Source organism: Novosphingobium acidiphilum DSM 19966 (genome assembly GCF_000429005.1).
GTDB classification, from domain to species: Bacteria; Pseudomonadota; Alphaproteobacteria; order Sphingomonadales; family Sphingomonadaceae; genus Novosphingobium; species Novosphingobium acidiphilum.
In genome coordinates this window covers 1-115,343 of the sequence record NZ_AUBA01000012.1, presented here as the reverse complement: position 1 = coordinate 115,343, position 115,343 = coordinate 1, and the positions used below count along the sequence as shown (strand labels likewise).

The 115,343-nt window shown below is 65.0% G+C and carries 75 protein-coding genes (1 of these 75 running past the window's edge); 38 read left to right on the top strand and 37 right to left on the bottom strand.

What is annotated here, in order from left to right; all coding sequences use genetic code 11:
- The 4 genes from G404_RS20645 to G404_RS0111805 form a co-directional block, all read left to right on the top strand.
- A protein-coding gene (locus G404_RS20645) for a hypothetical protein (RefSeq protein ID WP_211230776.1) crosses the window boundary here: on the top strand, nucleotides 1–19,211 show its 3' portion. It extends 7,381 nt beyond the left edge of the window; only the last 19,211 of its 26,592 coding nucleotides appear in the window; the start codon falls outside the window, past its left edge; it ends in the stop codon at nucleotides 19,209–19,211.
- Between the two features lie 234 nt (nucleotides 19,212–19,445).
- Nucleotides 19,446–20,747, top strand: a complete 1,302-nt coding sequence (locus tag G404_RS0111815) for a TolC family protein (RefSeq protein ID WP_169719705.1) — start codon at nucleotides 19,446–19,448, stop codon at nucleotides 20,745–20,747.
- A 2-nt stretch (nucleotides 20,748–20,749) separates the two neighbouring features.
- Nucleotides 20,750–22,846, top strand: coding sequence for an ATP-binding cassette domain-containing protein (locus tag G404_RS0111810; RefSeq protein ID WP_051280617.1), 2,097 nt, complete (start codon nucleotides 20,750–20,752; stop codon nucleotides 22,844–22,846).
- Nucleotides 22,847–22,906: 60 nt separating this feature from the next.
- Entirely contained in the window at nucleotides 22,907–24,103 is a 1,197-nt protein-coding gene (locus G404_RS0111805) for a beta-barrel domain-containing protein (RefSeq protein ID WP_051280615.1), read from the top strand.
- Nucleotides 24,104–24,175: 72 nt separating this feature from the next.
- Here the strand turns inward: G404_RS0111805 and G404_RS0111800 are convergent, their stop codons facing one another.
- Entirely contained in the window at nucleotides 24,176–24,487 is a 312-nt protein-coding gene (locus G404_RS0111800) for a winged helix-turn-helix domain-containing protein (RefSeq protein WP_028641264.1), read from the bottom strand.
- A gap of 52 nt (nucleotides 24,488–24,539) precedes the next feature.
- Entirely contained in the window at nucleotides 24,540–24,935 is a 396-nt protein-coding gene (locus G404_RS20375) for a hypothetical protein (RefSeq protein ID WP_156906289.1), read from the bottom strand.
- Between G404_RS20375 and G404_RS0111795 the strand changes: the two genes are divergently transcribed.
- A complete protein-coding gene (locus G404_RS0111795; RefSeq protein ID WP_156906288.1) occupies nucleotides 24,919–32,547 on the top strand; it encodes a hypothetical protein in 7,629 nt (2,542 codons plus the stop codon). The two genes, G404_RS20375 and G404_RS0111795, sit on opposite strands and share 17 nt — an antisense overlap.
- Nucleotides 32,548–32,574: 27 nt before the next feature.
- Here G404_RS0111795 and G404_RS0111790 read toward each other — a convergent pair whose 3' ends face one another.
- Nucleotides 32,575–33,387: a ferredoxin--NADP reductase gene (locus G404_RS0111790; RefSeq protein ID WP_028641262.1), complete on the bottom strand. Its 813-nt coding sequence runs from the start codon at nucleotides 33,385–33,387 to the stop codon at nucleotides 32,575–32,577.
- Nucleotides 33,388–33,558: 171 nt separating this feature from the next.
- Here G404_RS0111790 and G404_RS18915 point away from each other — a divergent pair, with 171 nt between their 5' ends.
- Complete coding sequence (locus G404_RS18915) at nucleotides 33,559–37,860, top strand: chemotaxis protein CheB (protein WP_084601280.1); 4,302 nt, start codon at nucleotides 33,559–33,561, stop codon at nucleotides 37,858–37,860.
- Between the two features lie 285 nt (nucleotides 37,861–38,145).
- Here the strand turns inward: G404_RS18915 and G404_RS0111780 are convergent, their stop codons facing one another.
- From G404_RS0111780 to G404_RS0111770, 3 genes are all read right to left on the bottom strand, one after another.
- Complete coding sequence (locus G404_RS0111780) at nucleotides 38,146–39,132, bottom strand: transporter family protein (RefSeq protein ID WP_036521229.1); 987 nt, start codon at nucleotides 39,130–39,132, stop codon at nucleotides 38,146–38,148.
- 121 nt (nucleotides 39,133–39,253) lie between these two features.
- Nucleotides 39,254–39,664, bottom strand: coding sequence for a DUF2946 family protein (locus G404_RS0111775; protein WP_028641260.1), 411 nt, complete (start codon nucleotides 39,662–39,664; stop codon nucleotides 39,254–39,256).
- A gap of 34 nt (nucleotides 39,665–39,698) precedes the next feature.
- Nucleotides 39,699–40,190 (bottom strand): Lrp/AsnC family transcriptional regulator, encoded by a 492-nt coding sequence (locus G404_RS0111770; protein WP_028641259.1) that lies wholly within the window; start codon nucleotides 40,188–40,190, stop codon nucleotides 39,699–39,701.
- A gap of 94 nt (nucleotides 40,191–40,284) precedes the next feature.
- Between G404_RS0111770 and putA the strand changes: the two genes are divergently transcribed.
- Nucleotides 40,285–43,851 (top strand): bifunctional proline dehydrogenase/L-glutamate gamma-semialdehyde dehydrogenase PutA, encoded by a 3,567-nt coding sequence (putA, locus tag G404_RS0111765; RefSeq protein WP_036521226.1) that lies wholly within the window; start codon nucleotides 40,285–40,287, stop codon nucleotides 43,849–43,851.
- Nucleotides 43,852–43,875: 24 nt separating this feature from the next.
- Here putA and G404_RS0111760 read toward each other — a convergent pair whose 3' ends face one another.
- The 5 genes from G404_RS0111760 to G404_RS0111740 all read right to left on the bottom strand — a co-directional run bounded on the left by G404_RS0111760 (nucleotide 43,876) and on the right by G404_RS0111740 (nucleotide 47,951).
- Complete coding sequence (locus G404_RS0111760) at nucleotides 43,876–44,277, bottom strand: hypothetical protein (RefSeq protein WP_028641257.1); 402 nt, start codon at nucleotides 44,275–44,277, stop codon at nucleotides 43,876–43,878.
- Nucleotides 44,278–44,414: 137 nt separating this feature from the next.
- The gene (locus G404_RS0111755; RefSeq protein WP_028641256.1) at nucleotides 44,415–45,797 is read right to left on the bottom strand and encodes an NAD(P)/FAD-dependent oxidoreductase; all 1,383 of its coding nucleotides are present in this window, start codon (nucleotides 45,795–45,797) and stop codon (nucleotides 44,415–44,417) included.
- 2 nt (nucleotides 45,798–45,799) lie between these two features.
- Complete coding sequence (locus G404_RS0111750) at nucleotides 45,800–46,528, bottom strand: amino acid ABC transporter ATP-binding protein (RefSeq protein ID WP_028641255.1); 729 nt, start codon at nucleotides 46,526–46,528, stop codon at nucleotides 45,800–45,802.
- The gene (locus G404_RS0111745; RefSeq protein WP_028641254.1) at nucleotides 46,525–47,178 is read right to left on the bottom strand and encodes an amino acid ABC transporter permease; all 654 of its coding nucleotides are present in this window, start codon (nucleotides 47,176–47,178) and stop codon (nucleotides 46,525–46,527) included. Before G404_RS0111745 ends, G404_RS0111750 begins: the two co-directional genes overlap by 4 nt.
- Entirely contained in the window at nucleotides 47,175–47,951 is a 777-nt protein-coding gene (locus G404_RS0111740) for an ABC transporter substrate-binding protein (protein ID WP_028641253.1), read from the bottom strand. The genes G404_RS0111745 and G404_RS0111740 overlap by 4 nt, the downstream gene beginning before the upstream one ends.
- 266 nt (nucleotides 47,952–48,217) lie before the next feature.
- Between G404_RS0111740 and G404_RS18910 the strand changes: the two genes are divergently transcribed.
- Genes G404_RS18910 through G404_RS0111725 form a run of 3 tightly spaced genes read left to right on the top strand, consistent with a single transcriptional unit; the run spans nucleotide 48,218 to nucleotide 54,045 of the window.
- Nucleotides 48,218–49,405, top strand: coding sequence for an efflux RND transporter periplasmic adaptor subunit (locus G404_RS18910; RefSeq protein WP_051280611.1), 1,188 nt, complete (start codon nucleotides 48,218–48,220; stop codon nucleotides 49,403–49,405).
- A gap of 12 nt (nucleotides 49,406–49,417) precedes the next feature.
- Nucleotides 49,418–52,588, top strand: a complete 3,171-nt coding sequence (locus G404_RS0111730; protein ID WP_028641252.1) for an efflux RND transporter permease subunit — start codon at nucleotides 49,418–49,420, stop codon at nucleotides 52,586–52,588.
- Entirely contained in the window at nucleotides 52,585–54,045 is a 1,461-nt protein-coding gene (locus G404_RS0111725; protein WP_051280609.1) for an efflux transporter outer membrane subunit, read from the top strand. The genes G404_RS0111730 and G404_RS0111725 overlap by 4 nt, the downstream gene beginning before the upstream one ends.
- Here G404_RS0111725 and G404_RS0111720 read toward each other — a convergent pair.
- The 8 genes from G404_RS0111720 to G404_RS0111685 form a co-directional block, all read right to left on the bottom strand.
- Nucleotides 54,029–55,291, bottom strand: a complete 1,263-nt coding sequence (locus G404_RS0111720; protein ID WP_051280607.1) for an alanine racemase — start codon at nucleotides 55,289–55,291, stop codon at nucleotides 54,029–54,031. The genes G404_RS0111725 and G404_RS0111720 overlap by 17 nt on opposite strands.
- Nucleotides 55,284–56,687 (bottom strand): D-arabinono-1,4-lactone oxidase, encoded by a 1,404-nt coding sequence (locus G404_RS0111715; RefSeq protein WP_028641249.1) that lies wholly within the window; start codon nucleotides 56,685–56,687, stop codon nucleotides 55,284–55,286. The genes G404_RS0111720 and G404_RS0111715 overlap by 8 nt, the downstream gene beginning before the upstream one ends.
- A gap of 10 nt (nucleotides 56,688–56,697) precedes the next feature.
- Nucleotides 56,698–57,045: a c-type cytochrome gene (locus G404_RS0111710; RefSeq protein WP_028641248.1), complete on the bottom strand. Its 348-nt coding sequence runs from the start codon at nucleotides 57,043–57,045 to the stop codon at nucleotides 56,698–56,700.
- A complete protein-coding gene (locus tag G404_RS18905; RefSeq protein ID WP_051280606.1) occupies nucleotides 57,045–57,686 on the bottom strand; it encodes a TetR/AcrR family transcriptional regulator in 642 nt (213 codons plus the stop codon). The genes G404_RS0111710 and G404_RS18905 overlap by 1 nt, the downstream gene beginning before the upstream one ends.
- 82 nt (nucleotides 57,687–57,768) lie before the next feature.
- Nucleotides 57,769–58,203 (bottom strand): VOC family protein, encoded by a 435-nt coding sequence (locus G404_RS0111700; RefSeq protein WP_028641247.1) that lies wholly within the window; start codon nucleotides 58,201–58,203, stop codon nucleotides 57,769–57,771.
- A 46-nt stretch (nucleotides 58,204–58,249) separates the two neighbouring features.
- Nucleotides 58,250–60,052 (bottom strand): AMP-dependent synthetase/ligase, encoded by a 1,803-nt coding sequence (locus tag G404_RS0111695; protein ID WP_028641246.1) that lies wholly within the window; start codon nucleotides 60,050–60,052, stop codon nucleotides 58,250–58,252.
- A gap of 75 nt (nucleotides 60,053–60,127) precedes the next feature.
- On the bottom strand, nucleotides 60,128–61,852 hold the full coding sequence (locus tag G404_RS0111690) for a gamma-glutamyltransferase family protein (protein ID WP_028641245.1): 1,725 nt from the start codon (nucleotides 61,850–61,852) through the stop codon (nucleotides 60,128–60,130).
- 13 nt (nucleotides 61,853–61,865) lie between these two features.
- Nucleotides 61,866–62,897 carry a quinone-dependent dihydroorotate dehydrogenase gene (locus G404_RS0111685; protein ID WP_028641244.1) on the bottom strand — a complete coding sequence of 344 codons (1,032 nt, stop codon included), beginning with the start codon at nucleotides 62,895–62,897 and terminating at the stop codon, nucleotides 61,866–61,868.
- A gap of 419 nt (nucleotides 62,898–63,316) precedes the next feature.
- Between G404_RS0111685 and G404_RS0111680 the strand changes: the two genes are divergently transcribed.
- From G404_RS0111680 to G404_RS0111650, 7 genes are read left to right on the top strand one after another with little or no spacing between them, the layout of a single operon-like run.
- The gene (locus tag G404_RS0111680) at nucleotides 63,317–63,787 is read left to right on the top strand and encodes an SUF system Fe-S cluster assembly regulator (RefSeq protein WP_028641243.1); all 471 of its coding nucleotides are present in this window, start codon (nucleotides 63,317–63,319) and stop codon (nucleotides 63,785–63,787) included.
- Complete coding sequence (sufB, locus tag G404_RS0111675) at nucleotides 63,784–65,268, top strand: Fe-S cluster assembly protein SufB (protein ID WP_028641242.1); 1,485 nt, start codon at nucleotides 63,784–63,786, stop codon at nucleotides 65,266–65,268. The genes G404_RS0111680 and sufB overlap by 4 nt, the downstream gene beginning before the upstream one ends.
- A gap of 52 nt (nucleotides 65,269–65,320) precedes the next feature.
- Nucleotides 65,321–66,064: a Fe-S cluster assembly ATPase SufC gene (gene sufC, locus G404_RS0111670; RefSeq protein ID WP_028641241.1), complete on the top strand. Its 744-nt coding sequence runs from the start codon at nucleotides 65,321–65,323 to the stop codon at nucleotides 66,062–66,064.
- The gene (locus G404_RS0111665) at nucleotides 66,061–66,783 is read left to right on the top strand and encodes a SufD family Fe-S cluster assembly protein (RefSeq protein WP_028641240.1); all 723 of its coding nucleotides are present in this window, start codon (nucleotides 66,061–66,063) and stop codon (nucleotides 66,781–66,783) included. The genes sufC and G404_RS0111665 overlap by 4 nt, the downstream gene beginning before the upstream one ends.
- 5 nt (nucleotides 66,784–66,788) lie before the next feature.
- Nucleotides 66,789–67,994, top strand: a complete 1,206-nt coding sequence (locus tag G404_RS0111660) for an aminotransferase class V-fold PLP-dependent enzyme (RefSeq protein ID WP_028641239.1) — start codon at nucleotides 66,789–66,791, stop codon at nucleotides 67,992–67,994.
- Nucleotides 67,991–68,461 carry an SUF system Fe-S cluster assembly protein gene (locus G404_RS0111655; RefSeq protein ID WP_028641238.1) on the top strand — a complete coding sequence of 157 codons (471 nt, stop codon included), beginning with the start codon at nucleotides 67,991–67,993 and terminating at the stop codon, nucleotides 68,459–68,461. The genes G404_RS0111660 and G404_RS0111655 overlap by 4 nt, the downstream gene beginning before the upstream one ends.
- A 2-nt stretch (nucleotides 68,462–68,463) precedes the next feature.
- Nucleotides 68,464–68,826, top strand: a complete 363-nt coding sequence (locus G404_RS0111650; RefSeq protein ID WP_028641237.1) for a HesB/IscA family protein — start codon at nucleotides 68,464–68,466, stop codon at nucleotides 68,824–68,826.
- On the opposite strand, the gene G404_RS0111645 is transcribed toward G404_RS0111650, so the two are convergent.
- The 4 genes from G404_RS0111645 to G404_RS0111630 form a co-directional block, all read right to left on the bottom strand.
- Nucleotides 68,823–69,209: a PilZ domain-containing protein gene (locus G404_RS0111645; RefSeq protein ID WP_051280604.1), complete on the bottom strand. Its 387-nt coding sequence runs from the start codon at nucleotides 69,207–69,209 to the stop codon at nucleotides 68,823–68,825. The two genes, G404_RS0111650 and G404_RS0111645, sit on opposite strands and share 4 nt — an antisense overlap.
- 4 nt (nucleotides 69,210–69,213) lie before the next feature.
- Nucleotides 69,214–70,161, bottom strand: a complete 948-nt coding sequence (locus G404_RS0111640; protein ID WP_051280619.1) for a hypothetical protein — start codon at nucleotides 70,159–70,161, stop codon at nucleotides 69,214–69,216.
- Nucleotides 70,162–70,253: 92 nt separating this feature from the next.
- The gene (gene thrS / locus G404_RS0111635) at nucleotides 70,254–72,245 is read right to left on the bottom strand and encodes a threonine--tRNA ligase (RefSeq protein WP_028641234.1); all 1,992 of its coding nucleotides are present in this window, start codon (nucleotides 72,243–72,245) and stop codon (nucleotides 70,254–70,256) included.
- 73 nt (nucleotides 72,246–72,318) lie between these two features.
- On the bottom strand, nucleotides 72,319–73,608 hold the full coding sequence (locus G404_RS0111630) for an ArnT family glycosyltransferase (RefSeq protein WP_028641233.1): 1,290 nt from the start codon (nucleotides 73,606–73,608) through the stop codon (nucleotides 72,319–72,321).
- 82 nt (nucleotides 73,609–73,690) lie between these two features.
- On the opposite strand from G404_RS0111630, the gene G404_RS0111625 reads away from it, so the two are divergent.
- From G404_RS0111625 to G404_RS0111605, 5 genes are all read left to right on the top strand, one after another.
- A complete protein-coding gene (locus G404_RS0111625; RefSeq protein ID WP_028641232.1) occupies nucleotides 73,691–74,443 on the top strand; it encodes an alpha/beta hydrolase in 753 nt (250 codons plus the stop codon).
- Nucleotides 74,444–75,319, top strand: a complete 876-nt coding sequence (locus G404_RS18900; protein WP_051280602.1) for a tetratricopeptide repeat protein — start codon at nucleotides 74,444–74,446, stop codon at nucleotides 75,317–75,319.
- 12 nt (nucleotides 75,320–75,331) lie between these two features.
- The gene (locus G404_RS0111615) at nucleotides 75,332–76,321 is read left to right on the top strand and encodes an LLM class flavin-dependent oxidoreductase (RefSeq protein ID WP_028641231.1); all 990 of its coding nucleotides are present in this window, start codon (nucleotides 75,332–75,334) and stop codon (nucleotides 76,319–76,321) included.
- A gap of 263 nt (nucleotides 76,322–76,584) precedes the next feature.
- Nucleotides 76,585–81,267 carry an NAD-glutamate dehydrogenase domain-containing protein gene (locus tag G404_RS0111610; RefSeq protein ID WP_028641230.1) on the top strand — a complete coding sequence of 1,561 codons (4,683 nt, stop codon included), beginning with the start codon at nucleotides 76,585–76,587 and terminating at the stop codon, nucleotides 81,265–81,267.
- Nucleotides 81,268–81,363: 96 nt separating this feature from the next.
- Nucleotides 81,364–82,584: an NAD(P)/FAD-dependent oxidoreductase gene (locus G404_RS0111605; RefSeq protein WP_028641229.1), complete on the top strand. Its 1,221-nt coding sequence runs from the start codon at nucleotides 81,364–81,366 to the stop codon at nucleotides 82,582–82,584.
- On the opposite strand, the gene queG is transcribed toward G404_RS0111605, so the two are convergent.
- Nucleotides 82,581–83,645 (bottom strand): tRNA epoxyqueuosine(34) reductase QueG, encoded by a 1,065-nt coding sequence (queG, locus tag G404_RS0111600; protein ID WP_028641228.1) that lies wholly within the window; start codon nucleotides 83,643–83,645, stop codon nucleotides 82,581–82,583. The two genes, G404_RS0111605 and queG, sit on opposite strands and share 4 nt — an antisense overlap.
- 91 nt (nucleotides 83,646–83,736) lie before the next feature.
- Between queG and G404_RS0111595 the strand changes: the two genes are divergently transcribed.
- From G404_RS0111595 to G404_RS0111585, 3 genes are all read left to right on the top strand, one after another.
- Nucleotides 83,737–84,747, top strand: a complete 1,011-nt coding sequence (locus G404_RS0111595) for an ABC transporter ATP-binding protein (RefSeq protein ID WP_051280601.1) — start codon at nucleotides 83,737–83,739, stop codon at nucleotides 84,745–84,747.
- On the top strand, nucleotides 84,747–85,958 hold the full coding sequence (locus G404_RS0111590) for an ABC transporter permease (protein WP_028641226.1): 1,212 nt from the start codon (nucleotides 84,747–84,749) through the stop codon (nucleotides 85,956–85,958). Before G404_RS0111595 ends, G404_RS0111590 begins: the two co-directional genes overlap by 1 nt.
- 91 nt (nucleotides 85,959–86,049) lie before the next feature.
- Nucleotides 86,050–87,384 carry a cytochrome P450 gene (locus G404_RS0111585; protein ID WP_028641225.1) on the top strand — a complete coding sequence of 445 codons (1,335 nt, stop codon included), beginning with the start codon at nucleotides 86,050–86,052 and terminating at the stop codon, nucleotides 87,382–87,384.
- Between the two features lie 236 nt (nucleotides 87,385–87,620).
- On the opposite strand, the gene rpmB is transcribed toward G404_RS0111585, so the two are convergent.
- Nucleotides 87,621–87,905 (bottom strand): 50S ribosomal protein L28, encoded by a 285-nt coding sequence (gene rpmB / locus G404_RS0111580; protein ID WP_028641224.1) that lies wholly within the window; start codon nucleotides 87,903–87,905, stop codon nucleotides 87,621–87,623.
- Between the two features lie 118 nt (nucleotides 87,906–88,023).
- On the opposite strand from rpmB, the gene G404_RS0111575 reads away from it, so the two are divergent.
- The gene (locus tag G404_RS0111575) at nucleotides 88,024–88,479 is read left to right on the top strand and encodes a nucleoside deaminase (protein WP_028641223.1); all 456 of its coding nucleotides are present in this window, start codon (nucleotides 88,024–88,026) and stop codon (nucleotides 88,477–88,479) included.
- Here G404_RS0111575 and nadC read toward each other — a convergent pair.
- Nucleotides 88,476–89,354, bottom strand: a complete 879-nt coding sequence (nadC, locus tag G404_RS0111570; protein WP_028641222.1) for a carboxylating nicotinate-nucleotide diphosphorylase — start codon at nucleotides 89,352–89,354, stop codon at nucleotides 88,476–88,478. The genes G404_RS0111575 and nadC overlap by 4 nt on opposite strands.
- A gap of 44 nt (nucleotides 89,355–89,398) precedes the next feature.
- The gene (locus G404_RS0111565) at nucleotides 89,399–90,175 is read right to left on the bottom strand and encodes a 3'(2'),5'-bisphosphate nucleotidase CysQ (RefSeq protein ID WP_028641221.1); all 777 of its coding nucleotides are present in this window, start codon (nucleotides 90,173–90,175) and stop codon (nucleotides 89,399–89,401) included.
- A gap of 256 nt (nucleotides 90,176–90,431) precedes the next feature.
- Here G404_RS0111565 and sucC point away from each other — a divergent pair, with 256 nt between their 5' ends.
- From sucC to G404_RS0111550, 3 genes are all read left to right on the top strand, one after another.
- Nucleotides 90,432–91,631 carry an ADP-forming succinate--CoA ligase subunit beta gene (sucC, locus tag G404_RS0111560; protein WP_028641220.1) on the top strand — a complete coding sequence of 400 codons (1,200 nt, stop codon included), beginning with the start codon at nucleotides 90,432–90,434 and terminating at the stop codon, nucleotides 91,629–91,631.
- Between the two features lie 3 nt (nucleotides 91,632–91,634).
- Nucleotides 91,635–92,519, top strand: a complete 885-nt coding sequence (gene sucD / locus G404_RS0111555; RefSeq protein WP_028641219.1) for a succinate--CoA ligase subunit alpha — start codon at nucleotides 91,635–91,637, stop codon at nucleotides 92,517–92,519.
- A gap of 135 nt (nucleotides 92,520–92,654) precedes the next feature.
- Nucleotides 92,655–93,386: a hypothetical protein gene (locus tag G404_RS0111550; RefSeq protein WP_028641218.1), complete on the top strand. Its 732-nt coding sequence runs from the start codon at nucleotides 92,655–92,657 to the stop codon at nucleotides 93,384–93,386.
- A gap of 129 nt (nucleotides 93,387–93,515) precedes the next feature.
- Here G404_RS0111550 and G404_RS0111540 read toward each other — a convergent pair whose 3' ends face one another.
- The 3 genes from G404_RS0111540 to G404_RS0111530 all read right to left on the bottom strand — a co-directional run bounded on the left by G404_RS0111540 (nucleotide 93,516) and on the right by G404_RS0111530 (nucleotide 97,033).
- Entirely contained in the window at nucleotides 93,516–95,468 is a 1,953-nt protein-coding gene (locus G404_RS0111540) for an oxidoreductase (RefSeq protein ID WP_028641217.1), read from the bottom strand.
- 64 nt (nucleotides 95,469–95,532) lie between these two features.
- A complete protein-coding gene (locus G404_RS0111535) occupies nucleotides 95,533–96,195 on the bottom strand; it encodes a PRC-barrel domain-containing protein (protein WP_028641216.1) in 663 nt (220 codons plus the stop codon).
- 100 nt (nucleotides 96,196–96,295) lie between these two features.
- A complete protein-coding gene (locus G404_RS0111530; protein WP_028641215.1) occupies nucleotides 96,296–97,033 on the bottom strand; it encodes a dienelactone hydrolase family protein in 738 nt (245 codons plus the stop codon).
- 117 nt (nucleotides 97,034–97,150) lie between these two features.
- On the opposite strand from G404_RS0111530, the gene G404_RS18895 reads away from it, so the two are divergent.
- Complete coding sequence (locus tag G404_RS18895; RefSeq protein ID WP_036521225.1) at nucleotides 97,151–98,605, top strand: M28 family peptidase; 1,455 nt, start codon at nucleotides 97,151–97,153, stop codon at nucleotides 98,603–98,605.
- Between the two features lie 17 nt (nucleotides 98,606–98,622).
- Here G404_RS18895 and G404_RS18890 read toward each other — a convergent pair whose 3' ends face one another.
- Nucleotides 98,623–99,957, bottom strand: a complete 1,335-nt coding sequence (locus G404_RS18890; RefSeq protein WP_051280599.1) for an alpha-amylase family glycosyl hydrolase — start codon at nucleotides 99,955–99,957, stop codon at nucleotides 98,623–98,625.
- Nucleotides 99,958–100,088: 131 nt separating this feature from the next.
- Between G404_RS18890 and G404_RS0111515 the strand changes: the two genes are divergently transcribed.
- Nucleotides 100,089–101,324 carry a M24 family metallopeptidase gene (locus tag G404_RS0111515; RefSeq protein ID WP_028641214.1) on the top strand — a complete coding sequence of 412 codons (1,236 nt, stop codon included), beginning with the start codon at nucleotides 100,089–100,091 and terminating at the stop codon, nucleotides 101,322–101,324.
- A 46-nt stretch (nucleotides 101,325–101,370) separates the two neighbouring features.
- Here the strand turns inward: G404_RS0111515 and G404_RS0111510 are convergent, their stop codons facing one another.
- Together G404_RS0111510 and G404_RS0111505 are read right to left on the bottom strand one after the other, a co-directional pair.
- On the bottom strand, nucleotides 101,371–103,308 hold the full coding sequence (locus tag G404_RS0111510; protein WP_028641213.1) for a CocE/NonD family hydrolase: 1,938 nt from the start codon (nucleotides 103,306–103,308) through the stop codon (nucleotides 101,371–101,373).
- Nucleotides 103,309–103,413: 105 nt separating this feature from the next.
- Nucleotides 103,414–103,803, bottom strand: coding sequence for an SPRY domain-containing protein (locus G404_RS0111505; RefSeq protein WP_028641212.1), 390 nt, complete (start codon nucleotides 103,801–103,803; stop codon nucleotides 103,414–103,416).
- A 192-nt stretch (nucleotides 103,804–103,995) separates the two neighbouring features.
- Here G404_RS0111505 and G404_RS0111500 point away from each other — a divergent pair, with 192 nt between their 5' ends.
- Entirely contained in the window at nucleotides 103,996–105,429 is a 1,434-nt protein-coding gene (locus G404_RS0111500; RefSeq protein ID WP_028641211.1) for a M20/M25/M40 family metallo-hydrolase, read from the top strand.
- A gap of 19 nt (nucleotides 105,430–105,448) precedes the next feature.
- Here the strand turns inward: G404_RS0111500 and G404_RS0111495 are convergent, their stop codons facing one another.
- The 4 genes from G404_RS0111495 to G404_RS0111480 all read right to left on the bottom strand — a co-directional run bounded on the left by G404_RS0111495 (nucleotide 105,449) and on the right by G404_RS0111480 (nucleotide 107,975).
- Complete coding sequence (locus G404_RS0111495; protein ID WP_084601272.1) at nucleotides 105,449–105,655, bottom strand: hypothetical protein; 207 nt, start codon at nucleotides 105,653–105,655, stop codon at nucleotides 105,449–105,451.
- 79 nt (nucleotides 105,656–105,734) lie between these two features.
- On the bottom strand, nucleotides 105,735–106,136 hold the full coding sequence (locus G404_RS0111490) for a hypothetical protein (RefSeq protein ID WP_028641209.1): 402 nt from the start codon (nucleotides 106,134–106,136) through the stop codon (nucleotides 105,735–105,737).
- A gap of 25 nt (nucleotides 106,137–106,161) precedes the next feature.
- The gene (locus G404_RS0111485; protein ID WP_156906287.1) at nucleotides 106,162–106,548 is read right to left on the bottom strand and encodes a hypothetical protein; all 387 of its coding nucleotides are present in this window, start codon (nucleotides 106,546–106,548) and stop codon (nucleotides 106,162–106,164) included.
- A 17-nt stretch (nucleotides 106,549–106,565) separates the two neighbouring features.
- Nucleotides 106,566–107,975 (bottom strand): helix-turn-helix domain-containing protein, encoded by a 1,410-nt coding sequence (locus tag G404_RS0111480; protein WP_028641207.1) that lies wholly within the window; start codon nucleotides 107,973–107,975, stop codon nucleotides 106,566–106,568.
- Between the two features lie 112 nt (nucleotides 107,976–108,087).
- Between G404_RS0111480 and G404_RS0111475 the strand changes: the two genes are divergently transcribed.
- The 6 genes from G404_RS0111475 to G404_RS0111450 all read left to right on the top strand — a co-directional run.
- Nucleotides 108,088–109,614: an acyl-CoA carboxylase subunit beta gene (locus G404_RS0111475; RefSeq protein ID WP_028641206.1), complete on the top strand. Its 1,527-nt coding sequence runs from the start codon at nucleotides 108,088–108,090 to the stop codon at nucleotides 109,612–109,614.
- Between the two features lie 172 nt (nucleotides 109,615–109,786).
- Entirely contained in the window at nucleotides 109,787–110,224 is a 438-nt protein-coding gene (gene mce, locus G404_RS0111470) for a methylmalonyl-CoA epimerase (protein WP_028641205.1), read from the top strand.
- A 1-nt stretch (nucleotide 110,225) separates the two neighbouring features.
- Nucleotides 110,226–112,364: a methylmalonyl-CoA mutase gene (scpA, locus tag G404_RS0111465; protein WP_028641204.1), complete on the top strand. Its 2,139-nt coding sequence runs from the start codon at nucleotides 110,226–110,228 to the stop codon at nucleotides 112,362–112,364.
- A 129-nt stretch (nucleotides 112,365–112,493) separates the two neighbouring features.
- Entirely contained in the window at nucleotides 112,494–112,730 is a 237-nt protein-coding gene (locus tag G404_RS0111460; RefSeq protein ID WP_028641203.1) for a hypothetical protein, read from the top strand.
- Nucleotides 112,731–114,752, top strand: coding sequence for an acetyl-CoA carboxylase biotin carboxylase subunit (locus G404_RS0111455; RefSeq protein ID WP_028641202.1), 2,022 nt, complete (start codon nucleotides 112,731–112,733; stop codon nucleotides 114,750–114,752). It abuts the gene before it with no gap.
- 127 nt (nucleotides 114,753–114,879) lie between these two features.
- Nucleotides 114,880–115,343 (top strand): electron transfer flavoprotein subunit beta/FixA family protein (locus tag G404_RS0111450; RefSeq protein WP_028641201.1); only part of this gene is annotated, 464 nt, incomplete at its 3' end.

Sequence of the window (115,343 nt, the reverse complement as noted above, 5' to 3'; positions counted from 1 at the left end):
GCGGCGGCATCCACAACAACCTTGACCTCAGCGCCTATACCAGCAGCCTTAACCTCACCAATATTCCCGACCTGACGGTGGTCAACGGGCAGCTGATCTACAACGACACCGCCCACAGCAACGGCCCGTGGACAATCACGCTGCCCACGCTGGTTTCGAACCAGACGATCACGCTCGACACCGCGCAAGTGCAGGGCGGTGCGCTGACCCTGACCACTGCGAACGGCGCCACCGGCGCGGGTCTGGTGCTGGTCGGCCATGGCGGCCCCGCCTATTCGCCCACGCCCGACCCCCTGAGCGGGGTCGATCTGAGCGGGATTGCCAGCAATGTTGCGGTCAGCCTGTCGCTCGATGGCGGCACCGATCTCAGCGATGCGAGCCTGAGCCCCAACATCACCACGACGCTGGCACGGCTGAGCGGGATCCTGCTCAACGGCAACAACCTGATCGCGGATGTCAATTCGATCCGGTCGACGCTGTCGATCGCGGGTTCGGGCAATATCACGATTGACGGCACAGTCGCCGGTTCGACCGCGCCAAACCTGGGTGCGCTGGCGGTGACATCGGGCCACACGGTCGATCTGACCGGGATCAGCGGCACGGTCATTCTGCCCACCGCGGTCAACACCGGCGAAACGCTGCTGGTCAACGACAACCAGTTCACCGGCACCACGCAGACGCTGGCGAACAATGGCACGCTGACGATCGTGTCGACCGGCGGGACCATTGCGCCCGATTTCAGCGGTATCACCACCGCGACGGGCGCCACTGCGGTCTACAGCATTGTCAACACGGGCACGCCCACCACGATTACCCAGGCGGCCGTTCTGGGCACGGTCCAGATCGAGCTGGCCCAGGGTGTCGCGCTGACGATTGATGCCTTTGCGCTGAATGGCCATTCGGTCGATGCCGCCAGCGGCGCCTGGCCCACCGGGCTGACCGTGACCGATCCGCCAGTCCCCAACACCGTGCTTGATCTCAGCCATATCGGCAGCGGTTTGCAGTGGGTCGATCTGACGCAGGTAACCCTGCTGAGCAGCGATACGCTGCTGTTGCCCGCAACGATCGCTTCGGGCCAGGTGTTCACGCTGAATGCGGCGGAAATGACCGGCCAGACGATTGCGGTCAGCGGTCAGCTGACGGTCAGTGCAGGCCAGGGCACCGCCCAGACGTTTGGCGGCATCGATTTCAGCAATGTCAGCGGATCGGGCACGATCGCACTCGATGTCGGCGCCAACGCGACAATCGAAGCGGCCAACCTTGGCAGCGCTTCGGTCCATTTGTCCGCCGGGTCCATCCTCGACAACGCAATCTTCGGCACGGCGACGATCCACGTCGACGGCAATGCCACGATCACGGGTACCGTCGCGGGCATCGCCAATGCGACGATCAATGTCGGGAACGCGGCATCGCTTGGCCTGTCGGTCGATGCGGCCAGCGGGGCCACCATCGGCGGCGCGGGCACGGTCTTCTTGACCGGAACGCCCAGCGCTGCGGTCGATCTCAGCCACATCACCGCCTTGGCCAACTGGGTCGTGCCCAGCGGGGGCGTCACGCTGCCGATCGGCAGCGCGCTGGGTTCGGTCGTGGTCGAAATTCCGACGTCGGCCACGCTGGCGTCGCAGAACACGCTGACGCTGCAGGCCAGCGCGGCCTCGGGCGCGCATGTCCAGAACCTCGGTTCGGGCGCAGTGCTGGGCCAGATTGATCTGACCAGCACCTACACCAACCAGATCGACCTCAGCCACGTGCAGAGCAACATCTCGCTTGCGGGTGCAGCGATGTCGACCGCCAGCGGCCAGATCGGCTTTGGCACGATGCCGACGCTGGCCAGCGGGCAACAGCTGGCCGTGACGGCCAGCCAGTTGCTGGCGACCAGCGCGGCCACCGGTACGGCGCTGACTGTGGCGGGTGCGGGCATTGTCAATGTGACGGGCGCGCTCAACAGCAGCGGCACGCTGATCGTGAACGCCGCCGGGACGATCGATCTGACCCACCTTGCGGCGTCGGTTACGCCGACGTTCGGCACCAACAACACCGTGTCGCTGGCCAAGGGCGATGTCCTGGCGATGAACGCCGCCAGCGCGGGCAGCGTCCACGTGGTGACCAACGCCTCGCTCAGCAGCGGCAATGCGCCGACGGTTGCGCTGGGTGGCACGCTGGGCAGTGCCAATATCGATCTTGCCGGCATGGCGATCGGCACCGCGGTGTCGGGCAGCACGCCGGGCCTGACCGTTGACCTGAGCGGCATTTCCGATCTCACCGGCTTTTCGGTCAATTACAACACCTTTGCCGGCAGCTCGGCGGGCACGATCACGGTGCCATCGCTGGCCAGCGGCAATGTCCTGATCCTGGGCTCGGCGGTTGTCGCCGGCACGCCGGTCCAGATGACCGGAACCGGGGGGACACTCGAAATCCGTCTGGCGAGCACCGCGCTGACCAGCTACACCGACCTCAGCCACATTGCCGGCCCGATCGGCGTGGCCTTCATCACCACGGCGGGCGCGGCGCTGCCCAGCCCGCAGGTGTCGGGTGCCACTCTGGTGCTGGCCGCCGGCCAGGCGGCCGGGCGCAGTGTCACCAGCGCCACTGCGAACGGGGCCGATACCGGCACTGTCATGGTGGTCTACAACAGCGATGGCACGCTTGGCACCACCGGCGCGCTCAATCTTGCCAACCTGGCGACCAACATCGATCTGACCGGGCTGTGGGACATGGCTGTCAGCAATGGCACCCTGACCGACGGCCATGGCGGCACGGTTGCGCTGCCCACGCTGGCGGCGACGCAGACAGTAACGATCGGCGCGACCAGCCTGACCGGCGGCGCTTTGGCGCTGACGGGCACGGGCACGCTCAATGTCCAGGGTGACATCGCGCGAAGCGTAAACCTGGGTCATCTTGCCGACGGCCTGTCGGTGGCGTTCAGCGGCTATGCCGGTGCGCATGTACAGGTTGGCACCGCATCGGCGGCTGCCACGCTGACCATGAAGGCGGGTCAGGCCTCGGGCCTTGCCATCATCTCGGGCGTCAACGGCGGGGCCGATACCGGCACGGTTGCGCTGGTCGACATGGCCGATGGCGGGCTGGACGGTTCGGTGTTGCTGACCAATATTTCGGCCAATATCGATTTGACCGCGCTGGCCGGCTTGACCGTCAACACCGACGGCCGCCTGGTCGACGGCACAGGCGCGGTTTACCTGCCAAGCCTGGGCGCGACGCAGACCCTGACGGTGACGTCGGGTGACCTGTCGGCCAATCCTTTGGCACTGTCGGGCACGGGCACGCTGAATGTCACGGGCGACATCGCGCATGACGCCAACCTGGGCCAGATCGGCGATGGTCTGTCGGTGGTGTTCAGCGGCGATACCGGCGCGCATGTCATGGTCGGGACAAGCTCGACCCCGGCCACGCTGACGATGAAGGCAGGTCAGGCCTCGGGCCAGACGATCATCTCGGGCGTCAACGCGGGCGCCGATACCGGCACTCTGGCGGTTGTCGCCATGTCCAGCGGCAATCTGGGCGGGGCCATTGCGCTTGGCCAGATCGCCACCAACATCGATCTGACCGCGCTGTCGTCAACGACTGTGAACAGCGCGGGTCTGCTTGCCGACACCACCGGTGCGATCACGCTGCCCACGCTGACAGCGGCGCAAACGGTGCTGGCGGCTGCGGCCAACCTGACCGGCCATGCGCTGGCGGTGGCGGGCGCAGGCACGCTCAATGTCGAGAACGATATTGCGGCCAATGTCGATCTGACCGGCCTGGCCGATACCGTGGTGGTGCATTTCAGCGCCGACAGCGGCGCGCATGTCACTGTCGGGACGGCTTCGGCCAATGCCACGCTGACGATGAAGGCGGTGCAACTGTCGGGCCAGACCATCCTGTCTGCGGTGAACAGCGGCGCCGACACCGGTACTGTCAAGGTTGCCTACAACACCGACGGCACGCTCGACACCTCGGGCGCGCTCGATCTGTCGCATGTTGCGGCCAATATCGACCTGACCGGCCTGACCAATCTGTCCACGCCAAGCGGCGTGCTGACCGACAGCGGCGGTGGCACGATCACGCTGCCGGCGTTTGTCGCGGGCCAAAGCCTGTCGATGGGCGTGGACCAGTTGCTGGACGGCGCGCCCGCGATCGGCGCTTCGAGCGGCGGCACGCTGAATGTGGTGGGCAATTACAACCAGAACATCGATCTGACCGCGCTGGGCGATGCGTTCCAGCTGGCCTTCAACGGCGGCACCGGCGCAACGATCAGCGGCGCGGAACTGACGGTCAAGGCCGCACAGCTGTCGGGCCTGCATCTGGCCAGCACGCAGGCGCAGGGCGTCGACACCGGCACCGTGGTGCTGGCCGACAATGGCAGCGGTGTGCTGGGCGGGGCGCTCGATCTGAGCCACGTTGCCACCAACATCGACTTTACCCAGTTGCAGGGTCTGGTCGTGACCAGCGGCGGGCTGCTGTCCGATGCCAGCGGCGGCACGATCAGTCTGGGCACGCTGGCCGCGTCGCAGGTCATGACGATGACCTATGCGCAGGCCAACAACTTTGCCAACAACATCGATTTCGGTGCGGCGACGGCGATCATCACGCTGATCGCGGGGGACAATTCGGCCGATCTGTCGCATGTCTTTGCAACCGGTGGCCAGGTCATTGCCGATGTCGAAACCGCCCAGACGTTCACGGGCAATTTCGGCCAGGCGGCGGTCAACATCCTCAATGCGGTGACGTTGACCACCGCAGGCGCGCTGGTCAACGGGCGCCAGGTCTATGGCGTGACCCCGGGTGGCGCTGCGGGTCTGTTGCTGATCACCCGCGACACGGGTTCGGTCCTGGGTGAAAACCTTGATCTGAGCGGGGTTTCGACCAGCATCGACGTCCAGGCGCTGAGCGGTCTGGTGACCGCCACGTCGCAAGCCAACGCGCTGAGCGATGGCACGCACAGCGTGTCGTTCGGCCCGCTGGTGGCCGGGCAGACATTGTATGTCACCGCCGCCGAAATGGCCGGCGCGCTTGATCTGACCCACGCCACAGGTGTGACCACCAGCCGCATCGACATCACCGGCAACCCCACCATGGGTTCGACCGTCGATCTGCGCGGCATCCAGAGCGATATCGCGATGTCGTTTGTCGACAGCGCGTCCGACACCCATTCATCGATCCAGCTCGACGAATCGACGCTGCTGATGAAAGTCGGCCAGGCCAGCGGACAGACCATTTCGATGCTTGTCCCCAATGGCGGGACCGCATCGTCGCTGGTGTTGTATGACAACGATACCGGGTCTCTTGATGCAACGATCGACCTGTCGCACGTCACGGCCGATGTCGATCTGACCAATCTGGCCAACCTGCACGTTGTTGCCGGCCAGTTCAGCGACGGCACCGGATCGATCGCGTTTGGCACATTGGCGGCCAACCAGGCGATCACCGTCAATGCGGGCGAGCTGGCCAATGCCACCACCGCCGACAAGCTGATCCTGACCGGGGCTGCGGGCAGCCAGGTCAACGTGTCCGGCAGCTTTGCGCAAAGCACCGATTTGTCGGGCATCGCCGATGCGGTGCTGGTCAATCTGCCCAGCACCGTGCTGATCGGCAATGGCGCGACCCTGACGCTGAAGGCCGAACAGGCCGTAACCACGGTTGCGGGTCAGATTGTCTCGCTTGATTTTGGCAACCTGTCGTCGGCGGGCAACGGCACGGTCAAGCTGGCCGACAACGACACCGGACACTTGTCCTACGTCACCAACCTGACCAATGTGACCACCAATATCGATCTGACCCTGCTTGCCGGGCTGATGATCGACAGCGCGGTCAGCCTTGGCGCACTGACCGACAACCACGGGATCGTGCTGTTGCCGTCGCTGGCCACCGGCCAGTCGCTGACGCTTGACGGTTCGCAGATCCGCGGCGGTCTGGTCGGCCCCGGGCAGAATGCCGGGCTCAACCTGGCCGGCACCGGCACGCTGAACGTCGAAGGCAACGTGACCGCGGGCAATCCGGTCAATCTGACCAGCGTGGCGCCCACGATCAGTGTCAACATCAGCGGTCTGTACAGCGCCCAGCTGCAACTGACCGCGGCACAGCTCAACGGCAACCATATCCAGACCGATGCCACCGGACGCATCGTCGTCGAAAGCATCAACGCCGCCCAGGGTCTGACCGTGGCGGAACTGCACACCGACCGGATCGGTGCGCTGCTGCCCGTTACCGGCAACGTCTATGACACCGCCGCCAACATCGCCGCGGCCATCGCCAACAGCGGCGGCGGCGCAAACCTGGCCGACTTGCAGGCGGTGCTGACCGCCGATGGCGCCACGATCAAGGCATCGACCGCAGCAACCGCGGCGCAGGCCGCGATCATCGACGGATCGTCGCTGACGGTAAGCTTTGCGGTGGCCGACACCGCAGCGGGCCTTGCCGCATCGAGCGATGCGGTGCTGTCGCACGCCACTGCGGTGATCGCGACCACGCCGGCCACGATCGGCCAGGCGATCACGCTCGACGGCTTTGCCAACAGCCACGTGGTCTATTCGCTGACCGACAGCGCGGCAAACATCGCCGCAGCGGTTGCGGCGGCGACCAGCGCGGCCACGGTCAATTCGGCGATTGTCGATGCGCAGAATGTGGTGATCACCGGATCTGCAACATTCGCCCAGGCGGCCGAACTGGCCAACCTGTCGGCGATCACCGGCTATGCCGAGGCCGACACCGCGGCCGATTTCCAGACCGCGCTGACCGGCGGGTCTTTGGCGTCGCTGGTGGCCAACGCGGCAAGCGTGACGGTACAGCTGAACGCCGATGGCACGGGCATGACCGCGCTGGCCGCGGAAAGCCTGCTTTCGTCGGGGCTGTTGACCGGCAAATACGTCGACATCCAGACCGTTACGACCGACATTACCGATTTCGAGGCCGATTTCGGGGCAACCGGTTCGGCGCAGCATCTGGTCACCGCGGTGCCCAGCGGCGTGCAGGGCTTCTCGTTGGTGGAAACCAATGCCAGCAGCACGACCAGCACGACATCGCTGCAAATCGGCGGCGGCAGCAAGACGCTGACCATCGGCACGGGCCTGGCGCAAAGCTATACCGTGGGTGAAACCGTCGAAATCGCCGACGGGGTCGGCAATTCGATGACCGGTACGGTGCAAAGCTATACCGCAAGCAACGGTCACCTGGTGGTCAATGTCAATTACACCACCGGCAGCGGCACGTTTGCCAACTGGACCGTGATCAACCCGCAAAGCGTGTTCGATTACAACACGGCGCGAAACTTCGAAAACTCAGGCTCGCACCCGGGCACCTATTCGCTCAGCAATTTCTCCGACACCGCGCAGAACGTGATCAACGCGGGCAGCTATTACCTGTCAAAGGTCAACGGTTATATCACCGTGACCAATGGCGCGACCGTGGCGCAGGCGATCACGCTGGCACAGCTTGAACAGCAGACCGGCAAACAGATCCTGTGGTCGGTCTATGACAGCGCCGCGGATATTGCTGCGCTGCAAGGCTGGAGCGGCTGGTACAGCGGCGGGACCAACAGCTTTGAAACCCGCTGGAACGGCAACGCCTATATCCAGGATGGCGACAACTATTTCGGCGATTACCCCGATCTGCCCAATTTCGTGCCGGGTGCGTTCAACGTCACCGACACGATCAACGGCATTGTCGGTGCGGCCAATGCCGCCGCCGGCGCGCGCATCGCGACGATGGCTGCAAATTACCCCAACACCGTGTTCAATTTCTCGGTGGTCGATACCGTTGCCAACATTCTGAACAATTTCACCAACGCGCTGTTGAGCCATGTGACCGGCCAGGTCGTGGCAACAGGCACCGTCACCGCGGCACAGGCGGTGGAACTGCTCAGCTTTACCAAGGCGTTCGTCTATTCGATCTCGGACACGATCCAGAATATCGAAGCCGCGCTGACCAGCACCAGCGGCAGCAAGACATTCCTCAGCAATGCGACCAATATCACCGTGACCAACACGGTCACCGCGCAGCAGGCGCTGGATGTCACCAGCGGTGTCACCAACACCGGTGTGACGACCCTGGCCAGCATGAACGACACGGCGACCAATATCGCGGCGCTGTCGCCATCGGTGACACAGCTGGTAGCCGGGGCGATCGTCGCCATGGCCACCGGGGGCGAAGACCTGTCGCACATCCAGGGCAATATCGACCTGACCAATGTGGCGGGCCAAGGCACCGATTCGAGCGGCAACATCCGCTTTTCGGCCACTTCGGCGGTCGTCGGCAACCAGACCACCACCACGACCTATACGGTCGCACTGCCCGCTACGATGGCGACCGGACGCACGCTCAGCGTGACCACGGCCGAAATCGCCGGCACCCACGGCATCACGCTGGGGGGCACGGGTGCTGCGATCAATATCCAGACCGACATCGCCAAATCGATCGATCTGCGCGGTGTGGGCACGGGCGTTGCGGTCAATTTCCGCGATGGCGCCGAAACCGGTCTGGGCACCGCAGCACTGGCGGCAGGCGCCAGCCTGATCGCCTATAGCGACCAGATCACCGGCCAATCGCTGACCGGCGCGTCGAACGTGTCGGCCAATTATGGCACGGTTGTGGTCCATGGCCGCGGCACCGTGACCAATGGTCTTGAGGCGCTGGCGGCAAGCACCGGTGCGATCGACATTTCGCACATCACTGCCAATATCGACCTCAGCAATCTGGACCTGACCGTCAACAGCCAGGGCGTGCTGTCGGATGCGAACGGGTATATCGACAGCACCGGCGCCAATGGCGCGCTGGTCCTGCAGAACAACCAGACCGTATTCCTCAGCCAGGGCGAACTGATCGGCAGCAACCAGCTGTCGGTTTCGGGCGCCGGCGCGATCGATATCGAAGGCAATCTGACCGGCAGCGTCGATCTGCGCTATCTGGCGACCAACACCCAGCTGACGCTGTCGTTCTATGATGCGGGCGATGCCACGAAGAACGATGCGGGCAGCAAGGGCGTGGTGGATATCAGCGGGACCCAGTCCAGCCCGATCACGGTCACCATGACGCCGACCCAGGCCAATGGTATCGCCACCACCGGGACCTATTCGACGATTCTGCTCGAAGCCAACCCCAGCGTTGCCGGCACCGCGCTGTCGGCCAGCGTCGATCTGGCGCGCGTGGCATCCACGTTGCCGTTGAGTGCAACCGCCTGGGCCGCGGGCCTGGTCAACACCAACAACAACGGGTCGATCACCGCCAATGCCAACGGATCGTTCACGATCACCGGCACCAACACCGACAGCACCAACACGCAATATATCTACACCGCCACCAGCTATGGCATCGTGACCTTCAACATCACGGTGCAGTCGAACAACTATGGCGAAAACAGCTATTACCCAGGGTGGACCTCGGGCTTTGGCACCGGCACGCAGATTTTGTACAATGCCAATTACAGCCAGGACAACCTTGGGGTTAATGGCCCCAACTCTGGCTGGGGCGTAAACCTTGACCAGGGCGGGATCGCATCGGGCACGTTCACCACGACGATGACCCCGGGGCAGACGGTCTATTTCTACATCAACAACGGCGGCAGCCGCGCCACCGGCCTGAATGCAGCGGAAACCGCGGCCGATACGATGACCATCTCGGTCAACAGCCAGGGTTCGGGCGGGTTCTCGGCCTATGGCGGCAATGGCACGCAGACGCTGCAGGTCGATGTTGCCGGTTCGGGTTCGACCACCGGCAGCAACACCACCGACCTGACATCCGCAGCCGATCCGGTGGCCTATACCTCGGTGTCGAATTTCGTGCTCAGCGCCAATGCGGTGCTCGAAATGACCCCGCTTGAAGCGACCAACAAGCTGATCACTTCGCCCGACGGCACCGGCTCGGTGCTGATCAACGGCAATTTCAACTGGGGGTATTTCTACGATCTGACCACGATTTCGGTCCCGGTCAATTTCGTCAACAACACCATCAATTCGAACACCAACCCGGGTGCGTGGTTCAATATCGCGCAAGTCAATGGCGTGGCCTCGAACGGGCAGTACTGGATCTACATCAGCAATCTGGTGCCCAACGGCGACATGATCGACCTGACCCAGCTGGGTCAGAACAGCTACAACAACTATTGGCACACGTTCTCGGGCACGGCTTCGGGTTCGAACAGCACGGGTGACAATTTCGTGCTGGGTGCAGGCGCGGGCCTGATCCTGAACACCACGCAGGCCAACGGTCGCACGGTGACCAACGCCAACGACAGCACGCCCGGCACCGTCTATATCGTGGGCAATATCGCCGCGAACAGCAGCCTGAATACGTTGAACATCAATCAGGCGGTGCAGCTCAGCTTCCAGGATGGCGTGCAGAACGTGCTGGTTGCGCCCAACGGCGGCAGTGTGACCGAAGGTGCGCTGGTAACGCGTACCGCCGAAAGCGGCACCAACGGCGTGTTCAATCTGGGCGGCAGTTCGAACCTGTATATCTACGCCACCCAGGTCAGCAACCAGGACATCACCGGCAACGGCACCAACACCGTCTATGTCTATGGCAACCTGCCCACGGGCAGCACCGAAGCCAATCTGACGCAGATCACCACCAGCATCGATCTGGAAAACCTGACCTACAACGGCCAGGGCGGATCGGCCTATACCGTGGCCGATCCGACGCTGACCGGGTTTGACGATCTGTACATGGCGCTGCCGACCAGCCCCAATGCCGATCAGCTGCTGACGCTCAGCGGCGGTGAAGCGGGCAACCTGCATCTGGAATTCGGCAACGGCCAGGTGCTGGTCGAAAACGTCCAGCAGCTGGTGCAAAACGGTGCGATCAGCGCCAACTTCACGCAGATCCACGCCAGCGTGGTTACGCTCGAATTCTCGCAGGGCAACGGTGTGATTCACTATTCGGGCGCGTTCGGCGTCGATCACCTGCTGCTCGATCGGGGCACGCAATTGGTGATGGCGGGCAGTGTGGCCAGCGGCGTGGTGATGGATGGCCGTTACAGCGGCGGCAGCATCGGCATCACCGGCATGACCGGCACGGTGGACCTGACGCAGACCACGTATGCGACAACGCTGCCGCTGGGTTCGATCAACGATTGGGTCGATATCTCGCTGGCCTATGGCGACGCGAACAGCACGTCGCTGAGCGGAAATGCGATCGCGTTCAACAATGCCGACGGCTATTTCGAAGACAGCGCCGGCGACAAGGTGTTGTTGCCGACCTTCGCCGGCCAGACGCTGGAAGCAACCTTCAGCCAGCTTAACGGCGGGGCCGGGTCCAACAGCCTGATCGATCCGATTGCGGCCGATCGCACCAGCGGCACCGGCGGGCTGGTCGGCACCGGCGATCTGGTGATCGATGGATCGATCACCCAGAACGTCGATCTGACCACATGGAGCCCGACTTTCGCGGTCTATTTCAGTGCGACCAACAATTTCCAGGCGACCTATTATCGCGAATATTACGGCAACTATTTCAACCAGTTTACCGACACCATTGCCGATGGCGTAACGGTGAAATTGCGCGCCAATCAGACTTATGCGGGATATCTGACCAAGCTGAACAATTACAGCACTGCATCGGTTCAGGTCATCGGCGGGTTTGATACGTCCAGCGTCTATCTGGACGGTGTAACCGCCAATATCGACCTGACGCAGTTGGGTGGCAGCAACGTCTATGTGGCCTATAACAATGGTTATTGGGACTACCTCATGGGCGGGGTCTATCAAAACTGGATCTACGATGCCACCGGCGGCCATTGGGTCGTGCTCAATCCCAACCTTGCGGTCGGGCAGACCCTGACCGTCCTGACCGACCAGATTTCGGGCACGGCAGGTTTGACGATCAACGCGGGCAGCCCGGTCAGCGGGCATACCGCGATGCTCATCGCGCACGGCGATTTTGACAGCAACACCAACGCCAATGCGCTCAACGTCACCGGGATCGGCAGCAATGTCGCGATCGAAATCAACTACAGCAACGGGCTGAGCCATCTCAACCTCGGCACCGCGGGCACGTTGTACATCCGCCTCGATCAGTCGAGCGGCTTTGCCGTGACCGGCACTGGCACGATCGATTTCTCGAACGGCATGGGCAACCTCGGTTCGGCCACGCATGTCGACCTGACCGCGATCACCGCCAGCCTGAACCTTACCGGGGCGTCCGAACTGACGCTGAGCAACAGCGTGCAGAGCGGCAGCGTGTTGCAGGCCAGCGGCGCCAGCCACAAATATGTGTCGCTGCCAACGCTGATCAGCGGCCAGTCGGTCGATCTGAACCTGTCGCAGATCGGCTATGGCGAACTGACGCTGAACGGCGCTGCGGGCAGCACGCTGGTGCTGGGCGGCAATCTGACCAGCGGCATGGGCGCGATCAACCTGCTGGGTATCGCCAGCGCCATCACGGTGGAATTCAACCCCACCGTCAGCGGCGGCATCACGTCGAGTTCGCTGACGCTGACCAACAACACGATGACCATGACGCCCACCCAGGCCACTGGTCTGTCGGTGCAAAGCTCGACGCAGTTCCAGGCGATTTCGGGCAATGTCGTGCTGGTCGGCGCGTTGGCGGCCAACACCGATCTGTCTGCGATCGGGGCCAATATCGACCTGACCCAGGTGACCGGGATCACCGTTAACAGCTCAAACCAGTTTGGCGATGCTTCGGGCAACCAGATCGACAACAACTACAACAACAACAACTGGGCGCTGGTCGGCTATCAGAAGCTGTCGGTGCTGTCGTCGCAGATGGTCGGCAATGCGCTCTATCTGGGCGGTTCGGTGCACAGCGTGCTCGATATCGAAGGCAACACCGCTGCCAGTATCGATCTGACCCAGGTCGGCGACAACATCTCGATCTCGTTCGCCGATGCCAACGATTCGAACAGCATCAACAGCGGCAACCAGATCACGCTGACCTCGGGCGCAGTGCTGACGATGAAGGGTGCGCAGGCCAGCGGACAATATATCCTGGGTGCGGGCACCGGCACGCTGGTGCTGGTCGATGACAGCCTGGCGCAGAACCTGCTGGGCACCCACGGCCTGACCGTCGATCTCAGCCATGTCACCGCCGACATCAATCTGGCCGGGCTGGCGGGTGTCGCGTACAACACCGTCACCTCGAAATTCGGCGATGCCAACGCGTCGATCACGCTGCCGACACTGGCATCGGGCCAGACGCTGTGGGTTGCCGCCAACGAACTGGTCGGCGCCCCCGCGATCAACGGCGCGGCCGGCAGCAAGCTTTACATCGAAGGCGATGTGACCAGCGGCAACGTCGATATCAGCGGCGTGTCGACCAACGTCACGGTTGAATTCGTCAACAGCGCGGGTGCTGCGCGCACCGTGCTGGTTTCGGGTGCCACGCTGACCGTGTCGGCGGCCGAACTCGCCGCCGGGGTCAATTTCTCCAGCGGCACCAGCAGCGGGTCTTACACCGGCACGATTGCGGTCAAGGACAACCCCGGTGCGTCGGGCCATCTGACCGCCAACCTCGATCTGTCGGGCGTTGCGGCCAATCTGGATCTGTCGGCACTGACCCATGTCGGGGTCAGCGCGGGCGTCCTGACCGACGGCAGCGACACCATCAGCCTGCCGGTGCTGGCCACCGGCCAGACGCTGTCGCTGGCGTCGACCGAACTGGCCGGGGGCACGATCAACCTGGCCACATCGACCGGCGGCATCCTCAATATCGAGGGCGATCTGGCCAACAGCGTCGATCTGAGCAATGTCGGCGACAATGTCACGATCAGCTTCAGCCATGATGCCGGGTCAAACGTGTCGATCAACGGGGTCTATACCCTGACGGTCAAGGCCGCCGCGATCACCGGTCGCACGGTTACCACCACCCAGACCGCGCTGGGCGCGGACAAGGGCACCGTGGTGATCGCCGACATGAGCACCGGCGTGCTGGGCAGCGCGATCGACCTCAGCCATATCGCCGCCAACATCGATCTGACCCAGCTTGCGGGTCTGGCGATCAACGGATCGGGCGTGCTGCAGGAAACCGCCAGCGGCAACACCGTCACGCTGGGCACGCTGACCGCGGGCCAGACGCTGACCGTGGCGGCCAACCTGCTGACCGGCAATGCCTTTGCCCTGGCGGGCGTGACGGGCAGTGCGCTGAACGTGACCGGCAACCTGAACCATGCCGGCACGATCAACCTGACCAGCGTGGGCAGTGCGGTTACGATCACCTTCAACGGCGGCACCGGGCTTGACCTGAGCCAGACCGGCGCGCTGGAAATCGCATCGCCCCTGGCCAGCGGCATCACCGTGACCAGCACCGACCACACCGGCACGGTGGATCTGGTCGGCGCGCTGGGCGGCGCGGTCAACCTTGCCAGCATTTCGGCAAATATCGACCTCAGCGCCCTGTCGGGTGTGACGGTCAACAGCACGGGCAAACTGGCCGACAGCACCGGCGCGATCACGCTGGGTACGCTGGCATCGGGGCAGACGCTGTTTGCGACCGGCGCCGAACTGACCGGCCATGCCCTGGCGCTGACCGGTTCGGGTACGCTGAGCATCGAAGGCGTGATGAACTCAAGCGTCGACCTGAGCGGGTTGGGCGATGGCGTAACGGTTGCGTTCTCGCACTTTGCGCCTTTGGCAAACACGTTCCTCGGCACCGCAACGCAGGCCGCGACTTTGACGATCAAGGCGGCCCAGCTGTCGGGTCTGAGCATTGCCAGCGGCGTCGATACCAATGGCAACGATACCGGCACGATCGTGCTGATCGATTCTGCCGACCATACGATCGGCGGGCCTGACTACCTGGGCTACATCTCTACCAATATCGATGTCACCCAGCTTACGGGTCTGACCGTCAACGGTTCGGGCTATCTGGCAGACAGCAACGGCTACCTCTTCGTAACCGCGCTCGCCTCGGGTGAGACGCTGTTTGCGACGGCCGCCGAACTGACCGGCGGCGCGCTGACCATGCCGGGTACCGGAACGGTGAACATTGCCGGCGACATCGCCGCCAGTGTCGACCTGTCGATGCTCGATGATGGCATGACGGTGGCATTCAGCCATGACGCCGGCGCGCATGTCATGGTGGGCACGGCCTCGGCCGCTGCCACGCTGACGATCAAGTCGGGCCAGATCACCGGTCAGACGGTTGGCAGCGCCCAGAACAGCAGCAATGTCGACACCGGCACGGTTGCCGTGGTCGATATGGCGATAACCCATACTCTTGGCGGCAATATCAATCTGGCCAATATCGCGGCCAACATCGACCTGACCCAGCTGCGCAACCTGTCGGTCAACGGCAGCGGCAATCTGGCCGACGGCTCGGGGGCGATCACGCTGCCGACGCTGCAATCGGGGCAGACGCTGGATGTCGCGGTCGATGCCGTGGCGGGCGTCAGCGGGCTGGCGCTGTCGGGTCAGACCGGCTCGATGCTGAATGTTACCGGCACTGCCGCTGCGAACGACCTGGTCAATCTGACCGCGCTGCAGGGCGTCGCGGTCGAATTCGGCGGCGGCGCGGGCATCGCGCTGACCACCGGCGATGTGATCGACCTGAATATCACCAACGCAGGCGGGCTGGTTGTTTCGTCGAACGGCGGCGGCACAGTGGTGCTTGAAGGCGCACCCGCCGCCAGCGTCAGCCTGGGCACGATCGGCGCCAGCGTCGATCTGACCCAGCTGTCGGGCGTGGCGATCGACAGCAGCCACAATCTTGCCATCGGCAGCGACGAAATCACCTTTGGCACGACAGGCGCCGCGCAGACGGTGTCGGTGCTGGCCACCCAGTTGACCGGATCGGCGCTGACGCTGGCCGGAACCGGCACGCTGAATGTCGAAGGCGCGATCAGCAACAGCATCAACTTGGCGGGCCTGGGTGATAGCATGGTGGTATCGATCGCCAGCCAGATCGGAACGAATGGCAACGATGCCACGCTGACGATCAAGGCGGACGCGGTGTCCGGCCAGACGATCACCAGCGCGCTCGATGGCAGCCAATTGAACACCGGCACGCTGGCGCTGGTCGATATGGCCGATGGGCATATCGACCATGCGATTGACCTGAGCGGGATCAGCGCGAACATCGATCTGACCGCGCTGGCGGGTGTGACCGCCAACACCGGCGGCACATTGGCCGACGGCACCGGTGCGATCACGCTGCCGACATTGACCACCGGCCAGACGCTGCTGGTTACGGCCACCGAAATGGCCGGGCATGCGGCGGCGATTGCCGGTTTGGGCACAGTCAATATCGCCGGCGATATCGCCAGCAGCGTTGACCTGTCGGCACTGGGCGATGGTGTGGCGGTGGTCTTTAGCCAGGACACCGGCGCCAATGTCCAGGTCGGCACCAGCACCGCCGATGCCACGCTGACGATCAAGTCGATGCAGCTGTCGGGCCAGACGATCCTGAGCGGGGTCAATGCGGGCGTCGACACCGGCACGGTGGTTGTTGTCGACAACGCCACGGGCGGTTCGCTGTATGGCACCACCGACCTGTCGAATGTTGCCGCCAATATCGACGTGACGCATCTGGGCCTGCTGTTTGTCGACGGCAACGGCATCCTGGCCGATGGCCCGGGTTCGCTGACGCTGCCCACGCTGCAATCGGGCCAGACGCTGACCGCGACCGCCACAGAACTGACGGGCGCGACGGGCCTGGCGTTGACCGGCGTGGCCGGCTCGACCCTGGCGGTGACAGGTGATCTGGCCACCGGCGACACGCTGGATCTGAGCAATGTCACCGGCGCGGCGATCCATTTCGCCGACGCCCACGGCGCCTCGATCGCAGTGACCAACAGCAGCACGCTGGTGGTTTCGGCGGCCGAAGCCACGGGGATCAACGCCACCAGCGATGCCACCGGCACCAAGACCGGCACCGTGCGCATCATCAATGTCAATGGCGGGACGTTGGCTCCCACCGGCGCCAACCTTGGCGGGATCAGTGCCAATATCGACCTGACCAACCTGGCGGTGACGGTGAACGCATCCGGCCTGTTCACCGATGGCACCGGCACGATCGACGCCATGGCGCTGGTCGCGGGCCAGACCCTGACGGTGAACAGTTCCGAACTGGCGGGCAGCGGCGCGATCGACCTGTCGGCATCGACCGGCGGCACGCTGGCGATCGATGGTACGATCGCTGCCGATACCGACCTGACCCATGTGGCCAGCTCGGTTGCGTTGCAGTTCGCCAGCGGGGTCGACGTTGAAAATGCCACGCTGACCATGACCGGTGCACAGGCCACTGGCCTGACCGTTACCACCGGTCAGAACTACAACCAGGATACCGGCACTGTCGCGCTGGGTGGCGCGATCAGCGGTGCGGTCCATCTGGAAAACGTGGCCGCCAACATCGATCTGACGCATGTGGCGGTAACCGCGGGCACCACAGCCAACACGTTTGTCGATGGCAATGGCGATGTGATCTCGATCGGCAGCTTTGGCGCCGGGCAAAACCTGGTGGTCACCGCGGCAGAGGCCGATGGCCTGATCCTGACCGGGGCAGGCACGCTGGTTCTCGAAAACGACGGCAATGGCAATGCGCTGACCTCGAACGTGTCGCTGGCCGGTGTGACGACCAATATCGATCTGACCAATATGCAGGGCATCGGCGTTTATGGTGGTGACCTGGGCGATGGATCGGGACACGCCCTTTCCATCCCGACACTGCAAACGGGTCAGCAACTGCTGGTTACCGCAGGCGAGTTGGGCAACGGAAACGGCCTGACGGTACTGGGCAGCGGCTCGCTGGTGATTACCGGTGACATTGTCAGCGCCGTTGCGCTTCGCGATGTCGCGGCTTCGGTGGAGCTCGTGTTCGCGAATAGCGTGGAAAATGTTGGTGGCGGGCTGGACGTAAGGTCGGATCAGGCCAACGGGCTTTCCCTGACGGGTTCGGGCCACGTCGATATTGAGGTGAATACCTCGACGCCTGGCCCATTCGACCTGTCGCATGACGCGGTTGCCGACACCACGGTGTGGTTCAGCACCAGCGCCACGTTCGACAGCAACACCAATCTTGGTCTGGCATCGACGACTGTCGCTGTCGGAACCGGGCAGACGCTGACCTCGGCGGCCTCGGTGTTGTCGACCCATACCGTCAACGGCCTCTATGGTGGCGAATTGGTGCTGACCGGCAATGCCGACGGCCTGACGCTGAACGGCCTGCTCAATGTCACGACTCTGGATGTTACGCAGATCACCGCCGGCAGCACGGACAACGGCATGATCGGGGCGTCGGATATCTTCCAGACGACATCGGCGCATGCCTATGGGGTGGCAACGGTCATCGATGGCCAGACCTTCGATCTGACCGCGGCGCAATTGTCGGGCAATGCCATTGTCGAGGGGGGCATGTCTCTGACCGGCAATGCCAATGTGCTGCATGGCGATGTCACCGTGGCCTATGACTTCTCGTACCAGACCGCGTTTACCGGCAGCGGTGCAGCGATCCTGACGTTCGACAATTCGGGCACGATGGCCGCCACCACCGATCTGCAGGGCTTCAACGCGGTCAACCTGGCTTCGGGCACCACCACGATGACCGCGGCGCAGGCCAACGGCATCACCTGGGGCGCCGATACCGCAGGCGGGGTCAACATCGTCGACGCCACCACCGGACACAGCGGCTATACGCTGACCGGCACCAACTTTGCCGACACCTTTACCGGCAACGGGCATGGCGATCTGATCGACATGTCGCAGGGCAAACCGGCGGGTACCTATGATCCGTCAACCGATATCGGCACGGCTGCGGCCACCGACACGGTGCCTGGCGATACGCTGGTGTTCTCGGGCAGCGCCAACGACTTTATCGTCGACGGCTTTACGATTGCGCAGGACGGGACCGGGGATACGCTGAATTTCAGCGCGCTTGATACCACCATGCACCACACCGCGGGCACGAACTATGTGGTCCACGACATCCAGTTGTTCGATGCCAACACCTACACGGCGGCGGCGTTGGGCAACGATGAAGTGCTGGTCTTTAGCGACTTTGCCACCAGCGGCGCGTCGGCGGTTGCCGCCGCGTTCAACACGAACGGCACGCATTCGATCAACAACCACCTGGCCACGGCGCTGAACGGCACCACCGGTGCGGCCGAACTGATCCTGATCGAAGACGGTTCGGGCAACACCGATGTCTATCTGTGGCGCGACAATGGATCGCACCACGTGACCGCCGGGACATTGACCGAACTGGCCGTGCTGCACGGGGTCAACTACGAACAACTGGGCAGCCTGACCTCTTCCCACATCATTGGTTAAACATTGTTACGTGACGCAGTGCGGGGGCGCTGCGTCACTTTTCCCCGATTGGCGAAGAAACGATCGGCACGACCGGTGTGCCGGTAAATGGATCGCGCGTTATTCTGTAAATAACCGATTTACCCCAATCACTTGATTAATATGACAATGATCTGTGGTAAGAGCCGACTTATGGATATGATCATGCCGTCCGGCCTTAAGATGACGCATTACTTCGCTGCTTGCCTGGTGTTCATGTCCTGCACATCCACCGCCATCGCCGGTGAAGACGCGGCGTCGGCCGGATCGCGGCCGGTGCCTGTTCCCGCACTGGCGCAAGTGCCCGCGCAGCAGGATGCCGGTGATGCGGTGCAGATCCCCGCAATTCCGTTCGACCCCGATCTGGCGGCGGCGTTTGCGACCGCCCTTGATCGCAATCCCGCGGTCACTTCGGCCAAGACCGAGGCGCAGGCCGCCGGCGTCGATATCCGCGCCGCCAAATGGCAGCGCGCGCCGACGGTGTCGGTGCAATCCAATTATTACGGTGTGCAGGGCGATGAACCGGCGCGGTTCGGACCCACGCTGACGGTCGATCTGCCGCTGGTGGATTTCGGCCATGTCCAGGCCGGCATCAGCCGCGCCATCGCCAACCAGCGCGGTGCCAGCGCCAGCTTTGACCAGGCGCGCCGCGATGTGATGCTGCAGGTCGCGGCACAGTTTTTCGAATGCAAACGCCTGTCCGAACGGATCCGCATCATCGACCGCAACCTGGCCGCGCTCGAGGGCATGCAGGAATCGATGCACCGCCGCGTGGAGCAGGAATTGAGCCCGCAATCCGATCTGCAATTGGCGCGCACGCGCACGCTGCAAGTGCGGATCATCCGCGATTCGACCCTGGCCCAGCGCGAAGCGGCGCTGCGCCGGCTGCAGGAACAGCTGGTCGATCCCGAATACAGCGTCAGCGATACGCCGATCGTCGGCAGCCTGGGCCTGAACGGCGCGATGGACGATATCCAGGGCATCGCCGAGGGGCAGGATCCGCAGCGCAAGCGGCTGCTGGCCGAGGCGCAGGTGGCCGCGGCCGACGCCCGGGCCAGCCGTTCGGCCAGCATCCCCAGCCTGAACCTCGAATACGATTACGACCAGATCTATCACCATCGGGTGGGCGTGGCGCTGAAGGCGCAGGCCACCGGCCTGTCGCAGATCGTTGCGGCCAAGGCCGCGGGTCTTCGCGAAACCGCCGCCAGCCAGAAAGTCGATACCGCCGTGCACGACCTGCGGGCCGAGATCGCGGCGGATTTCATCGATTACAAATCCGCGCTGGCGCGATCGGGCGTGGCGACTGAATCGAGCCTGTCCAACGATGAAGTGCGCGATTCGTACTTGCGGCAGTTCACCGCCGGCAAACGCACCTGGCTCGACGTGATGAACGCGGTGCGCGAGGCCATGACCGCGCAGCTGGATGTCGTCGACATCCATTACGAGGCGCTGTTGATGCAGACGCGTCTGCTGATCCGCATGGGCGTGGTGCCCGATGAAACCAAAAGGCAGAATTGATCGTGTCGCCCTTTTTCGATCTCGTGGCGGCGCTGGCACGCCGCGTTCATGCCAACCTGGCGCCCGACTGGCAGTCGGCTGTCGAAATCGACATCGCGATCGACGACGATCAGGCGCTGGCGCAGCTGAGCGCGCTGCTGGGTTGGGAACCGCCGATCACCGTGCGGGGCCGGCCCAAATCCAATGCCTTTCCAATGTTCGTGTTCATGCCCGACACGGGCTGGGCGATCGCCGAACAGTGGCAGGACGAAGACACCATTCGCGTCATCACCGTGGGTGGCGTGGTCGAATGCACCTGGTCGCCCGATCTGCTGCTGGCCTATCTGAGCTTTCCCAAAACGCCGGGCGAACATAATCCGCAGTCGGCGCGCAGCGTGTTTGTCCGCGCGATAGCCGGGCGCAGGCGCATGATCGTCGAGGCGACGGTGGCCACCGTGATGATCAACCTGCTGGCGCTGGTCACCTCGGTCTATTCGATGCAGGTCTATGACCGCGTCATCCCGCGTTCCAGCTTTTCCACGCTGTGGGTGCTGTCGTTCGGCATGCTGGTTGCCCAGCTGTTCGATTTCCTGATCCGCAACACGCGCGCCAACATGGTCGATCGCGAAGCGTCCGAGATCGATGCCGAAGTTTCGGAATACTTTTTTGCGCGGATGCAGGCGGTGCGCCTTGATGCGCGGTCGGGTGGCGTGGGCACGATGGCCGCGCAATTGCGCGGGCTGGAACAGATCCGCAGCGTGCTGGCTTCGGCATCGCTGTTCGTGCTGGCCGATCTGCCGTTTGCGGTGCTGTTCCTGGTCGTGCTGTGGATGATCGGTGGTCCGGTGGTGATCGTGCCGCTGATCACGTTTCCGTTGTCGATCGGGATGGCGCTGGGCTTTTCCCGCCTGATCCGCAGCGACACCGCCAAGGCGCAGGTGTCGGGCAATCGCAAGAACGGCCTGCTGGTGGAATCGCTGGCTTCGGCCGAAACGATCAAGGCCAATCTGGGCGGTTGGCACATGCTGGCCGCGTGGAACACGCTGGTCGAACGCGTGCATCACCATGACGACCATGTGCGCCGCTGGTCGACGCTGGCCGGTTCGACATTCAATTTCCTGCAACAGCTGGCCTATATGGGCATCATCATTGTCGGGGCCTTCGCGATCTCGGATCACCAGCTGTCGATGGGTGGGCTGATCGCGTGTACGATCATCGGCGGCCGCATCAACGGGCCGCTGGTGGCGTCGCTGCCCAATCTGGTGGTGCAGTGGGGCTATGCCAAATCGTCGTTGAAGGCGCTGGACAGTCTGCTGTCGCTGCCGCGCGACCGCGCGGTCGGGCAAAGCACGCTGCGCCTGCCCGAAGTGCAGTCGGGCATCCGGCTGCAAGGTGTGCGGTTTGAATATGCCGGTGCGCGCTCGGGCATCGATGTGCCGGGGCTGTTCATCGGCCGTGGCGAAAAGGTCGGGATTGTCGGCAATATCGGCTCGGGCAAGTCGACCCTGCTGAAAACGCTGGCGGGGCTTTATGCCGCGCAGCAGGGTCAGGTGTCGATCGACGGGCTGAACATGGCGCAAGTGGCCGAAAACGACTTGCGCCAGCGCATCGCCTATCTGCCGCAGGACTATCATCTGCTCAGCGGCAGCCTGCGCGACAACCTGACGCTTGGCGTGGCGAATTCGTCGGACGAGGCACTGATGACGGCGGTTGGCGCCACCGGGCTGGAAGGCCTGATCCGCCAGCATCCGATGGGCCTGGATCTGCCGATCACCGAAGGGGGCCAGGGGCTGTCAGGGGGGCAGCGCGCGCTGGTCGGGCTGACCCGGGCGCTGCTGTTTGATCCGGCGTTTCTGTTTCTGGACGAGGCAACCGCCAATCTCGACCCCGAAACCGAAGCCAATGTGCTGCGCAAACTGTTTGCCCAGCACGCCCGTTCGGCGATCGTGATGGTCACGCACAAGTCGCAATTGCTGCGGCTGGTCGATCGGCTGATCGTGATGATGGACGGGCGGATCGTGCTCGATGGCAAGACCGAGGATGTGCTCGAACGCCTGCGGCCAAAACCGCAGGACAGCTCGCCCCAGGCCAAGCAGTTTACCTATCAGGCCGATGCCTGAGCGTGATCCGGTTCCCGTCACGCGCATCGCGCACCCGATCCAGAATATGCGGAAAAACCCATGTCTCATGAAATCGCCACCAAAGCCCATTTGAACAAGCTGGACGGCGACCGCCGCCGGCGTCGGTCAAGCCGGATCATCCTGTTCAGTGTCCTGCTGATGACCACTGCGGTGGGCTGGGGCTATTTCGCCACGCTGGACCAGACCAGCCGCGCCACCGGCCAGATCATTCCGGCGGGTCGCGATCAGATCATCCAGGCACCCGACGGCGGCCAGATCACCCGCATCCTGGTCAGGGAAGGCGACCACGTGAAGGCGCGCCAGCCGTTGTTCCTGCTGGACCAGGCCAAAGTGAGCGCGGGCGTTGACGAGGCCAAGGGGCGGGTGGCCGCGTTGCAGGCGCAGATGGCCCGGATCGAAGCGGAACTGTTCGACAAGCCGCTGTCGTTCCCGTCGGACTCGTCACAGTTTGCCGAGCTTGAGGCAAGCCAGAAGCAGCTTTATCTGAAGCGCAGGACATCGCTGCACGAACAACTGGCGTCGCTCGATCGCATGCGCGCGCTGGCGCAGAACGAACTCGAACTGAACCAGCCGCTGCTGAAATCGGGCGATGTCAGCCGGTCGGAAGTCATGCGGTTGCAGCGCCAGGTTGTCGATATCGAGGCGCAGTCCGACAACACGCGCAACAAATACCTGCAGGATCTGCAGGCGGAATACGCCAAAGTGGGCGAGGATCTGGTTACCGCGCGCGAAGTGCTGAAGCAGCGGCAGGCAGGCATGCTGGATACGGTGATCCGGGCGCCGACCGACGGCGTGGTTAAAAATGTGCGGTTTACAACCGAGGGCGGGGTGCTGCGCGCGGCGGATGAATTGGCGCAGATCGTACCCACCGGGCAGGAACTGATCGTCGAGGCGAAAGTTTCGCCATCGGATATCGCCTATATCCGGGTCGGGCAGGGCGCTTCGCTGAAATTCGACGCCTATGATTCGAGCATTTTCGGCAGCGCGGACGGCGTGGTCACCTATATCAGCCCTGACACATTGTCCGAACAATCACCCGGCACGGCCGAGCGCACGTTCTATCGGGTGCATATCCGGGTCGATACACGCCATATGAAGGGGCCGGCCGGACATGCCGTGCAGCTTCAGCCGGGCATGACGGCCACTGTCGAGATCAAGACCGGCAGCGGAACCGTGCTCGGTTATCTGTTGAAGCCGATCATCAAGACGCTGGCCGAGGCAATGAATGAAAAATAGCGTCGGCGCGCAAGGCCGGTCAAAGCCCTGATTTTCAGGTTTTTATACGACGCTTTGCAAGACGAAGTGATGTCATGGAAAAATATCGTTCATGATTTCACTTTGTCTTAAAAACACCCGGATCCTTTCCGAAAGATTGTAAATCGGAACGCGGCGATCCTGGGTTGAAATTGCCACTTCAAGGATGCCCTGATCGAGCAGGCGCGATATTTTTCGCGAAACAGTCGGCTGGCTGGCCTTCACTGATCCGTAAATGTCGCCCGCCGGGCGCGGGCCGCGGATCAGCAACAGCGTGATTTGTCCTTCAACGGTCAAAAGATCAGATTCACTGAATCCATTTATGGTCGGATCGACCTTTTCTTCGTTGATAACAAAATGTTTCATGTGCTGCGGGGTATCTCGAATTTTTCCGAAAATTCAAATAAGTAATACTACGTCAATCCGGAATGGATCTGATCGCGCTTGCAAATTTCTGTGCGCATATCGGGCGTTGCCATCGCCGTTGCGTGGCCGCGTTGACCGCAAATGTTTGCCTGATGTTTGTGGCGATGCAGCAGTCAATCTGGTTTGATGCGCAATGTTCGCGGGTCTTTTTACCAAAGTGCTGTAATTGCTGGCACTTCGTTTTGTTGCGAATCAGGCCGGACGTGTTAAATTCGTGTGTCGGCTCGCCAAGGCAAACAACAATCCACGTATTTGGAATGCCAAATTGGCTTGAGCCTGACCCCAGTTCAGTTTGACTGATGGGACCGGGCGCGATGGACTTGTGCCATTCGCAGGGGTTCGGCCGCAGCCAGACATCAGGGGATAGTGCCATGGGCAGCGTGAACATCACCGGAACAAGCGGAACCAACGGTGCAAATGGCACCACTCCGGGGGCAAGCGGCGGAAACGGCACCGCGGGCCAGACGGTTACAGGCGCCACGAGCACGCCGACCGATGCGACCAACACGGCCAGTATCCAGGGTGGCACCGGTGGTTTGGGTGGGGCAGGGGCAAACGGCACGACTGCACCCGGTACCGGCGTCTATACCGGCGCGGGCGGCGCAGGCGGTGCCGGCGGCGCCGGCGGCGGCGCAACGGCCACCGCCTCGACCGCAACGGCCGGCCCTGCAACGGCGCAGGCCTATGCCAGCGGCGGCAATGGCGGTTCGGCGGGGGTGGGCGGCGCAGGTCTGACCAATGGTGCCGGCAACGCGGCTGGCGCCGGGGGAACAGCCAGGGCCACGGGCACCTCTGCCGATACGGCCAACACCGGTGACAGCGTCTATGCCTCTGCCCAGGCATCGGGCGGCCAGGGCGGCAATGCCACGGGCCCCGCGGGCGTCGCCGGGGCGGGCGGATCGGTCAGCGGTTCGACCGCCAGGGCAACCAGCGCAGGCAATGGCAGCGTGCAGGCCTATGTCAACCAGTCGGGGGGCAATGGCGGCACAGGCTATAGCGGTGCCACCGCGGGCGCCGGCGGGATTTCAAGCCTGACCAATGCCGTTTCGGGCAGCTCGAACGGAGGCAGCCTGGGGTTCAGCCAATATGCCTATGGCGGATCGGGTGGGTATTCCTACAGCGGCGTGGCGGGTGCGGCGGGTGCTGCGGGTTCAAGCCTGACCATTGACGATACCGCCGCTGCGACCAAAAGCGCTTCGCTGAGCGCGCAAGTCCATGCCCAAGGCGGCAGCGGCGGCGGCACCGATACCGGTACTGCCAAAGCCGGCGCAGGCGCGACCGCCACGTCCACGATGACCGGCGCATTTGCCGTCGCGTCGCAAGCTACGGCCAATGGCGGCAGCGGCGGTTCGGGGCAGACCAATGCCAGCGGCGCCGCCGGATCCACCGGCAAGGCCACAGCGAGTGCCGTGTCAAAAACCACCGGTGCGCAACAGATTACCGCAACGGCCACAGCCAGTGGCGGCACCGGCGGATATGCCACGGGTCTTGGCAAAACCGGCGGCGCGGGCGGAACCGAAACCGGATCGAGCGCCACTGCCACCAGCGCCGGCAACGGCACGGTCGAGGCGACCGTTACGCAAAATGGCGGGTATGGCGGCGCAGGCTATGGCGGGGCAACCGCCGGGGCCGGGGGGGCGACCACGCTGACCAACGCGGTGTCGGGGCAATCCAACCTGGGCAGCCTGTACCTGACTCAGAATGCCACCGGCGGCAACGCGGGCAGCACCGACAGCGGCACGGCCGCAACAGGCGGCGCGGCAACGTCAAACCTGACATTCGACGAAACCGCCAGGACCACCCAAAGCAGCACGATCAACCAGCAATCCAATGCGCAGGGCGGTACTGGCGGCGGCACCAACACCGGCACCGCCAAAGCAGGCGGCGCGGCCACGGCTTCGTCGGTGCTGACCGGGGCGCATGCGGCTACGTCGTCGGCCAATGCCACGGGCGGCAGCGGGGGTGTGGGCATTACCAACGCCGGCGGCGCGGCCGGCGGCGCGGCCACCGCCGTGGCCGGTGCGGCCTCCAAAACCACCGGCGGCGAAACCATCAGCGCGGGCGCCACGGCCACCGGCGGGCGCGGCGGTTATGCCACCGGTGCCGGCACGGTGGCGGGCGCCGGCGGCATAGCCAGCGGATCAAGTGCCACCGCGACCAGCGCCGGCAATGGCAGCGCCCAGGCTGGTGTGAACCAGATCGGCGGCGGCGGCGGTGTCGCGTATGGCGGGGCTACAGGCGGCGCGGGCGCATCATCGACGGTAACCAACGGCGTGTCGGCCCAGACCAAGGGCGGCAGCATCAGTCTTTACCAGACCGCCACAGGCGGCGCTGGCGGCTTCTCCTATGGCGGAACCGCCGGTGGCAGCGGTGCTGCCACATCGAACCTTGCGTTCGACGATACGACCAGGACAACGCAGAGCAGCTCGATCTATGCGCAAGTCGAAGCGCAAGGCGGCACCGGCGGCAGCACCGATACCGGCCAGACCACGGCCGGTGGCGCGGCCACAGCCGTGTCGTCGCTGACCGGGGCGCATACTGTGAATGCGACGGTCAGCGCCTATGGCGGCAGTGGCGGGATAGCCGAAACCACGGGCTCAGGGTCTGCCGGCGGGGCGGTAACCCAGACTGCCGCCACGGGCATCTCCAAAACCACCGGCACCGAATCGGTCAATGCGGCCGCGACCGTAACCGGGGGTGCTGGCGGTTCCGCCGATGGCGCCGGGCAAACCGCAGGTGCGGGCGGCGCGGCAAGCGGATCAAGCGCCACCGCGACAAGCGCGGGTGCCGGTTCGATTACGGCCAGCGTCAACCAGGCTGGCGGGATCGGCGGCGCGGGCTACAACGGCGCCACAGGCGGTGCCGGCGCATCATCGACGTTGACCAATGCCGTGTCCGGCCAGTCCAATCTTGGCACGCTGTCGCTCGATCAGGAGGCCTATGGCGGCAATGGCGGGGCAACCGATAGCGGTGCTGCCGGTGCGGCAGGTGCTGCGGCATCGAACCTGGCGTTCGACGAAACGACCAGATCCACGCAAAGCAGCAATGTCTACGGCACCGCATTTGCGCAAGGCGGCACGGGCGGCAACACCAACACCGGCACGACCACCAAGGGCGGCGATGCCAATGCATCGGCCACGCTGACCAGCGCGCACGCGGTGAATGCCGCCGCCACCGCCAATGGCGGCACAGGCGGGCTTGGCGAAACAACGGCCAGCGGCAGCGCCGGGGGTGCCGCCTTTGCCGCGGCCAGTGCGGCGTCGACCACGCTCAAGGGCGATACGGTTGCGGCCTCGGCCTATGCCAACGGGGGCAATGGCGGCTACGCCACCGGCGCGGGCCAAGTGGCCGGTGCAGGCGGTGCAGCGCTGCAGTCCAATGCCATCGCGCAGACCGCCGGCAATGGCACTGTGCAGGCCTTTGTTACGCAGTCTGGCGGCAATGGCGGCGTCGGCTACAGCGGCGCAACCGGCGGCGCCGGCGGCACAGCAACGGTCATCAACGGCGTGCAGGCACAGACCAATGGCGGCACCATCAGCCTGAACCAGTCCGCCAACGGTGGTGCCGGCGGCTATTCGCATGGCGGCACCGCCGGTGTCGGCGCTGCGGCAACATCGGGTCTGACCTTTACCGACAACCTGGGGCTGACGCCGGCCGGTTCGTTTTCCGCGAGCGTCAACGCCAATGGTGGCCATGGCGGCGGCACCGACACCGGCACTGCGGCGGCAGGCGGCAATGCCAGCGCCGCCTCGACGCTGAACGGCGCTACCTCGATCGGTTCGAACGCCACCGCCAATGGGGGCGCCGGTGGCGTGGGCGACACCACCACCAGCGGCGCAGTCGGCGGCACGGCAACGGCTGCGGCCGATGCCAATGCCTCGGCAGCCGACAGCGCCACCAACCAGGCCACGGCCAGCGCCACCGGCGGCGCAGGCGGCTATGCCACCGGCGCGGGCCAGACCGGCGGCGCGGGTGGCGTGGCCAGCGGATCCAGCGCCCGTGTCACTGGCGCGGGCAACGGCTATCTCTATGCCACGGTCAACCAGACCGGCGGCAGCGGGGGCTTTGGCTATACCGGCGCGAACGGCGGGGCAGGGGTCGCTTCAAGCCTGCTCAATGCAGTCAGCGGCCAATCGGGCGGCGGCTATCTTGACCTGACCCAGAATGCCACGGGCGGCGCGGGCGGCAACACCGACAGCGCGGTGGCGGGTGCGGCAGGCGGAGCAACGTCGGACCTGACATTCGACGATACGATCAACGCCACGGTCAGCAGCACAGTCAACGGCCAGGTCGTCGCGCGCGGCGGAACCGGTGGCAGCACTGATACCGGCACCGCATCGGCGGGCGGGAACGCGCAGTCGCTGTCGACTTTGACCGGCGCGCATACCGTGGTTTCCGAAGCGGATGCCTATGGCGCCACGGGCGGCGCGGGCGAAACCACCGCCAGCGGCGCAGCAGGCGGCACGGCCGCCGCGGCGGCGACGGCCATCGGCAAAAGCACAGGCGCCGACAGCAGTTACGCCACCGCCAGAGCGAACGGCGGCGCCGGCGGCTATGCCAGCGGTGCGGGCAAGACGGCCGGCGCGGGCGGGGTGGCCAGCGGATCAACCGCCAGGGCAACCACTGCGGGCAATGGCAGCGCCGAAATCCTGGTCAACCAGACAGGCGGCAATGGCGGCATCGGCTATTCGGGGGCCAATGCCGGTGCGGGCGCAAGCGCAACATTGACCAGCACCGCGACCGGCGCGACCAATCTGGGCAGCCTGCAACTGTCGCAGAATGCCTATGCCGGGTCTGGCGGCTATGCGCACGGCGCGTCGGCGGGGGTCGGCGGTATCGGCACATCGAACCTGACTTTCAACGATGCCACGGCCAACCCCACCCAAAGCAAGACCTTGTATGGCGAAGCCACCGCCTATGGCGGCAATGGCGGGGGCACCGACACCGGCAAGACCGCCGCCGGCGGGGCCGCGACCGCGTCAACCACGCTGACCGGTGCGTTTGCGGTCAACGCAAATGCAACCGCCAATGGGGGCAGCGGCGGTTCTGGCGATACCGCGGCCAATGGCGCGGTCGGCGGCTCGGCAAAGGCGATCGCGGCGGCAGCATCGACAACGTCGGGCACCGAAACGATCGCCGCAACGGGCACTGCCACCGGTGGTGCGGGTGGCAGTGCAACGGGCGCAGGCCAGGTCGCGGGTGCCGGGGGGCTTGCCAGTCTGTCCACCGCCAAGGCAACCACCACCGGCAGCGGGTCCGCGCAGGCCACCGTCAACCAGACCGGGGGTGCTGGCGGCGTGGGCAATACCGGTGCCACCGGCGGTGCCGGGGCGGCGTCGACGCTATCGAATGCGGCGTCCGGCCAATCCAATGGCGGCGACCTGTATCTCGATCAGAACGCAGCGGGTGGCGCAGGCGGCAACACCGACACCGGCATTGCCGGCCTGGGTGGTGCGGGCACATCGCTGCTGGTCGCCAACGATGCAACCAAGGCACCGCACAGCAGCTATGTCTATGCCGAAACCACAGGCAGCGGGGGCACTGGCGGCAGCACCAACACCGGCACGGCCAAGGCCGGGGGCGCGGGAACAGCCTCTACCACATTGACCGGCACATCCACCGTGGATGGCGAGGCGTATGCGTATGGCGGCAGCGGCGGCGCGGGCGAAACGACCGCCAGCGGTGCGGCAGGCGGCGCAGCCAGGGCAACCGTCGTTGCCGCGTCGACAACCCTCAACAACCAGGGGGTCACGGCCAGTGCGACCGCCCGGGGCGGTGGCGGCGGCTATGCGTCGGGCGCAGGCAAAGTGGCGGGGGCAGGCGGCGCGGGTTCGGGTTCGTCGGCCAAAGCGACCAGCACCGGCAACGGCTCGGTTTCGGCCAGCGTCACCCAGACCGGCGGCAGCGGGGGCACCGGGTACAATGGTGCTGCCGGTGGGGCGGGCGGCGCATCCGGCCTGACCAACGCAGCCCTGGGCCAATCCGGCGGCGGGGCGGTTGCGCTGACCCAGAATGCCACGGGCGGTGCCGGCGGCTATTCGTATGGCGGCACGGCCGGCCTGGGCGGGCTGGCGGTGTCAAGCCTGACGACAAGCGACACGACAAGTCTGACGCTGGGCGCGCAGGCCAATGCGCTGGGCGGCGGCGGCGGGGGCACCGATACCGGTACGTCGAAGGCCGGCGGTTCGGGCACCGCTTTGGCAGCGATCACCGGCGCCCACGCGGTCACCGCCGCTGCCAATGGCTATGGCGGTGATGGTGGCTTTGGCGGAACCACTGCCAGCGGCGCCGCCGGCGGAACGGCCAAAGCCAACGTGACTGCCGCGTCGACCACCACCGGCACAGAAACCGTCGCCGCCAGCGCCACGGCCTATGCCGGAAACGGCGGCTATGCCACGGGTGCGGGCAAAGTGGGTGGTGCGGGCGGGGTTGCCAGCGGATCGACCGCCAAGGCAACCAGCGCGGGCGCCGGTTCGGTCCAGGTCGGCGTCAACCAGAAAAGCGGGATCGGCGGCAGCGGATCGGGCGGCGCAAACGGCGGCGCGGGTGGCGCATCCACCCTGACCAACGCGGTTACCGGCCAATCCAACGGCGGCAGCGTCAGCCTGACCCAGACGGCGACGGGCGGGAACGGTGGTTATGGCTACGGCACGGACACAGGGGGTGCAGGCGGGGCCGCAACGTCGATCCTGACCGACAACGACACCGCACTGACCACGCAATCGGCCGAAGTCTATGGCTCAATCCAGGCCTATGCCGGCGCGGGCGGGGGATCGGACAGCGGAACCGGGGGCAATGGTGCCGCTGCCATCGGAAATGGCACGATCATCGCGGGCAAATCGGTCGATCTGTACGTGACGGCGCTGGGCGGCAATGGCGGATCGGGCGGCTCCACGGGCGCGGGCGGCGCGGCCACCGCCACCGGTTCGGCAGCCGGGGTCAGCCACGCAGTGTCGCAGATTGTGGCCACCGGCGGTCTGGGCGCGGGCAGTTCGGCCAAGGCCACCGCATCGGCCACGGGCGCAGGCGGCTATGCCCAGGTGACCAGTTCTGCGGCGGTCGCGGCACAGGGCACGACCGGACAGCTGGTCGATTCGGCCAGGGCGTCGGTTTCAACCAGCCTTGAAGGCAACGGCACGATCGCCGACAGTGCCAAGGATGTCTCGGCGGTTCAGTTCGGCGTGGCCACGCCCGCCAGCGATACCACCGATCAGGGTGTGGCCGTGATTACCGGTGCGCCGACCGCGGCCAATGTGGCGACCATCCTGGCGGCAAACAGCACCATCGCCAGCGCCTTTGCCGTAACGCCGTCCTACTTCGGCATTGCCGAAGTGGGCGGGGCTTATACCACCGCGGGCATCACCGCAGAGACGACCACGAGCACGGTCAGCGAAAGCGTGGATCTTGGCCAGCTGGCCCTGCGGCAGGATCTGCTGGTTGGCCTGTATGGCGGCACGCTGGTTGGCACCGGGGTTACCGGGGTTACGCTGACCATCATCGCCAACGGCAGCACCGTGCTGAACCAGAGTTTTACCAGCGGTGCGGCGGCAAAGGCCTATTTCACCAACAATGCGGTCGATCTGGGGTCGTTGGCAGGAACGCTTTATGCAGGCAATGTTGCCAATATCTCGGTCAGCCTCAGCGTCACGACCAGCGGGGCGGGGTCGGGCTTTTATGGCAACTTGCTGATCGGCGATCCGCCCAAGGCGGCGTCCGCAACCGCCACAGCCGGCGATACCCGGTTTGGCCAGGCGGCCAGCGCCACGCTCGGTTTTGCCACAAGGCCGGGACTGGGGCCGATCAAGGACTTTGCCCCCACCGGCGCGGCGCATGATACGGTGCCCTTCGCCAGCGGCGCCTTTGCCGATTGGGCGCATCTGCTGGGGGCAACCCGCCAAGGCAGCAGCGATCTGGCGGTGGCGCTTGACCCTGCCGACACCATCGCACGCGGACATCTTGCCCAGGCCAGCCTTTCGCAAGGCATCGTCAGGCATCTGTGACAGGCGTCGGGACAGGTCCGCGTGCTGTTATGGGGTGGCATGGTCCACGAATGCGCGTTCCATCACGAAGGTGCCGGGGCGGTGGGTCGATCCTTCGTGCAGGCCATGCGCCACGCAGATGTCCTTCATCGCGTGGTTGACCGGAATGTTGCCGCAGATCATCACCCGGTCGGTTGCCGGATCGAACTGCGTCTGGTCAAGTCCGAGATCGCGGAACAGCTGGCCCGACGTGATCAGATCGGTCACCCGGCCATTGCGCACAAAGGCCTCGCGCGTGACCGAGGGGTAATAACGCAGGCGCCCGCGCACCACATCGCCCAGCAACTCTTCGGCAAAAATGCCCTGTTCCAGGTAATCGCGGAACACCAGTTCGCGCGCATGGCGCACGCCGTGGCACAATGTCACGGTATCGAACTTGCGGTCGATGCCAAGGTCTTCGTCGCCATAGGTGTGGATGTCACGGGCAATGCTCATCCACGGGGCAATCCCCGTGCCGGTGCCGATCAGGTACAGGTTGCGGCCGGGCAGCAGCGCACTGTGGACCAGCGTGCCGGTCGGCTTTGATCCGACCAGCACGTGATCGCCCGGCACGATGTCCTTCAGGTGCGTGGTCAATTGGCCATCGGGGGCGACGATTGACAGGAATTCCAGCTCGTCGGCATAGTTGGGCGAGATGATCGAATAGGCACGCGGCTTGGGTTGATACCCGTCGCGTTCGGGCAGGTTCAGCATCACGAACTGGCCCGACTGAAACTTGAACCCATCGGGCCGCGACAGCGAAAAGCTGAACAATTCGGGCGTCCAGTGTTTGACGCCAAGCACTATCTGCGCACTGAACATTCACCATCTCCACGCCAACACGCCTATCAGACACCAGAATGCGGCGATTATCCATACCACCGAATGTCATAGGCTATGCTATGCCTTCGGTGGGCCAAAAAAGCGTGACATGATCGATCAGGCCGCCCGCTACGTCCCGCGCCATCCGGTCGTTGCGAAAAGGCCTTGATAATGCTTGCAAACACCGTGGCCGCAGTCGGGCCGATTGTTGCCATCGGGGCATCGGCCGGTGGGCTGGAGGCGGTTTCGCGGCTGTTCGAGGCGATTCCGGCACAGACCGGCATGACCTTTATCGTGGTCCAGCATCTTGATCCCGCGCACAAAAGCCTGATGGCCGATCTGCTGGGGGAACACACCACGATGCCGGTGGTCGAAGCGGCCGAGGGCGGAACGCTGCTGGCCGATCACGTCTATGTCATCCCCGCGGGCCGGTTCCTTTCGGTGCGATCCGGGCTGTTGCACCTGACTGCGCCCGATCTGCGCCATGGCGTGCGATTGCCTTTCGATTTCCTGTTGCGATCGATGGCGCAATCGTGCGGCGCGCGCGCCATTGCGGTGATCCTGTCGGGCACGGGCGGCGACGGCAGCGCGGCGCTGCAAGCGTTGCACGAAGCCGGCGGCCGCGTGATCGCACAAGCACCCGAAGAAGCCGAATTTTCCGGCATGCCGCAAACCGCGATCGCCACCGGGCTGGTCGACCGGATCGCGCGCGTGGCCGACATTCCCGCGGCCCTGGCCGAACTGCGCAAACGCCGATCGACGCGCGATGCGGCAGCCCCCGCGCCCGTCCCGGAAAAGGCGGATCTTTGCGCGATCCTGACCCTGCTCAAGGATCGCACCGGCCACGATTTCCTGTCCTACAAGCCCGGCACGATCGGCCGCCGGATCGAACGGCGGATGGGCCTTTTGTCGATCCGGCCGGGCGACCTGGCGCGTTATTTCGACCTGTTGAGCCGCAATCCGTCCGAATGCGAGCGGCTGGCGCAGGATCTGCTGATCAATGTCACGGGTTTTTTCCGCGATGCCAGCGTGTTCGAAACGCTTGAAGCCGTCGTCATTCCCCAGATCCTGGCCAACCTTGCCCCTGGCCAGGCGCTGCGCCTGTGGGTGGCAGGATGCAGCACCGGTGAAGAGGCCTATTCGCTGGCCATGGTCTGCCGCGATGCGATCGCTGCCGGCGGGGGCGATGTCAAACTTCAGATCTTTGCCTCGGACCTTGACGCCGATGCGATCACCTTCGCCCGCGAAGGGGTCTATCCGCTGGATATTTCAGGCGTTGTGTCGGCCGACCGGCTGGCGCGGTTCTTCGTACGCGAAGATGCCGGTTATCGCGTGGCCCCGGCGTTGCGCGGCCAGATCGTGTTTACCGTGCAGGATGTGCTGGCCGATCCGCCATTTTCGCGCATCGATCTGGTGTCGTGCCGCAATCTGCTGATCTATCTCAATCTTGAGGCGCAGGCCAAGGCCATCGCGCTGTTCCACTTTGCACTGAACGAGGGCGGTGTGCTGCTGCTCGGTTCGGCCGAATCGATCGGCCGCAACGATGACCGGTTCGAACCGCTGGCCAAGGCCGAATGCTGTTTTCGCCATCTGAGGCATTCCCGCCCTGGCGAGGCCGGGTTTCCGTTCAGCTTTTCCGACAGCCTGCCGCTGATCAAGCCCGAGGGTCCCGCGCCGGGCGTGGCCCGGGAATCCAGCCTGGCGCAAACCTGCAGCAAGGCGATTATGGCCACGCATGCCCCGGCGGCCGTGCTGGTCAACCGGCGGCATGAATGCCTCTATTCGGTCGGGCCGACACACCGGTATCTGCGCGTCGCGCCGGGCTATGCCTCGCTCGACCTGCTGGCGATGGCAACGCCGGCCTTGCGCACCAAGTTGCGGCTGGCGGTTGCCCGGGCGGGCAGGGCAGAGCCGCGCGTCGATGGCGGCCGCGCGCGTGTCACCACAGGCAGCGCGACGATCAGCTTTCGCATCGACGTGCAGTGGCTGAACGAAGCCAACGAAGATCTTCTGCTGGTGTGTTTCGTCGAAGACCACGAAACGGGCCAGACTTTGCCCGGCACCGCCATCGATGCCGCGCGCATTGCCGAACTGGAAAAGGAACTGGCCGCCGCGCACGACGAAGTCGAAAGCGTGATCCAGAGCCGCCAGATCGCCGAGCAGGAGCAGAAGGCGATCAACGAGGAAACGCTGTCGGTCAACGAAGAGTTCCAGTCGACCAACGAGGAATTGCTGACCTCAAAGGAAGAACTGCAATCGCTGAACGAGGAACTGACCGCGCTCAACGGCCAGTTGCAGGAAACGCTGGATCGTCAGCGGCTGGCCTCTGACGATCTGCAGAACGTGCTCTACAGCACCAATGTCGGGACCATGTTCCTCGATGCCGGGTTGCGGATCCGCTTCTTTACCCCGGCGATCAGCCTGCTGTTTGCGGTCATACCCGGTGATATCGGCAGGCCGTTGGCCGATCTGCGTCCGATTGCCGATGATCCCGATCTGCTGGCCGATGCGGCGCGCGTGCTGGCCGAAGCCGCGTCGATCGATCGCGAGGTGCATGCCCCGGGCGGCTCGTGGTTCACGCGTCGGATATTCCCCTACCGCGCGCATGACACCCGGGTCGAAGGCGTGGTCATCACCTTTTCCGACATCACCCAGACCAAGGCGGTGACCCGCGCGCTTGAGGCGGCCAAGCTTGAGGCGGAACGCGCCAACATTGCCAAATCGCGGTTTCTGGCAGCGGCCAGCCATGACCTGCGCCAACCGCTGCAATCGCTGACGTTGCTGACCGGCCTGCTGGGACAGGCGGTGGATGGCGCGCGCGAAACCGATCTGCTGCGTCGGTTTGAACAGACACTGCATGCCATGTCGGGCATGCTCGATGCGCTGTTGAACATCAACCAGATCGAGGCCGGCGTGATCAAGCCCCGGCTGTCGGAGTTTGCGCTGAATGACGTGTTCGACCGGTTGCGCAGTGAATTTCGTGTCATTGCGCAGGCGCGCAATCTTGATCTGACGATCATGCCCGGTTCGGCCATGGTCAACAGCGATCCGCATCTGCTGGACCAGATGCTGCGCAATCTGCTGGGCAATGCGATCAAATACACCGCGCGCGGCAAAGTGCTGGTGGGCTGCCGTCGCGATGGCAAGGATGTGCGGATCGAGGTGTGGGACACCGGGATCGGCATCCGCGCGGACCAGCTTCAGGCGATCTTCGAGGAATTTCACCAGGTCGATATGGCGGCGCACGAAAACAGCGGCGGCCTGGGGCTTGGTCTGTCGATTGTGCAGCGGCTGGGTCGGCTGCTGGGTTACCCGGTCAATGTCCGCTCGGTGCCCGGACATGGTTCTGTGTTCACGATCGTCGTGCCGGGCGCGGTTGCGCCCGCCCCGGTCGCTTTGCCGGTTGCGCCCGCGCCGGTCGCGGCCGGACCCCATCGAACCTGCGCGATCATGGTGGTGGAAGATGATCTCGATGTGCTGGATCTGCTGACCCAGGTGTTGCGGCGCCAAGGCCACGTGGTGCATGGCGCGCACGATGCGGCACATGCGCTGCGTCTGGTTGTCGATACCGGCGTCCGCCCCGATCTGGTCCTGACCGATTACAACCTGCCGCACGGGGTCAACGGGCTGGATATGCTGGAACAGTTGCGCCGCGTGCTGCCGCCGGGGTTGCCCGCGATCATCCTGACCGGAGATATTTCGACCGCTACGATCGCCAGAATTGCTGCAGCAAACTGCATCCGGCTGGACAAACCGGCCGATCCGCACGACCTGGTGCAGACGATCGGCCGACTATGCCCGCAGGCCCCCGTGCAGCGGGTTGCGGCCGTTGCGGCCAAGGCCGCGCGCAAGCCGCCAGCGGCCGCCGGCGGACCGGTTGCCTATGTCGTCGACGATGACCCGGCAATCCGCAGCGCGGTGCGCGAGGTGCTGGAATCCCACGGCGTGCGGGTTGACGATTTTGACAGCGCGGAAAGCTTCCTTGGCGGTTATCGCCCGGGCAGCGAGGGCTGCCTGCTGCTTGACGCGCATATGCCGGGGATGAGCGGGCTTGACCTGCTGGCCACGTTGCGCGCGCGGCATGATCAGCTGCCGGTGATCCTGATCACCGGGGGCGGCGACATCGCGCTGGCCGTGGCGGCGATGCGCGCCGGGGCCAGCAATTTTCTGGAAAAGCCGGTCGGCTCTGCCGAAATTCTGGCCTGCGTCGATCTGGCGGTGGGGCAATCGCACGATACCCGCCTGATCGGTGCCGCACGCAGCGAGGCGGCCACGCGCATCGCCACGCTGACCACGCGCCAGCGCGAAGTCCTGCGCCGCGTGCTGTTGGGCGAACCGAGCAAGAATATTGCCGCCGATCTGGCCATCAGCCAGCGCACGGTCGAAAATCACCGGTCCGAAATCATGCACAAGATGAAGGTTCGTTCGATCCCCGAACTGGTCAAGCTGGCGATCGATTCCGAACTGAACTGAGCGACGGTGTGCGGGGCCGCAGGCGTGCGGAGGCGCCGGTGTACTGTGGGCCAGAGCATTTGCCGATGCTTTTGCGCATCTGCGTAGAATCCGAGGGTTTGCCCACAATGCACCGCGCCTTAGGCAACCTTCAAGATGCAAACCGACCGCTTCGCCGTTTGACCCTTCCCCGGGTTTGGCGATGTGAATCAGGACCGGTCCGACGTCGACCCCGTCGGGCCATGGTCGCATCGCACTTGAAAGTCGGCGACTGCTTGCAGTCGCCGGCTTTTCTTTTGTCCTGGGTCAGAACCCGTAGTTGACCTGCAGCTTGAACAGCACCGGCGCTGCCAGCTGGCCCATGGAATCGGCGTTGTCCGATGGGCGTGCCGCGTTCACATATTGCGCGACAGGGAACTCCACATCGCCATAGATCGACAGCTTGCGCGTGATCTGCACGCGCAGACCGGGTGCCAGCAGCACGCGCTGATACCCCGAATTCAGCGGATCGGACTCGGTGCCGGTGTCGCGCGCGCGCAACGAACCCAGCACTTGCAGGGTGGGGGACAGGATCGTCTTTCCGGCCGGCAGGTCATATGTCACGCCCAGCCCACCATCGAACTCGTTGCCGGGGCGATAACCGTCACGCGTGGCAACCGCAAAACGGTATTGCGCCTGGACAAACCAGCGCGCTTGCCCGCGGATATGCCCGACATGATAACCGCTGATATCCAGATCGGTGCTGCCGGTGCCGGGCAGGCTGTCGCGATCATAGGGCTGACCGCCATAGGCGTCGGTCGGGCTGGTATAGCGCCCGGTCGGCAGCTTGATGCCGATGCCAAGGCCGGTTGACATGTCGGATGCAAACCCGGTGTAGGTCAGGCGCACCATGGCATCGCCCAGATCGGTCAGCGGCACCGTTTCCACCACCGGATTGCCATTGGCATCGGCGCCGGTGGTGGTGAAGCTGCGATGAACCATCGGCAATTCCGCCATGATCATCCACTTGTGTCCGATCACGTAGTTCAGGCCGACCGTGTAGAAATCGGTCTTGATACGCTTGTCGGAATTGTCGTCCGCGCTGGCAACGTGGCCCGCCTCGCGGTTGGTGTCCTGGTCCATCGTGGAATAGCGGGCAAAGACCGACAGGCCGCTGTCCGAATCCTGGGGGGTGATGCCGGTCACGCCCGAATCGAAAATGCCGCAGCCGCAGGCGCAGGCCATGGCGCTGGCGGGGGTCATGGCGGCCAGCAGAACAGTGCCGGCAAAGGCAAAGGGGGTGGAACGTGTCATGGAAAACCTCACATCGTGTGCGACCCGCGCGCGCGTGCGCGTCTTGTCGGATCGAAATGCGCGCCATTTTGCGCAATGCGTTGAAGCGGGGCATGATCCCGTCGGGCGGGACCAGCGCGGGTCAGGCCGGCACGGGGGGCGCGCGCAACGGCGGCCGCAGCCGGGGCAGCAGGCGGACAGCGACAACGGTGAAGCCCGCGATCCCGACCAGCACGATAAACGCCAGCAAAGTGGCCAGCAGCGCCGGATCGGCGCCGGCAAGACCCGCATGGCCCAGCGCCGAATACGGGCACGCCTGGTGGTCGGGCGCCGCCTTGTCGGCCGGGTTGTGGTGCTTGATCGCGATCACCACGGCCTTGGCCTCGGCGTGTGCGGCATCGGCATAGCCATCGCAGATCTGCACGGTCAGCGTGCGCGCATCGCTGCCGATCATCATCCCTGTGGGGATCAGCGCCTTCATCGCCAGCGCCAGCGCGATCACGGCCAGGGCCGTGGTGCGGTGACGCAGGAAAAAGGCCCGGAACAGGATCATTGCGCGGGTCGCATAAGCCCGGCGCGGCGCCTTGTCATCCCTTTTGCAACGGCATTCGCGCGCTGTCCTTCACCGCCTCCATCACCACGAAGGTCGAGGTGGACGTGACATGCGGCAGGCGCGAGATCTTTTCGCCCAGCACCGCCCGGAACCGCGCAATATTGGCGGTGCGCACTTTCAGCAGATAGTCAAAGCTGCTGGCGATCATGTGGCATTCCTCGACCTCGTCAATGCCACGCACCGCGCGGTTGAATTCCTGCAACGCCGCCTCGCGCGTGTCGGACAGCTTGACCTCGGTATAGGCGACGTGGTCCATGCCCAGCGCGCGTGGATCGATCACCGCGCGAAACCCCTGGATCACGCCCGATGCGATCAGGCGGTGCAGCCGTTGCTGGCACGGTGTGCGCGACAGTCCCACCCGCTGCGCCAGGTCGGTTACGGCAATGCGCCCGTCCTGTGCCACAATCGCCAGGATTTTCAGGTCAAAGGCGTCAAATTGCCTGCTGCTGTCGGATAATTCGGTCATAATGCCTGTTTCATACCGCAAAATTGTACGAATTGAACAGGTGTGCGGGTTATTGAAGGCGGATTGCCAAAAAGACCTGTGATAATCTGCCATCATGCAGCCTTTCACCGCCTTTGCCCCCGCCTTGCGTCCGGCCACACCGCTGCGCGCCGCGATCACCGCCGCCACCCGCCGTGCCGAAGCGGACTGCATTGCCGCACTGATCGACGAGGCACGCCTGCCTGGTGCGGCGCACGCCGCCGCCACCACGCTGGCCACCCGGCTGGTTACCGAACTGCGCGCCGCGCCGCCCGCCGGCGGGGTGGAACAGCTGGTGCAGGAATATGCACTGTCCACGCACGAAGGCGTTGCGCTGATGTGCCTGGCCGAAGCCCTGCTGCGCATCCCCGATGCGGCGACGCGCGATGCGCTGATCCGCGACAAGATCGCCGGTGGTGACTGGTGGGCCCATCTGGGCCGCGCGCGCCCGGTGTTTGTCAATGCGGCGACCTGGGGGCTGGTGGTGACGGGCAAACTGGTCGGCAGCATCGATGAACACGGGCTGGGCGCCAGCCTGACCCGGCTGATTGCGCGCGCGGGCGAACCGATCATCCGCGCCGGCGTCGATCTGGCGATGCGGCTGATGGGCGAACAGTTCGTCACCGGGCGCACCATCGACGAGGCGCTGGGCCGCGCGCAGGCGATGGAGGCCCAGGGCTTTGCCTATAGCTATGACATGCTGGGCGAAGCGGCGATGACCGCCGCCGATGCCGCGCGCTATATGGCGGATTATCGCACCGCGATCACCGCGATCGGTGCGGCGTCGGCTGGGCGCGGGATTTATGCGGGGCCGGGCATTTCGATCAAGCTGTCGGCGCTGCATCCGCGTTATGCCCGCGCGCAACAGGCCCGCGTGATCGCCGAATTGCTGCCGCGCGTGAAGGACCTGTGCCTGATGGCGCGTGCTGCCGATATCGGGCTGAATATCGACGCGGAAGAATCCGACCGGCTGGAACTGAGCCTCGATCTGCTGGAAAGCCTGGCCACCGATCCCGATCTGGCGGGGTGGAACGGGCTGGGCTTTGTCGTGCAGGCCTATGGCAAGCGCTGTCCGATGGTGATCGACTGGGTGATCGATCTGGCCCGACGGAGCGATCGCCGGATCATGGTGCGGCTGGTCAAAGGCGCCTATTGGGATGCCGAGATCAAGCGCGCGCAAGTTGACGGGCTGAGCGATTTTCCGGTCTATACGCGCAAAGGGCACACCGACATCGCCTATCTGGCCTGCGCCCGCCGGTTGCTGGCCGCGCGCGACGTGGTGTTCCCGCAATTTGCCACGCACAACGCGCTGACGCTGGCGTCGATCATGGCGATGGCCGGCGACGATTTTGCGTCGGGCGATTACGAATTCCAGTGCCTGCACGGCATGGGCGAACCGCTTTACGGGCTGGTTGTCGGACCCGATCGGCTCAACCGGCCCTGCCGAGTCTATGCGCCGGTGGGCGGGCATGAAACGCTGCTGGCCTATCTGGTGCGGCGTCTGCTTGAAAACGGGGCCAATTCCTCGTTCGTCAACCGCATTGCCAACCCCGATGTGCCCGTGGCCGACGTTATCGCCGATCCGCTCGACGATCCCGATCTGGGCCAGCCGCATGCGATGATCGCGCTGCCGTCTGCCATCCTGGGCCAGCGCCGCAACAGCGCGGGGCTGGATCTGGCCAGCGAACAGGTGCTGACCGATCTTGGTGCGGTGTTTGCGCAGGCGGGGCAGCAGACCTTCAAAGCGGCACCGACCGGCGACATGGCGCGCGACACGATGCACACGGTGCGCAACCCGGCGCGGTTTGACGATGTGGTCGGACACGTGATCGAAGCCAGCCGCGATGGGGCATGCGCCGCCGCCATGATCGCGGCATCGGCCACTGCGGCGTGGTCTGCGGTGCCTGTCGGCAGTCGCGCCGCGATGCTGCACCGCGCGGCCGACGCCATGGAGGCGGGCATGGCCCCGCTGATCGCGTTGCTCGTGCGCGAGGCGGGCAAATCGGTGGCCAATGCGGTCAGCGAAGTACGTGAAGCGGTCGACTTCCTGCGGTATTACGCCGATGGCGCGCCCGCCGGATCACCGCTGGGCGCGGTGCTGTGCATATCGCCGTGGAACTTCCCGCTGGCGATCTTTGTCGGGCAGATCGCCGCGGCGCTGGTGGCGGGCAACACGGTCCTGGCCAAACCGGCAGAGGAAACCCCGCTGATCGCCGCGCAGGCGGTGCAACTGCTGCACGCAGCCGGCATACCTGTGGACGTGCTGCAACTGGTGCCGGGTGACGGCAGCATCGGCGCGGCGCTGGTCGGCGCGCCGCAGGTGGCGGGCGTGATGTTCACCGGATCGACCGAAGTCGGCCGGCTGATCCAGCAGACGCTGTCGCTGCGGCTGTCGCCGGAGGGGCGCCCGATCCCGCTGATCGCCGAAACCGGCGGGCAGAATGCGATGCTGGTCGATAGTTCGGCCCTGCCCGAACAGGTTGTTGCCGATTGCCTGGCCTCTGCCTTTGACAGCGCGGGACAGCGCTGTTCGGCGCTGCGCGTGCTGTGCCTGCAGGACGACATCGCCGACACCGTGCTGACCATGCTGAAAGGGGCGATGGCCGAACTGGGCCTGGGCCCGACCGATGTGCTGGCGCACGATGTGGGGCCGGTGATCACGGCGCAGGCACGGCTGGCAATCGAAAACCACATTGCAGCGATGGCCGCAAAGGGTTGCGCGGTGCATCGCGTGGCGCTGCCGCCGGCCACGACGCAGGGCCATTTCGTGGCGCCTGCGCTGATCGAGCTGTCCGCGCTGTCGGACCTTGGATCCGAAGTGTTCGGCCCGGTGTTGCACGTGGTGCGCTATGCTCGCAGCGATCGCGCCCGGCTGATCGATGCGATCAACGCGCTGGGCTATGGACTGACATTCGGCCTGCACACCCGGCTCGATGCGACGATGGCCGAAGTGACCGGATCGATCCACGCCGGGAACATCTATGTCAACCGCAACACCATCGGCGCGGTCGTGGGCGTACAGCCGTTTGGGGGCCACGGCCTGTCGGGCACCGGGCCCAAGGCGGGCGGCGCGCTGTACCTGACGCGCCTGGTCCAGCCGGTGGCGCAGCTGCCGCTGACCGGTGGCACGTTCGATCCCGCGGCCGCGCAGTGGTGCGTGCTGGCGCAGTGCGCCATTCCACGCGTGCCGCTGGGGTACGACATCGACCTTCCCGGGCCGGTCGGCGAACGCAACCGCTATTGCCTGCAGCCGGCGGGAACCGTGCTGGCGATGGCCGAAACGCGCGACGCGCTGATCGAACAGGTGGCCTGGGCGCTGGCGGCTGGCAACCGGGTGGTGCTGGCCGATGGAGCGCCCGTCGCCGACCTGATCGCGCGCCTGCCCGAAGCTGTGCAGGCGCGCATCGAAACCCCGCGTGACTGGCGCCGCGCCGGACCCTTCGCGCGTGCTCTGGTGGCAGGAACGCAGCCCAGTGTGCGCGCCGCGCTGGGCCATCTGGCGGCACTGCCGGGCCCGATCGTGACCGCCGAAATGCCCTGCGCCGATGGCGGCTATGCCCCGGCGATGCTGCTGCGCGAAACGTCGGTTTCGATCAACACCACGGCGGCGGGGGGCAATGCCAGCCTGATGGCGCTGGCCTGAACTGCCGCAAGCGAAGCCGGCCCGTCACCCCAACGCGCGCGCACGTTCCAGATCCTTGGGCCGGCCAAACGCGACAAGCAGGCGGCGCAATTCGGCCCGGGCCGGGACAAACAGCGCAACCCCGGCAATTTCGATGCACTGTCGCGTGGCCGGTTGAACCCGGACCCATCCGGCGGCGGAGCGATAGTGAAAGTCGGCCATGAATTCGACCGACAGCGCTGGGCCGTGCCATCTGCCGAAAACGTCCGAGCGGAAATCCGGATGCCTATCCCCCGGTAACGCGGTGACACCGATGGTCGGCAGGATGCGCCCGGCGTCACCCGCGCTTAGCAACACGTCAATGTCGGACACCGGCCCGGCATCGGCCCCATGCAAGGCAACCGCCGCGCTGGCGATGACCCACCAGGGATCATGGGCTGTTGCCATGACGGCGCCAACAGCCTGCAACGAAGTGGTCAAAGTTGCATCCATCACCATGGCCAATCCCGGTTCCATCGGCGCGACATCACCCCATTGCGTCGTGCCGGACGTGATCCGGCATCCCGCTTGTCCGTGCATTGTCCTCAAATCGGCGCCAGTGTCTTCGCCAGTTTCGCGTCAACCGGCACGCTGCCGTCGCGGAAATCGGCGGCGTCGATGCGGGCAAAGGCGTTCTGGATGTAGCGGACGCCGATCCAGCGCAGCGGCTCGGCTTCCCATTGCGGGCCAGGGGCGTGAAGCATCGGCAGGTCCGGGACGTATTCGGGTATGCCCGCGATCAGCCCGGCCAGCGCCCGTCCGGCCAAGGCCGTGGTGGCGACGCCGCGCCCGGTATAGCCAAACGCATTGCCGATGCCGCGGGCCGGGTCGAAATGGACCGATGGCATGCCGTCGCGCGGCACACCGAGATAGCCGCCCCAGGCGTGGGTGATCGGCACATCGTTCAGGACCGGGAACCAGGCGCGCAGGTTTTCGATGATCGGGCCATAGAGTGCGGCATCGGCCAGCGCCGATTCGGGCATCGCCGACCCAAACAGATAGGGCGCACCCCGGCTGCCGAACAGGATGCGGCCATCGCGGGTGCGGGTCTGGTAATCCTTGGTATAGGCGCCAGAGCTCAGGCTTTCATGCCCCTGCCAACCGATGGCATCCCAGGTTGCGGCATCAAGCGGTGCGGTGGCAACGATCATCGACGACATCGGCAGCAATTGGCGGTGATAGGCCGGAATGCCCGACAGATAGGCTTCGCCGGCCAGCACCACCCCGCGCCGGGCGGTGATCACACCGCCGGTGGTTTCGAGCATGGCGGGCTGGCCGGGCCGCACTTTGGTGACTTCGCAGCCTTCATAAATCCGCCCGCCCCGCCGTTCGACCGCGCGCGCCAGGCCGCGCACCAGCCGCGCCGGGTGGATCGAGGCGCCGGACGTGGTCTTCATGCCGCCCAGCACGCGCGACACTTTGATCAGCGCGCCGGATTCCTCGGCCGACAGCAGACGGGTGTCGTCGGCCAGACCCAGCCGGGCGTACCCGGCATAAGTTGCCTTCAGCGCGGCCAGCTGCCGCTGCGTGCGCGCGACCGACAGCATGCCGCCGGGGGTGAAATGCGCGTCGATGCCTTCTTCGATGATGATCTGGCCGATGTCGTCGATGATGGCCTGCTGCGCACGGATCGTGGCGCGCGCGGCTTCGGCTCCGAAATGCTTTTCCAGTTCGTCGATCAGCATCGGATATCGCGGCGAACACCAGCCGCCGTTGCGCCCCGACGCGCCATAGCCGCAAAAGTGCCGTTCGATCACCGCAACCTGCAGCCCGGGATTGGCGCGCAGCAGGAAATAGGCGGTCCACAGCCCCGAAAAGCCGCCGCCCAGAATGGCGACATCGACCGTTTCATCGGCCGCCAGCGCCGGCCGCCGCGCCAGTTCATCGCCGCAGTCGTCCAGCCAGTAGATCGCGCCATAGTCTGTCATGGTCATCCGTTCCTGTGGAGCACGCGCGCCAGAAACTGCGCGGTGCGTGCCTGTTGCGGCGCGGTCAGCACGTCGGCCGCCGCGCCGGTTTCGGCAATCACCCCCTGATCGACAAAGGCGACGCGATCGGCCACTTCGCGCGCAAAGTCGATCTCGTGCGTTACGATCAGCATCGTCATGCCGTCCTGCGCCAGTTCGCGCATCACGCGCAGGACTTCGCCGACGCGTTCGGGATCGAGCGCCGAGGTCGGCTCGTCGAACAGGATCGCCTCGGGCCGCAGCGCCAAGGCGCGGGCAATGCCGACGCGTTGCTGCTGCCCGCCCGACAGCGCCGAAGGCAGGCTGTGCGCGTGGTCGGCCATGTCGACCCGCGCCAGCAGCTCGATCGCGCGCGCGCGCGCCTGCTCGACCGGTTCGCGATGCACATGAACCGGCGATTCGATCACGTTGTCGAGCACGGTGCGGTGGGGAAACAGATTGAACCGCTGGAACACCATCGCCACGCGGCGACGGATCGCGGGCAGGCCCTGGTCATCGACGCGGATGCCGCCCACGGTGATGGTGCCGGCGTCGTGGCGTTCCAGCCCGTTGATGCAGCGCAGAATGGTCGATTTGCCCGATCCCGACCCGCCGATCAGGCACAGCACTTCGCCCCGCGCCACCGCCAGGTCCACGCCTTTCAGCACGGTGCGGTCGCCAAACCGCTTGGTCACGCCATCAAGCACAATCATGCCAGCCGCCCCTTGCGCTCAAGCGTTTTGACCAGCGCCCCCAGCGGCAGGCTGGCGGCGAGATAGAGCAGCGCGATCAGCGCATAGACCGATCCGTTCTTGAACGTCGAAATCGCCAGCAACTGCCCTTCGCGCGTCAGTTCGGCGATGGTGATGGTCGACGCGATCGAGGTGTCCTTCAGCAGCATGACCATGGTGTTGCCGATCGACGGCAGCGCGTGGCGCAGCCCCAGCGGCAGGATCACGCGGCGCCACAGCGTCACGCGGTTCATCCCCAGCGCCTCGCCCGCCTCGACCAGGCCCTTGTCCACCGCACCGATCCCGCCGCGGATATTTTCCGCCTGGTAAACCGAATAGGCCAGCCCCAGCCCCATCACGCCCGCCACGAACGGGGGCAGGTCCAGCCCCCAGTCGGGCAGCACGAAATAAATGAAGAACAGCTGCACGATGATCGGAATGCCGCGCACCACGGTGATCACGCTGCGGCTGATCCAGCGCCACGGAGCAAAGCCGGCACGGCCCATCACCACCCACACCACGCCCAGCGCCAGGCTGAGCGACAGCGCGCAAACTGTCAGTTCCAGCGTGACCAGCAATCCGCGCAGCAGCATGGGCAGGAACGCATGCGCATCGTTCAGAAAATCGATCATGCATCCAGTCCCCAGCGCGTCAGGATCGGGCCGATATCGGCGCGTGCCGGGCCGTGCAACTGCGCATCGATCCGGCGCAGCAGGCCTGCGCCCTTGCGTCCGATCAGGCACAGCGGCTCTTTGGCGGGCCCCCGGAATTCGCCCGGCATACGCAAATGCCAGCGCGGGCCGGTGCGCAGGATGGTTTGCAGGATCGGCGCATCGCCATAAGCCGCATCGATCCGGCCATGCGCCAGATCGCGCAACATGTCGCCCAGCCCCTGGTAAGTCACCACTTGCACCACGCCGGCCTGGTGCAACTGATCGACAAACCGGGTGCCGATCTGCGCGCCCACGCGAAGCGCGCGCAGGCTGGCCAGATCGGGGTAATGTCCGGCTGCGTCGCCGCGCAAGGCCAGCGCACCGGCATAGGCGAACACCGGCTCGGAAAACCCGACCAGACGTTCACGATCGGGGGTGCGCAGCATGGCCGCGGCGATCAGATCGATCCGCCCCGTGGTCAAACTGGGCACCAAAGCGGCAAACGGCACGATGCGGAATTGCGCCACCAGCCCCAGCCGCTTTGCCAGCATCGCGGCGATGTCGACCATTGCGCCGGTCAACTGGTTGGTGGCCGGATCGACATAGCTGAACGGCACACCGGTCGGCGATGCCCCCACCACCACGGTGCGCGGCGTGCGGCCGGTGCCGCTGCAGCCCGCCACCAGCGCCCCGCCAAGCCCGGCCAGCGCATGCCGGCGGGTCAGCGTGGTTGCGACCGAGACGGCAGCCAAAGACGATATCCCCCGAATGCAGGCCCCATCCGCGAAACGGGTTGGCGGCCAGGCCGTGGACTATGCCTGTGCCGGCGGGTGATGCAACCCCCCGTAAAGCGCTGCGCAAGCGGCCGCTTGCGGCGTTCGCATTCGCGTCACACGGGTTTCGCAATGCAGCGGCATTACGTTTCCTTAATGCGCTGCATTGCAAAAACCCCTTGCATGCTCGAGGCAGGCAAACCATCGCGCAGGTCTGGTTTGCCAACTGTGTGGGGCGTCTACAAATGAGTCATACCCCAACCGAGGGTCAGAACGTGCCGGTGCCGGCATTGCGGCCGAACAGGCAATGGTGGATTGCAGCCATCCTGGTGGTGATTGCCGTGGCGCTGTTCTGGTTTTTGCCAAAGCTGCTTGGCCTGTGGGCGCCACCACCGCCGCCCGAAGCGGTGCATGACGACGGCACGTTCGAGGCAACCGACCGGCAATGGCAGACGCTGCGCTTTGCGCCGGCACAACAGGCGATGATCGGCGAAAATGCATCGAGCGACGGCAAGATCGCGGTCGACGACGATCTGACCACCCCGGTCTATTCGCCCTTTACCGGGCGCGTGACCCGGATCGAGGTCAAAGCGGGCGCCCCTGTGCGTGCCGGACAAGTCTTGTTTGCGGTTGCAGCAAATGAGGCGGCGCAAAGCGATGCCGATGTCGCGACCGCGGCCGCGCAAGTGAAGGTTGCGCGCACGACCGAGGCGCGCCAGCACGATCTGTATGACCACAAGGGCGCGGCGTTGAAGGATTGGCAGCAGGCGCAGGCCGACCTGGCCGCGGCCGAAGCCAATCTGTCTGCTGCGCAAGGACGGCGCCGGGCGCTGGGCGGTTCGGTCGATCATGGCGAAGGCGTGGTGCGTGCGCCCGTTGCGGGCGTCGTGACCCAGCGCCTGATCGGGCCCGGGCAGAATGTGGCCAGCGCCGCAGGCGGGGGCGCAACGCAGGCGTTCACCATCTCCGGCTTCGACAAAGTCTGGCTGGTCGGCAATTTGCGCGAAGAAGACGCCGGCCGCGCCCGTGTCGGAATGATGGCCCAGGTGCGCCCGCTGGGCAGCACCGACGTGCTGCAGGCGCGCATCACCTATGTTGCGCCGATGATCGACCCCAATACGCGCCGTCTGACCGTGCGCGCCGAATTGCCCAACCCCAATGGGCACCTCAAACCCGAAACCTTTGCCAGCTTTACGCTGCTGACCGGGCGCGAACACCCGTCGCTGACCGTGCCCGAAAATGCGGTGATATTCGAGGCGCAGACCGCGCGGGTGTGGGTTGCCGATGTCAAACGGCATCGCCTGGCGCTGCGCCCGATCACCACCGGACAGGTCGCCAATGGCACCGTTGAAGTAACCGGCGGCTTGCGCGCGGGCGAAACCGTGGTGACCGAGGGCAGCCTGTTCATCGACCGTGGCGCCAAGGCCGACTGAGGGGCTGCGAACATGAACCCCATTGTCAATTTCGCGCTGCGACGGCGCATGATGATCCTTGCGTTTCTGGCCGTGTTTCTGGTCGCGGGCTATTTTGCCTACAAGACGCTGAACATCGAAGCCTATCCCGATCCGGTGCCGCCACGGGTGGAGATCATCACCCAAAGCTCTGGCCTGTCGGCGCAGGAAATCGAACGCACGATCACCATCCCGATCGAAATTCAGCTGGCCGGGATCAAGAACGTCAAGAAAGTCGAAACGATCTCGCTGTTCGGCCTGTCCGACGTGCGCGTGCAGTTCACGTATGACTATTCCTATGAAGAGGCGCAGCAAAAGGTTCTGAACCAGCTGTCGCAGCTGTCCGGGCTGCCCGCCGGCGCACAGCCGGTGATTTCGCCGACCAGCCCGATCGGCGAAATCTATCGCTATCAGATCGTCGGCCCCAAGGGGTATTCGGTTACCGACCTCAAGACCATCCAGGACTGGATCCTGCAGCGCCGTTTCAAGGCGGTGCCAGGCGTGATCGACGTCAACGGCTGGGCGGGCAAGTCCAAGACCTATGAAGTAACGGTCGATCAGCACAAGCTGGTATCATACGGCCTGTCGCTGCCGCAGGTTTTGAACGCGATCAACAACGCCAATATCAATGTCGGCGGTCAGACCATCAACATCGGTCCGCAGGCCGCCGTGGTGCGCGGGGTCGGGCTGATCCATACGATGGACGACATCCGCAACACGATGATCGCGCCCAACAATGGCAAACCGGTGCTGGTGCGCGATATCGCCACGGTGCAAGTGGGCAACCTGCCGCGCCTGGGCATCGTCGGCAAGGACAACGACGACGACATCGTCCAGGGCATCATCCTGATGCGGCGCGGCGAGGAAAGCCTGCCGACGCTGCAACGCGTCGAGGCCGAAGTCGATCGTATCAACCACGACAACATCCTGCCACCCGGCGTGCACCTGGAAAAGATCTACGACCGCACCGAACTGATCGGCGTGACGATCGATACCGTGCTGGAAAACATGGCGAGCGGGATCCTGCTGATCTTTGCGGTGCAGTGGATCTTTCTGGGCAGCTGGCGATCGGCGGTGATCGTGGCGATGACCATCCCCTTTGCCCTGGCGTTTGCGGTCATGATCATGGTCGCACGCGGCGAATCCGCCAATCTGCTGTCGATCGGCGCGATCGATTTCGGGCTGATTGTCGATGCCACGGTGATCATGGTGGAAAACATCTTCCGCCATCTCAGCCAGGATCCCCGCCAGCGATTTGGCCGTGGCGTGCTTGACCGGATGGGGGGAATTCTGCCGTTCAGCGGCAAACTGGGCACGATCGCCCTGTCCGCCAGCGAAGTGAACCGCGCGATCTTTTTCGCCGCCGCGATCATCATCGCCGGGTTCCTGCCGCTGTTCACGCTGACCGGGGTCGAAGGCCATATTTTTGGCCCGATGGCGCGCACGTATGCCTATGGGATCATGGGCGGGCTGCTGGCGACGTTCACGGTCACGCCGGTCCTGGCCGCCATGTTGCTGCGCGACAAGGAAGAGGAAAAGGAAACCTGGCTGGTGCGCAAGATCCGGGTCGTTTACGATCCGGCGCTGCGGTTTGCCGTAACCAACCGCATTGTCGCGCTGGGCGGCATGGCGGCGCTGTTGCTGGCCGCGGGCATTGCCGTGTCCAGCCTGGGCCTGGAATTTCTGCCCAAGCTGGAAGAAGGCAATTTCTGGATCCGCGCGACGCTGCCGCCGTCGATCAGTCTGGAAGAGGCGCAAGGGTACACCAACCGCATGCGCCACATCCTGATGAAATATCCCGAGGCGAAAACCGTGGTCAGCCAGCTGGGCCGGCCGGACGATGGCACCGACACCACCGGGTTCTACAACGCCGAATTCTATGTGCCGCTGAAACCCGCAGGCGAATGGCCGGGCCACCTGACCAAGGAACAATTGACCAAGCAGGTCAGCGATGATCTGTCTGCCCCATTCCCCGGGGTCGCCTTCGAATTTTCGCAGAACATCGAAGACAACGTCGAAGAGGCTGCGTCGGGCGTGAAGGGGCAGAACTCGGTCAAGATCTACGGCAACGACCTCGATGCAATCCAGAAGGCGGCGTATCAGATCAAATCGATCATGGCCGGCGTCAAGGGCATTACCGACCTGTCGGTGTTCGACGCGGTGGGGCAGCCCACGGTCAATATCAAAGTCGACCGGTTGAAAGCCGCGCGCTTCGGGCTGGCGCCCGGCGATGTCAATGCGGTGGTTCAGGCCGCGATCGGCGGGCAGGCGGTGGGCAGCAACCTGTACGAATACGGGTCTGATCGCAATTTCCCGATCGTCGTGCGTCTGGCACCCGAATACCGCAAAAGCCTTGATGCGATCCGCACGATTCCGGTGGCGGTGCCCAATGCCGCAGGCGGCGTGGCGCAAGTGCCGTTGAGCGAGCTGGCCGAGATCAAGCTCGTGTCGGGATATTCGTTCATCTATCGTGAAAGCCAGACGCGTTACATTCCGGTCGGGTTTGCAGTGCGCGGCCGCGATCTTGGCAGTGCGATCCTCGAGGCGCAGGCCAAGATCGACAGGCAGGTGCATCTGCCGCCCGGCGCGCGGCTGGAATGGGTCGGCGAATTCGGTGAATTGCAAAACGCGCTCGAACGGCTGGAAATCGTGGTGCCAATTGCGTTCCTGGCCATCGGCGTGCTGCTGTTTGCCAATTTCGGGTCGCTGCGCGACACCCTGCTGGCGGCCAGCGTGATGCCGATGGCGCTGGTGGGCGGCATTTTTGCGCTGTATTTCACCGGCACGCCGTTCTCGGTGTCGGCCGCGATCGGGTTTATCGGGCTGTTCGGAATATCGGTGATGGGGGGCATTCTGGTGCTGTCCTATTTCAACCAGATGATCGCCGCCGGCATGCCGCGCGAAGACGCGATCCTGCATGCCGCGCGCACCCAGTTCCGCCCGGTGATGATGACCTGCATCGCGGCGTGCGTCGGGCTGCTGCCCGCAGCGGTGGCAACCGGCATCGGCAGCCAGGTGCAAAAGCCGCTGGCGCTGGTGGTGGTCGGGGGCATCCTGCTGGCCCCGATCCTGATCCTGATCGTGTTGCCCGCGATGATCGACATGTTTTCGACTCGCAAGGGGCCTGACCATCCGCTTGCTCAGACCGAGGAGGGCGTGGCATGACGCCCCGTATCCGCACGCTCGCCGCCACCGGTATCGCGCTGTTGCTGGGCGGTTGCGCGGTGGGGCCGAATTTTCACGCCCCGGCGGCCCCGGCGCAGACGGCCTATGACCACGATGACAAGGTGGCCATGCCTGCGCCTGCGGGCATTGCCGGGGGCACCCAGCACTGGGTCGAGGGCGCGCCGCACGACGGGTGGTGGCATGCCTATGGCTCGGCCGCGCTCGATACGCTGATCGACGAGGCATTGAAGGCCAACACCGATCTGGCGGCGGCGCGTGCGGCATTGAAAGTGGCGCACGAAAACTGGCAGGCGACGCGCGGCATTCTGGTGCCCAATGTCGATGCCGGGCTTGGCACCACGCGGGCGCGCAGCTCGCAATACCTGTCGCCCGTGCTCAACGCGTCGCAGTTCACGTACAGCCTGCAAACCGCCCAAGTGAACGTTGGATATTCGCTCGATGTGTTCGGGCTGAACCGGCGCACGGTCGAGCAGGCGCGCGCGCAATACGACGTGCAGGCGTTCCAGACCGAGGCGGCGCGCATTTCGCTGATCAACAATGTCGCCGCCGCCGCCTTTCAGGAGGCATCGCTGCGCGCACAGCTGGCCGCGCAGGACCGCATGATCGCGATCCAGCGCGAAACCCTGGGCATCCTGAAACACCAGCAGGATGTGGGTCAGGCGGCGGGCGCCGATGTTCTGGCGCAAGAAGCCGCATTGGCGCAGGCCGAGGCGGCATTGCCGCCTTTGCGCCGCGCCGCTGCGCAGGCGCGCGATCTGATCGCCTATCTGACCGGGCGCAGCGCGGCCAATGCGCTGCCCGATACGATCGATCTGAACGCCATCACCCTGCCCGCCGACCTGCCGCTGTCGCTGCCTTCGGAACTGGTGCGCCAGCGCCCCGATATCCGCGCGGCAGAGGCCAATCTGCACGTGGCCAGCGCCGGCGTGGGCATCGCGATTGCCAACCGCCTGCCGCAAGTCACGCTGTCGGCCAGCGCGGGCGGCAGTGCACCGGGCTGGTCCAGCCTGCTTTCAGCCAGCAATGCATTCTGGTCGCTGGGCGCGGGGCTGACCCAGCCGATCTTTGCCGGCGGCGCGCTGCTCCATCGCGAACGCGGCGCGCGTGCGGCCTATGAACAGGCCGATGCGCAGTATCGTTCGACGGTGCTGGGCGCGTTTCAGAACGTGGCCGATACGCTGGCTGCGCTGCGCACCGATGCCGAGGCGCTGACCACCGCGGTGCATGCGCGCGATGCCGCCGCAGCGAGCCAGGCGGTGGCGCGGCGCCAGTTCGAACAGGGCCAGATCCCGTTTTCCGGCGTGTTGACCGCCGAAACCGCGCTGCGCCAGGCCGAACAGGCGCTGGTGCAGGCGCAAGTGGCCCGGCTGACCGACACGGCCGCGCTGTTTCAGGCGCTTGGCGGCGGCTGGACCGAGGTCACGCCGAAGCGGTGAACACGGGCCAGCGCCCGGCAATCCGGCCGCGTTCGTAAAGCGCCAGGTCGCCGAACTGCAGCAGCACGGCCTCGCTCTGGTGCGGGCGCAGAAACACCGTGTCGTCGGGCTTCAGGTGCACGCGCCACGAACCGGTCATCAGTTCCTGGTTGCTCGAACGGCCGACCAGGGTGCTGTATTGCAGCCCTGGCGGCGATACCGGGTCGGCCATCCAGTGGCCGCCGAACACATAGACCGCCTGCGCCGTGTTGGGATCGAACAGCGCCAGCGGTTCATCGAGATATTCGTGCGCGGGCAGCTCAAGCTGGTGCCCCGCCTTGATCACCGGGGTGGCGATGAATGCGGCGGGCTGCAGCGACGCATTTTCGGCTATGTCAAAATCGGCGGGTTTGACAAAGGCCGATCCGACCGAAACTTCGTTGGCGACGGTGCCGCGGGTGTGGCGCATCACCGTATAGCTGCCGGCGGAATTCAGCGTCAGGCCGCGCGGATCGCCCGGCACCACGCCGGCCAGCGCGTGGATTGCGGCGGCATAGCGGGCTTGCGCGTCGGCCCAGGCCGCATCGCCATTGCCCAGTTTGGCGACATGCGCGTCATAGCCCATCAGCCCGGCAATGGTGAAACATCCCGCCTCCTGCGCGGCCTTCAGTCCGGCGCTCAGCGCGGCCGGATCGGCAAACCCGCCGCGGTGCAGCCCGACGTCGATTTCGAAACTGAGCGTCATGCGCGCGCCCTGCGCGCGGGCAATCTCGGCATAGGCGGCGATGCGTTCGGGGGTGTCGACCAGCCATTGCACCCCGGCCAGCGCCGCCGGGCCGTGTTGTCCAAACAGCTCGGCCACCAGCGGGGCGGGCAGCGGTTTGCCCACCAGGTAATCGCCATCGGGATGCAGGGCCAGCATCGCGCCAAGCATGGCGGCGTTGAACACCATGAACCGGTGCGTACCCAGGCCCCGGGCCACGCGATCGAGCAAGGTGGGACAGGGCAGCGATTTGACCACCACGCGCAACGGCAGATGCGCCTTGTCCACCGCTGCTTTCAGCGCGGCGATATTGGCATCGAGCCGCGCGCCGTCGACCACCAGCGTCGGTTGCGCCAGCCCGGCGGTGGCCAGAGCATTCTGCAAAGCTTTGAAATAGGCATCGTGATCGCCGCCGTGATCGCTGCTGCGCAACGCGCCGAACGTCCCCGCGCCCACCGCGAGCACGCCGCCGACCAGCGCCGTCCGGCGCGACAGCCTAACCACGACGCAGCACCCGCAACAAATAGGGATTGATCAGCTTGCCCTCGGGATCGAGGTCGTCTCGCACGGCCATGGCATCCTTCCAACGCGGGTAAAGTGCGGCGAAATCATCGTATTTCAGACTGTTTAGCTTGCCCCAATGGGGGCGTCCGCCGTGGCGGCGCAGGATCGGTTCGATCAGGGTGTAGAAGAACGTGTAATCGTCCTTGTAATAGGCGTGCACCGCGATCGAGCCGCTTTCGCGCCCGTGGAATGTCGACAGCCAGGCATCGTCGGCGGCGATGCTGCGCACCTCGATCGGAAAAAACACGTCGCTGCGATGGCGTTCGATGGCGTCGATCACCTCGCGCAGGGCGGGGATCTGGGTTTCGCGCGGCAGGTGGTATTCGATCTCGCGAAACCGCACCGGGCGCTCGTTCGACAGCAGTTTCCACCCGTGATCGATCGCGATCTGGTCGGGCATGCCGGAAATCAGGTTGTCTGCGGTCCAGAACCGCAACGGGGTGGCAAATTCCAGCACATCGCGCGCCTGTTTCAGCTTCATTGTGCCATCGGTGTCGGTTTCGGGCCCGCGCGGGCGCACCGGCTCGGTCGTGGCATCATGGGTGATCAACTGGCCCCAGTGGCTGAACGGAATCACGTAGAATTCGACATTGCGATGGTGGCGCAGCAGATCGTCCCAGCCATCGATCAGGTCGGCACGCGGGCGCAGCGAGGTAACCTTTTTCACGCGGGTCAGCGCATGGTTCTGCATGGTCATGCGGGTCACAAGGCCGAATGCGCCCAGGCCGACGCGCGCGGCGTTGAACACCTCGGGGTTGCTGGTCGCGCTGCATTCCAGCACCTCGCCGCGCGGCGTGGCCAGGTCAAACGCGACAATCCCGCCGTGCAGCGCCTTGAACCCCAGGCCCGTACCATGCGTGCCGGTCTGCGTGCCGCCCGCCAGCGACTGCTTGTTGATATCGGGCAGGTTGGGCATGTCCTGGCCGATCGCGGCCAGTGCCGGGCCCAGTTCATACAGACGGGTGCCTGCGCCGACGCTGGCCTGCAGGGTAACGGGATCGTGGCCCAGCACCCCGGTCATGCGGTCAAGGCTGACCAGCGTGGCATCGGTCGACACCAGCCCGGTAAAGCTGTGCCCGGCACCCACCATGCGCACCGGGCCCTGCGCGGTCTTGAGCAGATGCGCGGCCTCGTCCGCGCTGGCCGGCGCAGCGCGGGTGGCGGGATAGGCATGCTGGGTGCCTGCCCAGTTCTGCCACAACAGGTGCCCGGACGCGTTCACGGCGGGCAGCGCTGCAGGCTCGCGATCGAGCCACAGGCGGCGTCCGGCCAGGCCCGCGACGCCTGCTGCAACCACACCCCCACCCGCCAGCAGTGTCCTGCGCGTCGTACCCATCGGATATCTCCTAGTCTGTCCGGTCGGCCATGAAGCGGATCAGCGCGGCGTAATCGTCGGCGGTGCAGGTGGCGCACTGCCCGCCTGCCGGCATCCGGTTATAACCGGCCACCGCATTCTGCAGCAGCACCGCCTGCCCCTTGGCCCACCGTGCATCCCATTGCGTGCGATCACCCGACAGCGGTGCGCCGCTGTCGGCGCTGGTGTGGCACGCGCGGCACGATCGATCGTACAGCGTGGCCAGGCGCGCATCGGCGGGGTGGCGCGCAGCCGACTGCGCCGGGGTCAGGGGCGGGGCGGACTGGCACGCGCCCAGCGCCAGCAGGGCCGGCACGAGCGCCAGGCGTCTATCGCGCATCATGGCTGTTCCCCGGGTGTCGCAAACACCGCCTCGATCGCGCGCGCGGCATCGCCAAACAGGTCTTCGCGATCGATGCGGTCTTCTTCGTGCAGCATTTCGTCGACCGCATAGCCCAGTTCCACCGCCAGCCGGACGCGGCGCCAGATGATGTGCGGGTCCTGATCGGGGGCCCATGCGCACAGCACCGCAGCGATCCGGTCGGTCACATGGCGGTGCGAAGCCACGCGGATCGGGGCCAATTGCGGCACCGCGCGCAACGCGCGTTCGATCCACACCCCGCCGGGTTCGGCATCGGTGACGCGCGCGGTGTCGCGGAACAGGTCGGCCAGGTGCGCGGTCAGCCCGGCCTGTCCGCTGCCGCTCCACCGATCGACCCAGGCCATCAGCACGTCGTTCTGCCGGGCCATCAGCCGTTCGGCCAGCGCGGCGAGCAGATCGTATTTGCTGCGGAAATGGCGATAGAATGCAGGCGGGGTCACGCCGGCCTGCGCGGCCACCAGATTGGTCGATATGCGCTCGATCCCGACATCGCCCAGCATGGTGCCGGCCACATCGAGCAGACGCTCGCGCGTGCGTTGCGCCCGGTCCTGAACCGGGGGTGCGGCACGCGCAAAATCGATCGTCAACGCATCGGCCATCGCTTTTTCCCTCTCCCGGAAGGACGATTCGATAGCGATAACTATATTTTGATTCCGATGCGCGTCAAGCCCCTTGGGCCGCCTACCAGGTTCCGGTGTTGGGCATGCTGGCCCAGGGTTCGGCCGGCTCCAGCCGACCGTTCTGCAGCAATTCGATCGAAATGCCGTCGGGCGATTTCACAAACGCCATGTGCCCGTCGCGCGGGGGGCGGTGGATGATGTGCCCGGCGGCGGCGATGCGCGCGCAGGTTTCGTAGATATCGTCGACCTGAAACGCCAGGTGGCCGAAATTGCGGCCGCTGCCATAGGTTTCGGCAACGCCGTCTTCGGGTGGCCAGTTGTAGGTCAGTTCGACTTCGGCCACATTCTCCTGGTCGGGTGCGGCCAGAAAGATCAGCGTGAAGCGGCCTGCCTGGCTTTCGAAGCGGCGCACTTCTTCCAGCCCGAACAGAGCGAAAAAGGCGATTGTCGCATCGGGGTCGGTGATGCGGATCATCGAGTGCAGAAACCTGGTCATGGGCCGTATCCTGTTATGGCACGTGTCGATGCGATGTGACGTGTGATCAGCCGCGATACAATCCGTCGATCCGCGCGGCATAGCGTTCGCGGATCTTGTGGCGGCGGATTTTCAGCGAAGGGGTCAGTTCCTCGTTGTCGATGGCAAAGGGTTCATCGGCAAAGGCAAACTGGCGCACCTTTTCAACCACCGACAGCTCGATGTTGACGCGGTCGATCGCGTTGCGGACCGCGGCGCGGAATGCGGGCAGGTCCTGCAAGGCGGCGATGTCGAACGCCTCTCCGGCCGCGCGCGCCCAATCGAGCGCCCATTCGGCATCGGGCACGATCAGGCCCACGACATAGGGCCGCTTGTCGCCGCTGACCATGGCTTGCGCGATTTCGGGCTGCAAGGTCAGCATGCCTTCAACCTTTTGCGGCGAAATGTTGTCGCCCTTGTCGTTGACGATCATGTCTTTCTTGCGGTCGGTAATGACGATCCGCCCGGCCGCGTCGAAATGGCCGATATCGCCGGTGTGCAGCCAGCCGGCCTTGATCGTGCGCGCGGTTTCGGCCTCTGCCTGCCAATAGCCGTGCATCACCAGTTCGCCGCGCACCAGGATTTCGCCGTCTTCGGCAATCCGCACTTCGACATTGCGCATCGGCGGGCCGACCGTGTCCATGCGGATGCCGACGCGCGGGCGATTGACCGAAATCACCGGGCCAGCCTCGGTCTGGCCATAGCCTTGCAGCATGGTCAGGCCCATCGCGGCGAAAAACACCCCGACATCGGGATTGAGCGGGGCCCCGCCCGACACCAGCGCCTTCATCCGCCCGCCGAACCGCGCACGGATTTTGGGGCGCAGGCTGCGTTCAAGCACCAGATCGAGCAGTCGGTCGGTCAGCCGCATTTTGCCACTGGCGCGCCGCGTTTCCAGCGCCAGCGCCTGGTGCATCAGCATGGCGGGAATCCTGCCCTGCTTTTCCACCTGCTTCATGATCCGCGTACGCAGCACTTCGAACAGGCGCGGCACCACCACCATCAATGTGGGGCGCACTTCCTCGATATTGCTGGCCAGCTTTTCCAGGCCCTCGGCATAATAGATGCACCCGCCCATGCCGATCGGCAGGAACTGGCCCGCGCTGTGTTCATAGGCATGGCTAAGCGGCAGGAACGACAGGAAAACTTCATCGCCCCAGACGAAATCGTTGCCCAGGATCTGCGCGGCACCATCGACATTGCACAGAATCGCACCGTGATGCTGGCGCACCCCGCGCGGTGCGCCGCCGGTGCCGCTGGTATAGATCAGGCAGGCCAGATCGCCGCGCCCGATCGTTGCAACGCGTGCCTCGGTCTCGGCGCGTGCAGCAGCCGGATCGCCGCCGACCAGGTCGTGCCAGTCATGGAAGGTCAGTGCGCCGGACTGCATCCGCCGCAACGGCGTCATGCCGATGACGTGTTCGACGTTGGGCGTTCGCAATGCTGCGGCCAGCAAGGGCTGGGCCAGTTTGGCGGTCGAAACGATGATCGCCCGCGCGCCCGAATTTTCCAGAATGTGGTAATGATCGCGTTCGGTGTTGGTAATATAGGTCGGCACCGTTACCAGCCCGGCGGCCATGATCGCCAGGTCGGCGATGCACCATTCGGGCCGGTTTTCCGACACCAGCGCCACCCGGTCGCCCGCATTCAAGCCGATCGCGCGCAACGACCGTGCCAGCAGACAGACCTGATCGGCAACCGTGGTCCAATCGAGCGCAGTCCAGATACCGTCACGCTTGGCTGCAAGCATCGGGTGCGACCCGCGCTCTTGCGCACGGTCAAGAAACATCGCCACCAGATTGGGGTAGCGGTCAAAATCGGTCAATTGCACGAGAAGGTGCGATCCTCTGTCATTATTTTGTCCGCCATATCCTAAGCGGCCCGAGGCGCTACGGCAAGCAGGGCATCACGGCGTGGCGGTGGCCCCTTCGCTGCGCGGATCAGCCGCGCCACGCCAGCCGCCGGCGGTGTGTTCCACGGCATTGGCCTTCAGGCGCATCGGTATGGCAACGACTTTGCCATGGCCCAGCGCAGTCAGCGCCGGGATCATCGATTCCAGGCTGGTGCCCGATTCCACCGCCAGCACCGCGCCGCCGCGGCCTTCGGGAAAGGGCATGACCACGCCTTGGCCGATCGCGCTGCGGGCATCCATGCCCCAATCCAGCGTGCCGATCAGCAAGCGGATGACTTGTGCAGGAATGGTCACGCCACCCGCCGCGCCGGCCGCCATGCGCACATGCCCCGCTGCGTCATAGACCACCACCGGGCTCATCGAACTGCGCGGCTGCTTGCCCGGTTCGACCCGGTTTGCGGTCGGTTTGCCATCGCGGTCAGGATCGAGGTTGAAATCGGTCAGTTCGTTGTTCAGCACATAGCCGTTGACCATCAGGCCCGATCCAAATGCGCTTTCGACCGTGGAGGTGTAACTGGCCACATCGCCCCGGGCATCGACCGCCACGAAATGGGTGGTGCCGTGTTCATCGATCGGCGCGGCCAGCGCATAGGCATCGCTGGCGCCTGCAGGCGCCCCGGGCAGCGCTGCGGGCAGCGTGGAGCTTTGGCTGATCAGCGCGGATCGCGCGGCGATATAGGCCGGGTCAAGCAGGCCTTTGGCGGGCACTTGGACAAAGGCCGGATCGGCGACAAAGCGGTCACGGTCGGCAAAGGCCAGCCGTTCCGCCTCGGCCATCAGATGCCACGACACCGGCGATGCCGGGCCCAGCGCTTTCAGGTCGAACCGTTGCAACATGCCCAGCACTTGCAATACGGCGATGCCGCCGGCCGATGGCGGCCCCATGCTGCACACTTTCCAGGCGCGATAGGGCGCACAGACCGGATCGACCGCGCGCGCGCGATAGGCGCCCAGATCGGCCGCGGTCATCGGTGCCGGGTTGATCGGGCTGCCGGCAACATGGGCGGCCAATGCCGCCGCATTGGCACCGCGATAGAACGCGCGCGGGCCATCACGCGCGATGCGTTCCAGGATCTGCGCCAGCGCGGGATTCCTGACCACGGTGCCCACCGCCACCGGCGCGCCCTGCGCATCGAACCACAGCGCGCGCGCGGCCGGATCGATCGTCGCCACCGATTTGGCCAGCGCCAGCGTGGCATTCAGCCGCGGCGTTACCACATAGCCATCGCGCGCCAGCCGGATTGCCGGATCGAACAGCCGTGCCCAGGGCAAATGGCCGTGGCGGGCATGGGCGAGCGCGGCCAGCGCCAGATTGCCCGGCACGCCCACGCTGCGTCCGCCGGGGATGGCTGCGCCCTTGTCGAGCGCGTGTCCGTCGCGGAAAAACCACTGCGGACCGGCGGCGGCCGGCGCGGCCTCGCGCCCGTCAAAGCTGTCGACCTGGCCATCGGCGCTGCCGGTAACCAGAAAACCGCCGCCGCCGATCCCCGAGCTTTGCGGTTCGACCACGCCCAGCGCCAGCATCGTGGCGATCACGGCATCGGTTGCGCTGCCGCCGGCGCGCAGCATTTCGGCACCTGCCGCCGCGGCGCGCGGGTCGGCCGCCGACACCACGCCTGGGCTGTCCGGGCCAGACGCGGCCACAGATGCAGATTGGGATGCCGCGATCAGCAGCAGTGGGGCAAGGGCGGCCAGGGCCGCGCGAAGGGGGCGCATCATCACGCCACGCACGTTATTCGCTGCCGACCGCTTCGGCAATGCTGCCAAGGCCGGCTGCGCGCGTGCGCTCGGCCAGGCCCTTGACCAGACGGCGCGCCAGGCCCGGCCCTTCGTAGACCAGTGCGCTGTAGATCTGCACCAGACTGGCCCCGGCAATGATGCGCGCCCATGCATCCTCGACCGTGGCGATCCCGCCCGCGCCGATCAGCGGGATCATCCCGCCACTGGCCCTGCGGAACGTGCGCAAGGCCTGCAGCGACAGATCGCGCAACGGTTCGCCCGACAGGCCGCCGCTTTCGCCGGCATGCGCCGATTGCAGCGGTGGGCGGCTGATCGTGGTGTTCGACACGATCAGCGCGTGGAGGTTGCGATCGATCGCCACGCGGCAGATTGCATCGATTTCGGCATTGGTCAGATCGGGTGCCAGTTTCAGGAAAATCGGGGTCGGGTGGGGCCCGCGCGCCGCGATCACCGCGTCAAGCAAGGCGGCCAGCGCGCCCTGGTCCTGCAGATCGCGCAAACCCGGCGTATTGGGCGACGAGATGTTGACGGTCAGATATCGCGCCAGCGGCGCCATGATCCGGGTCATTTCGGCATAGTCGGCAATGCGGTCGGTCGATGTCTTGTTGGCGCCGATGTTCACCCCGACAATGCCCGGCGAACGCGGGCGCGCCTGCAGCCGGCGCACCACTTTGGCGGCGCCGTCGTTGTTGAACCCCATGCGGTTGATCACCGCGCGATCCTCGACCAGGCGGAACAGCCGCGGGGTCGGATTGCCCTCCTGCGGGCGCGGGGTCACTGTGCCCACTTCGACAAATCCGAAACCCAGCCCCAGCATGGCGTCGGGCACTTGCGCGTTCTTGTCGAACCCGGCGGCCAGACCCACCGGATTGGGAAACGCGATCCCGCCGACGCGCTGCGTCAACGTGGGCATGATCGTCATCTGCTGGGACAGCGGGGCAACCTGCAAGGCGGCAATCGTCAGACGATGGGCGGGTTCGGCCGGGATCTTGAACAGCAAGGGGCGCAACACATGATAGGTCATTGGCAAAGTGGCATCACAATAACGGTCCTGCAGACCCGACAATGCCCCACATTGGGCGTGCCGCGATCGGTAGCCAAGATGGAAATGCCGCGAATTTAAAGAAAATTCTTTCAAACGCCGCAGCGGCCGGGCTTTGTTACATCCGCGTCACCGTTTTTGTCGAATCCATACAATCCGCGAATCGGCATCTGTCTTAACCCGTCCTTGCGACCCGAAGGGCCTGGTGCAGCGATGTATCGGGTTCTCGACTTCAGGGCGGCCGCGGCCTCGGGCCCGGCCGCCTTTTTTTTGTTCGCGCTTTGCCGGACCATCAAACGCCCCGCCTTTTGCGCAAAAAAGGGCATCTTGTCATACCGTTCGCCCAACCCTAAATAAACCGGACCGAATCAGTCCGATTTAGCGGTTTTGGAATTCAGCGAATGCGCCTGTCCAGCATGGCCGATTACGCCGTGGTAACGATGACCGCCGCCGCGCGGCATTGCGGCCACGCGCGGATCAGCGCGCAGCAGTTGGCCGACGAAACCGGGCTGCCCGCACCCACCGTCCAGAAACTGGTCAGCAAACTGTCGGCGGCAAAGCTGCTGCGCTCATCGCGCGGCGCGGGTGGCGGCTTGATGCTGGCACGCCCGGCCGCGGCGATTTCGCTCGCCGATATCATCGAAGCGGTCGAAGGGCCGATTGCGATGGCCGCGTGCAGCGAACGGCTGCGCAACGAAAAGGGCCGTCATGACTGTTCGCTCGAAGGGGCCTGCCTGGTGCGTCAGCACTGGCCGGTGGTCGATGCCGCGCTGCGCGGTGCGCTTGCGGGCGTGTCTTTAAGTCAACTTGCCGCGCCCGGTCCAAAGCCGCATGTCGCCGCCACCACCACCATGATCGAGATGCAGGCATGAACGAATTCGAACCCGTCGTGAAGGATCAGGCCGCGCGCGATGCGGCGGCACGCGTGGCCGATTACGAACACGGCTGGTCGTCTGACATCGAACAGGAATATGGTCCCAAGGGCCTGTCGGAAGACACCGTGCGTTACATCTCGGCCAAAAAGGACGAGCCCGAATGGATGCTGGAATGGCGGCTCAAGGCCTATCGCCACTGGCTGACCATGCCGATGCCCGACTGGGCCAAGCTGAACATTCCGCCGATCGATTACCAGGCCGCCTATTACTGGGCCGCGCCCAAGACCAAGGACGGGCCCAAAAGCCTGGACGAGGTCGATCCCGAAATCCTGCGCATTTATGAAAAGCTTGGCATTCCGCTGGCCGAACAGGCGGTGCTGGCGGGCGTTGAAGGCGCGCGCAAGATCGCGGTCGATGCGGTGTTCGACAGCGTGTCGGTGGCAACCACGTTCCGCAAGGAGCTGGAAAGTGCCGGCGTCATCTTCCGTTCGATCAGCGAAGCGATCCGCGAATACCCCGACATGGTGCGCCGCTGGCTGGGCCGCGTCGTGCCGATGCACGACAATTACTTTTCGGCACTCAATTGCGCGGTGTTTTCTGACGGGACCTTTGTCTACATTCCCGAAGGCGTGCGCTGCCCGATGGAGCTGTCGACCTATTTCCGGATCAACGCCGAAAACACCGGGCAATTCGAACGCACGCTGATCGTGGCGGACAAGGGCGCCTATGTGTCCTATCTCGAAGGCTGCACCGCGCCGCAGCGCGATGAAAACCAGCTGCACGCCGCGGTGGTCGAACTGGTTGCGCTCGACGATGCCGAAATCAAGTATTCCACCGTGCAGAACTGGTACCCCGGCGATGCGCAGGGCAAAGGCGGGATCTACAATTTCGTCACCAAGCGCGCATTGTGCCAGGGCGCGCGCAGCAAAGTCAGCTGGACCCAGGTCGAAACCGGCTCTGCCGTCACCTGGAAATACCCCAGCTGCGTGCTGAACGGCGAAGACAGCGTGGGTGAATTCTATTCGGTGGCGGTGACCAACAACCACCAGCAGGCCGACACCGGCACCAAGATGATTCACAACGGCAAGGGCAGCCGTTCGACGATCGTGTCCAAGGGCATCAGCGCGGGCCAGTCGAACAACACCTATCGCGGGCTCGTGCGCGTGGCGGCCAATGCCGAAGGGGTGCGCAACCACACCCAGTGCGACAGCCTGCTGCTGGGCGCGACCTGCGGTGCGCACACCGTGCCCTATATCGAGGTCAAAAACCCCAGTGCGATCATCGAGCACGAAGCGACCACTTCGAAGATTTCCGACGATCAGCTGTTCTACGCGATGCAGCGCGGCCTGGCGCAGGAAGACGCGGTTGCCCTGATCGTCAACGGCTTTGCCCGCGAAGTGCTGCAACAGCTGCCCATGGAATTCGCCGTCGAGGCGCAAAAGCTGCTGGGCATCAGTCTGGAGGGTTCCGTTGGCTAGGAACCGCGCCGGAATGCCCGTCAACCACACGACTTTGGAATCTGAAACCTCCATGCTGACCATTCATGATCTTTCCGCCACCGTCGCCAACAAGGCGATCCTCAAGGGCCTTTCGCTGCGTATCAACGCAGGCGAAATCCATGCCATCATGGGCCCCAACGGTGCGGGCAAGTCGACGCTGGGCTATACGCTGGGCGGACGGCCCGGTTACGAGGTGACCGGCGGCAGCGTGGACTTCGACGGGCAGGACCTGCTGTCACTCGCACCGCACGAACGCGCGGCGGCGGGTCTGTTTCTGGGGTTTCAGTATCCGGTCGAAATCCCGGGCGTGTCGATGGTGCAGTTCCTGCGCGAATCATTGAATGCGCAGCGCAAGGCACGCGGCGAAGATCCGCTGTCGGGCGGGGCGTTCCTGAAACTGGCGCGCGAACAGGCAGCCTTGCTCAAGCTGGATCCCGAAATGCTGAAACGCCCGGTCAATGTCGGGTTTTCGGGTGGCGAGAAGAAGCGCGCCGAAATGGTCCAGATGGGGATTCTGGACCCCAAGCTGGCAATCCTCGACGAGACCGATTCGGGCCTGGACATCGACGCGCTGAAAGTCTGCGGTGAAGGGATCAATGCGATCATGCGGCGGCCCGACAAGGCGGTGCTGCTGATCACGCATTACCAGCGGTTGCTCGACTATGTGAAACCCGATTTCGTCCATGTGCTGGCAGGGGGCCGTATCGTGCGTTCGGGCGGTGCCGATCTGGCGCTTGAACTGGAAGAGCAGGGCTACGAAGGCGCTGTGGCATGACCGCATTGCCCACCCGTCATGACGAGGCGTGGCGCTATGCCGATCTGGCGGCGCTGGCGCCGGTCTGGCCGATCGCGACCGAAACCATCGTGGTTGCACCCGGTGAAACCGGGGCGCGCACCCTGGTGGTCGATGGCGCGGCGGTGCACGATTTTGTGATTACGCTGGGCGCAGGCGCCGAATTCGCATTTCACCTGCTCAACGCCCCGCGCGGGTATGGCCGGGTCGCGATCCGCGTGACGCTGGGGCGCGGTGCGCGGTTTCATCTCGGCGCGGCGCAAGTGGCGGGTGGCGAACAGACCGTCGAAATCGTGACCGAGGTCGTCCATGCCGAACCCGATGCGGTGTCGCGCCAGGTCGTTCGCCAGGTTCTGGCCGGACGCGCCGTGGGCAATTATCTGGGCCGCGTCGTGGTCGATCGCGGCGCGATCGGCACCGATGGCGAACAGTCGATCCGCGCCATGCTGCTCGACCGCGGGGCCACGGCCAATGCCCGGCCCGAACTGGAAATCTATGCCGACGACGTGAAATGCGCGCATGGGTGTGCCATCGGCGAACTCGACAAGGATGGCCTGTTCTATCTGGCCAGCCGGGGCCTGCCGCCGGCTGCGGCCAAGGCGCTGATGCTCCAGGCCTATCTGGCCGAAGCATTTGTCGGCGCCATCGACGAGGACGACCTGACCACCGCCGCACTCGCCGCGCTGGAGCACCTGTTGTGACCGTGATGACCGACACCCGCGCCGCCCACGCCTTTCCCGGCCTGCGCACGCCCGATGGCGCGCGCTGGCACTATCTTGACAGCGCGGCCACCGCGCAAAAGCCCGATGTGGTGATCGATGCGGTGGCGCGTGCGCTGGGGCCGGATTACGCCACGGTGCATCGCGGGCTTTATGCCAGGTCGGCCGACATGACCTTGGCCTACGAGGCGGCGCGGCGCACGGTTGCTGCGCTGATCGGTGGGGCCGAACACGAACTGGTGTTCACGCGCGGCGCGACCGAGGCAATCAATCTGGTCGCACAAAGCTGGGGCGTGGCCAATCTGCGCCCCGGTGATCGCATCCTGCTGTCGATGCTGGAACACCATTCCAATATCGTGCCGTGGCAATTGATCCGCGAACGCACGGGCGTTGCGATCGATGTCTGCCCGTTGACCGAAGACGGCCTGATCGATCTGGACGCCGCCGAGCGCATGCTGACCCCTGCGCACAAGCTGGTGTCGTTTGCCCATGTGTCGAATGTGCTGGGCAGCATGCTCGATGTGCCGCGCGCGGTTGCGCTGGCGCACGGCGTGGGCGCCAAAATCCTGATCGACGGGTGCCAGTCGGTGGCGCGCCTGCCGGTCGATGTTGCTGCGCTGGGCTGCGATTTCTTCGTCTTCTCCGCGCACAAGCTTTACGGTCCGACCGGTATCGGTGCGCTGTGGGCGCGGGCCGATCTGCTGGGCGCGATGCCCCCCTGGCAGGGCGGTGGATCGATGATCGACCGGGTAACCTTTGCCGAAACCACCTGGGCGCCGGCGCCGCAGCGGTTCGAAGCGGGCACGCCCGCGATTGCCGAGGCCATCGGGTTTGCCGCCGCCGCGCGCTATGTGCAGGACCAGGGCCTGGCAGCGATCCATGCGCACGAAACCGCGCTGGTCGCCACCGCGCGCGCTGCGCTGGGCCGGATCAATGCGGTGCGCCTGCTGGGCCCCGCAGCCAGTGCCGGGATCGTCAGCTTTACGATCGAGGGTGTGCATCCCCACGATCTGGGCACGATCCTTGACGAGGAAAATGTCGCCATTCGCGCGGGTCATCATTGCGCGCAGCCGCTGATGGTTGATCTTGGCGTGCCCGCCACCGCCCGGGCCAGTTTCGGGCTGTACAACGACGAAACCGATATCGCCGCGCTGGTGCGCGGGATCGAACGCACCTTGAGGATTTTCGCATGACCGGGGAACCCAAGTTCATCATCGAGGAAGTTGACGGCGTGACAGCCCCGCCGCGGGCGCGGGTGGAAGACGAGGCGCCGGCTGACAAATTGACGCGCAAGCGCGACTATCTTGAAGGCTTTCTGGCCGAAACGCCGCACGGGGTGGGCGCCAACGAGCCGGGCGGCGCGTTGTACGAGGGCGTGATCAGCGCGCTTCGCGACATTTATGACCCTGAAATTCCCGTCAATATCTATGATCTGGGCCTGATCTACGGGGTCGAGATCGACGATGCCGGCCATGCCGTTGTCAACATGACACTGACCACACCGCATTGCCCGGTGGCCGAAACGATGCCTGCCGAAGTCGAACTGCGCGTCAGCGCGGTGCCGGGCGTGCGCGATGCCGAGGTCAATCTGGTGTGGGACCCGGCCTGGGACCCCGCCAAGATGAGCGACGATGCCAAGCTTGAACTGGGGATGCTGTGACCATGGACACCGTGACCCGCGCGCCGCGCCAACGCCCCGCCGCAGTCGTGCTGACCGACAACGCGGTTGCGCGCATTGCCCGATTGATGGGTGACGCACCCGCCGGCACGATCGGGGTCAAGCTGTCGACCCCGCGTCGCGGCTGTTCGGGCCTGGCCTATTCGGTCGATTATGTGGCCACCGCCAATGCCATGGATGAACGCATCGACACTTCGGGCGGTACGCTGTTCATCGATGGCGGATCGGTGCTGTACCTGATCGGCAGCACGATGGACTGGGTCGAAGACGATTTTCAGGCCGGGTTTGTGTTTGCCAACCCCAACGCCAAAGGTTCGTGCGGCTGCGGTGAAAGCTTTACAGTCTAAAGCAGGCCGACCATCGGGTGACGCTCTTCACCCAGGATCGCGTCGATCCGATCGCTGGGCAGGCCACGGGTGAATTCGGCGCCCACGCGCTGTCCCTCGGTCCAGCGCACGATTGCGCGGATCGCTTCGGCTTCGCCCGGAAAGCCCAGGCGGATGAATTGCCCCGGCCGGTAATCCGCGGTCGCGGTAAAACCCAGGCAGCAGCCATGGGTCGACAGATCGACCAGCCGCACGGTTTCGGTGCTTTGCGCCGCAATGGCTTCAAGCCGGGGATTGGCGCGACGTTCGGGTTCGGGCGGCAGCACTGCCGCCAACTGGCGGCGCAGTTCTGCCTCGGCGCGCCGGCGCTCTGCCGCCGGCTGAATATTGCGTTTGCGTTCCATCGGTTCAGGCGTCTTCTTCGAGAAAGGCGATCAGCGCCGCCTCCAGCGGGTCAATCCGGCCATCGGCTTCGACATGGGCGTCAAGCCAGTGCTGTTCGACCGGGGTGATCGCGAAATCTGCGCGTTGTTCGGCGACGAAATCACGGCCAGGGGTCCGACGACCAAAGCCGCTGCCGCGCACTGCCGACACCAGGCCGTTGGGGCTGGTGCGCACCATCTGGCCCAAAAATCCGCCAATCCCGCCGGAACGCGACGCCACAAAGCGTTCGTGGGCGCTTTCCTGTTCGGCGGTGGGCATGGCCAGACCCTGCCAGCCCTGCAGATAGTTGGCGACGCCCTGCACAAACAGCGTGGTCCATTCGGGCGCGTTGCTGCCATCCAGCGTGGCATCCTTGATGCGGAACAGCATCTCGGCCTCGTCTGCGGTAACCCGCGCCGCACCCGAACTGCCGGGTGCAAAGATCACCCGCCGGATCAGCGCGCATTCTTCGGCTGTGATTTCGCCGGCCACGGGTGTTGCGTCGGGATTGCGCGTCGGCCCCGATCCGAACACCACCGCGCGCTCGATCTGGACCAGGATATAGGTGCGCATGCGTTCGGGGGTGGCGTCGAACCGTTCCAGCAGATGCACCAGCAGTTCCAGCTTTGCGGGCGAATCCAGCCGGCCGTCGCGGTCCAGTCGCAAGATCAGCCAGTCGGCCTGCGCGTCCGACAAATACCCGCGCGGATGGCTGGTGTTCATCAGGAATTCGGTCACCGCCTCGACGAAAAAGGCGATCCATGCCTTGCCGGGTGCACGCACCTGTTCGTTGAGGTCAAGGATCGCATCGACTTCGCCCGCGTCGACCACGCCGTCGGGCCAGATTTGCCGGCGCAGTGCCAGAATGGCCTCGTCACTGATCGCCCCGTCGATCAGCGCGCCATCCGGCAGGTTGCGAAATTGCATGGTCATGCGCGAATCCACCCGGTTTGCCCCTAAGTGGAAACGCCTATGCCATGGCTTGGTTTAAAGCAGTGTTACGACCCGCGTGGCAGGGCGCGAATTCAGCGCAGATCGGGCGCGGCAGCCTCGGCCCGGATCAAGGCCACGGCTTCGCCCAGCGACACCACCTGCTGCTGCTGTTCGCCCAGACGGCGAATGGCAACAGTGCCTTCCTCGGCCTCGCGCTTGCCCACCACCAGCAGGAACGGCACTTTCTGCAACGAGTGTTCGCGCACCTTGTAATTGATCTTTTCGTTGCGCGTGTCGATTTCGACGCGGATGCCCGCCGCGGTCAGCGCGGCCACCGCATCGTGGGCATACGTGTCTGCGTCGGACACGATGGTGGCCACCACCGCCTGCACCGGGGCCAGCCACACCGGCAGGCGCCCGGCGAAATGTTCGATCAGGATGCCGATGAAGCGTTCATAGCTGCCAAAGATCGCACGGTGCAGCATGACCGGGCGATGGCGGTCACCATCTTCGGCAATATAGCTGGCGTCCAGCCGTTCGGGCAGCACGCGGTCGGACTGGATCGTGCCGACCTGCCAGGTGCGGCCGATCGCATCGGTCAGGTGCCATTCCAGCTTTGGTGCATAGAAGGCGCCTTCGCCGGGCAGTTCTTCCCAGCCGTATTCGGGCGTGTTCAGCCCGGCTGCGGCGACGGCATCACGCAATTCGGTCTCGGCCTGGTCCCACATCGCCTCGCTGCCGAAACGCTTTTCGGGGCGCAGCGCCAGCTTGATCGAATAGGTAAACCCGAAGTCCTTGTAGATGCGGTCGGCCAGCGCACAGAATGCGCGCACTTCGTCGACGATCTGGTCTTCGCGGCAGAAGATATGCGCATCATCCTGCGTGAACTGGCGCACACGCATCAGCCCGTGCAGCGCGCCATGCGGTTCGTTGCGGTGGCAGCAGCCGTTTTCGTAAAAGCGCAAGGGCAGCTCGCGGTACGATTTGATCCCCTGGCGGAAAATCAGCACGTGCGCGGGGCAGTTCATGGGTTTGAGCGCCATCCACTGCGCATCGTCCGACACCAGCGGGCCTTCGTCCGCGACATTGGGCACTTCGTCGGGGATCACGAACATGTTTTCGCGATATTTGCCCCAGTGGCCCGATGCTTCCCACTGGCGCGCGTCCATCACTTGCGGGGTTTTCACCTCGCGGTAGCCGGCGCCATCGATCGCGCGGCGCATATACGCCTCAAGCTCGCGCCAGATGCGATACCCCTTGGGGTGCCAGAACACCGATCCGTGCGCTTCGGCCTGCAAGTGAAACAGGTCCATTTCCGCGCCCAGCTTGCGGTGGTCGCGCTTGGCCGCTTCTTCCAGCCGCGTCATATGCGCGTCGAGCTGTTTCTTGTTCAGCCAGCCGGTGCCGTAGATCCGGCTGAGCATCGCGTTGTTCTGATCGCCGCGCCAATAGGCGCCCGACACGCGTGTCAGCTTGAACGCTGTGGGGTCAAGCCGCCCGGTCGAGGCAAGATGCGGCCCGCGGCACATGTCAAACCAGTCATCGCCCGACCAATATACGGTCAGTTCCTCGCCTTCGGGCAGTTCGCCGGCCCATTGCGCCTTGAAGCTTTCGCCCGATGCCTGCCAGCGCGCGATCAGATCGGCGCGCGCCCACACTTCGCGGCGCAACGGCTTGTCGGCGGCAATGATGGTGCGCATCTGGGCTTCGATCGCGGGCAGGTCGTCCTCGGTAAACGGACGATCCCTGGGTGCGAAATCGTAATAGAACCCGTCGTCGGTCGATGGGCCGAACGTGATCTGCGTGCCGGGAAACAACGCCTGCACCGCCTCGGCCAGCACGTGGGCAAAGTCGTGGCGCACGAGTTCCAGCGCATCGGCCTCGTCGCGCGCAGTCACCAGCGACAGCGTCGCGTCGTGTTCCAGCGGGCGGGTGATGTCATACAGTTCGCCATCGACGCGCGCACCGATCGCCGCCTTGGCCAGGCCCGGCCCGATCGCTGCCGCAATCGCTGCCGGGGTGGTGCCGCGCGCGACTTCGCGCTCGGAACCATCGGGCAGGGTGATCGTAAGCATATCGGACATGGGATCTGACACTCGCCTGTAAACGGATAAACGCCGCCGCTTTGGCAGAAACCGGCCCGTTCCGGAAGGGGTGTCAGACGGCGTGCCGGGTTCCCCGTCGCGAACGCAGGCCTGCTGCCCCGATCCAGTCGGCCAGCAGCCATCCGGCAACCAGGCAGACAAACGGCATCGCCGGGTAATGAAACCGCGATTGCCCCGAAAACACCACCGCGATGATCGTCGGAAACAGCGCCACGGCATAAGGCACCAGCCACCAGTCGATCCGCCGCCTGGCAATCCGCAGCGGCGCCATTGCAAACGCCGCCAGCAGCAGCCAGTACCACACCTGGTTGATCGCGCGCACGATCAGAAACGCCTGCGGCGCGGCGCGAAATGCCCACGACCCGGTTTCATAGGCCCATTGCCCTTCGCCATCGGGCCCCCACAAGTGCCACACCTTGAGCGGCGCCAGCGCGACAAAGCGCAACGGGCGGGACACGATCCAGGCCACCGCCAGCGTTCGCGCCTGCGCATCATAGCGCACTTCGTCGCTGTATTTCATGCCGTCGATTGACCGCACCAGCGGATCATCGGGGGTATAGCCGCCGCGCGCACTGTCGTTGTTGCCGGTCAGCAGCGTGATCCCGCCATTGGTCGAAACCGCGACCCAGGCGTGCAGTTCGCGATGGTTGCGCAAAGTCCAGGGCGCAATCACCAGCGCGGCTGCGCCCAGCACCAGCACGCCCCGCAGCACCATGCCCGGCATCCGGCGGATGGCACCGGCCTCGCGCCACAGCATGATCGCCAGGATCACCGGCACGATCACCAGAGTTTGTGCCTTGACCAGCGTGGCCACGCCGAACACCAGCCCGGCCAGCACGGTGCGGGCCCAGCCCGGCCGGGTGACCAGCAGCCAGATGCCGCCCGTCAGCAGCGCGGTGTACATGACCTCGGTCAACGCCAGCGGCACATAACAGATGGCATTGGGGTAGATCGCAAAGGCCAGCAGCCCGGCACGCGCGGCCAGTTCGGACCCGGTCCAGCGCCGCGCCAGATCGAGCATGATCCAACCGGTCAGTGCGCTGGCCGCCAGATTGAGCACGCCAACGGTCCACACCGACACCCCGCCCACGCGAAACGCCAGCGACAGCAGCCAGGGCCAGCCCACCGGCCAGAACGCGGTCGGCTGACCATGCCCGCCCAGATAGCCAAGCCCGTGCGCGAGCATCGCGGCATGGCCATAATACCAGTCGGCATCCGACGAAGGCGTGACCGCGCAGGCGATCATCGCGGCGCGCGGCACGCAGTACAGCAGCGCCAGCACCGGCAGGGCGCGGGGGTGCAGCAGCAGGCGGGCGAACAGGGCGGACAGGCGGTCAGGCATCGCGCGGTTGATAGCGCGCGCGGGTTAATTGCTGGATAAGCCCCCTTTTCCCGACGCGCGTGCGGGACTACCAGCCATGGGCATGACCGAGCCCGCACCCGTTGCCCACTTCGCGCTGCCCGATGGCCGCCGCATCGCCTATCGCCATCGACGCGGAGCGCGGGCGACGATCGTGTTTTTGCCCGGCTACAAATCCGACATGGGCGGCAGCAAGGCACAGGTCGTGTGGGAATGGGCACAGCTGCGCGGATCGGGGTGCCTGCTGTTTGATTATTCGGGCTGTGGGCAAAGCGAAGGCCGGTTTGCCGATGGCACGTTGTCGCGCTGGTGCGACGAGGCGCGGATGCTGATCAACCATTGTGCGCCCGGACGCGTGGTGCTGGTCGGATCGAGCATGGGCGGCTGGCTGATGCTGTTGCTGGCGCATGCGCTGGGTCCGCGCGCCGCAGCCCTGCTGGGCATTGCCGCGGCACCCGATTTTACCGACTGGGGCTATGGCGATGCGGACAAGGCGGCGCTGGCCGCCGGGCAGGTGGTGCTGCAGGACAATCCCTATGGCCCCGAACCCACCCCGACGCACCCCGGATTCTGGGCCGACGGTCAGACCGTGTTGCAACTGACCGGGCCGATCGGGTTTGCCGGCCCGGTGCGTCTGCTGCACGGGCAGGCCGACGCCGATGTGCCCTGGGCCGTGGCACTGCGCCTGGCTGCAGCGCTGTGTTCAGCCGATGTGCAGATCAACCTGATCAAGGATGGCGATCATCGTCTGTCGCGCGATGGCGATATAGCCCTGCTGCTGGCCACGCTTGCCGGCCTTGTCGAAGGAATTGCCTGAATGAGCCTGCTTTTGCCACTGGCCCTGTTGATGCAGGTCGGGGCCGATCCGCATGTCTATCCGCAGGCGCCGCTGCCCTCGATCGTCCCGCACCGTCAGACAACCAAGCCGGTGCCGGTGGCGCCTGTCGACCAATTGGCCGAATGCATGGCGCGCGGACGTGACGATGCCGATGCGGGGCTGGCCTTTGCGCGCGAATGGCTGGCGCGGGCCAAAGCCCCCGAAGACCGCGCCCAGCCCAACCAGTGCCTTGGCGAACTGCTGACCGACCAGGGCGAATTTGCCGAGGCGCAGACTGCCTTTGCCGCTGCGGTCGAGGCCATTCCGCAGGCCCAGGCGGCGGGCGCTGTGCCGTTGATGGCGATGGCGGGCAATGCCGCGCTGGCCGCGGGCGACGGTGCGCGTGCGCTGGCCTGGTTCGACCGTGCGCTGGCGGTCAGCGATTACGACAATCCCGGCGGGCGCGGCGCGATCCTGGCCGATCGTGCGCGTGCACTGGTGGCGCAGGGGCGCACGGCCGAGGCCGCCGCCGCGCTGACCCAGGCACGCCAGCAGGCGCCCGGCGATGCCAGCGTGTTCCTGCTGTCGGCAACCTTGGCGCGGCGCCAGCACGATCTGCGCAGCGCACAGGGCTTCATCGAAACCGCAGCCGGCCTTGACCCTGTCGATCCGGCCATCGGGCTTGAGGCCGGGGTGATCGCGGTGCTGGCCGGGCACGATGCCGCCGCGCGCAAATCCTGGAATTCGGTGATCACCGCAGCACCCGACAGCGCCGAGGCGCGGACCGCACGCGGCTATTTGGCGCAACTGGGCGCCGAAACCGCCGGCCCCCTTGATCCGGCGACCCCGCCCCCCACATCGCCTGGACATCATTGAAGGATGACTGCCATGAAACTGTCGGTGCTCGACCTTGTCCCGGTGATCGAAGGCGGCACCGTGGGCCGCGCGCTGGCCGATGCGGCGGCATTGGCGCAATGTGCGGAAACAGCCGGATACCATCGCTATTGGGTCGCCGAACACCACGGCATGACCGGCATTGTCGGCGGTGCGACCGCAGTGGTTCTGGCGCATATCGGTCAGGCCACGCGCACCATCCGCATCGGATCGGGCGGCATCATGCTGCCCAATCACAATCCGCTGGTGATTGCCGAACAGTTTGGCACGCTTGATGCGCTGTTTCCGGGGCGGATCGATCTGGGGCTGGGCCGCGCGCCCGGTGCGGATCAGCGGATCGTGCGCGCGCTGCACAAGGATGTGAACCGCTCGGCCGATGATTTTCCCAACGATGTGGTCGAACTGCAGGCGCAGTTTGCCGGCGATCCGCGCCTGCCGATGCAGGCCAATCCGGGGCTGGGGGCCAGGCCCGAACTTTGGATCCTGGGTTCGAGCCTGTTCGGCGCGCAACTGGCGGCGATGCTGGGCCTGCCCTATGCCTTTGCCAGCCATTTTGCGCCCGACCATCTTGATGCCGCGCTGGCGCTTTACCGCGAAAAATTCCAGCCATCGCCGGGGCTTGACGCGCCCTATGTGATGGCCGCGATCAACGTCATGGCCGCCGACAGCGATGACGAAGCCGTGCTGTTGGCCAGTTCGATGGACCAGTCGTTCGTGCGGCTGCGCAGCGGCACGCCGGGGCAGTTGCCGCCGCCGGTGGCCGGTTATCGCGACAGCCTGCCCGCACCGGCCCGCGCGATGCTTGATCACATGCGCCAGGTTTCGGCCATCGGATCGCCGCGCACCGTTGCCGAACGGATCGATGCCTTTCGCCAGCGCACCCGTGCCGACGAACTGATCGTGTCCGGCGCCACTTTTGACCCGGCGATGCGCCGTCGCAGCCTGCAATTGACGATGGCCGCAGTGCGCGCGGTGGTGGCATGATTGCGACCGCGGGATTACGGGCCGATAGGCAAAGCCACGAGCGGCCGCGTGCCATCACAGATTAACGGTGAAGCGCTACACACCGGCAGGTTGGGTCTTGCCTGTCTCGATGGCTGGGGCTATTCTTGTACGAATAATACCCAATTATAAAATATAATTATACAAACCTGAATGTTTTGCAGGGCCGGTTCGGGCAGCAGGTGGCACGTCAAGGACGCCCCTGGCCAGGTTTCGAATCCGGGTTCTGCGCGGGAAGGAACACAATGGCCACGCTGTCCGAAAACGAGGTGTCCAGCCAATCGCTCGAATCGAGCCTGGCGGGGCGCTTTGCCACAACCTTGCTGCCGTCAGAGGCCGCCGATTTCGATCCCGCCCGCCTGCTTGACGCCGCGCGCTTTACGTTGCGCGCCGCCGCCCGGCGCAAGGGCGCAGAGCCTTCGCTGGCGATCGAAAGCGTGGCCGGAACCGGGGCCAGCCCGCGCTATCTGCGGATCGCGGTGGTCAATGACGACATGCCGTTTCTGGTCGATTCGGTCTGTGCCACGGTCACCCAGCACGGGCTGTCGATCGATCGGCTGGTGCATCCGGTCCTGGCGGTGCGGCGTGGTGCCGATGGGCGGCTGGTCGCGCTGCCCGAGGGCGAGGCGATCGGCGAACTGCGCGAATCGATGATCTATCTCGAAACCGAACGCGTCGATGCCCGCACCCGGCGCGCGCTGGTCGAGGCGATCCACCGCACGCTGGCCGATGTCCATGCCGCCGTGGCCGATTGGCCGCGCATGCAGGCAGCGATGCTCGATGACGCACGCACCCTGCCCGATCCCGAGGCGGCGGCGCTGTTGCGCTGGCTGGCCGATGGCATGTTGACCCAGTTGGGGCGGGTGGTGCGCCACCGCGACGGGCGGCTGGACGACATGCTGGGCATCTGTCGCGCCAGTCCGCTGCCGTTGCTGAGCAAGGCATCGTATGACCGCGCCTTTGCGTGGTTTGACGGCACTGGCCCGCTGGGCGCGCCGCCGCGCGCGCCGCTGGTGGTCAAGGCCAACCGCAACGCGCGGGTCCATCGCAATGTGCCGCTTGATCTGTTCCTGGTGCCGGTGCTTGACCGGGGACAGGTGGTGGCGTTGTCGGTGCATGCCGGGGTCTGGACCAGCAGCGCGCTGTCGGCCACGCCCGACCGCGTACCGTTGATGCGCAGCCAGCTCGAGCAGTTGACCACCAAGCTGGGCGTGGCGCCGCAAAGCCATGCGGGCAAGGCGCTGGTCCACGCGCTGACCGCGCTGCCGCACGATCTGCTGATCGGCTTTGCCGACGACGACCTTGAACGCATCGCCACCACGATGATGAGCCTGCTCGACCGGCCGCGGCCCCGGCTGGAACTGGTGCCGGCCATGCTGCGGCGCCACCTTTACGCATTCGTGTGGCTGCCGCGCGATGTGCAGTCGACCGAGGTGCGCGAACGCGTGCGGGCCATGCTGGAAACCGCGATCGGTGCACAAGTGATCGACTGGAGCCTTCAGGTCGATGCCAATGCCCTGGCGATCAACCGCTTTGTGCTCGATATTCGCGAAGGCAGCATCGCACCCGATGCCGATGCGCTGGAACATGCGTTGCAGGCGATGGTGCGCGGCTGGGAACTGGCGGTCGAAACCGAACTGGCCCGATCCGAAGACCCATCGCGCGCCGCGGCGATCGCGGCACGGTTTGCTGCGTCGTTTCCCATCGGTTATCGCCATGCCTATGGCCCGGCCGAGGCGGCCGAGGATATCCGCGCATTGCGCGTGCTGCACAGCAGCGGGGCGCCGCGCCGCGCCGCGCGGCTGCACCGACTGGGTGCCGAAGAAGACCTGCGGCTGAAGCTGTATCAGCGCGATGGCGCAATCGTGCTGTCGGACGCGGTGCCGGTGCTTGAAAACTTCGGGTTCAAGGTGCTGCAGGAAGTGCCGACCGCGCTGGCGAACGGCAAATTGGGCTATATCCACGATTTTCTGGTGGCTGCACCCGCCGATACCGATGTCGATGCGCTGCTTGACCGCAAACAGGCGATCGAAGCCGCGCTGGCCGCCGTGCTCAACGGCACCGCGCAGGATGACGGCTTCAACCGGCTGATCACCGCGGTCTCGCTGTCTCCGCGCGAAACCAACTGGCTGCGCGCCTGGTACCGGTATTTGCGCCAGACCGGGGTGACGGTCGATCTGCGCGCGGCGGTGGCCACGTTGCGCCGCGCGCCCGATGTGACGCGTGCGCTGATTGCGCTGTTTGTCGCGCGGCACGATCCGGCATTTGACGGCAACCGCGAAGCCGCGGCCGAAATGGCCGAAGCGGCGATCCGCGCAGGGCTTGCCAATGTGGCCGCAATCAGTGCGGATCGCTTGTTGCGCGCGTTTCATGCCGGCGTTGGCGCGATCTTGCGCACCAACGCGTTCGGCGCCGGTGGCAGCGAGGCGCTGGCGTTCAAGATCGATTCCGCCGCGATCCCCGGGCTGCCGCGGCCGGTGCCGTGGCGCGAAATCTTTGTCTATTCGGCGCAAGTCGAAGGCATCCACCTGCGCGCCGGCGCGATTGCGCGCGGGGGGCTGCGCTGGTCCGACCGGCGCGACGATTTCCGCACCGAAGTGCTGGGCCTGATGAAGGCGCAGCGGGTGAAGAACGCGGTGATCGTACCCACCGGGGCCAAGGGCGGGTTCTATCCCAAACGCCTGCCCGATCCGGTGCGCGATCGCGATGGCTGGCTGGCCGAGGGCCGCGCCAGCTATCAGGTGTTCATCCGCGCGCTGCTGTCGGTAACCGACAATCTGGTGGGCGGCGCCGTCGTGCACCCCGCCGATGTGGTGATCCACGATGGCGACGATCCCTATTTCGTGGTGGCCGCCGACAAGGGCACGGCCACCTTTTCCGACGTGGCCAACGCCATTGCCGAGGGACAGAATTTCTGGCTGGACGATGCCTTCGCCAGCGGTGGGTCGAAGGGTTACGATCACAAAGCCATGGGCATCACCGCGAAAGGGGGCTGGATTTCGGTACAGCGCCATTTCCGCGAGCTGGGCATCGACGTGCAGACCGACCCGGTACGCGTGATCGGCGTGGGCGACATGTCGGGCGATGTGTTCGGCAACGGCATGCTGCTCAGCCAGTCGATCAAGCTGGTCGCGGCATTCGACCACCGTCACATCTTTCTCGATCCCGATCCCGATGCCGCGCGGTCGTGGCAGGAACGCGCGCGGATGTTCGCGCTGCCCGGATCGAGCTGGGACGATTATGATCGCAGCCTGATCTCGCCGGGCGGGGGTATTTTTCCGCGCAGCCTGAAATCGATCCCGTTGTCGCCCGAAATGCAGGCGCTGCTGGGCATTCCGGTGGCCGAGATTGATCCCGAATCGCTGATTTCGACGATCCTCGAGGCCAAGGTCGATCTGTTGTGGTTTGGCGGCATCGGCACGTATGTGCGCGCGGGCTACGAAAACAACGTGACCGTGGGCGATCCTGCCAACGATACGGTGCGCGTGCCGGCTGCGGCGCTGCGCGCACGCGTGGTGGGCGAAGGCGCCAATCTGGGGCTGACCCAGGCGGCACGGATCGAATTTTCCATGCTCGGCGGCCGGGTCAACACCGATTTCATCGACAATTCGGCCGGCGTCGACTGTTCGGACAACGAGGTCAATATCAAGATCGCGCTGGCCGCGGCCAAGCGGGCCGGCCGGCTGGATGAAGACGCCCGGGTGCGACTGCTGTCGGACATGACTGATGCGGTGGCCGAACTGGTGCTGGCGGACAACCGGTTGCAGACGCTGGCGCTGTCGGTGGCCGAACGCGGCGGAGCCGCGGCAGTCCCGGCGTTGTCCCGGCTGATCGACGTGCTGGAAGACGCAGGCGAACTCGATCGCGCCAACGAAGGCCTGGCGCCTGCCGAAGACTATGCGCGGCGCGCGGCGTCGGGCCACGGCTTTACCCGGCCCGAACTGGCGGTGATCCTGTCAACGGCCAAGCTGTGCCTGCAACGTGCGCTTGAAGACAGCGTGATGGTCGATGATCCGGTGCTGCAACAGGAACTGTTCGCCGCGTTCCCGCAGGCCATGCACGAAGACTTTGCCAACGAGATTGCCGGGCACCGCCTGCGCCGGGAAATCATCGCGACCAAGCTGGCCAACCGCATCGTCAACCGGCTGGGCCCGGTGCATCCGTTCGAACTGGTCGAAGAAGAAGGCTGCACGCTGGCGCAAGTGGCGGCGGCATTCGTTGCGGCCGAACGCCTGCTCGATTGCGGCACGACCTGGGCCCTGCTCGATACCGCGACGATGGCCGAAGATGCGCGCCTGGCGATGTTTGACCGTACCGCGCGCGCGCTGCGCGGGCATATCGCCGATGTGCTGCGTGCCGGGCGCGGGACCGAGGTCGCCGGCGACCTGATCGCGGATCTGGCGCAGGGGGTGGGCCTGTTGTCGCACACCGCCGCCGATCTGCTGCGCGGAGAGGCGCAGGCCGAAGGGCGTCGTCTGTCGGCCGAACTGGCCGCAGCCGGTATCCCTGGCGACGTCGCGGCGCTGGTCGTGCACCTGTACGACATGGACGGCGCGATCGGGCTGGCGCATCTGGCCGCCGAGCGGCAGATCGATGCCACCGCGCTGACCGGGGCGTTTGCCGATCTGGGCGAAGCGCTGGGGCTGGACTGGGCGCAGCAGGTGGCCAGCCGGGCATCGCCATCCGATCCGTGGGAACGCCTGCTGGTGGCCGGGCTGGCGCGCGATTTTCAGCAGATGCGGCTGGAATTCCTGGGACGCGCCGACAACGCCGATCCGTCGGCGCATGTTGCGGCCTGGCTTGGCGCGCATGCCCGGCTGGTGGCGCAATATCGCGCGCTGATCGGGCGCGCGCAGGCCACCGGCACGGTTGCACCTGCCATGCTGGCGCAACTGGCCGGGCAGGCAAGGACGCTGTTGATGCGATAAGTTTTTGCCATATTTGGTCAATTGTGACGGTCACTGGTTGACGACCCGCGCCTTTTGCCCGCATCGATGGGCAGGTTCGGCGACAAGGTGCGTGCAATGGCGGATGTGGTGATCGTGGGGGCAGGGCATGGCGGCGCACAGGCGGCGATCGCCTTGCGCCAGAACGGGTTTGCGGGATCGATCCGGGTGATCGGACGCGAACCCGAATTGCCCTACGAACGCCCGCCGCTGTCCAAGGAATACCTGGCCCGCGACAAAAGCTTTGAACGGATCACGATCCGCCCGGCTTCGTTCTGGGCCGACAAGGCCATCGAATTTTCGCTTGGATGCGAAGTGGTGTCGGTCGATCCGGAGGCCCAGACCGTAACCACCGACAGTGGCGAGACGCTGGCCTACGGTTCGCTGGTCTGGGCCACCGGCGGCGATCCACGCCGGCTGACGCTTGACGGGCACGACCTGGCGGGCGTCCATGCGGTGCGTACCCGCGCCGACGCCGACCGTCTGATGGCCGAACTCGATGCCGGCGCCCGCCGTGCGGTGGTCATCGGTGGCGGCTATATCGGGCTTGAGGCGGCCGCCGTGCTGACCAAGTTCGGTGTGCATGTCACGTTGCTCGAAGCGCTGCCGCGCGTGCTGGCGCGCGTGGCGGGTGAAGCGCTGTCGGCGTTCTACGAGGCCGAACATCGCGCGCACGGGGTGGATCTGCGCACCAATGTGGCAGTCGCGGCACTGGAAGGCGCCGATGGCAAAGTGACCGGGGTGCGGCTGGTGGATGGCGAAGTGCTGCCGGCCGAAATCGTCATCGTCGGCATCGGGATCATTCCCGCGACCGCGCCGCTGATCGCGGCCGGCGCCAAAGGCGGCAACGGGATCGAGGTGGACGACCTGTGCCGCACCAGCCTGCCCAATGTCTATGCCATTGGCGACTGTGCCGCGCATGCCAACAGCTATGCCGACGGCGCGACGATCCGGCTCGAATCGGTGCAGAACGCCAACGATCAGGGCACGTGCGTGGCCCGCGCGATCACCGGCCATCCGGTGCCGTACAAGGCCGTGCCATGGTTCTGGTCGAACCAGTATGATCTGCGGCTGCAGACGGTCGGGCTGTCGATCGGGCATGACGCCACGGTCACGCGCGGCGATCCGGCCACGCGGTCATTTTCCGTGATCTATCTGCGGCACGGCCGGGTGATCGCGCTCGATTGCGTCAATGCGGTCAAGGATTACGTCCAGGGCAAGAAGCTGGTCGAAACGGGCGCATCGATCGCGCCCGAACAGCTGGCCGATACCACCGTGCTGTTGAAAGAGATGGCCTAGGGAACCGGCAAGGCTTGCACCAGGCGGTCCAGCGCCCAGCTGGCGGCATCGGCCACGGCGGGATCGGCGTCGCCCAGCAGACGCTGCACCGTGCCGAACAGGGCGGGTTCGGCGCTGTTGCCCGCGGCATACAGGCAATTGCGCACAAACCGGTCGCGGCCGATGCGTTTGATCGGTGATCCGGAAAACAGCGCGCGAAACCCGGCATCGTCCAGCATCAGCAGATCGGCCAGCCGCGGCGCGGTCAATTCGGCGCGGGGCAGAAACGCGCGGTTGGCCGCCGCCGCGCTGGCAAAGCTGTTCCACGGACACACCGCCAGGCAATCGTCGCAGCCATAGATGCGGTTGCCCAGCGCGGCGCGGAACTCGTGCGGCACCGGGCCCTTGTGCTCGATGGTCAGGTACGAAATGCAGCGCCGCGCATCCAGGCGATAGGGTGCTGGAAAGGCATCGGTGGGGCAGGCTGTCTGGCACGCGGTGCACGTTCCGCAGCGGTCGGCATGCGGCGCATCGGGCGGCAGATCAAGCGTGGTGAAGATCGCGCCCAGAAACAGCCATGACCCGTGCGCGCGGCTGACCAGATTGGTATGTTTGCCCTGCCAGCCCAGCCCGGCGGCCGCGCCCAGCGGCTTTTCCATGACCGGGGCAGTATCGACAAACACCTTTACATCGGCGTCGGCCGCATGCGCGACGATCCACCGCGCCAAGGCCTTGAGCGCGCGTTTGACCACATCGTGGTAATCGGCGCCTTGGGCATAGACCGAAATGCGCGCGTGATCGGCCACCTCGGCCAGCGCCAGCGGGTCCGCCGCGGGGGCATAACTCATGCCAAGCGCAATCACGCTGCGCGCCTCGGGCCACAGCCCCTTGGGCGAGCGGCGGTGTTCAAGCCGGGTTGCCATCCATTCCATCGAACCGTGCGCGCCTTCGCCCAGCCACTGTTCCAGCCGCCGCGCGCGCAGCGGGTCTTCGCGCGCGTCGGCAAAGCCGCAGGCTGCAAAACCCAGTGCCACCGCCTCGTCCCTGATCTGCCGGGCAAATCCTGCTGCGTCGTTAACCAAACTTGCTGCCCCGTCCGTTCATTGGCACTGTGTACTGCACCGCTCCATGCGATACGAACCAGCAGCACACTTTGTGGGGGAATTGTCCGCGATGAGCAATGCAGCCGATCTGGCCGCGCTCAGGGCGAGCAAGGATTTGGCGATCGAGGCGCACGGCCTGGTCAAACGCTTTGACGGCACGATCGCCGTCGATGGCGTGGATATCACCGTGCCGCGCGGGTCGATCTATGGCGTGCTTGGACCCAATGGCGCGGGCAAGACCACGACCTTGCGCATGTTGCTCGGTATCATCGACCCCGATGCCGGCTATCGCCGCGTGCTGGGCAGCGAACGCCCCACCGAAGTGGCGCGCCGGATCGGTTATCTGCCCGAGGAACGCGGGCTTTATCCGTCGATGAAAGCGTATGAGGCGATTGCCTTTCTGGCCGCGCTGCGCGGGGTGCCGCTGGCCGAAGGGCGGGCCAGGGCGCGCACCATGCTGGAGGAATACGGGCTGGCCCATGCTGCCGACCGGCAGATACGCCAATTGTCCAAAGGCATGGCGCAGCAGGTGCAATTGATCGGCACGCTGATCCACAATCCCGATCTGGTGGTGCTGGACGAGCCGTTTTCGGGCCTCGACGCGTTGAACCAGGGGCGGCTGGAACAATTGATCCGCGCGTTGGCCTCGCGCGGGGCGACCGTGCTGTTTTCCACCCACGTGATCGCGCATGCCGAACGCATGTGCGACCAGGTGGCCATCATCGCCGGGGGCAAAGTGCCGTTTGCCGGACCCGTGGATGTCGCGCGCGATCGGTTGCGTCCGCAAGTGCGGCTGGAAACGCGCGTTGCCGACGGACTTTGGCGGGCCGCAATTCCGGCCGAGGCGCGCTGCGATGTCCGGGCCACGGGCAATGCGCTCTGGTATTTCACGCTGCCCGAAACCGGGGTGGAACCGCTGTTGCGCGCGCTGATCGAAGGCAATGCAGGCATTCTCAGCCTGTCGATCGAACGCGCCGGGTTGCATGATGCGTTTGTTGCGATCGCCGGAGAGGCCGCCGCGCGCGCGCTCGAAGAAAACCGCGAAGAGGCCCAGTCCGTTTCGAGAAAGGGGCGCCGCTGATGGTACCTGAACGTTTGCGTGCCGCCTGGGTGGTTGCGCGTCGCGATTTCGTGGCCGTGGTCTTTTCCAAGGCGTTCATCTTTTTCCTGCTGGGGCCGCTGTTTCCGATCGTCGTCGGTTTTTTTGCCGGCATGATCGGCGCCAGCGTGCAGCACGACCTTGATCGCGCGGTGATCGGCATCGCACTGCCCGCAAACGAGGGTGATCGCCTGGTTTCTGCGCGGGCCGCGCTGGTCGACACGATGCCCGGCGGCGCGCCCGAATTTCAGGTGATCGAACGCGTGCGTCCCGGCGCACGCTTTGATGCGCGCGCTGCGCTCAAGAACCGCAGGCTTGCTGCGGTCGTGTCCGGCACGCTGGCAGCACCGGTGCTGACCGCGACCAAGGGGCATAGCGATGAATGGCGCGGCATGATCGCGCTGTTTGCATCGCATGCCCGCTCTGCCGCGCCCGCACCGCTGGCCGACGTGCGCACCGATGTGGTGGTGACCAGCGCCGCCAACGAACACAATGGCCAGGTTGTCACGGCACAGGCCGGGCAATTGCTGCTGTTCTTGCTGACCATGCTGCTGGCCGGCATGGTGCTGTCCAATCTGGTCGAGGAAAAGGCCAACAAGATCATTGAAGTGCTGGCGGCCTCGATCCCGATGGACGCGCTGTTTCTGGGCAAGCTGTTTGCCATGCTGGCGGTCAGTATGGTCGGCATTGCGGTATGGGCCAGCGGCTATGGCGTGATGGTGCTGATTGGCACGCGCTCGATTCCGTTGCTGGCGACGCCGGCGGTCGGCTGGCCGCTGTTCCTGGGGCTTGGCTTTGCGTATTTCTCGATGGCCTATCTGTTGCTGGGATCGATGTTCCTGGCGATCGGCGGCATGGCCAACACCGTGCGCGAGGTTCAGACCCTGTCGATGCCGGCGACGATGATGCAACTGATCGTGTTTTTCCTGGCCAGCTTTGCGCTGGCGCGTCCGGGCAGCCTGATCGAATGGGTGGCGCAAGTGTTTCCGATCAGTTCGCCCTATGCCATGCTGGCCTATGCGGCGCAGCACACTGGTGTGATGCCGCACGTGATTGCGTTGGCGTGGCAGGGGTTGTGCGTGGCGCTGATGGTGCGTGGCGGGGCGCTGCTGTTCCGGCGTTCGGTGATGAAATCGGGGCCGGCGCGCCCACGCCGCCGTGGCGGAAAGATCGCCATCGAAGTGGCCGGCTGACGCAGCTGAAAACCTTATTGACATGAATGTAGGTTAAAGGAATATTCGCGGCATAAACGGGGGTGCGCAAACCCCAGCCGGAGGATTCCAGATGGCCACGCAGACCGCCCCCGAAGTCGCCTTTGCCTATCGCACATCGCCCACTGCGACCGCGGCGTTCGAGGAATGGCTGCGCGCCAATCCACATGCGCGGCCGGTGCACACGCACCCTTGGGACGTCAGCCGGTCGGACATCTACACCAATGACACCTGGGGGCCGATCTTTGCGCAAATGCGCGAACAGGCTCCGGTGAACAAAGTGACCGGATCGCCCTATGGCGATTACTGGAATGTCACGACGCACAAATCGGTGCTGCATGTCGAATCGCTGCCCGAACTGTTTTCCTCGTCGTGGAAATACGGCGGCATCACGATCAGCGATCCGCCTGCCGAGATCGATCCCGCGGTGCTTGCCGAACGCCAGCTGCCGATGTTCATCGCGATGGACCGGCCCGAACACACCGGCCAGCGCCGCACTGTCGCGCCCGCGTTCACACCCGCCGAAATCGTGCGTATGGAAACCGAAATCCGCGCACGCACCGCGCATCTGCTCGACACGCTGCCGATCGGCGAACAGTTTGACTGGGTCGACACGGTCTCGATCGAACTGACCACGGGCATGCTGGCGATCCTGTTCGGATTTCCCTGGGACGATCGTCGCCTGCTGACATTCTGGTCCGACTGGGCGGGCGATGTCGAACTGACGCTGGCGCGCGATCTGACCGACACAAGGTTCGGCATCCTGGGCGAAATGGCGCAATATTTCGGGCGGCTGTGGATGGAACGCATGGGCAAGGCGCCCAGTCCGGACCTGATTTCGATGATGCTGCATTCCCCGGCGATGAGCCAGATGAGCCCGCAGGAATTCATGGGCAATCTGGTGTTGCTGATCGTGGGCGGCAATGACACCACGCGCAACACCATGTCGGGCATCGTCCATGCGCTGCACACCTTTCCCGATCAGCGCGAGATCCTTGAAAACGAACCTGCGCTGATCCCCAACGCGGTGCAGGAATGCCTGCGTTTCGTTACGCCGCTGGCGCATATGCGCCGCACCGCAACCGCCGATACCGAACTGTTCGGGCAACAGATCAGCGCGGGCGACAAGCTGGTGATGTGGTATCTGTCGGCCAACCGCGATGCCAATGTGTTTGCCAATCCGGACAAGCTGATCGTGACGCGCGAAAACGCCCGCCGCCACCTGTCATTCGGCCATGGCATTCACCGTTGCGTCGGCGCACGCCTGGCTGAACTGCAACTGCGCGTGCTGCTTGAAGAAATGCATGCGCGGCGCATGCGTGTGCATGTCACGGGCAAAGTGGAACGCGTGCGCGCCAATTTCGTCCATGGCTTCCGTCGGATGGACGTCACGGTTGAACGATACTAGGCCGATATCGCGCGGGGTGGTCATCTGGCGTTCATCCCGCGCCCGCCAATCCGGACTGGTTCCGCGGCCGGATTGACTGCCCCCCCGACCCCGATCCGCCGCGGAACACCCTGGCTTGTGGCGATATGCGGCCCCGATGGACCGGCTGGCCACATCGCCGGTGTTCAGGAACGCAAAAAGCCCCGCCGAAGCGGGGCTTTTTTCTGGCACGGCGCGTGTGCGCCGCAGCCGGGAAATCAGGCTGCGACGGCCTTTTTCAGATCGCGCTTAACCTTGACGGCGCGCGCGCTAAGATCGTCGTCGCTCGTCTTCAACAGCCAGTTGTCGAGGCCGCCGTTGTGTTCCACCGAACGCAGGCCGTGGGTCGACACGCGGAAGCGAAAGCTGCGGTCGAGCTTTTCCGACATCAGTGTCACGTTCTGCAGGTTGGGCAGAAACACGCGCTTGGTCTTGTTGTTGGCGTGGCTCACGTTGTGACCGACTTGGCGGCCCTTACCGGTCAGTTCGCAGATGCGCGACATGGCTGAAAACTCGCTTATGTTCGTATGATGTGAATCTTGAACGCGGGCTCTTATCGATTCATCCGGCGAAGTCAAGGATTCGCAAAGCGCCATCGCCCATGCTAGCGCGGATGCGATGATCGCGCGCTGGCCCCTGCCCGAACCGATGCGCCAGGCGCTGGCCCAGGCTGCCGCTGCCGCCGATGCCGGCGCTGTGCCGATCGGTGCGGTGGTGGTCAAGGACGGCGCGATCATTGCCATGGCCCACAATGGCCCGCGCGATGGCCACGATCCCACCGCCCATGCCGAGATCGTGGCGATTCGCGCGGCGGCAACCGCGCTGGGGCAGGACCGGCTCGATGATTGCGATGTGTGGGTCACGCTGGAACCTTGCGCAATGTGTGCGGGCGCCATGGTCCATGCGCGCATCGCGCGGGTCTATTACGCGGCACCCGATCCCAAGGGCGGCGCGGTCGACCATGGCCCGCGGCTGTTCGATCAGCCGACCACGCTCCACCGCCCCGAAGTCTATGCGGGTTTTGGTGAGACCGAATCGGCCGAGCTGTTGCGCGGGTTTTTTCGCGAACGGCGCTAAAGCGGGGTAAAATCCAGCCCGATATCGGCGGCAGGTGCGCTTTGCGTCAGGCGCCCGACAGAGATGAAATCGACCCCGGTGGCGGCAATCGCGCCGATCGTATCGAGCCGCACCCCGCCCGACGCCTCACACGGCACCCGGCCCGCGACCAGGGCCAGCGCGTCGCGCAGCATCGTGGGGCCCATATTGTCGAGCAGCAGGCGCGTGGCGCCTGCCTGCAGTGCGGGTTCGATCTGGTCGATGCCGTCCACTTCGCAGATCACCTCGCGCACGCCTGCCTGCAGGGCGCGGTGTACCGCCTGGGCCACACCGCCGGCCACGGCGACGTGGTTGTCCTTGATCATCGCCGCATCGTACAGCCCCATGCGGTGGTTGTGTCCGCCGCCGGTGCGCACCGCGTATTTTTCCAGCACGCGCAGCCCCGGAATGGTCTTGCGCGTGTCGAGCAGCCGCGCGCGGGTGTCGCCCATGGCATCGACATAGCTGCGCGTCAGCGTGGCAATCCCGGTCAGATGCTGCACGGTGTTGAGCGCGCTGCGTTCGGCTGTCAGCAGCGCGCGGGCCGATCCGGCAATGCGCATCAGCGCGGTGCCCGGCGCCACGCGCGCGCCTTCATCGACCAGCAATTCGACATCGGCGTGTGGATCGAGTGCGCGGAAAAACGCCGCCGCAATCGGCAATCCGCACACGCTGACTGCATCGCGGCTGTCCATCACCCCGGCAAAGCGCGCCTCGGCCGGGATCACGCTGTCGCTGGTGACATCGCGCCCGCCGCCGGGCAGGCCGTGGCCCAGATCTTCGGCAAGCGTGCGCGCGACAAACGCGTCAAGGTTGAAACCGGGCAGGGTGAAGGCGCGAAGCAGGGCGGTGGTCATGGTGAAACGATAGCCGTTTGCACGGCGTCACGCCATATCGGGGTTTACGCCAGCCGCGCCGCGCGTTCGGCCAGGCGCGCGACCGCCAGGCCGTGAATGGCCGGTGCGGTCACCAGCAATCCGAAGGCGCGCGGATCGCGCTTGTTGAAATCGAACGCGGCGCCAAAGGCATCGCTGACCGCTGCGCCGGCTTCGCGCGCGATCAGGCAGGCGGCGGCGATATCCCATTCATAGCCCCAGCGCAGTGTCGCGAGCAGATCCGCTTCGTCGGCGCCGACCATGGCGATGCGCAGCGCGATCGAATTGGGTTTGTCCACCATGGTCAGGTCATGATCGATCCGGGGCAGGCTGTCGGCGGGGACGCGCGCGCCCGGCAGCTCGGTGCGCGTGCTGGCATGCAGCGCGATCCGGTTGCGGTGCGCACCAAGTCCGGCGGTGGCGATCCAGAATTCGTTGCGCGCGGGCGCATCCAGCACTCCGATCAGCACGCGGCCCGCGCTGACCAGTGCCACCGATACGCACCAGCCGCTGCGCCCGCGCAGGAAATCGCGCGTGCCGTCAATCGGATCGACCACCCAGCACAGCGACCGGTCCAGCCGATCGGGATGATCGGCGGTTTCTTCCGACAACCAGCCGGCGCTTGGCAACAGTGCACCAAGTTCTTGTTTCAAAAAGGTATCGACCGCCAGATCGGCCTCGCTCACCGGGTTGTCGGGGCTTTTGTCCCAACGCTGCGGGGTGTGGCCGTGGCCCGGCCAATGCGCCATGGCCAGGCAACCGGCCTGGCGAACGATGGCTTCAAGGCGCGTATAATCGAGCATCGCCATGGGGATGAGCCAAGCCACACGGCAAAGCAAGGGCGGGGCGGCCGCGGCCCCACAGCGCGGCTTTCATTCATTCGTATGCGCGATCCATTCGTGGCGGGCCCAGGCCCGCATGTGCGACTTCAGTTGCACTGCGGCATAAGCCCCCTTTTCAAGCCGGTAAGCCTGTGCTTAAGGCCCATGCAACTCCGTCGGTCCGGCATGCATGCCGGATCGGGCTTTCCGCCCACTCGCACGCTGGGGAATTATCGCCATGAACGTCCATGAGTATCAGGCCAAGGATCTGCTCGCCAAGTTTGGCGTCAGCGTCCCTGCGGGGATTCCCGCGCTGACTGTCGAAGAAGCGATTGCTGCCGCCCGGCAGCTGCCGGGCCCGATCTATGTGGTCAAGGCGCAGATCCACGCCGGCGGGCGCGGCAAGGGCAAGTTCAAGGAACTGCCCGCCGATGCCAAGGGCGGCGTGCGTCTGGCCAAATCGGTGGACGAAGTCGGCGCGCATGCCGCCGACATGCTGGGCAACACGCTGGTCACCGTGCAGACGGGCGATGCGGGCAAGCAGGTCAACCGGCTGTACGTCACCGACGGTGTCGACATCGCCAAGGAATATTACCTGTCGATCGTGGTCGATCGCGGCACCGGGCGCGTTGCGCTGATCGTGTCGACCGAAGGCGGCATGGACATCGAAGACGTGGCGCATTCGACGCCCGAAAAGATCCACACCATCGTGATCGATCCCGCCACCGGGTTCCAGCCGCACCATGGCCGCGCGGTGGCGTTTGCGCTGAAACTGACCGGCGATCTGAACAAGCAGGCGCAGACGCTGTCGCGGCAGCTGTACGAAGCGTTTGTCGCACTCGATTCGGACATGCTTGAAATCAACCCGCTGGTCGAATCCGCCGATGGCAAGCTGTTGGTGCTCGATGCCAAGATGAGCTTTGATTCCAACGCGCTCTATCGTCACCCCGATGTCTTTGCGCTGCGCGACGAAACCGAGGAAGATCCGGCCGAAATCGAAGCGTCGAAGTACGATCTTGCCTATATCAAGCTCGACGGCAACATCGGCTGCATGGTCAACGGCGCGGGTCTTGCCATGGCGACGATGGACATCATCAAGCTGAACGGCGAATTCCCTGCCAACTTCCTTGACGTGGGCGGCGGCGCCACCACCGAAAAGGTTACGGCTGCGTTCAAGATCATTCTGCGCGATCCGGCGGTCAAAGGCATTCTTGTCAACATCTTCGGCGGGATCATGAAGTGCGACATCATTGCCGACGGCATTGTCGCGGCTGCCAAGGAAGTGAACCTGCAGGTTCCGCTCGTCGTCCGTCTCGAAGGCACCAATGTGCAGCAGGGCAAGGACATCCTTGCCAACTCGGGTCTCGCAATCGTTCCCGCCAATGATCTTGGCGATGCCGCGAAGAAGATCGTGGCCGAAGTCCGGAAGGTCTCCTGAACCATGTCGATCCTCGTCAACGCAAACACCAAGATCATCACCCAGGGGATGACCGGCAAGACCGGCGCGTTCCACACCCAGGCGGCGCTTGACTACGGCACGCAGATGGTTGCGGGCGTGACCCCCGGCAAGGGTGGCACAACCCACATCGGCCTGCCGCAATATGACAGCGTGGCCGATGCCAAGGCCGCGACCGGCGCCACCGCATCGTGCATTTATGTGCCGCCCCCGGGTGCGGCCGATGCCATCCTCGAAGCGATTGATGCGCAGATGGAACTGATCGTGTGCATCACCGAAGGCATTCCGGTGCTCGACATGGTGCGCGTCAAGCGTGCGCTGCAGGGCAGCAAATCGCGCCTGATCGGGCCCAACTGCCCCGGCGTGCTGACCCCCGGCGAATGCAAGATCGGCATCATGCCCGGCAGCATCTTCAAAAAGGGTTCGGTCGGCGTGGTGTCGCGTTCGGGCACGCTGACGTATGAAGCGGTGTTCCAGACCAGCAACATCGGCCTTGGCCAGACCACCGCGGTCGGCATCGGCGGTGACCCGGTCAACGGCACCAACTTCATCGACGTGCTCGAGCTGTTTTTGGCCGACGACGACACCAAGTCGATCATCATGATCGGCGAAATCGGTGGCGATGCCGAAGAACAGGCCGCGCAGTTCCTGATCGACGAAGCCAAACGCGGCCGCAAAAAGCCGATGGCCGGTTTTATCGCCGGCCGTTCGGCGCCTCCGGGCCGCCGCATGGGCCATGCCGGCGCGATCGTGTCGGGCGGCAAAGGCGATGCCGAAAGCAAGATCGCCGCGATGGAAGCCGCCGGCATCCGCGTCAGCCCGTCGCCCAGCCTGCTGGGCGAAACGCTGGCCGAAGTGCTGAAGGGCTGATCGCACACACGAAAAGGGCCGGGGGCAACCCCGGCCCTTTTCGTGTGTGCCAGGCCCAACCGATCAAACGCGGTGCAGCCGACCCGGGTGGCATCACCGGTTGACGCACAATGGACCGCCACATAGCCTGATGGCATGACACGTTTTCGGTATTGTCTGGCGGCGGCCCTGGTCGCATTGGCGCCGGTTGCGGCTCGCGCAGATCCGACCGCGATCGTGATCTCGGGCAGCACCGATCATGCGCTGCATCGCCGGTTGTGGAATTTTGTCACGCAGGTGATCCAGAACGATGGTGCCGAACAGCTGGGGCGGCGCCATATCAGCTATTGTCCGCAGGTCATCGGGATCGCTGCGCAGTATGAACCGGTCGTGCTGGCCAGAATCCGCGAGGCGGCACAGGCCACGGGTGCGCTGACCGAATCAAAACCAGGCTGCCGCCCCAATCTGGTGATCCTGTTCAGTGTGGATGCCGATGCCACGATGCGCGATATGCTGCGCCACGACCCTGCGCTGCTGGCTGATACCAGCCCGCCCGACACCAGCGCGCTGCTGCGTGGCGGCCAAGCGGTGCGCTGGTGGTATGCGATGAACACCACCAGCATCGATGGCGACGGTATTATCGACGGCATGATGCTGCACGGCCATGGCTCGCGGCTGTCCAGCGGCATCAAGCTTTACTTTGCAACGTCGTATGTGCTGGTCGATCTGAAGCGCGCCCAAGGTTATCCGCTGGATACAGTTGCCAGTTATGCCGCGATGGTGTCCTTTGCCCAGATCTCGGGCGAACGCCGCAATCTGGCAATGCGCCCTCGGTGCTGGGTGTCTTTGACCGGACCGGGCCGCGTCTGCAGGCGCAGCGTGATCTGACGGCGTGGGACCGTGCCTATCTTTACGCCATGTATCACATTTATCTGGATCGCCCGATACGCACCCAGCGGGACAATCTGGCCTACGCGATGCAGAAAATCATGGTGTCGCAGGGCGCGGCCACGCCGGTCAGATAACGGCGCCCACTTTCAGACCCTCGAACACCGCCTCTTCTGCGGTTCGTGGCGTCAGCGCATCGCCGATCACGTGGCATTCCAGGCCCAGGTCGGCAACGGTATCGTCCAGATCGCATATGCTGTGGTGGCCCAGGCTGGTGATCAGCGTGTCGACATCGTCGAACAGCATCGGCGCGCCGCTGGTTGCGTGCTGGCAATAGACGGTCTGTCCGTCGATGCCGTAAAGGCGCGCATAGGGGATCACTTCGACGCCCAGATCGTGCAGCGTGCCGATCCACAGGTCGCGCACATATTGGTGGATGCGCTGTCCGGCCATATAGCCATCAACCGCCAGCCGCACGCGGCAGCCGGCGCGGGCCAGTTTTTCGGCCAGGCCCATGCCGATCCAGTCAAGGCTCCAGTCGGCGATCAGCACCGATCCGCCGACGTTGACTTCGTTGCGCAGCACCTGCCACGGATTGACCACGTGGCCGGTCTGTGCGCCCTCGATCTGCGGCGCGCGGGGACCGGCACCGGTGGCGATCACCACGGCATCAGGCGCGATGGACGTGATCAGGTCGCGCGTGACGCGGGTGCTGGTGCGCACCTCTACCCCGGCCAGCGTCATTTCGCGCGCCAGGTTGGTGATGATGCCGCCGAATTCGGCGCGGGTGGGCAGCATCTGCGCCAGCAGCGCCTGCCCGCCCAGCTGCCGTCCCGCTTCGCACAGGATCGCGTGATGCCCGCGCGCAGCCGCCATCGCGGCGGCCTTCATCCCCGCAGGGCCGCCGCCCGCGATCAGGATACGGCGCGGCGCGGGGGTCGGCGCCGGCGTGCCATAGGTCAGTTCGCGCCCGGTTTCGGGATGCTGGATGCACGAAATCGGATAGCCCATGTGGAAATGGCCGATGCACGCCTGGTTGCAGGCGATGCAGGCGCGAATATCGTCGAGCCGCCCTTCGCGCGCCTTGGCCGGCATGTCGGGATCGCAGATCAGCGCGCGGGTCATGCCCACCATGTCGGCAGCACCGCTGGCCAGGATGCGTTCGGCATCCTGCGGCTGGTTGATCCGCCCTGCGACGAACACCGGGGTGGTCACGCGCGCCCTGATGCTGGCCGACAACGGGGCCAGATGGCCGTGGGCCACGGCCATCGGCGGGGCGATGTTGATCGCGCTGCCGATACCGGCCGACGTGCCAGCGGTCACGTTGTAATAATCGAACCGGCCGTCGAACGCGACCAGCGTGGCCATGACCTCTTCGGCACTCAGGCCATCGGCGTCCTTTTCATCGCCGCTGATGCGCAGGCCGACGACGAAATCGGGGCCGGTAGCGGCGCGGATTGCGGCCAGCACCTGGTCAAGGAAACGCCGCCGCGCGACATCATCGCCGCCCCATGCATCGCTGCGCAGGTTGACCCGCGGGTTCAGAAACTGCGCGGGCAGATAGCCATGGCTGGCGACCACTTCCACCCCGTCGAGCCCCGCGCGTTCGAGCCGGTGCGCGGCGGCGGCATAGCCTGCAATCACCTCGGCAATCATCGCGGCCGGCATCGCGCGCGGCATCACGTGAAAGCGTTCGTTGGGCACCGCCGAGGGCGCATAGGCCACCGGCGCGGTGCCGTCCTGGCTTTCCATGATTTCGCGGCCCGGATGGAACAGCTGCGCAAACAGCGCGCAGCCGTGTTCGTGCACGGCACCGGCCACGCGGGCATAGCCCGGAATGCAATCGTCCGACGTCGCCATCAGCAGGTGCGCGGTATAGCGCGCGGTTTCGTGCACGCCCGCCACCTGCATCACGATCAGCCCGGCGCCCCCTGCGGCGCGCGCGCGGTGATAGGCGACGAGTGCGTCGTTGGGCACAAACGCAGTCGGCAGTGTCGTGTCGTGCCCGGTCGACAGGATGCGGTTGCGGATGGTCAGATTGCGCAAAGTAATCGGCGCAAACAGGTGGGGCAGGGCGGTCATGGTGATCCGGGCAGCTACAGGAAACGTGATCCTGTGCGGTTTTCGCAGCCCGTGCAACCGCGCACTATTTCCGGACGAAACGGATGCCGTAATAGGTCAGGAATTTTTCGTCGTAAGCCCCGTCGGCGGTCTGTGCCGGATCATAATGCGGTCCGTCCTGAACGAACTGGCGTGTCACATTCAGGGTCAGCGCGGCCTGCGCAAAGTCCAGCGCGGCGACGGTTCCGACCGGCATCAGCACTTTGTCGTCCGACAGCCAGTCGGATGGATTGATCACCAGATATTTCACCGCCCAGGCCTGAGCATCAACCAGGAAATCAAGCACATGGCCGACATTGGCATCGCTGCCTTCCACCGCCGCCTGGTCGATGGCGCCCAGCAGGCGCAGCGGGCTGCCGGGGGGGGTATCGGGCAATGCGGTCAGTTGGTCCTGGCTCAGGCACAGCAGGATCTGGCGCGTTTCGGCGACGGGATGGCCGAATTCAGAAACCGGCACGCAGATCCGCCGGCTGGACAGCCACGATCCGGTTTCGATCACCAGCGCAGCAATCGTCCAGTCGTTGTCCGACAAAGCGAAATCATGGAGTGTCCCGGCCTGTTCGCCCGAGATCATCACCGAATATCCCCGCAGTGATGACGCGTTCCACAGCACGATCGCATTCTCCCAACCGGATCCCGACCTGCCGGCGATCGCCGACAGGTGGGTTGCACGCAGGGTGTCTGCCATCGCCGGGTGCTGCAAGCATCGGAAAATACGCGCCAATCCGGCGCAAGGTCGCGCGTCGTAGCGGGCGGGTGTGGTCGGGGCAAACCCGGTGCTGTGCGGGTCAGGCCAGATTTCGCGCAAACAGCGCCAGCATTTCGGCCCAGCCGCGCTCGGCCGCCGCCGCGTCGTAAACCGGGAAATCGGCCTTCATCCAGCCATGGGCCGCCCCGGTGTAGATTTCGGAGTGATGGCGCACGCCTGCCGCATCCAGCGCGGCGATCAGCGCCTGGTGCATCTCCATGGGATAGCTGGCGTCGTTGTCGGCGCCTGCGATCAACAGTTCGGCCTTGATCTGCGGGGCAAGCAGGTGCGGGCTGGCCGGATCGTCGGTGACCAGCCGCCCCCCGTGAAAGCTGGCGGCGGCGACCACGCGGTCGGGATAGGTGCCCGCCGCGGTCAAGGCCATGCCGCCGCCCATGCAAAACCCGACAGTGCCGACATGGTTGCCTTTGACCTGCGGATGGGTGCCCAGCCAGGCCAGGAACGCGGCGGTATCGCGCGCGGCTGCGGCATTGCCGGTGGTGGCCATCATCGGGCCGACCGTGGCGCGAAAATCGCCTTTGAAAACCTCGGTCGGCACCAACGCGTCATAGGCGCCCCAGCGGTAATACATGTCGGGCAACAGCACGACATAGCCATTGTCGGCCAGCCGCTGCGCCATGTCGATCAGCGTCTGTCGCATGCCAAGGCCGTCCATGTAGAAGATCACGGCTGGCCACGGCCCGGCCCCATCGGGCGTCAGCACATGAACCGGGCACAGGCCTTCGGCGGTCGGAATCTGGGTCTGGGTATGGGGCATGATCGGTCCTGCGGGATTGGGGGGAAATCGGAACTTGCCATGATTTGCCCCGCTTCGCATACCCCCCTCAGCGACGAAGGAGCATACGCAGTGCGGGTATCGGGATCAATTTCAGCAATGCTGCTGGCGCTGGCGGCGGCCGCCCCGGCCATGGCCGGCGATGCCGGACCCGCCGACCCCGACACACGGGCCTGGTGGGCGCTGACCACCGAATTGTCGGGCGATGCGATGGAAGGGCGCGATACCGGCAGTGCCGCCTATGACCGCGCCGCAGCACTGGTCGCGCGCCGCTTTGCCGATGCCGGGCTGAAACCTGTGGGCGACAACGGCGGCTGGTTTCAGCCGATTGCGTTCGACGATCTGCGCGTGGATGAGGCGCATTCCGCAATCACGCTTGGCGGCAAGCCCTTGCTGCTCAATCGCGAGTTGCGCCTTTCCCCCAACGGCCCACGTCAACTCCAATTGGCGGCATCCGCAACTTTCCGGGGGCTGTGTGGGCCGGGCGACATCATCGACGTTTCGGGCAAATTGGTCATTTGCTATGGTTCGCCAGCGCCGCCACAGCTGAAGGGCTTTGACCGGGCAGCGGCCTTGCAGGCAGCAGGCGCGGCAGGGATGCTGGTGATTGCGGCACCGGGGCTGGCCTCTGAACCGATCCACTGGCCCTTTGCCTATTCGCGCACGGTGACTTTCAAAACAGATTATTATCCAAAACCCTTCCTGGCTGGCTCGCTCAATCCAGAGGCGTTTGCCCGCCTCATGCCAGATGGTTCATCGGTCTTGGGCAAGGGGGCATCGGGTGCCGATCTTGCGCATGCAGATCTGGGTCAATTTGTTGCGACCATCACTATCACGCATAGCCAGACGCAATCGGCCAACGTGCTGGGTCTGTTGCCCGGCACCGATCCGAAACTGGCCGGTCAAGTGGTGATCGTGGCCGCGCATCTCGATGGCTATGGCCACGGCGAGCCGGTCAATGGCGATGGCATCTACAACGGCGCGCTTGACGATGCGGCCTATGTCGCGCTGCTCGAACGGCTGGCACAAGTGCGCGCCGGGCATGGCTTTGCCCGGCCCGTGGTGTTTGCGGTGTTCACCGGCGAAGAAAAAGGGCTGTTGGGTTCCAAATTCTTTGCCGATAATCCCACAGTGCCGTTCAAATCCATCGCGGCGATCATCAATCTCGATCAGATCCGCCCGCTCTATCCGCTGAAACGGATCACGGTGCATGGCCTGCACGAAAGCAATCTGGGCGATGTGGTGCGCCATGTGGCTGGCGTGCAAGGCATTGACGTGCAGGAAGATCTGGAACCCGAACGCAATCTGCTGCGCCGGTCGGACAACTGGCCGCTGATGGCCAAAGGGGTGCCTGGTCTCAGCTTTGTGCTGGCGACCTATGATGACCGGTCGCAGGCCGCCTATGTCGATTGGTACAAACACCGTTATCACCACCCCGCCGACGACCTGTCGACCCCGATCGACTGGCAGGCCGCGCGTGATTTCAACGCCTTTTTCTATCGCGTCACGCAGGAAACCGCCGATCTGCCCGCGCCCATCGCGTTGAAGCGATAACGCGGCGACCGTGCGGGTTACGTCTTTGGCTTGATCGACCAGCCCCAGCCCGGCAGATCGAACGCCGGTTCGCCGGGCAATGTGACGTGCACCGGGCTGGCCGACAGGTTGACCGCCACGCGCACATGGTCGGCGGCCTTGATCCGCCGGAACGCAAAGACGTGGGGGTTGGGGGTGTCGATCAGCACCAGGTTGCCCGGTTGCAGATCGTTGCTCAGCGCCGGGTGCGCGTGTTTCAGCGCCATCAGCCGGCGATAGAACGCGGCGCGCGCGAATGTGCCCCAGGTGATCGGATCGCGGTCAAAGAATTTCAGCCGGCGGCCCAGCGCATCCTCCTGCCCCGAATAGACCAGCGGCATGCCGGGCAGCGTGGCGGCCAGCACCGCCATGGCATCGGCGCCTTGTCCGTAAAGTTCACGATCGGTGCCGTTCCACGAATTTTCATCATGGTCGCTGGTGAAGGTCATGCGATAGGCGCCCGCCGGATAGCGGCGCTGCGGATCGGTGTAGAGCCGGGCCAGATCGCGCGCATCGGCCTGGCCGCGCGCCACCTTGATCAACAGGTGATACAGCGCCCAGTCGTAGGTCATGTCGAAGGCATGCCCCTGCATTTCGGGGGTGTCGGCCTCTGCCAGCAGGAATACCGGTTTTACCGCGGACAGTTCGGTGCGGACGCGGTCCCAGAAATCAACCGGCATGGTCCACGCCACGTCGCAGCGGAACCCGTCGACATCGGCCTGTTCCAGCCAGTACCGCATCGCCTCGATCATCCCGGCGCGCACGGCGGGCTTGGCATAATCCAGCCCGATCACATCGGCCCAGACCTCTTGATGGTGGTCGGACAGGTCGGTGTAATGGTATCCTTCCAGCGCGCCGCTTGCATTGCGCAGATACCAGTCGGGGTGCTGCGTGACCCAGACATTGTCCCACCCGGTGTGGTTGGCCACCCAGTCCAGGATCACTTTGAAGCCCTGGGCATGCGCGGCCCTGACCAGGTGGCGAAAATCGTCCAGATTGCCGAATTCGGGGTTCACCGCGTGATAATCGCTGACCGCATACGGGCTGCCCAGCGTGCCTTTGCGCTGGTCCTTGCTGATCGGGTTGATCGGCATGATCCACAACACGTCGATGCCCATGCGGCGCAGGCGCGGCAAATGCGCCTCAAACGCGCGGAACGTGCCTTGCGGCGTGTACTGGCGGATGTTGACTTCGTAGATCGTGGCATGCGCGGCCCACGCCGGGTGTTCGACCGCGCTGATGCCCGCGGTCATGGGCAGCGCTGGGGCGGCCGATGCCGGTTGCCCCAGCGCGAGCGCTGCACCCAGCAGCCATGATCCCATCCGCATCGTCATCTCCCGCCTGTTGGTGCGATCCTAGCGCCAAATGCCGGACTGTGGCGCGCGATCGGCATTCGTATACATGCCGGGGCCTTGATCGCGCGCGCGGTCACAGGCACGGTGCCGCACACAACCCGGAGGATACGATGTTTTCAAAGCGGCAGTTTCTGGGCGGTACCACCGCAATCGCCGGCTTGGCCCTGCTGGGGCCGGTGGCGCGCGCCGCCGACATGCCTTCTTTCGGCCCGCCGGTTGCACCGATCACGCCCGCCGAACACGCCGCGCGCGTGGCACGGTTGCAGGCGCTGATGCGCGCCGCCGGGATCGGCGCGCTGGTGGTAGAGGCCGGATCGGGGCTGGTCTATTTCACCGGGATCGAATGGCACACCTCCGAACGCGTGACTGCCGCCGTGATTCCGGCCGAAGGCGACGCCTTGGTCGTGACGCCCGCGTTCGAAGAACCCAGCGTGCGCGAAACGCTGCGCATCGCCGCCGATGTGCGTCCCTGGAACGAGGATGAAAGCCCCGCGGCCTTGATTGCGCGCGTGCTGGCCGATCGCAAACTGGCGCAAGCGCGGATCGCGGTCGACCGCGCGGTACGGTTCTTTGTCGTCGATGCGCTGCGCCGCGCCATGCCCGATGCGGCCATCGTGGCGGGCGAAGCGCTGGTCAACCGGTGCCGCCAGATAAAGTCACCCGCCGAACTGGCGCTGCTGCAGCGCGCCAACGATATCACGCTGGCCGCGATGCGGCAGGTGCACGGCCTGATCGCCGCGGGCATGACGCAAAACGACATTGCCAGGCTGATGGATATGACCTCGGCGGCGCTGGGCGGCCCCAGCGAATTCTCGCTGGTCCTGCTGGGCGAAGCCAGTGCCTATCCGCATGGTTCGCGCCAGCCGCAAGTGGTGCGCGAAGGCACGGTGGTGCTGATGGACTGCGGCGCGGCGGTGCACGGCTATCAATCCGATATCTCGCGCACTTTTGTCTATGGCGAACCGACACCGCGCCAGCGCAAAGTGTGGAACACGGTGCGCCGGGGTCAGGATATCGCGCTGGAAACCGCCAGGATCGGCGTTCCGGTGGGCACGATCGACGATGCCGTGCGCGCGTTTTACACGCGTGAAGGCTGGGGACCCGGCTATCACCTGCCCGGCCTGTCGCACCGCACCGGTCACGGCATTGGCCTCGACGGTCATGAATCGCCCTATCTGGTCCATGGCGATGCCACGCCGCTGGCCCCGGGTATGTGTTTTTCGGACGAGCCGGGCCTTTATAGTCCCGGTGAATTCGGCATCCGGCTCGAAGACTGCTGGCATATGACCGAACGCGGCCCGCAGACCTTTACGCCGCTGGCCCGGTCAATCGACGATCCGATATAACGCCATCACCGCCCCACCCCCACGCGCGGCGGGGTGGGGCAGGGCGTTACGGCGCGATTGGCAGTTCGATTGCGCTGGGTGTTGCGCCGCCGAACCCGATCTGCATCGTCGCCGCCTTGTAATCGCCGGGCCTGGCCACGAAGATATTGGGGACAAAGGTCTGCGGGTTGCGGTCGTACAGCGGGAACAGGCTGGATTGCACCTGCACCGCGATGCGATGGCCGGGCAGCACCACGTGATCGACATTGGGCAGGGCAAAGCGGAACCGGTTGAACACCCCGGGCTTCAGCGGTTCGGCACGCGCAAAGCTGTGCAGATACCGGCCGCGAAATATCTCGATGCCGATCGGCAGTTCGTATCCGGCCATCGACGGCCTGGCGCCCGGCGATCCCGCCTCTGGCTGATCATCGGGATAGATGTCGATCAGTTTGACCACCACGTCGGCGTCGGTGCCGCTGGTCGCAAGATAGATATCGACCGCGGGTGCGCCCATCAGGTGCACCGGTTTGCTCAGCGCCGCGCCGGTGAACGTAACAACATCGGGCCGCCCGGTCACAAACCGTTGATCGCGCACCAGCCAGGTGGTCCATTGTGCGTTGTTGCCCAGATTGATCGGGCGCGGCACAAATGGCACCGGCTTGGCCGGGTCCGAGGTCCATGACACGCTGCCGGTCGCGGCGGGTGCGGCAAAGCCCGCGCCCTGGTCGGGCCCAAGGTAATAGGGCGTCATCGTGCCCATTGGCCAGCGCGGCGATTGTTCCCACCGGTCGATGCCGGTGGCATACGTGATCGCGGCCGGCGTGTGCGGGTCGGGCGCATCTTTCAGCCAGTGGTCGAGAAACGGCTTCATCCAGTCGCGCCGCCATTGCGCGGCGGTATCACCGGCAAAGGTCAGCGCGCCCAGGTCATAGCCATAATGGTTGGCGCCCGAATGGCGCCACGGCCCGATCACCAGCGACAAGGGCGCGCGCCCCGGCTGATACTTGAGCGCGCGATAGACCGCAGGCGCGCCATAGCTGTCTTCCTGGTCCCACTGGCCCACCTCGAGCATGGTCGGCACGGTCAGCGGGCGCACGGCCATCAGCTTGTCCACCGCCTGCTGCGACCAGAACGCGGTATAGGCCGGGTTTTCCATCAGCTTGCGCACGAACGGCACGCCGTCCACACCATAGTGCCGGGCATAATCGCCGATCGATCCCGCCGCCAGGTACCGTGTGTAGTCATCGCCGCCGCCATGCGGAATGGCCGCGTCGGCGTCGGCCTTGCCCGTGCTTTCGCCCAGCGCATAATCGAGCGCACTGACTCGGAACGCGCCGTTGTGAAACCAGTCGTCGCCCATCCAGCCATCGACCATCGGGCTTTCCGCCACGGCGGCCTTGAGCGCGGGGTGCGGGTTGATTTCGGCCATCAGGGTGGTGAAGCCCAGGTAGGATGACCCCAGAATGCCGACTTTGCCGTTGGTTTCGGGCACATTTTTGACCAGCCAGTCGATCGTGTCGTAGGCGTCGGTCGTTTCATCGATCCCGGTCGGGTTCAACGGCCCGGACAGCGGGCGGTTCATCACAAACTGACCTTCGGACCGGTGCAACCCGCGAATGTCCTGATAGACGCGAATATAGCCATCTTCGACCAACGGCGCATCCATCGCGGGGATCAGGTCGATCAGCCTGGTGCTGTGCGTGCGGGTTATGTCGCCATGCGCGTTATAGGGCGAACGCCACAGCACGATCGGCGCGTGGCTTGTGCCCTTTTTCATGACGATTGCGGTGTACAGCTTGGTCCCGTCGCGCATCGGCACCATCACCTCGCGCAGGATGTAATCCGCCTCGGGCAGGACGGGGGCATATGTGTCGACCACGTCGGGGGTCATCGCGGTGATCGGCGCTGGCTGTGCGGTTGCCGCCGCAGGCTGTGCAGGCGCTACTGCGGGCAGCATGGTTGCGGACAGCGCAATCGCGGCGAGGGTCGTGGTCGGTTTGATCATGGCCGCAGCTATCGGACAAAAGCCCGCCACGCTCAAGCCATGGCCGAACGAGCGTGATCTTTGGCTGTGCACGGGGGCGCGTGGCCCCCGTGTCTGCGCGTTGTTCTAGCGGTGTCCGTCATGGCCGCCGTGGCCGCCACCACCGCCGCCGCCGTGCCCGCCCATGTGGGGAAAGTGCGGAGCAGCGATACCCTGGCGCGGTGTGGTCATGCCGTGAACGTGCTGATAATTGTGCGGGCCCTGCGGCGCCTGGCGCGCAAAATGGTCGCGATCGCCGCGCACATAGGCACCTTCGCCTTCGTTGTGGCGGTAATAGAAATAGCCGTCATCGCCCCAATACCCGTCATAGATCGGGCCGTAAGATCCGTCGTACCAGCCGTCATATTCGTACGGCGTCGACGCGTCATACCCGACCTGCATGCCATACCCGCCGGCGCAGGCGGCAAGCGGTATGCTGGTCATGGCCAGCAGCGAAATCATCATCGCATGTTTCATGGTTGCATCTCTTCCCAAATGTTGTCCTACTGGTGCTACAACGCCGGGCGGCCGAAATTGTTGCAGCATCGCCAAATTGGGGCGCGCTGGTTGGCAGATGTTTCAGCCCTTCTTCACCCAACCCTTCACATCATGGGTAAATCCTGCTGAAACGGCACAGTGCGTCCGAATTGGCGCCAAAGGAGTGGGGCGATGATTTCAGGCAAGGCAATCCTGGCCGCGGCAACCGCGCTGGCCGGACTGTGGCTGGGCAGCACTGCACAGGCGCAGGACACGCTGCGCCCTGACCAGTCGGAGTTCCGCGCGCTGTACAAGGAACTGGTGGAAACCGACAGCTCGGTCACCACCGGTTCGTGCACGCTGTTGGCCGACAAGGTCGAGCGGCATTTGCGCGCCGCCGGCTATGGCGATGCCGATATCACGCGGTTTGCGGTGCCCGACCACCCCACAGAGGGCGGACTGGTGGTGGTGTTGCCCGGCACATTGAAATCGCTCAAGGCGATCCTGCTGCTCGGCCATATCGACGTGGTCGTGGCCAAACGCGAAGACTGGACCCGCGATCCCTATACGCTGATCGAGGAGGGCGGCTATTTCTATGGCCGCGGCACCAGCGACATGAAGGCGATGGACGCCATCTGGATCGACCTGATGAGCCGGCTGAAGCGCGACGGCACCCATCTGAAACGCACGCTGAAACTGGCGCTGACCTGTGGTGAGGAAACCAGCACCGCGTTCAATGGCGCGCAATGGCTGAGCGAACACCGCCCCGACCTGATCGCGGCCGAATTCGCGCTGAACGAAGGTGGCGGCGGGCGCACCGATGGCCACGGCAAAGTGCTGGCCGAAACGCTGCACGTGGGTGAAAAGACCCCGGTCAATTACCGGATCGAGGCGACAAACGCGGGCGGCCATTCTTCGATCCCGATCCGCGACAACGCGATCTATGAACTGGCCGACGCGCTGATCAAACTGCGCGCCTTTGAATTCCCGGTGCAGATGACCGACACCACCCGCGCCTTTTTCGCCAAGGCCGGCGCTGCGCGCGGCGATGAACTGGGCAAGGCAATGATGACGATCGCCAGCACCCCGCAAGACAGCGCCGCGTTCAAGACGGCAGAGGCGGTGGTCAGCGCCGACCGCGCCTATCACGCGATCCTGCGCACCACGTGCGTGGCCACGCTGATCGATGGCGGCCATGCCAACAACGCGCTGCCGCAACGCGCCGGGGCCAATGTGAATTGCCGCATCTTTCCCGGCGTATCGGGCGAAGCGGTGCGGGCCGCGCTGGAATCGGCGATCGCCGACCCGCGCATGACGGTGAAACGTACCGATCTGCGCGGCCCCGATGCGGTGCCCCCGCCGCTCGATCCCAGGATCGTCGGACCGGCCGAACGGCTGGTCGCCAAATACTATCCCGGCGTTCCGCTGGTGCCGGCCATGTCGGCCGGCGCCACCGACGGCGTGTTTCTGGAAGCCATCGGCATCCCGTCCTATGGCCCGCCCGGTCTTTACAGCAATCCGGATGGCAATGGCGTCCACGGCCTGAACGAGCGCGCTATTGTAAAGGCGGTCTATACCGGGCGCGATTTCCTGAACGAACTGGTGCGCGACTACGCCTCGCACTGAGGCAGGCCGCGTACGCCTTTCAGCCTTTTGGCTTCAATGTCACCCATACTTCGATCGGGGTTACCACCTTTCCCTGGGCGGGTTTGCCAATGTCGATGCGTTCGGCGGTGACCAGTTCACCGGTTTCAAGATTGAAGCTGGCCCATGGCTTTGGCATGCGGCCAAAGGTCATTTTCTGGATCGGCCGGCCGGTGACGGTGTTCATGATTGTTGTTGTGATACCCATGCGACGCACCTAGCGGCGCGCGGTCAGGCCTGTCCATCCGACGGTTGTGGATAGCGGTGATCGTGCCGGTATCGACGGCCTATTCCCGACCATCGCCGTCATCGTCGTCGCCAGGCGGATGAAGCGGCAGCGTCGGTGCGCTGCGGGCCGCCGGAGCAGGCCTGTTCGTGGCGGCATCGTCGCGCAGGTCAGAAGCATCCAGCGCCGCGGCAGCGACAGCCGTGTGCGAACGATGCGTGCCGGCAAACTGCGCCGGGCACCGGTCGATCGCGTCCTGGACCCGTTTTGCAAATTCGGGATGGCCGCGCAAATTGAGCCGGGCCATCGTCTGATATTGGCGCAACAGCGGTATGGCCCGGGCACAATCGCCCATGTTCCAATCGCGCAGGGCGGCATCGTAGATGCTGCCGGCCCTGGGATCGTCCGCTGCCTGCGCCGCAACCGGGGCGGCACCCGCCAAAGCGCTCAACAGCAACGCCACTGCGGAACCGGCAAGCCGCGCACGGCTATTGCGGGGGGTGATCGGGCAATACGACCGCAGACGGGCCGGGCGACGGTGCCACGGGGCCGGTTTCATCGTTGTCATAATGAATCCCCTTTACGATCGAAACGATGATCAGGATCGCGCCAAACAGCGAATAGAACAGCCCCGGCGCGCCACCTTTGACGTTAAGCAGGTATTTGTCATACTTGAACGACAGATCGCCGGCATTGGCAGTTTTGTCTGCCAAGAAAAGCCTGAAGCCGAAATACGCAAAACATAGCCCGGTCAACAAGATGAATATCTTGTACGTCAAGGCCAAAGCGAAACTGATCAGCGGCGGCGTCATCGCGGTCTGGCTCGCATATTGTGGGTGTATTTGAAATATGCGCAGGCCGTGCAGGGGCGTCAAACGGTATTTCCCGCGCGCTAGCCCACGATGCGATAGGGCACCAGATCGCGGCGCGCCGGATCGACGTCGATCGCCTTGTCGCTGGGGGGAAAGGCGCGCTGGTCGCAACTGTCGCGCGGGCAGATGCGGCAGGAGGCGCCGATTTTGGCGACCGCATCGTCCGATGACAGGTTCAGCCCGTCGGCATAGATGAATTCATCGGCATGCGTCGCCTCGCAGCCCAGCGCCACCGCGTAACGGCGCGGCGGCCGGTAATAGCTGCCCGATGGCTTGACCAGGCCCTTGGCGATCGAGACATAGCGGATGCCATCGGGCATCTGCGCCAATTGCACATGGATGCGATCGGGAATCGCCACCGCCTCGTGCACGATCCACAACGGGCAGGCGCCGCCAAACCGGCCGAATTGCAGGCGGGTGGCCGAATGGCGCTTGGTCACGTTGCCCGCCATGTCGACGCGGCAGAAATAGACCGGGATGCCGCGCGCGCGCGGCCGTTGCAGGGTCGACAGGCGGTGGCAGCATTGTTCGAAACTGGTGTGAAACATCAGTCGCAACCGGTCGACATCGTGGCGCAGATCGCGCGCCGCAGTGCGGAACTGCTCGTACGGCATCAGCAAGGCGCCCGCGGCATAGTTGCCAAGCCCGATGGCCAGCAGGTGTCGTGCCGCATCGCTTTGCAGCGCAGAGGCGTCGACAATATCGGCAATCGTGCCCGACAGCGCGAGCGCCGCCACCTGATAGGCCAACTGGAAGCGCCCACTTTCGATCGGCTGGTTCGAATCGAGATCGAGGTGCGCGCGCGCCGCGTCGTAATGCCGCATCGCGCCGCCGCTGGTCCACGCAACCGATACGCCATGGCTGCGCAGCCAGCCCTGCATCGACTGCACCCGCGGGCTGAGATCGGGGCCGGCGATTTGCGCGGCCAGTGCCTCGGCCTCGCGGTCCAGCGCATCGACATAATTGTTGGCATTGTGGAACCAGTCGCGCACCTCTTCCCACGGCAGGCGGCCGCCCGCGGCCAGGCTGGTGCCGATTGTTTCATCCAGCATGTCGAGCCGCAGCCGGGTCTGGGTGTGCAGGGCGTGCAGCCGCACAAACGCATCGGCAAAACCGGGAAATTGCCGCACCAGCCGTTCCACCGCTTCGCCGGGCCAGTCACCGGCTACATGCGGATCGGCCAGCGCCTCGTGCAGCGCCGCGGTCAGCGCATCGCCGCCGGTGGGCGCCAGATCGGCCCAGTCGAGCGGAAACGCGGCGCGCAGCCCATCGGTCAGCGCCGGGGTCAGGTGGCGCTCGTCGTTTTCCAGCTGCGACAGATAGCTGGCGCTGATCCCCAGCGTGGCGGCCATTTCGACCTGTCGCAAACCGCGCCGTTCGCGCAAGGTGCGCAACGGCTTGCCGGCAAACAGACGCTGGCGCACGCTCATCATTCGGGCCCTTCTTTGCAAAGTTCGGGTTTGCAACTTTGCAGATTAACATTGGACTTGCGCGGCGCAATCCGTCAATCCGCGCTCAGTCGTGTATTTTGAGGATCGTTGCATGTCCGCCAACATCGCCGAAATGGAAAAGCGCCGCGCCGCCGCGCACCTGGGCGGGGGCCAGCGCCGCATCGACGCCCAGCACGCCAAGGGCAAGCTGACCGCGCGCGAGCGGCTTGAAATCCTGCTCGACGAAGGCAGCTTCGAAGAAACCGACGCCTATGTCGAACACAATTGCGTGGATTTCGGCATGCCCGACACGGTGATTCCGGGCGATGGGGTGGTGACCGGTTCGGGCACCATCAACGGGCGGCTGGTGTTTGTGTTTTCGCAGGATTTCACGGTGTTTGGCGGCGCAGTGTCCGAACGCCACGCGATGAAGATCTGCAAGATCATGGACACCGCGATGAAAGTCGGCGCGCCGGTGATCGGCCTGAACGATTCAGGTGGCGCGCGCATCCAGGAGGGCGTGGCAAGCCTGGGCGGCTATGCCGAGATTTTCCAGCGCAATGTGCTTGCCTCGGGCGTGGTGCCGCAGCTGTCGCTGATCATGGGGCCGTGCGCGGGCGGGGCGGTCTATTCGCCGGCGATGACCGACTTCATCTTCATGGTGAAGGATTCCAGCTATATGTTCGTCACCGGGCCCGATGTGGTCAAGACGGTGACCAACGAAATCGTCACGCAAGAGGAACTGGGCGGCGCAGTCACGCACACCACCAAGACCTCGGTCGCCGATCTTGCCTGCGAAAACGATATCGATGCGCTGCTGGCGGCGCGCGAACTGTTCGATTTCCTGCCGCTGACCAACCAGACCGGCGTGCCGGTGCGGCCCAGCAGCGATCCGTGGGACAGGCTGGACGACAGCCTCGATACGCTGATCCCGGCGTCGGCGGCGCAGCCCTACGACATGCACGAAGTGATCCGCAAAGTTCTGGACGAGGGCGATTTCTTTGAAATCCAGCCCAGACACGCGGGCAATATCCTGTGCGGGTTCGGCCGCATCGAAGGGCGCACCGTCGGCGTGGTCGCCAACCAGCCGCTGGTGCTGGCCGGCGTGCTCGACATCAATTCGTCGAAAAAGGCCGCACGGTTCGTGCGGTTCTGCGATGCCTTTGAAATCCCGATCCTGACGTTTGTCGATGTGCCCGGGTTTCTGCCCGGCACCGCGCAAGAGCATAACGGCATCATCAAGCACGGTGCCAAGCTGCTGTTTGCCTATGCCGAGGCGACCGTGCCCAAGATCACCGTGATCACGCGCAAGGCCTATGGCGGGGCCTATGACGTGATGGCCAGCAAGCACCTGCGCGGCGATCTCAACTATGCCTGGCCCACCGCTGAAATCGCGGTGATGGGCGCCAAGGGCGCGGTCGAAATCATTTTCCGCGGGCTTTCGGGCGAAGAACAGGCGCAAAAGGTCAAGGAATACGAGGACCGCTTTGCCAACCCGTTCGTCGCGGCCAGCAAGGGTTTTGTCGATGAAGTGATCCACCCGCATTCGACGCGCCGCCGCATCGCCCTGGGTTTGCGGAAATTGCGGCACAAGGCGTTGGAAAACCCGTGGAAGAAGCACGACAACATTCCGTTGTGAGGGCTGGAACGCGCGCGATGCCAAGTTACACCTGTGCCCCAGTCCCCACCCCCGCTCGTGCTGAGCCTGTCGAAGCATGCGCGCGAGGGCCGGTCCTGGGGCAACGCTTGGCACGCATCCCTCGACAAGCTCAGGATGAGCGGACGTTTGAATTGATCTGGAGATGCCCCGCATGAAACTGGGACGCCTGAACCACATCGGCGTGGCAACGCCCGATCTCGACGCTGCGATCGCGTTTTACCGCGATGTCATGGGCGCCACCGATATTACCGAACCATTCGTGCTGGAATCGCAAATGGTGCGCGTATGCTTCGTCAACACTCCTGGCGAGAAGGGCACCGCGGGCACGCAGATCGAACTGTTGCAGCCGACGCAGGCCGACAGTGCGGTGGGCAAATGGCTTGAAAAGAACCCGATGGGGGGGCAGCACCACGTGTGTTACGAAGTGCCCGACATCCACGCCGCGAAGTCGTGGTTTGAAAGCAAGGGCAAGAAAGTGCTCGGCGAACCGCGCATCGGCGCGCACGGCACGCTGATTTTCTTTGTCCACCCGCGCGACATGGGCGGCCAACTGACCGAAATCATGGAAACACCAAAGGGACATCCCTAAGATGGCCGATATCGACGATTGGGCAAAGCTGGCGGCCAAAGAGGTCAAGGGCAAGGACCTGACCTGGCACACGCCCGAAGGCATCGCGGTCAAACCGCTGTACACGGCCGCCGATGTGGAAACCGATCCCGGCCTGCCCGGCTTTGCGCCGTTCACCCGTGGTGTGCGCGCCAGCATGTATGCCGGGCGGCCCTGGACAATCCGGCAATACGCCGGGTTTTCGACCGCCGAGGCATCGAACGCGTTTTATCGCCGCAATCTTGCCGCCGGGCAAAAGGGCCTGTCGGTGGCGTTCGATCTGGCCACGCATCGCGGCTATGACAGCGATCACCCGCGCGTGGTCGGCGATGTCGGCAAGGCCGGCGTGGCGATCGACAGCGTCGAAGACATGAAGATCCTGTTCGACGGCATCCCGCTCGATCAGATGTCGGTGTCGATGACCATGAACGGCGCGGTGATCCCGATCCTGGCGTTCTTTATCGTCGCAGGCGAGGAACAGGGCGTTGATCGGCGGCTGCTCGACGGCACGATCCAGAACGACATCCTCAAGGAGTTCATGGTCCGCAACACCTATATCTACCCGCCCGAGCCGAGCATGCGGATCATCTCGGACATCTTTGGCTATACCAGCCGCGAAATGCCCAAGTTCAACTCGATCTCGATCTCCGGCTATCACATGCAGGAGGCCGGTGCGACCCAAGTGCAGGAACTGGCGTTCACCATCGCCGACGGCATGGAATATGTGAAATACGGGGTCGCCAGCGGGCTCGACATCGACACGTTCGCCGGGCGGCTGTCGTTCTTTTTCGCGATCGGCATGAATTTCTTCATGGAAGTCGCCAAGCTGCGTGCCGCGCGCGTGTTGTGGCACCGCGTGATGACGCAACTGGGTGCAGCCGACGAACGCAGCAAGATGCTGCGTACGCATTGCCAGACCTCGGGCGTCAGCTTGCAGGAACAAGACCCCTACAACAACGTCATCCGCACCACGATCGAAGCGATGGCGGCGATGCTGGGCGGCACGCAATCGCTGCACACCAATGCGCTGGACGAGGCAATCGCCCTGCCCACCGATTTTTCCGCGCGCATCGCGCGCAACACGCAGATCGTGATCCAGGAAGAAACCGGCATGTGCAACGTGGTCGATCCGCTGGGCGGGTCGTACTACATTGAATCGCTGACCCAGCAACTGGTCGATCAGGCCTGGACGATCATCGAACGCGTCGACGCCGAAGGCGGCATGGCCAAGGCTGTGGCCGCTGGCTGGCCCAAGGCGATGATCGAAGAGGCCGCCGCCGGTCGCCAGGCGCGCGTCGATCGCGGCGAAGACGTGATCGTGGGTGTCAACAAGTACCGGCTGGCCAGCGAAGACACGCTCGACACGCTCGACATCGACAACCACGCGGTGCGCGAAGGGCAGATCGCGCGGCTGAAAATGGTGCGCGAAACCCGCGACGAAGCCCGATGCCGCGCGGCGCTCGCAGCGTTGACCGAAGGTGCGCGCGGCACCGGCAACTTGCTCGAACTCGCGGTAGAGGCGGCGCGCCACCGTGCCACGCTGGGTGAAATTTCCGATGCGATGGAACTGGTGTTCGGCCGCCACGGCACGTTCCCGACCCCGGTCAAAGGTGTCTATGGCGCGGCGTATGAAGGCGATGCGCGGTATAACCAGGTGCTCGACGGTGTGGCCGCGGTCAGCCGCCGGCTGGGTCGCCGCCCGCGCATGCTGGTCGCCAAGATGGGCCAGGATGGCCATGATCGCGGCGCCAATGTGATCGCCAGCGCGTTTGGCGACATGGGCTTTGACGTGACCAGCGGGCCCTTGTTCCAGACCCCGGAAGAGGCGGCAAAGCTGGCGCTCGACAACGATGTCGATGCTGTGGGCGCGTCGTCACTGGCGGCCGGTCACAAGACTTTGGTGCCCGAACTGATCAACCGCCTGCGCGCAGCCGGCCGCGCCGATATCAAGGTGGTGGCAGGCGGCGTTATCCCGCCACAAGATTACGAATTCCTGCGAGAAGCCGGGGTGCAGGGCATCTATGGCCCCGGATCGAACGTGGTCGAATGCGCCGCCGACGTGCTGCGCCTGCTGGGCCACAACATGCCGCCCGCCGGCGAAGAACTGGATGCAGCCGAATAGATGTGCGGCTGTCCCGTTCCCTTGCATCTCGTCACCTTGGGCTTGACCCGCGGTCCGCTTGCTTTGTCCCGCCTCGCCGGAAAGCAGGACCCCGGGTCATGCCTGGGGCGACAGATAAGGGGGCATGACGTGATCAGGTCGCTGTCAATCATTCTGGCGTTGGGGATCGTGACGAGCCTGGTTGCCTGCGGGGTCTATGCTCTCGAATTCGGCGTACCGTTCGATATAAATACGAACTATTTTCCCGAGACCGGCGCCTGTCGCGAACTGTATGCACCGGGCATCAAAATCATGATCTGGCTGGCATCATTTTCAACCGTTTCGCTTGTCTATGTCCTCTATCACACTCGCAAAGTGAACAGATAAATGTTCAAGAAAATCCTCATTGCCAACCGGGGCGAGATTGCCTGCCGCGTGATCAAGACCGCGCGCCGGATGGGTATCGCCACCGTGGCGGTCTATTCCGATGCCGACGCGCGTGCGCCGTTTGTGCGCATGGCGGATGAGGCGGTGCATATCGGCCCCGCGCCCGCGGCGCAGTCGTACCTGATCGCCGACACGATCATCGCCGCGTGCAAGGCGACCGGGGCCGATGCGGTCCATCCCGGATATGGCTTCCTGTCCGAACGCACCAGCTTTGCCCAGGCGCTGGCCGACGAAGGCATCGCCTTTGTCGGGCCACCGGTCAACGCGATCGCGGCGATGGGCGACAAGATCGAATCGAAGAAGCTGGCCAAGGCGGCGGGCGTCAATGTCGTCCCCGGCTTTGTCGGTGAAATCGACAACACCGAACACGCGGTGCGGATTTCGGCCGAGATCGGCTATCCGGTGATGATGAAGGCCTCTGCCGGCGGTGGCGGCAAGGGCATGCGGCTGGCCTATACCGAACAGGACGTGCGCGAAGGGTTTGAAGCGGTCAAGCGCGAGGGGCTCAATTCATTCGGCGACGACCGCGTGTTTATCGAGAAATTCATCCTCAACCCGCGCCACATCGAAATCCAGATCCTGGGCGATCAGCACGGCAACATCGTGTACCTCAACGAACGCGAATGTTCGATCCAGCGCCGCCATCAAAAGGTGGTTGAAGAGGCGCCGTCGCCGTTCGTGACGCCCAAGATGCGTCGCGCGATGGGCGAACAGTGCGTCGCGCTGTCGCGCGCAGTGGGGTATTATTCCGCCGGCACGGTCGAACTGATCGTGTCGGGCGCCGACCCTACGGGCGAAAGTTTCTACTTCCTCGAAATGAACACCCGCCTGCAGGTCGAACATCCGGTGACCGAGGCGATCACCGGGATCGATCTGGTCGAACAGATGATCCGCGTCGCCGCAGGCGAGAAGCTGGCGTTTGCCCAGGACGATATCGGCATCGACGGCTGGGCGATCGAAAACCGCGTCTATGCCGAAGACCCCTATCGCGGGTTCCTGCCTTCGACCGGGCGGCTGGTGCGCTATCAACCGCCGGTGCCGGGCTGGCAGGATGACGGTGCGGCGAACGGCCGGCGCGGGATCGACGGCGTGCGGGTCGATGACGGCGTGTTCGAAGGCGGCGAAGTGTCGATGTTTTACGACCCGATGATCGCCAAGCTGATCACCTGGGGCGAAACCCGCGACGAAGCCGCCGACAAGCAGGTGGCCGCACTCGACGCGTTCGAGATCGAAGGGCTGGGCCACAATATCGATTTCGTCAGCGCGATCATGCAGCATCCGCGCTTTCGCAGCGGCGCATTGACCACCGGGTTCATCGCCGAGGAATATCCCGACGGGTTCCACGGCGCGCCTGCATCGGACGATCTGCGCCGCAGTCTGGCCGCGATGGCCGGGTTCCTCGCCACTGCGCGCGCCGATCGTGCGCGCCGGGTCGACGGGCAACTGGGCGATCGGCTTGATCCGCCGGCGGCGTGGTCGGTGCTGATCGATGGCGAACGCTTTGCGGTCGAACTGCAGGCCGATCTTGTCACGGTTGATGGCACCGCGATCGGGATAGACATGGAATACACCCCCGGCGACCGGCTGGTGCACGCCGATATCGACGGCGATGCGCTGACGGTAAAGGTCGATGCGCTGCGCACCGGGTTCCACCTGACCACGCGCGGGGCCAGCCATCGGGTCGATGTGCTGCCGCAGCGGGTGGCGCCCCTGGTGGCGCACATGATCGAAAAGATCCCGCCCGATCTGTCGAAATTCCTGATCTGCCCGATGCCTGGCCTGCTGGTGGCGCTGCACGTCGGGCCCGGCGATTCGGTCGAGGCGGGGCAACCGCTGGCCGTGGTCGAGGCGATGAAGATGGAAAACATCCTGCGCGCCGAAAAATCGGGGACCGTGAAGCTGGTCAATGCCAGCGCCGGGGACAGCCTGGCAGTGGATGCGATTATTCTGGAAATGGAATAGGTTGCACGACGGAGCCACTGCAGCGATGGGCCCTGTGGCCCGCGCTGACCTGCCCCAAAGTTGGGTTGACGTTTACGTAAGCGCGAATTAGAGCGCGCGCAGCACGAACGAAAGGCGAAAGAAGCCCATGAAAGCGCTGGTGACGGTAAAGCGGGTGATCGATTACAACGTGAAGCCGCGGGTAAAGGCGGATGGCACGGGAGTTGACCTTGCCAACGTGAAGATGAGCATGAACCCGTTTGACGAGATCGCGGTGGAAGAGGCGCTGCGTCTGCGTGAAAAGGGTGCGGTGACCGAGGTTGTGGTGGTATCGGTGGGTCCGGCCAAGGCGACCGAGACGCTGCGCACGGCGCTGGCGATGGGCGCGGACCGGGCGATCCTGGTACAGAGCGATGACGAAGTCGAACCGCTGGCGGTGGCCAAGATCATCAAGGCGATTGCCGACGAGGAAGCGCCCGGGCTGATCATCACCGGCAAGCAGGCGATTGATGACGACAGCAACCAGACGGGGCAGATGATTGCGGCGCTGATGGGTCGCGGTCAGGGCACGTTTGCCAATGCAATCAGCGTTGCCGAGGGTGTGGTGACGGT

Coding starts and splice junctions, on each gene's coding strand:
- mce (WP_028641205.1), top strand. CDS start 109,787: ATGAAACTGGGACGCCTGAACCACATCGGCGTGGCAACGCCCGATCTC.
- sucC (WP_028641220.1), top strand. CDS start 90,432: ATGAACGTCCATGAGTATCAGGCCAAGGATCTGCTCGCCAAGTTTGGC.
- G404_RS0111700 (WP_028641247.1), bottom strand. CDS start 58,203: ATGACCAGGTTTCTGCACTCGATGATCCGCATCACCGACCCCGATGCG.
- G404_RS18910 (WP_051280611.1), top strand. CDS start 48,218: ATGAGTCATACCCCAACCGAGGGTCAGAACGTGCCGGTGCCGGCATTG.
- G404_RS0111605 (WP_028641229.1), top strand. CDS start 81,364: ATGGCGGATGTGGTGATCGTGGGGGCAGGGCATGGCGGCGCACAGGCG.
- G404_RS0111595 (WP_051280601.1), top strand. CDS start 83,737: ATGAGCAATGCAGCCGATCTGGCCGCGCTCAGGGCGAGCAAGGATTTG.
- G404_RS0111665 (WP_028641240.1), top strand. CDS start 66,061: ATGACCGCATTGCCCACCCGTCATGACGAGGCGTGGCGCTATGCCGAT.
- G404_RS0111815 (WP_169719705.1), top strand. CDS start 19,446: ATGTCCTGCACATCCACCGCCATCGCCGGTGAAGACGCGGCGTCGGCC.
- G404_RS0111540 (WP_028641217.1), bottom strand. CDS start 95,468: ATGACCGCCCTGCCCCACCTGTTTGCGCCGATTACTTTGCGCAATCTG.
- G404_RS0111630 (WP_028641233.1), bottom strand. CDS start 73,608: ATGCCTGACCGCCTGTCCGCCCTGTTCGCCCGCCTGCTGCTGCACCCC.
- G404_RS0111640 (WP_051280619.1), bottom strand. CDS start 70,161: ATGACCATGCAATTTCGCAACCTGCCGGATGGCGCGCTGATCGACGGG.
- G404_RS0111610 (WP_028641230.1), top strand. CDS start 76,585: ATGGCCACGCTGTCCGAAAACGAGGTGTCCAGCCAATCGCTCGAATCG.
- sucD (WP_028641219.1), top strand. CDS start 91,635: ATGTCGATCCTCGTCAACGCAAACACCAAGATCATCACCCAGGGGATG.
- G404_RS0111760 (WP_028641257.1), bottom strand. CDS start 44,277: ATGGCAACAGCCCATGATCCCTGGTGGGTCATCGCCAGCGCGGCGGTT.
- G404_RS0111775 (WP_028641260.1), bottom strand. CDS start 39,664: ATGATCCTGTTCCGGGCCTTTTTCCTGCGTCACCGCACCACGGCCCTG.
- G404_RS0111755 (WP_028641256.1), bottom strand. CDS start 45,797: ATGACAGACTATGGCGCGATCTACTGGCTGGACGACTGCGGCGATGAA.
- rpmB (WP_028641224.1), bottom strand. CDS start 87,905: ATGTCGCGCATCTGCGAACTGACCGGTAAGGGCCGCCAAGTCGGTCAC.
- G404_RS0111480 (WP_028641207.1), bottom strand. CDS start 107,975: ATGAGCGTGCGCCAGCGTCTGTTTGCCGGCAAGCCGTTGCGCACCTTG.
- G404_RS0111510 (WP_028641213.1), bottom strand. CDS start 103,308: ATGATCAAACCGACCACGACCCTCGCCGCGATTGCGCTGTCCGCAACC.
- G404_RS0111680 (WP_028641243.1), top strand. CDS start 63,317: ATGCGCCTGTCCAGCATGGCCGATTACGCCGTGGTAACGATGACCGCC.
- G404_RS0111660 (WP_028641239.1), top strand. CDS start 66,789: ATGACCGACACCCGCGCCGCCCACGCCTTTCCCGGCCTGCGCACGCCC.
- G404_RS18890 (WP_051280599.1), bottom strand. CDS start 99,957: ATGACGATGCGGATGGGATCATGGCTGCTGGGTGCAGCGCTCGCGCTG.
- G404_RS0111750 (WP_028641255.1), bottom strand. CDS start 46,528: ATGATTGTGCTTGATGGCGTGACCAAGCGGTTTGGCGACCGCACCGTG.
- G404_RS0111535 (WP_028641216.1), bottom strand. CDS start 96,195: ATGGCAGACACCCTGCGTGCAACCCACCTGTCGGCGATCGCCGGCAGG.
- G404_RS0111745 (WP_028641254.1), bottom strand. CDS start 47,178: ATGATCGATTTTCTGAACGATGCGCATGCGTTCCTGCCCATGCTGCTG.
- G404_RS0111730 (WP_028641252.1), top strand. CDS start 49,418: ATGAACCCCATTGTCAATTTCGCGCTGCGACGGCGCATGATGATCCTT.
- G404_RS0111515 (WP_028641214.1), top strand. CDS start 100,089: ATGTTTTCAAAGCGGCAGTTTCTGGGCGGTACCACCGCAATCGCCGGC.
- thrS (WP_028641234.1), bottom strand. CDS start 72,245: ATGTCCGATATGCTTACGATCACCCTGCCCGATGGTTCCGAGCGCGAA.
- G404_RS0111685 (WP_028641244.1), bottom strand. CDS start 62,897: ATGACCTATCATGTGTTGCGCCCCTTGCTGTTCAAGATCCCGGCCGAA.
- G404_RS0111770 (WP_028641259.1), bottom strand. CDS start 40,190: ATGACCGAATTATCCGACAGCAGCAGGCAATTTGACGCCTTTGACCTG.
- G404_RS18900 (WP_051280602.1), top strand. CDS start 74,444: ATGAGCCTGCTTTTGCCACTGGCCCTGTTGATGCAGGTCGGGGCCGAT.
- sufB (WP_028641242.1), top strand. CDS start 63,784: ATGAACGAATTCGAACCCGTCGTGAAGGATCAGGCCGCGCGCGATGCG.
- G404_RS0111790 (WP_028641262.1), bottom strand. CDS start 33,387: ATGTTCAGTGCGCAGATAGTGCTTGGCGTCAAACACTGGACGCCCGAA.
- G404_RS0111455 (WP_028641202.1), top strand. CDS start 112,731: ATGTTCAAGAAAATCCTCATTGCCAACCGGGGCGAGATTGCCTGCCGC.
- G404_RS0111650 (WP_028641237.1), top strand. CDS start 68,464: ATGGACACCGTGACCCGCGCGCCGCGCCAACGCCCCGCCGCAGTCGTG.
- G404_RS18905 (WP_051280606.1), bottom strand. CDS start 57,686: ATGGCCGATGCGTTGACGATCGATTTTGCGCGTGCCGCACCCCCGGTT.
- G404_RS0111585 (WP_028641225.1), top strand. CDS start 86,050: ATGGCCACGCAGACCGCCCCCGAAGTCGCCTTTGCCTATCGCACATCG.
- G404_RS0111625 (WP_028641232.1), top strand. CDS start 73,691: ATGACCGAGCCCGCACCCGTTGCCCACTTCGCGCTGCCCGATGGCCGC.
- G404_RS0111655 (WP_028641238.1), top strand. CDS start 67,991: ATGACCGGGGAACCCAAGTTCATCATCGAGGAAGTTGACGGCGTGACA.
- G404_RS0111615 (WP_028641231.1), top strand. CDS start 75,332: ATGAAACTGTCGGTGCTCGACCTTGTCCCGGTGATCGAAGGCGGCACC.
- G404_RS0111550 (WP_028641218.1), top strand. CDS start 92,655: ATGACACGTTTTCGGTATTGTCTGGCGGCGGCCCTGGTCGCATTGGCG.
- G404_RS0111725 (WP_051280609.1), top strand. CDS start 52,585: ATGACGCCCCGTATCCGCACGCTCGCCGCCACCGGTATCGCGCTGTTG.
- G404_RS0111805 (WP_051280615.1), top strand. CDS start 22,907: ATGTCTCATGAAATCGCCACCAAAGCCCATTTGAACAAGCTGGACGGC.
- G404_RS0111780 (WP_036521229.1), bottom strand. CDS start 39,132: ATGACACGTTCCACCCCCTTTGCCTTTGCCGGCACTGTTCTGCTGGCC.
- G404_RS0111500 (WP_028641211.1), top strand. CDS start 103,996: ATGATTTCAGGCAAGGCAATCCTGGCCGCGGCAACCGCGCTGGCCGGA.
- G404_RS0111565 (WP_028641221.1), bottom strand. CDS start 90,175: ATGCTCGATTATACGCGCCTTGAAGCCATCGTTCGCCAGGCCGGTTGC.
- scpA (WP_028641204.1), top strand. CDS start 110,226: ATGGCCGATATCGACGATTGGGCAAAGCTGGCGGCCAAAGAGGTCAAG.
- G404_RS0111505 (WP_028641212.1), bottom strand. CDS start 103,803: ATGAAACATGCGATGATGATTTCGCTGCTGGCCATGACCAGCATACCG.
- G404_RS18915 (WP_084601280.1), top strand. CDS start 33,559: ATGCTTGCAAACACCGTGGCCGCAGTCGGGCCGATTGTTGCCATCGGG.
- G404_RS0111530 (WP_028641215.1), bottom strand. CDS start 97,033: ATGCCCCATACCCAGACCCAGATTCCGACCGCCGAAGGCCTGTGCCCG.
- G404_RS0111715 (WP_028641249.1), bottom strand. CDS start 56,687: ATGGGTACGACGCGCAGGACACTGCTGGCGGGTGGGGGTGTGGTTGCA.
- G404_RS18895 (WP_036521225.1), top strand. CDS start 97,151: ATGCTGCTGGCGCTGGCGGCGGCCGCCCCGGCCATGGCCGGCGATGCC.
- G404_RS0111710 (WP_028641248.1), bottom strand. CDS start 57,045: ATGCGCGATAGACGCCTGGCGCTCGTGCCGGCCCTGCTGGCGCTGGGC.
- G404_RS0111690 (WP_028641245.1), bottom strand. CDS start 61,852: ATGATGCGCCCCCTTCGCGCGGCCCTGGCCGCCCTTGCCCCACTGCTG.
- G404_RS20375 (WP_156906289.1), bottom strand. CDS start 24,935: ATGTTCACGCTGCCCATGGCACTATCCCCTGATGTCTGGCTGCGGCCG.
- putA (WP_036521226.1), top strand. CDS start 40,285: ATGCAGCCTTTCACCGCCTTTGCCCCCGCCTTGCGTCCGGCCACACCG.
- G404_RS0111495 (WP_084601272.1), bottom strand. CDS start 105,655: ATGGGTATCACAACAACAATCATGAACACCGTCACCGGCCGGCCGATC.
- G404_RS0111590 (WP_028641226.1), top strand. CDS start 84,747: ATGGTACCTGAACGTTTGCGTGCCGCCTGGGTGGTTGCGCGTCGCGAT.
- G404_RS0111800 (WP_028641264.1), bottom strand. CDS start 24,487: ATGAAACATTTTGTTATCAACGAAGAAAAGGTCGATCCGACCATAAAT.
- G404_RS0111645 (WP_051280604.1), bottom strand. CDS start 69,209: ATGGAACGCAAACGCAATATTCAGCCGGCGGCAGAGCGCCGGCGCGCC.
- G404_RS0111475 (WP_028641206.1), top strand. CDS start 108,088: ATGTCCGCCAACATCGCCGAAATGGAAAAGCGCCGCGCCGCCGCGCAC.
- G404_RS0111795 (WP_156906288.1), top strand. CDS start 24,919: ATGGGCAGCGTGAACATCACCGGAACAAGCGGAACCAACGGTGCAAAT.
- sufC (WP_028641241.1), top strand. CDS start 65,321: ATGCTGACCATTCATGATCTTTCCGCCACCGTCGCCAACAAGGCGATC.
- nadC (WP_028641222.1), bottom strand. CDS start 89,354: ATGACCACCGCCCTGCTTCGCGCCTTCACCCTGCCCGGTTTCAACCTT.